This is a genomic window from Streptomyces sp. NRRL S-37, assembly GCF_000721605.1.
GTDB lineage: Bacteria > Actinomycetota > Actinomycetes > Streptomycetales > Streptomycetaceae > Streptomyces.
Window position 1 is genome coordinate 55,445 of sequence record NZ_JOIZ01000020.1, and the last position, 115,343, is coordinate 170,787.

Annotated in this window: 90 protein-coding genes, 3 tRNA genes and 1 pseudogene (1 of these 94 cut by a window edge); 35 read left to right on the top strand and 59 right to left on the bottom strand. The window is 72.1% G+C overall.

What is annotated here, in order from left to right:
- The 3 genes from IH50_RS0128070 to IH50_RS0128080 form a co-directional block, all read right to left on the bottom strand.
- On the bottom strand, positions 1 to 1,484 hold the 5' portion of the coding sequence (locus tag IH50_RS0128070) for an Eco57I restriction-modification methylase domain-containing protein (RefSeq protein WP_030868154.1). Its footprint begins 2,665 nt before the window's first position; the window shows 1,484 of its 4,149 coding nt (coding positions 1–1,484); the start codon lies at positions 1,482 to 1,484; its stop codon lies beyond the left edge, outside the window.
- Positions 1,481 to 4,483, bottom strand: coding sequence for a helicase-related protein (locus IH50_RS0128075; RefSeq protein WP_030868157.1), 3,003 nt, complete (start codon positions 4,481 to 4,483; stop codon positions 1,481 to 1,483). Before IH50_RS0128075 ends, IH50_RS0128070 begins: the two co-directional genes overlap by 4 nt.
- Positions 4,484 to 4,606: 123 nt before the next feature.
- Entirely contained in the window at positions 4,607 to 9,883 is a 5,277-nt protein-coding gene (locus tag IH50_RS0128080) for a DEAD/DEAH box helicase (protein WP_030868160.1), read from the bottom strand.
- A 224-nt stretch (positions 9,884 to 10,107) separates the two neighbouring features.
- On the opposite strand from IH50_RS0128080, the gene IH50_RS0128085 reads away from it, so the two are divergent.
- Positions 10,108 to 11,088, top strand: a complete 981-nt coding sequence (locus IH50_RS0128085; protein ID WP_030868165.1) for a serine/threonine-protein kinase — start codon at positions 10,108 to 10,110, stop codon at positions 11,086 to 11,088.
- 56 nt (positions 11,089 to 11,144) lie between these two features.
- Here IH50_RS0128085 and IH50_RS0128090 read toward each other — a convergent pair whose 3' ends face one another.
- Genes IH50_RS0128090 through IH50_RS0128105 form a run of 4 tightly spaced genes read right to left on the bottom strand, consistent with a single transcriptional unit; the run spans position 11,145 to position 20,773 of the window.
- Entirely contained in the window at positions 11,145 to 14,231 is a 3,087-nt protein-coding gene (locus IH50_RS0128090) for a pPIWI_RE module domain-containing protein (protein ID WP_030868167.1), read from the bottom strand.
- Between the two features lie 56 nt (positions 14,232 to 14,287).
- Complete coding sequence (locus tag IH50_RS0128095) at positions 14,288 to 17,971, bottom strand: hypothetical protein (RefSeq protein ID WP_030868170.1); 3,684 nt, start codon at positions 17,969 to 17,971, stop codon at positions 14,288 to 14,290.
- Positions 17,964 to 19,115 (bottom strand): hypothetical protein, encoded by a 1,152-nt coding sequence (locus tag IH50_RS0128100; RefSeq protein ID WP_030868173.1) that lies wholly within the window; start codon positions 19,113 to 19,115, stop codon positions 17,964 to 17,966. The genes IH50_RS0128095 and IH50_RS0128100 overlap by 8 nt, the downstream gene beginning before the upstream one ends.
- Positions 19,112 to 20,773 carry a PD-(D/E)XK nuclease family protein gene (locus IH50_RS0128105; RefSeq protein WP_063759510.1) on the bottom strand — a complete coding sequence of 554 codons (1,662 nt, stop codon included), beginning with the start codon at positions 20,771 to 20,773 and terminating at the stop codon, positions 19,112 to 19,114. Before IH50_RS0128105 ends, IH50_RS0128100 begins: the two co-directional genes overlap by 4 nt.
- A gap of 144 nt (positions 20,774 to 20,917) precedes the next feature.
- On the opposite strand from IH50_RS0128105, the gene IH50_RS0128110 reads away from it, so the two are divergent.
- Positions 20,918 to 22,423 (top strand): serine/threonine-protein kinase, encoded by a 1,506-nt coding sequence (locus tag IH50_RS0128110; RefSeq protein WP_030868178.1) that lies wholly within the window; start codon positions 20,918 to 20,920, stop codon positions 22,421 to 22,423.
- A gap of 56 nt (positions 22,424 to 22,479) precedes the next feature.
- Here the strand turns inward: IH50_RS0128110 and IH50_RS0128115 are convergent, their stop codons facing one another.
- The 9 genes from IH50_RS0128115 to IH50_RS0128155 all read right to left on the bottom strand — a co-directional run bounded on the left by IH50_RS0128115 (position 22,480) and on the right by IH50_RS0128155 (position 38,470).
- Positions 22,480 to 24,492: an HsdM family class I SAM-dependent methyltransferase gene (locus tag IH50_RS0128115; RefSeq protein WP_030868180.1), complete on the bottom strand. Its 2,013-nt coding sequence runs from the start codon at positions 24,490 to 24,492 to the stop codon at positions 22,480 to 22,482.
- Positions 24,493 to 24,715: 223 nt separating this feature from the next.
- Positions 24,716 to 26,005: a TIGR02679 family protein gene (locus tag IH50_RS0128120; RefSeq protein WP_030868183.1), complete on the bottom strand. Its 1,290-nt coding sequence runs from the start codon at positions 26,003 to 26,005 to the stop codon at positions 24,716 to 24,718.
- A complete protein-coding gene (locus IH50_RS0128125) occupies positions 26,002 to 30,201 on the bottom strand; it encodes a TIGR02680 family protein (protein ID WP_030868188.1) in 4,200 nt (1,399 codons plus the stop codon). Before IH50_RS0128125 ends, IH50_RS0128120 begins: the two co-directional genes overlap by 4 nt.
- Complete coding sequence (locus tag IH50_RS0128130; RefSeq protein ID WP_030868192.1) at positions 30,198 to 31,535, bottom strand: TIGR02678 family protein; 1,338 nt, start codon at positions 31,533 to 31,535, stop codon at positions 30,198 to 30,200. Before IH50_RS0128130 ends, IH50_RS0128125 begins: the two co-directional genes overlap by 4 nt.
- Positions 31,535 to 33,271 (bottom strand): TIGR02677 family protein, encoded by a 1,737-nt coding sequence (locus IH50_RS0128135; protein ID WP_234328250.1) that lies wholly within the window; start codon positions 33,269 to 33,271, stop codon positions 31,535 to 31,537. Before IH50_RS0128135 ends, IH50_RS0128130 begins: the two co-directional genes overlap by 1 nt.
- A gap of 127 nt (positions 33,272 to 33,398) precedes the next feature.
- A complete protein-coding gene (locus IH50_RS0128140) occupies positions 33,399 to 35,387 on the bottom strand; it encodes a glycoside hydrolase family 3 C-terminal domain-containing protein (protein ID WP_030868195.1) in 1,989 nt (662 codons plus the stop codon).
- Positions 35,384 to 36,202 carry a carbohydrate ABC transporter permease gene (locus IH50_RS0128145; RefSeq protein ID WP_030868196.1) on the bottom strand — a complete coding sequence of 273 codons (819 nt, stop codon included), beginning with the start codon at positions 36,200 to 36,202 and terminating at the stop codon, positions 35,384 to 35,386. Before IH50_RS0128145 ends, IH50_RS0128140 begins: the two co-directional genes overlap by 4 nt.
- Positions 36,199 to 37,155 carry a carbohydrate ABC transporter permease gene (locus IH50_RS0128150; RefSeq protein WP_030868198.1) on the bottom strand — a complete coding sequence of 319 codons (957 nt, stop codon included), beginning with the start codon at positions 37,153 to 37,155 and terminating at the stop codon, positions 36,199 to 36,201. The genes IH50_RS0128145 and IH50_RS0128150 overlap by 4 nt, the downstream gene beginning before the upstream one ends.
- A gap of 10 nt (positions 37,156 to 37,165) precedes the next feature.
- Positions 37,166 to 38,470 carry an ABC transporter substrate-binding protein gene (locus IH50_RS0128155; protein WP_030868202.1) on the bottom strand — a complete coding sequence of 435 codons (1,305 nt, stop codon included), beginning with the start codon at positions 38,468 to 38,470 and terminating at the stop codon, positions 37,166 to 37,168.
- Between the two features lie 138 nt (positions 38,471 to 38,608).
- Between IH50_RS0128155 and IH50_RS0128160 the strand changes: the two genes are divergently transcribed.
- Positions 38,609 to 39,631 carry a LacI family DNA-binding transcriptional regulator gene (locus IH50_RS0128160; protein ID WP_030868205.1) on the top strand — a complete coding sequence of 341 codons (1,023 nt, stop codon included), beginning with the start codon at positions 38,609 to 38,611 and terminating at the stop codon, positions 39,629 to 39,631.
- A gap of 608 nt (positions 39,632 to 40,239) precedes the next feature.
- Here IH50_RS0128160 and IH50_RS0128165 read toward each other — a convergent pair.
- The 4 genes from IH50_RS0128165 to IH50_RS0128180 form a co-directional block, all read right to left on the bottom strand.
- Entirely contained in the window at positions 40,240 to 41,676 is a 1,437-nt protein-coding gene (locus tag IH50_RS0128165; RefSeq protein WP_030868208.1) for a GH1 family beta-glucosidase, read from the bottom strand.
- A 59-nt stretch (positions 41,677 to 41,735) separates the two neighbouring features.
- Complete coding sequence (locus IH50_RS0128170) at positions 41,736 to 42,653, bottom strand: carbohydrate ABC transporter permease (RefSeq protein ID WP_030868213.1); 918 nt, start codon at positions 42,651 to 42,653, stop codon at positions 41,736 to 41,738.
- Between the two features lie 12 nt (positions 42,654 to 42,665).
- Positions 42,666 to 43,652, bottom strand: coding sequence for a carbohydrate ABC transporter permease (locus IH50_RS0128175; RefSeq protein ID WP_030868217.1), 987 nt, complete (start codon positions 43,650 to 43,652; stop codon positions 42,666 to 42,668).
- A gap of 93 nt (positions 43,653 to 43,745) precedes the next feature.
- Entirely contained in the window at positions 43,746 to 45,053 is a 1,308-nt protein-coding gene (locus IH50_RS0128180) for an ABC transporter substrate-binding protein (protein ID WP_030868220.1), read from the bottom strand.
- A gap of 302 nt (positions 45,054 to 45,355) precedes the next feature.
- Between IH50_RS0128180 and IH50_RS0128185 the strand changes: the two genes are divergently transcribed.
- From IH50_RS0128185 to IH50_RS0128195, 3 genes are all read left to right on the top strand, one after another.
- The gene (locus IH50_RS0128185; protein WP_030868223.1) at positions 45,356 to 46,369 is read left to right on the top strand and encodes a LacI family DNA-binding transcriptional regulator; all 1,014 of its coding nucleotides are present in this window, start codon (positions 45,356 to 45,358) and stop codon (positions 46,367 to 46,369) included.
- Between the two features lie 152 nt (positions 46,370 to 46,521).
- Positions 46,522 to 46,923, top strand: coding sequence for a DUF2267 domain-containing protein (locus IH50_RS0128190; protein WP_030868227.1), 402 nt, complete (start codon positions 46,522 to 46,524; stop codon positions 46,921 to 46,923).
- A 14-nt stretch (positions 46,924 to 46,937) separates the two neighbouring features.
- Positions 46,938 to 47,579: a dienelactone hydrolase family protein gene (locus tag IH50_RS0128195; protein WP_030868230.1), complete on the top strand. Its 642-nt coding sequence runs from the start codon at positions 46,938 to 46,940 to the stop codon at positions 47,577 to 47,579.
- A gap of 51 nt (positions 47,580 to 47,630) precedes the next feature.
- On the opposite strand, the gene IH50_RS0128200 is transcribed toward IH50_RS0128195, so the two are convergent.
- The 6 genes from IH50_RS0128200 to IH50_RS0128225 all read right to left on the bottom strand — a co-directional run bounded on the left by IH50_RS0128200 (position 47,631) and on the right by IH50_RS0128225 (position 52,268).
- Positions 47,631 to 48,623 (bottom strand): polysaccharide deacetylase family protein, encoded by a 993-nt coding sequence (locus tag IH50_RS0128200; protein WP_030868233.1) that lies wholly within the window; start codon positions 48,621 to 48,623, stop codon positions 47,631 to 47,633.
- Positions 48,624 to 48,649: 26 nt separating this feature from the next.
- Complete coding sequence (locus tag IH50_RS0128205; protein WP_030868236.1) at positions 48,650 to 49,663, bottom strand: glycoside hydrolase family 11 protein; 1,014 nt, start codon at positions 49,661 to 49,663, stop codon at positions 48,650 to 48,652.
- 399 nt (positions 49,664 to 50,062) lie between these two features.
- The gene (locus IH50_RS0128210; RefSeq protein ID WP_030868240.1) at positions 50,063 to 50,686 is read right to left on the bottom strand and encodes a hypothetical protein; all 624 of its coding nucleotides are present in this window, start codon (positions 50,684 to 50,686) and stop codon (positions 50,063 to 50,065) included.
- Between the two features lie 43 nt (positions 50,687 to 50,729).
- Positions 50,730 to 51,533: a rod shape-determining protein gene (locus IH50_RS0128215; RefSeq protein WP_030868243.1), complete on the bottom strand. Its 804-nt coding sequence runs from the start codon at positions 51,531 to 51,533 to the stop codon at positions 50,730 to 50,732.
- Positions 51,530 to 51,901, bottom strand: coding sequence for a TraR/DksA family transcriptional regulator (locus IH50_RS0128220; RefSeq protein WP_199822144.1), 372 nt, complete (start codon positions 51,899 to 51,901; stop codon positions 51,530 to 51,532). The genes IH50_RS0128215 and IH50_RS0128220 overlap by 4 nt, the downstream gene beginning before the upstream one ends.
- 43 nt (positions 51,902 to 51,944) lie before the next feature.
- Positions 51,945 to 52,268 (bottom strand): TraR/DksA family transcriptional regulator, encoded by a 324-nt coding sequence (locus tag IH50_RS0128225; protein WP_030868247.1) that lies wholly within the window; start codon positions 52,266 to 52,268, stop codon positions 51,945 to 51,947.
- Between the two features lie 270 nt (positions 52,269 to 52,538).
- On the opposite strand from IH50_RS0128225, the gene IH50_RS0128230 reads away from it, so the two are divergent.
- Genes IH50_RS0128230 through secD form a run of 4 tightly spaced genes read left to right on the top strand, consistent with a single transcriptional unit; the run spans position 52,539 to position 56,949 of the window.
- Positions 52,539 to 53,516: a HAMP domain-containing sensor histidine kinase gene (locus IH50_RS0128230; RefSeq protein WP_030868251.1), complete on the top strand. Its 978-nt coding sequence runs from the start codon at positions 52,539 to 52,541 to the stop codon at positions 53,514 to 53,516.
- Entirely contained in the window at positions 53,513 to 54,199 is a 687-nt protein-coding gene (locus IH50_RS0128235; protein WP_030868252.1) for a response regulator, read from the top strand. Before IH50_RS0128230 ends, IH50_RS0128235 begins: the two co-directional genes overlap by 4 nt.
- Positions 54,196 to 54,588 carry a hypothetical protein gene (locus IH50_RS0128240; RefSeq protein ID WP_051767476.1) on the top strand — a complete coding sequence of 131 codons (393 nt, stop codon included), beginning with the start codon at positions 54,196 to 54,198 and terminating at the stop codon, positions 54,586 to 54,588. The genes IH50_RS0128235 and IH50_RS0128240 overlap by 4 nt, the downstream gene beginning before the upstream one ends.
- 45 nt (positions 54,589 to 54,633) lie before the next feature.
- Complete coding sequence (gene secD / locus IH50_RS0128245; RefSeq protein WP_051767477.1) at positions 54,634 to 56,949, top strand: protein translocase subunit SecD; 2,316 nt, start codon at positions 54,634 to 54,636, stop codon at positions 56,947 to 56,949.
- 60 nt (positions 56,950 to 57,009) lie between these two features.
- On the opposite strand, the gene IH50_RS0128250 is transcribed toward secD, so the two are convergent.
- Positions 57,010 to 58,893: an ABC transporter ATP-binding protein gene (locus tag IH50_RS0128250; RefSeq protein WP_078914120.1), complete on the bottom strand. Its 1,884-nt coding sequence runs from the start codon at positions 58,891 to 58,893 to the stop codon at positions 57,010 to 57,012.
- Between the two features lie 126 nt (positions 58,894 to 59,019).
- Between IH50_RS0128250 and IH50_RS0128255 the strand changes: the two genes are divergently transcribed.
- The 4 genes from IH50_RS0128255 (at position 59,020) to IH50_RS0128270 (ending at position 64,571) form a co-directional block, all read left to right on the top strand.
- Positions 59,020 to 59,949: a lysylphosphatidylglycerol synthase transmembrane domain-containing protein gene (locus tag IH50_RS0128255; protein ID WP_199822145.1), complete on the top strand. Its 930-nt coding sequence runs from the start codon at positions 59,020 to 59,022 to the stop codon at positions 59,947 to 59,949.
- A 185-nt stretch (positions 59,950 to 60,134) separates the two neighbouring features.
- Positions 60,135 to 61,268 carry a mechanosensitive ion channel family protein gene (locus tag IH50_RS0128260; RefSeq protein WP_051767478.1) on the top strand — a complete coding sequence of 378 codons (1,134 nt, stop codon included), beginning with the start codon at positions 60,135 to 60,137 and terminating at the stop codon, positions 61,266 to 61,268.
- 148 nt (positions 61,269 to 61,416) lie between these two features.
- Positions 61,417 to 63,636: an NADP-dependent isocitrate dehydrogenase gene (locus tag IH50_RS0128265; RefSeq protein WP_030868260.1), complete on the top strand. Its 2,220-nt coding sequence runs from the start codon at positions 61,417 to 61,419 to the stop codon at positions 63,634 to 63,636.
- Between the two features lie 137 nt (positions 63,637 to 63,773).
- Entirely contained in the window at positions 63,774 to 64,571 is a 798-nt protein-coding gene (locus IH50_RS0128270) for an N-formylglutamate amidohydrolase (protein ID WP_030868265.1), read from the top strand.
- 222 nt (positions 64,572 to 64,793) lie between these two features.
- Here IH50_RS0128270 and IH50_RS0128275 read toward each other — a convergent pair whose 3' ends face one another.
- From IH50_RS0128275 to IH50_RS0128285, 3 genes are read right to left on the bottom strand one after another with little or no spacing between them, the layout of a single operon-like run.
- Positions 64,794 to 65,249 (bottom strand): hypothetical protein, encoded by a 456-nt coding sequence (locus IH50_RS0128275; protein WP_107062169.1) that lies wholly within the window; start codon positions 65,247 to 65,249, stop codon positions 64,794 to 64,796.
- A gap of 8 nt (positions 65,250 to 65,257) precedes the next feature.
- On the bottom strand, positions 65,258 to 65,833 hold the full coding sequence (locus tag IH50_RS0128280) for an RNA polymerase sigma factor (RefSeq protein WP_030868270.1): 576 nt from the start codon (positions 65,831 to 65,833) through the stop codon (positions 65,258 to 65,260).
- A 59-nt stretch (positions 65,834 to 65,892) separates the two neighbouring features.
- Positions 65,893 to 67,323 carry a S8/S53 family peptidase gene (locus IH50_RS0128285; protein ID WP_030868272.1) on the bottom strand — a complete coding sequence of 477 codons (1,431 nt, stop codon included), beginning with the start codon at positions 67,321 to 67,323 and terminating at the stop codon, positions 65,893 to 65,895.
- Between the two features lie 165 nt (positions 67,324 to 67,488).
- On the opposite strand from IH50_RS0128285, the gene IH50_RS0128290 reads away from it, so the two are divergent.
- Both IH50_RS0128290 and IH50_RS0128295 read left to right on the top strand, forming a co-directional pair.
- On the top strand, positions 67,489 to 70,056 hold the full coding sequence (locus IH50_RS0128290; protein WP_037873044.1) for a CHAT domain-containing protein: 2,568 nt from the start codon (positions 67,489 to 67,491) through the stop codon (positions 70,054 to 70,056).
- 327 nt (positions 70,057 to 70,383) lie between these two features.
- Complete coding sequence (locus IH50_RS0128295) at positions 70,384 to 71,901, top strand: hypothetical protein (RefSeq protein ID WP_158801312.1); 1,518 nt, start codon at positions 70,384 to 70,386, stop codon at positions 71,899 to 71,901.
- A gap of 17 nt (positions 71,902 to 71,918) precedes the next feature.
- Here IH50_RS0128295 and IH50_RS0128300 read toward each other — a convergent pair whose 3' ends face one another.
- The 3 genes from IH50_RS0128300 to IH50_RS41160 all read right to left on the bottom strand — a co-directional run bounded on the left by IH50_RS0128300 (position 71,919) and on the right by IH50_RS41160 (position 73,849).
- A complete protein-coding gene (locus IH50_RS0128300) occupies positions 71,919 to 73,214 on the bottom strand; it encodes a Yip1 family protein (protein WP_030868284.1) in 1,296 nt (431 codons plus the stop codon).
- 274 nt (positions 73,215 to 73,488) lie between these two features.
- Positions 73,489 to 73,562 (bottom strand) — tRNA-Pro (locus tag IH50_RS0128310).
- 62 nt (positions 73,563 to 73,624) lie between these two features.
- Positions 73,625 to 73,849, bottom strand: a complete 225-nt coding sequence (locus tag IH50_RS41160) for a hypothetical protein (RefSeq protein ID WP_267883281.1) — start codon at positions 73,847 to 73,849, stop codon at positions 73,625 to 73,627.
- On the opposite strand from IH50_RS41160, the pseudogene IH50_RS38050 reads away from it, so the two are divergent.
- A pseudogene (locus tag IH50_RS38050) lies at positions 73,772 to 74,307 on the top strand (TetR/AcrR family transcriptional regulator). The gene IH50_RS41160 and the pseudogene IH50_RS38050 sit on opposite strands and share 78 nt — an antisense overlap.
- A 75-nt stretch (positions 74,308 to 74,382) precedes the next feature.
- On the opposite strand, the gene IH50_RS0128320 reads toward IH50_RS38050, so the two are convergent.
- From IH50_RS0128320 to IH50_RS0128345, 6 genes are all read right to left on the bottom strand, one after another.
- Positions 74,383 to 75,708, bottom strand: coding sequence for an MFS transporter (locus IH50_RS0128320; protein WP_030868287.1), 1,326 nt, complete (start codon positions 75,706 to 75,708; stop codon positions 74,383 to 74,385).
- A 187-nt stretch (positions 75,709 to 75,895) separates the two neighbouring features.
- Complete coding sequence (locus IH50_RS0128325) at positions 75,896 to 76,846, bottom strand: catechol 2,3-dioxygenase (protein WP_030868289.1); 951 nt, start codon at positions 76,844 to 76,846, stop codon at positions 75,896 to 75,898.
- Complete coding sequence (locus IH50_RS0128330) at positions 76,827 to 77,942, bottom strand: 4-oxalomesaconate tautomerase (RefSeq protein ID WP_030868292.1); 1,116 nt, start codon at positions 77,940 to 77,942, stop codon at positions 76,827 to 76,829. The genes IH50_RS0128325 and IH50_RS0128330 overlap by 20 nt, the downstream gene beginning before the upstream one ends.
- On the bottom strand, positions 77,939 to 78,646 hold the full coding sequence (locus tag IH50_RS0128335; protein WP_030868295.1) for a 4-carboxy-4-hydroxy-2-oxoadipate aldolase/oxaloacetate decarboxylase: 708 nt from the start codon (positions 78,644 to 78,646) through the stop codon (positions 77,939 to 77,941). Before IH50_RS0128335 ends, IH50_RS0128330 begins: the two co-directional genes overlap by 4 nt.
- A complete protein-coding gene (locus tag IH50_RS0128340) occupies positions 78,643 to 79,395 on the bottom strand; it encodes a PIG-L deacetylase family protein (RefSeq protein ID WP_030868298.1) in 753 nt (250 codons plus the stop codon). The genes IH50_RS0128335 and IH50_RS0128340 overlap by 4 nt, the downstream gene beginning before the upstream one ends.
- Before the next feature lie 48 nt (positions 79,396 to 79,443).
- Positions 79,444 to 80,094, bottom strand: coding sequence for a GntR family transcriptional regulator (locus tag IH50_RS0128345; protein WP_030868302.1), 651 nt, complete (start codon positions 80,092 to 80,094; stop codon positions 79,444 to 79,446).
- 188 nt (positions 80,095 to 80,282) lie between these two features.
- On the opposite strand from IH50_RS0128345, the gene IH50_RS0128350 reads away from it, so the two are divergent.
- Positions 80,283 to 81,434: a Gfo/Idh/MocA family protein gene (locus tag IH50_RS0128350; RefSeq protein WP_030868305.1), complete on the top strand. Its 1,152-nt coding sequence runs from the start codon at positions 80,283 to 80,285 to the stop codon at positions 81,432 to 81,434.
- Between the two features lie 197 nt (positions 81,435 to 81,631).
- On the opposite strand, the gene IH50_RS0128355 is transcribed toward IH50_RS0128350, so the two are convergent.
- Together IH50_RS0128355 and IH50_RS0128360 are read right to left on the bottom strand one after the other, a co-directional pair.
- Positions 81,632 to 82,207: a TMEM175 family protein gene (locus IH50_RS0128355; protein ID WP_030868308.1), complete on the bottom strand. Its 576-nt coding sequence runs from the start codon at positions 82,205 to 82,207 to the stop codon at positions 81,632 to 81,634.
- A 92-nt stretch (positions 82,208 to 82,299) separates the two neighbouring features.
- Entirely contained in the window at positions 82,300 to 83,334 is a 1,035-nt protein-coding gene (locus tag IH50_RS0128360) for a LacI family DNA-binding transcriptional regulator (protein WP_030868310.1), read from the bottom strand.
- Positions 83,335 to 83,441: 107 nt separating this feature from the next.
- Here IH50_RS0128360 and IH50_RS0128365 point away from each other — a divergent pair, with 107 nt between their 5' ends.
- The 3 genes from IH50_RS0128365 to IH50_RS0128375 are packed head-to-tail and all read left to right on the top strand — an operon-like array spanning position 83,442 to position 86,470.
- Positions 83,442 to 84,617 (top strand): phytanoyl-CoA dioxygenase family protein, encoded by a 1,176-nt coding sequence (locus tag IH50_RS0128365; protein WP_030868313.1) that lies wholly within the window; start codon positions 83,442 to 83,444, stop codon positions 84,615 to 84,617.
- Between the two features lie 18 nt (positions 84,618 to 84,635).
- Positions 84,636 to 85,412, top strand: coding sequence for an SDR family oxidoreductase (locus tag IH50_RS0128370; RefSeq protein WP_030868314.1), 777 nt, complete (start codon positions 84,636 to 84,638; stop codon positions 85,410 to 85,412).
- 53 nt (positions 85,413 to 85,465) lie between these two features.
- Positions 85,466 to 86,470 carry a Gfo/Idh/MocA family oxidoreductase gene (locus IH50_RS0128375; protein WP_030868316.1) on the top strand — a complete coding sequence of 335 codons (1,005 nt, stop codon included), beginning with the start codon at positions 85,466 to 85,468 and terminating at the stop codon, positions 86,468 to 86,470.
- 61 nt (positions 86,471 to 86,531) lie between these two features.
- Here the strand turns inward: IH50_RS0128375 and IH50_RS0128380 are convergent, their stop codons facing one another.
- Genes IH50_RS0128380 through IH50_RS0128400 form a run of 5 tightly spaced genes read right to left on the bottom strand, consistent with a single transcriptional unit; the run spans position 86,532 to position 91,493 of the window.
- Entirely contained in the window at positions 86,532 to 87,551 is a 1,020-nt protein-coding gene (locus tag IH50_RS0128380; RefSeq protein ID WP_030868318.1) for a Gfo/Idh/MocA family protein, read from the bottom strand.
- 28 nt (positions 87,552 to 87,579) lie between these two features.
- Entirely contained in the window at positions 87,580 to 88,482 is a 903-nt protein-coding gene (locus IH50_RS0128385) for a sugar phosphate isomerase/epimerase family protein (protein WP_030868321.1), read from the bottom strand.
- Between the two features lies 1 nt (position 88,483).
- Positions 88,484 to 89,395, bottom strand: a complete 912-nt coding sequence (locus tag IH50_RS0128390; RefSeq protein WP_030868324.1) for an ATP-binding cassette domain-containing protein — start codon at positions 89,393 to 89,395, stop codon at positions 88,484 to 88,486.
- Positions 89,396 to 89,400: 5 nt separating this feature from the next.
- Positions 89,401 to 90,477, bottom strand: a complete 1,077-nt coding sequence (locus tag IH50_RS0128395; protein WP_030868326.1) for an ABC transporter permease — start codon at positions 90,475 to 90,477, stop codon at positions 89,401 to 89,403.
- Positions 90,477 to 91,493 (bottom strand): sugar ABC transporter substrate-binding protein, encoded by a 1,017-nt coding sequence (locus IH50_RS0128400; RefSeq protein WP_030868329.1) that lies wholly within the window; start codon positions 91,491 to 91,493, stop codon positions 90,477 to 90,479. The genes IH50_RS0128395 and IH50_RS0128400 overlap by 1 nt, the downstream gene beginning before the upstream one ends.
- A 309-nt stretch (positions 91,494 to 91,802) precedes the next feature.
- On the opposite strand from IH50_RS0128400, the gene iolC reads away from it, so the two are divergent.
- From iolC to IH50_RS0128425, 5 genes are read left to right on the top strand one after another with little or no spacing between them, the layout of a single operon-like run.
- Entirely contained in the window at positions 91,803 to 92,795 is a 993-nt protein-coding gene (iolC, locus tag IH50_RS0128405; RefSeq protein ID WP_030868333.1) for a 5-dehydro-2-deoxygluconokinase, read from the top strand.
- Between the two features lie 13 nt (positions 92,796 to 92,808).
- Positions 92,809 to 93,684 (top strand): Cgl0159 family (beta/alpha)8-fold protein, encoded by an 876-nt coding sequence (locus IH50_RS0128410; protein WP_030868336.1) that lies wholly within the window; start codon positions 92,809 to 92,811, stop codon positions 93,682 to 93,684.
- A 28-nt stretch (positions 93,685 to 93,712) separates the two neighbouring features.
- Entirely contained in the window at positions 93,713 to 94,606 is an 894-nt protein-coding gene (gene iolB / locus IH50_RS0128415; protein WP_030868339.1) for a 5-deoxy-glucuronate isomerase, read from the top strand.
- Positions 94,603 to 96,474, top strand: a complete 1,872-nt coding sequence (gene iolD / locus IH50_RS0128420) for a 3D-(3,5/4)-trihydroxycyclohexane-1,2-dione acylhydrolase (decyclizing) (protein ID WP_030868342.1) — start codon at positions 94,603 to 94,605, stop codon at positions 96,472 to 96,474. The genes iolB and iolD overlap by 4 nt, the downstream gene beginning before the upstream one ends.
- Before the next feature lie 32 nt (positions 96,475 to 96,506).
- Positions 96,507 to 97,292, top strand: coding sequence for a GntR family transcriptional regulator (locus IH50_RS0128425; protein WP_030868346.1), 786 nt, complete (start codon positions 96,507 to 96,509; stop codon positions 97,290 to 97,292).
- A 6-nt stretch (positions 97,293 to 97,298) separates the two neighbouring features.
- Here the strand turns inward: IH50_RS0128425 and IH50_RS0128430 are convergent, their stop codons facing one another.
- Entirely contained in the window at positions 97,299 to 98,279 is a 981-nt protein-coding gene (locus tag IH50_RS0128430) for an aldo/keto reductase (RefSeq protein WP_030868349.1), read from the bottom strand.
- A 181-nt stretch (positions 98,280 to 98,460) separates the two neighbouring features.
- Between IH50_RS0128430 and IH50_RS0128435 the strand changes: the two genes are divergently transcribed.
- Positions 98,461 to 99,411, top strand: a complete 951-nt coding sequence (locus IH50_RS0128435) for an endonuclease/exonuclease/phosphatase family protein (RefSeq protein ID WP_420709132.1) — start codon at positions 98,461 to 98,463, stop codon at positions 99,409 to 99,411.
- 75 nt (positions 99,412 to 99,486) lie between these two features.
- Here IH50_RS0128435 and IH50_RS0128440 read toward each other — a convergent pair.
- Positions 99,487 to 99,560, bottom strand: a tRNA-Pro gene (locus tag IH50_RS0128440).
- A gap of 99 nt (positions 99,561 to 99,659) precedes the next feature.
- Here IH50_RS0128440 and IH50_RS0128445 point away from each other — a divergent pair.
- Positions 99,660 to 100,184 (top strand): DUF309 domain-containing protein, encoded by a 525-nt coding sequence (locus IH50_RS0128445; protein WP_030868353.1) that lies wholly within the window; start codon positions 99,660 to 99,662, stop codon positions 100,182 to 100,184.
- 54 nt (positions 100,185 to 100,238) lie between these two features.
- Positions 100,239 to 101,021, top strand: a complete 783-nt coding sequence (gene cobF / locus IH50_RS0128450) for a precorrin-6A synthase (deacetylating) (protein ID WP_030868355.1) — start codon at positions 100,239 to 100,241, stop codon at positions 101,019 to 101,021.
- 177 nt (positions 101,022 to 101,198) lie between these two features.
- Here cobF and IH50_RS0128455 read toward each other — a convergent pair whose 3' ends face one another.
- Entirely contained in the window at positions 101,199 to 101,948 is a 750-nt protein-coding gene (locus IH50_RS0128455) for a cobalt-precorrin-6A reductase (protein WP_030868358.1), read from the bottom strand.
- 121 nt (positions 101,949 to 102,069) lie between these two features.
- On the opposite strand from IH50_RS0128455, the gene IH50_RS0128460 reads away from it, so the two are divergent.
- Positions 102,070 to 103,473, top strand: a complete 1,404-nt coding sequence (locus IH50_RS0128460; RefSeq protein WP_037873022.1) for a diacylglycerol/lipid kinase family protein — start codon at positions 102,070 to 102,072, stop codon at positions 103,471 to 103,473.
- Here the strand turns inward: IH50_RS0128460 and IH50_RS0128465 are convergent.
- Entirely contained in the window at positions 103,459 to 104,232 is a 774-nt protein-coding gene (locus IH50_RS0128465) for a sulfite exporter TauE/SafE family protein (protein WP_030868364.1), read from the bottom strand. The two genes, IH50_RS0128460 and IH50_RS0128465, sit on opposite strands and share 15 nt — an antisense overlap.
- 75 nt (positions 104,233 to 104,307) lie before the next feature.
- The gene (locus tag IH50_RS0128470) at positions 104,308 to 105,495 is read right to left on the bottom strand and encodes a thiolase family protein (protein WP_030868367.1); all 1,188 of its coding nucleotides are present in this window, start codon (positions 105,493 to 105,495) and stop codon (positions 104,308 to 104,310) included.
- Positions 105,496 to 105,823: 328 nt separating this feature from the next.
- Between IH50_RS0128470 and IH50_RS0128475 the strand changes: the two genes are divergently transcribed.
- From IH50_RS0128475 to IH50_RS0128495, 5 genes are all read left to right on the top strand, one after another.
- Complete coding sequence (locus tag IH50_RS0128475; RefSeq protein ID WP_030868370.1) at positions 105,824 to 106,306, top strand: Dps family protein; 483 nt, start codon at positions 105,824 to 105,826, stop codon at positions 106,304 to 106,306.
- A gap of 39 nt (positions 106,307 to 106,345) precedes the next feature.
- Complete coding sequence (locus IH50_RS0128480; protein ID WP_030868375.1) at positions 106,346 to 106,678, top strand: DUF3140 domain-containing protein; 333 nt, start codon at positions 106,346 to 106,348, stop codon at positions 106,676 to 106,678.
- 5 nt (positions 106,679 to 106,683) lie between these two features.
- Positions 106,684 to 107,340, top strand: coding sequence for an endonuclease (locus IH50_RS0128485; RefSeq protein WP_030868377.1), 657 nt, complete (start codon positions 106,684 to 106,686; stop codon positions 107,338 to 107,340).
- 115 nt (positions 107,341 to 107,455) lie between these two features.
- Complete coding sequence (locus tag IH50_RS0128490; protein WP_030868383.1) at positions 107,456 to 108,268, top strand: SAM-dependent methyltransferase; 813 nt, start codon at positions 107,456 to 107,458, stop codon at positions 108,266 to 108,268.
- A gap of 31 nt (positions 108,269 to 108,299) precedes the next feature.
- Positions 108,300 to 108,827 carry an NUDIX hydrolase family protein gene (locus IH50_RS0128495; RefSeq protein ID WP_030868386.1) on the top strand — a complete coding sequence of 176 codons (528 nt, stop codon included), beginning with the start codon at positions 108,300 to 108,302 and terminating at the stop codon, positions 108,825 to 108,827.
- Positions 108,828 to 108,838: 11 nt separating this feature from the next.
- Here the strand turns inward: IH50_RS0128495 and IH50_RS0128500 are convergent, their stop codons facing one another.
- The 8 genes from IH50_RS0128500 to IH50_RS42135 all read right to left on the bottom strand — a co-directional run bounded on the left by IH50_RS0128500 (position 108,839) and on the right by IH50_RS42135 (position 114,942).
- Entirely contained in the window at positions 108,839 to 110,017 is a 1,179-nt protein-coding gene (locus IH50_RS0128500; protein ID WP_030868390.1) for an ABC transporter ATP-binding protein, read from the bottom strand.
- Positions 110,018 to 110,042: 25 nt separating this feature from the next.
- On the bottom strand, positions 110,043 to 110,876 hold the full coding sequence (locus IH50_RS0128505) for a carbohydrate ABC transporter permease (RefSeq protein WP_030868392.1): 834 nt from the start codon (positions 110,874 to 110,876) through the stop codon (positions 110,043 to 110,045).
- On the bottom strand, positions 110,876 to 111,784 hold the full coding sequence (locus IH50_RS0128510) for a carbohydrate ABC transporter permease (RefSeq protein WP_051767481.1): 909 nt from the start codon (positions 111,782 to 111,784) through the stop codon (positions 110,876 to 110,878). The genes IH50_RS0128505 and IH50_RS0128510 overlap by 1 nt, the downstream gene beginning before the upstream one ends.
- A 5-nt stretch (positions 111,785 to 111,789) precedes the next feature.
- Positions 111,790 to 113,073 carry an ABC transporter substrate-binding protein gene (locus tag IH50_RS0128515; protein WP_199822147.1) on the bottom strand — a complete coding sequence of 428 codons (1,284 nt, stop codon included), beginning with the start codon at positions 113,071 to 113,073 and terminating at the stop codon, positions 111,790 to 111,792.
- A 257-nt stretch (positions 113,074 to 113,330) separates the two neighbouring features.
- Positions 113,331 to 113,404: transfer RNA gene (locus IH50_RS0128520), tRNA-Pro, on the bottom strand.
- Between the two features lie 81 nt (positions 113,405 to 113,485).
- Positions 113,486 to 113,872, bottom strand: coding sequence for an MmcQ/YjbR family DNA-binding protein (locus IH50_RS0128525; protein ID WP_030868398.1), 387 nt, complete (start codon positions 113,870 to 113,872; stop codon positions 113,486 to 113,488).
- A 30-nt stretch (positions 113,873 to 113,902) separates the two neighbouring features.
- A complete protein-coding gene (locus IH50_RS0128530) occupies positions 113,903 to 114,427 on the bottom strand; it encodes a GNAT family N-acetyltransferase (RefSeq protein ID WP_078914124.1) in 525 nt (174 codons plus the stop codon).
- 362 nt (positions 114,428 to 114,789) lie between these two features.
- Positions 114,790 to 114,942: a hypothetical protein gene (locus tag IH50_RS42135; RefSeq protein ID WP_199822148.1), complete on the bottom strand. Its 153-nt coding sequence runs from the start codon at positions 114,940 to 114,942 to the stop codon at positions 114,790 to 114,792.
- Positions 114,943 to 115,343 lie beyond the last annotated feature (401 nt).

Consider the following 115,343-nt stretch of genomic DNA (forward strand, 5'->3'; position numbering starts at 1 on the left):
CCGGAGCGGACCGCCCGGTCGATGACCGGGTCGAGCGTGGAGTCGAGGAGGCAGTCGATGAGCGGGGACGGGGTGTAGTAGGAGCCGGAGGTCTTGCGGTCGTTGCCGTCGAGCTTGGCGAGGACGTACGTGTCGCCCTCGTCCAGGCGCGGCTCCAGCTCCAGCAGGGACTCGTAGACCGAGCCGAGTTCGTCCGCGCCCAGGTGGCGGTAGTCGACCTTGCGGGGTCGGCCCAGCTTGGCGTCGTGGACGACCGACAGGGCGCGTACGGCCTCGTACAGGGCCTGGTTGGACAGGCTGAGCCCGTCCAGGATCTCGTCCGTCTCCGTCGGCTCGAAGAGGCCGCCGAGGGCGGGCAGGCCCAGTTCGGGGCGGCCGCCAGGGGTGCCGAGTCCCTTGACGACCAGGGTCAGGGCGTGCCACTGGTCGCCGTGGAGGGTGCCGACGCGGCGGGCGAGGCGGCGCAGGCGGGCCGTGGAGAAGTACTTTTCGTACGTGTCGCGGGCGGTGGCCGTCGCCTCGGGGTGCAGCAGCAGGTCGCGGTCCTCGGTGACGAAGAGGAACAGCAGGCGGTAGGCGAGGCGGAGCAGCGCCGGGTGGAGGTGGTCGCGGACGTTCTTGTCGCGGCTGCGCAGGGCGTCGCGCAGGGCCGCGTTGTCGGGGTGGGTGATGAGGCCGTTGCCGATGGCGACGAGGGCCTTCTCCACTCCCTTGCGGAGTTCCTTCAGGGCGCGGGTGCCGCTGTCGATGGCCTCGGTGCGCCACTTCTCCAGCGGGCAGGTCGCGGCCGGCTCGCCCTTGGCGCGGGGCTCGAAGCGGGTGCGGTGCAGCAGCCGCCACAGCAGCACGAAGTCGTCGGAGCGGTTGCCCTCGAAGATCGCCTGAAGGTCGAACTCGATGAACGCGGCGCCGGTGAGGGAGGCCGACTCGCGCAGCAGGCGCAGCTGGCGGCCGTTGGAGAGCACGCCCCACAGGGTGGAGTCCGCGGAGCGGTTGAGGTACTCCTGGATCATCGACTGCGGGATCTGCTTGGCCAGTTCCGGGGTGCGGTGGTCCAGGGGGACGTTCCAGCCGGTGAGGTGCACGGGGACGTGCGCCCACTGGTGGCTGACGTCGAAGTCCTTCTCCCCGTCGCGGGAGCGCAGGCCGGGTGCGGGCACGGGTGCGAGGGCGCCGAAGCCGAGCTGTTCGAAGAGGGGCAGCAGCCAGCGTTCGGTGGTCAGGCCGACCGCGTGCACGCCGGGATCGGCGTCGGCGCCGTCGCGGGCCAGCGCGTCCTGGTAGGCGGTCCACACGCCGCGCAGGTAGCCCCAGGAGCGCTCGGCGGCGTCGCGCACGGAGTCGCCCTTGGCGTACAGGCGGTAGTCGGCGGGCTTGGAGCCGGTCTGCTCCTTGCCCTCCTTGATCCGTACCAGGAGGTCGTACGGGAGCAGGCCGCCGACGGTGGCGACGGTGTCGGTGACGAGGGTCCTGGCGAGGCTCATGCGTCCGCTCCCTGGGGGATCGTCGGGGCCGGGAGGTAGTGGTAGACGCCGAGGACGTCCGGGTCGCCCTGCGGGACGACCTTCAGGCCCGCCAGGCGGGCCCGAGAGGCGGTGCGGACCCGGTGGTGCGAGGCCTCCAGCTTCTTGCCCAGGTCGGCGGAGTGAACGCGCAGTTCGGGCATGAGGACCGTGTGCAGGGCCGCCAGGATGTCGCTGATGTGCCCGGCGGCGAACTTCGGGTCGGTGTTCTGCGCGGCGCGGGCGTCCAGGAGCGCGAGCGCCTCGTCCTCCGGCAGCCACTGGGGCTCGGTGGCGCTGCCGCGGAAGGCGACCACGCGGGCGTCCTCGGCGAGCTGCTCGCGCACGGAGCCGTCGCGGGTGGGCAGGTGCAGCCGGAAGCGGTGGCGGACGAGCAGGAGCGTGGTACGGCGGTCGACCGCCTTGGTGCGGACGACGCCGCAGCGGCGGGCGGGGCGCTGCCACTGCGGGATCTTGTCGGCGTCGTCGAGGGCCGCGTCCAGGACGAAGCGGGCGGTGGCGGCGACCACCGGGTCGGTGCGGGTGAGGGCGGCCTCGCCGCGCGGGGCGCTGGGGGCGTCGTGGAAGACGACCGGGCGGGGGTGGCGGGGGCCGAGCGCCGCGGAGACGGCGTCGCGCAGGCCGAGCGGGAGGGCGTCGGTGTGAACGGTGAAGCCGCCCTGCTTCGTCGGGGCGGGCATGCCGCGCAGCGCCGTCAGGGCGCGGCGGGTGAAGTCGCGCACCTCCTCGACGGTGCCGAGCGCGGCGCGGACCTCGGCGACCTCGGCGGCCACCTCGTCCTTCTTGATGCGGTGCTGGGCGTAGCGGGAGCGGTTGCGCTTCTCGCGCTCGGCGGAGGACTGCCAGGCGATCTCCAGCTGCTCGGCGGCGGCCGCCTCCTCCTGCGGGAACAGGCCCTCCTGTTCGTAGGCCGCCTTCTCGCCGCGCAGGATCAGGCCCTCGAAGACGGCCTGCATGGCGCTCTCGGACTCCTGCGGCACGGGCACGGAGATGCCGGTGACGCGGCGGATCCGCTCGTGCTTGCGCAGCAGGACGTTCAGGACGATGCCGTCGACGGGGTTGTCGGCCCCGTACAGGGTGAGCGCCTTGACGACGTCGGTGCGCTGGCCGAAGCGGTCGACGCGGCCCTCGCGCTGCTCGTGCCGGGTGGGGTTCCAGGCGAGGTCGTAGTGGACGACGGCGTCGAAGGACTCCTGGAGGTTGACGCCCTCGGAGAGGCAGTCGGTGGCGACCAGGACGCGGCGCTCGGCCGGCGGGTTGCCGTCCTCGTCGGCACCGGTCAGCTCGGCGATGCGGGTGACGCGCTGGTCGGGCGAGAGTTCGCCGGTGACGGAGGCGACGGCGACCGGGTGCTCGGCGCCCTTCTTGTTGAGAGCCTTGGCGAGGTGCTTGGCGACGTAGTCGGCGGTCGCGATGTAGCGGCAGAAGACGATGGGGCGGTAGCCGTCGTCGAGGAGGTCGGTGACGGTGGCGATCAGCTTCTTGAGCTTGGTGTCGCGAGTCGGGCCTTCGAGCTTCCCGGCCGCCGTGGCCATGGCGATCAGGCGGGCCTTCTCCTCGTCGCCCTCCGCGGTGTCCTCGTGCTCGGAGGTGTCGTGCTCGGGAGTCGCGTCGGGGCCGTCGGCCGTCTCCGCGGCGGGCAGCCGTGCGCCGGGCACCGCGTCCGCTGACTCGGCTCCCTCGCTGTCGGCCGGGTCGGAGACGGTGCGCTCGCCGGTACGGTCGGCCTCCTCCGGGGAGTCGGCCTCCTCGACGCCGGCCCGGGTCTTCAGGGACTGCACGGCTGCGGCCGGGGAGGAGGACAGGGTGCGCAGCAGGGCGAGGGTGGACCACCAGCGCTGGCGCTGCTGGAGGGCGCCGTCGGCCGCGCGCACGGTCTCGCGGGCGTACGCCAGGACCTCGTCGAGGAGCTTCTTGTAGTCGCGGTGCAGGGTGTACGGGGACTCGGCGGTGTCCCGGGAGGAGGGGAAGTGCGCGCCGTCGCCGAAGTCGTCGCGGATGTCGGCGCGACGGCGCTGCACGAAGTACTCCGCGAGGAGCCGGCGGCCCGCCTCCGTGTCGAAGCTCACCGTGGCGAGGCGGTCGTCGAGCAGGCCGAGCAGGCGGCGGAAGGGCTCCTCCTTGCCGCTGTGCGGGGTGGCCGTGACCAGCAGGAGGTGGCGGTCCGCCCGGTCGGCGAGGGCGCGCAGCAGGGAGTACCGCTGCTGGGAGGTGCGCGCGGAGGCGCCGATCGCGGTGTCGGCGACGCAGGAGTGCGCCTCGTCGACGATCACCAGGTCGGGGCAGTTCTTCAGGAAGTCCTCGCGGTGGCGGGGGGACTTGATGAAGTCGGTGGAGACGACGTAGGCGCCGTCGGGGCGGAACACCGACTGGCCGTACGGCGTCTCGCGCAGCAGCCGGCCGATCGTGGACGGCAGCACGAGACGGGCGTCCACGCCGAACTTGCCGTGCAGCTCGGCCCGCCACTGCTCGGCCAGGGCCGGCGAGCACAGCACGACCAGGCCGCGGGCGTCGCCCTGGGCCAGCAGCTCGGCGGCGATCAGTCCGGCCTCCACCGTCTTGCCGATGCCGACGTCGTCGGCGATCAGCAGCCGGACGGTGTCCTGGCGCAGCGCCATCATCAGCGGCACCAGCTGGTACGGGCGGGGGTCCACGGCGATCGAGGCGAGCGAGCGGAAGGGGCCGGCGCCGGAGCGGAAGCCGATGCGCAGGGCGGTGCGCAGCAGCCCGGCGGCCTGCTGGTCGCCCAGGTCGGAGGGGGTGGGCGGGGCGAAGGTGGCGGGGACCACCTGCTCCAGTGCGGGCAGGATGCCCGCGACGTCGTCGTCGGCGCCGCCGAGCGGGCGCAGGACGAGGAGCTCCGCCGTGGAGTCCGGCAGCACGACCCATTCCCGGCCCCGGGCGTGGACGAGGGAGCCGACCGCGTACTGCTGCTGGGTCGGCTGGGCGGCGGTGGTCATGGGTGCCTTCCGGGGTCGGGGCGGGCGAAACTACGGTCGGGCCGGTGGGTGGGTGCCGGTCGCACGGGGACAGCGCGTGACGCGCCGTCCCCGTGCACGGAGGGTGGTGAGGTCCGCCGCAGGTCAGCGGCGGGCCTCGCCGAACACCGAAGGGTACTCGGCGACGGCCTTGGCCCAGTCGTCGTCGTACCGGATGCGAACGACCTCCCAGCCGATCTCCTTCAGCCGCTCGGCGGCCTCCTCGTCACGCAGGGCGGTCTCGGCGTGGTCGTGGTGCGGGCCGTCGACGAACACGGCGACCGGGCCGTAGCCGGTGTCGTAGACGAAGTCCGGCTTGGACAGGGCCTCGCTCACCTTCAGCTGCTGGCGCTGCGGCAGATGGTGGCCGTGGGCGCGGAGGTAGGCGATGAACCGCTCCTCCAGGGAGGAGTCGGCGCCCTCGATGAGCGCGTCGGCGTGCTCGTCGCGGGTGCGGCCGACGTGGCCGCCGCCGACCGCACCGTCCTTGAGCTCCATCAACAGGTCGCGGACCAGACGGCGGTCGATCGCCCGGTGATGGCGCTGGTTGCCGAAGGAGAGCAGGCAGTGGTAGCAGCCCTTCTCGCAGGGATCGCCGTTGCGCTTCTCGGCGCCCCGGTCGCGGCCCTCCTGGTCGTAGTGCGCGATCTCCAGGGCCCGGCGGGCGGCGCGGGCCAGCGCGTCGGGCTCGGCCTGCAGCCGGCGCAGCACACCCGCACCGCCCTCGGCGCTCTCGATGAACAGCAGCCGCTCGCGGGGGCCGTCGTGCGGCGGCAGCTCCCAGGTGTCCAGCTCGGAGTCCTCCAGCTGGAACTCGGCCTCGATGCCCCGCTCCAGCGCGTACTGGAGGGTGATCGCGGTGTCCCGGTCGACGGGGGCCGCGAGCTGGAGCACGAGGATGTTGCGGGTGTCCTGGACGTAGGGGATGACGGGGACCTTGCGCAGCGCCTTGTCCGCGTCGGCCAGGCCCTCCTGTTCCTCCGGGGTCTCCCGGCCGGCCGCGCCGGTGCCCTTGGCGCCCGTGGAGCCGGCCAGCCACTCCCCCGAGACCGGGTCGATCCAGAAGCCGATCTCGCCCTTGGCGACCGAGCGGCGGTAGCCGAGGTTGGTGAGCCGGACCGTGGCGCTGTCGCCGTAGGCGAGGTGCGCGAGGAGCGCGCCGGCCGCGGACTTGGCCTCGGCCCGCAGGGAGCCGTCCCGGCCGTCCTCGTGCTTCTTGAAACGGTAGGAGACCTCCACGGCGTAGCCGGTGCGCTGACGCTCCTCCTCGTCGGAGGAGATGCGGTCGCGGCGCTGGGTGAAGACCGTGTGCAGCTGCAGCAGGCCGGTGCGGGCGTCACCGAGCGTGCCCTGGCAGCCGGGGCAGGTGTCCTCGCGCTGGTCCTCGGGCGACAGGTAGCCGCAGCTCTGGCACACCTTGGCGCTGTCGGTGGTCAGCTCGCCGGAGGTGTCCGGCGGCAGCTGGACCCGGTTCACCTTGAAGCGGCTGCCCTCGTGGTAGATGAGCGCGCCGGGGCCGAACTCGCGGATCGCGATGAACCGGGACCGCTGGAGGTAGTCGCCGTCGTAGCCGCGGCTGGTGCGGCCGGTGCCGGGGATGTACGCGGCCAGCGGCAGCCGGGGGAAGGAGTAGCCGGGCAGGAAGCCCTCGGAAGCGAAGTAGCGGTACGGGTAGAAGTCGGACAGCACCGTGCGCTCGCCGCCCTGCCGGTTCTCCAGGAGCGCTATCTGGTTCTCCGCCTGGGCGCGGCGGCGTACGGCCTGCTGCTGGGAGCGGCCGGTCGCCGTACGGTTGCGGATGTTGTCGTGCTGGAGCTCCCGCTCCTCCAGCGCCTTCCGGTAGAGGGTGCGCCAGCGGCCGCAGGCCAGGTCGAAGGCGCCCGGAGCGTTGCTGACGGTGTCCTCCAGCCACTGCTCGTGCCACCACGAGGTGTCCCGCAGGGTGTCGGCGCAGCCGGCGAGGACGGTACGGGCACGGGCCAGGGCCCGGGCCTGCGCCCTCTTGTTGGCGATCTGCTCGCGCACCTCGGGCAGCAGGGCCAGGGAGGGGGCCTTTCCGTCCGCGTCGATGATCTTCGTCATGGAGCGGCCCAGTTCCAGGCCGGTCTCGGCGAGCCAGACGGCGTGCACGTGCGAGGCGAGCAGGTCCTCGTTGGCCAGGTCCAGGCGCGGCGGGGCGACGGTGCCGGCGACCATCTGGTCGGAGCGGGTGAAGTAGTACTGGTCGTGGCTGTTGCCGGTGGCGCAGTACGTGGTGACCAGCGCGGGCTGACCGGAGCGGCCCGCACGGCCGGAACGCTGGGCGTAGTTGGCGGGGGTCGGCGGGACGTTGCGCAGGTTGACCGAGTTGAGGCTGGCGATGTCGACGCCCAGCTCCATCGTCGGCGAGCAGTACAGCAGGGGCAGCGGTTCCCCCTTGCTGAACAGGCGCTCCCGCTCCTCGCGGATGTCGGGGTGGACCTGGGCGGTGTGCTCGGCCGCGTGCAGGCCGGCGAAGGTGCCGGCGACCTCCTTGTAGAGCCCCTTGAAGAAGGCGTTGACGCGGGGCCCCCGCCCGGTGCGGTAGGTGCGGCGCAGCCGGTCCACCGTGCCGTGGTCGTCGTCGCGGGCGTGCCAGCGGATCACGGTGTGGTTGATCCGGTAACCGGGGTCCTCGTTCCGGCCCTGGGTGACGCGGGTGAGGACACCGCCGTCGGCGAGGACGTCGAGCAGGTCGGTGATGACGTCCTGGGCGTCGGCGAGGGAAAGGTCGTGCCGCCAGTCGGGGAAGGTCCCCGGCTTGCGTACGAAGCGGCCGAAGGCGCCCCGGCCGGTGAGGTTCTTCTCGCTGCGGCTGCGGCCCGGCCGCCCCGCACGCGGCAGGGCGACGGTCGGCGCGGGGGGAGCGGCCTCCGTGTCGGCGATCCCCCAGGCGTCGTTCAGCTTCGCCGACTCCTTGCGCAGCTCGTTGAACTTGGCCTCGGTGAAGTACGGCGTGTCGACGGCCCGCTGGCGGCGCAGTTCGTCCATGAGGACCCGGGCGAGGTCGAGGCGGGTGGTGGGAGTGGCGGTGCGCAGCGGGCCCGCGGCCCGCTGCCAGCGCTCCTCGTCCTCGGCGATCTCGTCGAGGCCGGCGTACTCCAGGCCGAGCAGACCGGTCTGCTCCAGGTTGGGCATGGTGACCCGCCAGCCGCGCTCCAGGTCCAGGAAGAGCCGGTACTCGGCGATCTGGGCCAACGCGTCCTTGGTCTCCTCGGCGAGCGCCGTCACCTCGGTGGGGTTGTTGGCGTACTCGTGCGGGGCCAGCCCCATGGCCTCGACGACCTCCTCGCCGAGCCGCTTCCAGCGCAGCCCCTTCCTGCCCGCCTCCAGCATCGCGCGGTACAGCGCACCGCGCAGCTGGGTGACCATCACGAAGTCGTTGAAGTGACCGGACTGCAGGCTGGCGTCCTGCCGGTTGTCGACGAAGGTGAGCAACTTGCGTGCGTCCTTGCCGAGTTCCTTCGCAGGAAGGCCCTTGAGGTGACGCACGATGGAGGCGCTGACGACGGACGTGGCCGTGGAGCGGCCCTCCTGGTCGAGCGTCATCAGCTTGGCGAAGTCGCGCTCCCGCACCTCCTCGTAGCTGACCCCGCACTCCAGGCAGAACAGGAACGGAGCGGGCAGATAGGCCGCGTACAGGCCGTCCTTGTGGTCCTTGTCCACGGTTTCGCCGTCGGGTCGCACCCACACCGGCTGGGGCGCGCGCTTCCTGCGGCTCGCGGTGAGGACGGTCGTCGCCTTCTTCGGATCGAGGGTGAGCCAGCTGTCGGGGAACCGGCGCTGCTCGACGGCGTCGCCCAGATGCTCGGGCCAGGGGTTGGTGGCGGAGACGTAGAGGTACCCCTGGTCGTCGTCCTCGTCCTCACGGGTGCGGAAGGCCACCGTGCCGTCGTCGCGCTGGTCCCGGGCCACGGTCAGGTACTCCTGGCCGCATTCGCGGCAGAAGGAGAGCGGGAGAAGCAGCTTCTCCGGCTGCCCGGGCACCCGCTGCTGGTAGGTGCGGGTGATGTAGCGGCTCTCGGCCGGCTCCAGGGAGACGTACGCCGAACCGCCCTTGGACAGGAACTGGTGCAGCCGGAAGGCGAACAGGGGCCGGTCGGTCTCCGGGTCACGGGCCTGCGAACCGGCCTGCAGGGTGGCGCGGATGGCGTTCACGCAGGCGGTGTACGGCTCGTCGTCGGGCGCCTCCTTCGGGATGTCGAAGGCCTTCTCCCGCAGGGCGCGCGCGGCGATCTCCATGGTGACGGGATCGGCGCGGACCAGCAGTTCCGTACCGTCCTCGTCGGCGACCTTGGTAAGCCCGAACGTGGTCTCGATCCAGCGGGCCAGCGGGTCGGCGGCGAGCGCCGCGTACTCCTGCGGAGGATCGTTCTCCCGTATCCGGGCGGCGAGTTCGGCGGAGGTGGGAATGGCGTCCCCGGTCGCCCGGACCAGGGTCTCGCCCACCACCCGCTCCGGGAGGATCTCCGTGTCGAACAGCGTGGAGGCGACATCGGCGACGGCACGGCGGCGGGCGGCCGGGGTGCCGTCGGTGGCCATGGTCGCGGAGGTGCCGACGCACTGCAGATCGGGCGACTCGCACGCCTCACGCACGCGCCGCACCAGCACGGCGACGTCGGCGCCCTGCCGGCCACGGTAGGTGTGCAACTCGTCGAGGACGAGGAAGCACAGGCCCTTGGCCCGGCCGATGAGGCGCTTGCGCTCCTCGGGCCGGGTGAGCATCAGTTCCAGCATCACGTAGTTGGTGAGCAGGATGTCCGGCGGGTTGTCGAGCACCGCGTCCTTGTCGGCCTGCTTCTCCTGGCCGGTGTAACGGGCGTACGTGACCGGCTCCTCGCCTTCGCGGTAGCCGGCGGTGAGGAACTTCTTCAGCTCTCCCATCTGGCTGTTGGCCAGGGCGTTCATCGGGTAGACGATGATCGCCTTGATGCCGGGGGGCGCTCCGGCGGCCTTCTCCCGCAGCACCCGGTCGACGATGGGCACGATGTAGCCGAGGCTCTTGCCGGAGCCGGTGCCGGTGGTGAGGACGTAGGACTGCCGGGAGGCGGCTGCCTCGATGGCGTCGCGCTGGTGGCGGTGGAAGGTGATGGGGCGGACGGTCGCGTCCGGCTTGTCCTTGCCGACACGGAAGATGCGCTTGCACTCGGGATGCAGGAGGCCCAGGTCGTCGACGAGGTGGTCGACGGTGCCGCCGCGCTCGAAGCTCGGGTTCAGTGAGAGCCAGGGATCAGGCCACTGGTCTCCGTCGGCAAGGGATTTGGAGACCTTCTCGCCGATGCGCGGATCGTCGATCACCACCGATCCGGACGTGTACTCCTTGTAGTCCTGGATGAGTCGGCGGTGCACCCCGAAGACGTCCACGTGATCCTCACTTGTTCCCGACGCGATCCACACGTCACCGTAGTGGGTGGAGACACCAGTGGTATCGCCCCTCCCCCGACCATTAGAACAGTGTCACGTGAACACAGTCAACGCACACGACCTTCCCGATTGATGCGCCGTGCGCGCCGTCGTGCCACACTCTCCCCTGACGACCGCCCGGGGCGCGGCGCCACGGGCACGGAGGGGACGGGGCCACAGCGCGGATGAACACGGGATCGCTGATCGCCGGCAGGTACCGGATCAAGAACCTCATCGGCCGGGGCGGCATGGGCGTCGTCTGGCTCGCGCACGACGAGAACCTCGGCCGCGACGTGGCGCTGAAGACCATGAGCGCCGCCCTTGGTCTCACCGAGGAACAACGCGCCCGCGACGCCGAACGGTTCCGCCGTGAGGCGCAGGCCGTCGCCCGGCTCGACCACCCCGGGCTGGCGACCGTCTACGACCTCGGCGAGGAGAACGGTACGCGTTTCCTCGTGATGCAGTACGTGATCGGGCTCTCGCTCCGCGACCGGGTCGTCGAGGAGGGCCCGCTCTCGATCGAGGAGACCGCCTCGATCGGCGTGCAGATCGCCTCCGTCCTGGGCACCGTGCACGCCCGGGACGTCGTGCACCGGGACCTCAAGGGCAGCAACGTCGTCATCCGCACGGACGGGGTGGTGAAGGTCCTGGACTTCGGTGTCGCCGCCTTCCTCGATCCCGAGACGACATCGCTCACCACGACCGGCGAGCGCCCCGGGAGCCTGGAATGCATGGCGCCGGAGCAGATCCGGGGCAAGCCGGTCGACGCGCGCACGGACCTGTACGCGCTCGGCTGTCTGCTCTACGCGATGCTGACGGGCGAGCCCGTCTTCGCCCACGACTCCGAACTCATGCTGCCCGGCATGATCCTGGAGAAGCCGCCCGCGCCACCCCGGGAACTGCGCCGCGGAATCCCCACCGCGCTGGAGGAACTCGTGCTCCAGCTGCTGGCCAAGGAGCCCGACGAGCGCCCCGTGCACGCGGGTGAGGTGTGGCAGCGTCTCTCCGCATGGCTGCCCGCACGCCGGGCGCCCGAAGAGGCGCTGGTGCCGTGGGCGGAGGTGGACCCGCTGCGACCCTTCACCCACCCGATGGGTCCGGACGCGCGACCGGTGCGGGCCTGGGCCCGGGGGGCCGGCCGGCGAGGGCGTGGTCCGGGCCGCTGACCGCACGTGGCAACCACCCGGACCGCACACTCCCGCCGACCTTGTTCCCTTCGGAATCAGAATCCGAACAGCGTCAACTGTTCCTGCTCGTCGGCGTGTTCGGAATGCTCCGGTTCGAGGGCGAGACCCGCTGCCGCCGTCGTGGCCGGATCGGGATCTGCCACGGCGTCCGTCGCACCCTCCTCCTCCGGCGGGACCGCCGGAACCTGTGCGCCTTCCATCAGGGTTTCCACGCCGCTCACCGGATCGGCTTCCCCCTCGGGCCGCGTCGGCAGCACGTACTGCTGCCCCAGGCCCGCCAGGTGCAGCGGCAGCGGCAGGGCGAGCGCCTGCGGGTAGTCGGGGGGCTGGCGCAGCAAATGGGCGGCGAGGGCGAGGGCCTGCGGGTCGTCCCCGTCGTCGGTGTGGCAGCCGAGGACGGCCAGTTCGACGAGGGCGGGCATCCAGCCCACCACCCCCGTGTCGATGGTCGGCTCCCCCTTGCGCTTGCCCATCCGGAGCGGACGCGGCGCCAGTTTGTCCGCCTCCACCGCCGAGGAACTGAACTGCACGGGCTTGGGAGTCGTGCTGTAGAAGACCCGGCCCACTGCTCCCTCGTCCTCCGGGATCCACAGGTGCGGTGCGATGCCGTTGGGCCCGTCTTTGGGGTTCACCCCCCACCACTGGGCGGTCTCGCGGCCCTTCCCCGTGCGCACCCGCACCAGTCGCAGGTTCGGAGCGAGCCGCCGCGGTTCGGCGTGCCCGTCGCGGATGCGGTCCCGCTCCGTACGGCCGTCCTGCAGCCAGGTCCAGTGCGACCGGGCGTTCTGCGCGTCGACCAGGAGCATCGTGGGGTGGCGGCGCAGCGACGCACGGACCTTCTGCAGCCACTCCTCCGCGGTCCGCCGCTGCTCCTCACGATCGGCACGCCAGCTGCGGCGGCGTCCGGCGGGCACCGCCTCGCCGTCCGCCCGCGGCGCCGGCACGGAGGGCCGTACCTCGGCGAGGCGGGTGAGCCCGAGCAGCATGACCGGGTACGGCACCCACGCCCCGGCGCCGTCGTCGGCGTCCGGGTCCCACCCCTGGACCCGTGCCAGACCGCTGCCGGGGGCCTGCGGGGTGACCAGGACGGCGACCGGGACGTCGGCGGCCCAGCGGTTGCGTGCGGTGTGGTTCTTGCGGACCATCCAGACCGCGGCGTACCGCATTCCCTGCGGAACACCCTGCTCGATGCCGTGCTCGGGGTGGACCCGGGCGCCCAGCTGCCGCAGTCCGTCGTCCCAGGCCATCAGGGCCCGGTGGTCCATGCTGCCCAGGGAGTTGTATCCCTTGGTCTTCTTGGGGAGCGCCACGAACTGTGTGACGAAGCCGGCGTCGGCGCAGCCGAGCCGCAGGGCGAACTTGGGGTCGTGGTCCCGGGAGGTGAAATCGGCGGGGCGGTCGATCTCCACCAGGGCCAGTGCGGGCGCTTCCCCGGTCCGGTCGCCGGTCAGCCACGCCGCCGTCTCGGTCCGCCGCTCCCCCACGGCCGCGGCGACCGCTTCCCGGGTGCGCCGTACGCCCTCAGGGATGCCGAGGCCCGCCGTCAGGGCACGGCCGGTGCCGTCGTCCTGGCGCACGACGGGCCGCAGGCACCGCACGCGGACGGTGAGCTCCGGCGCCTGCCACTCGTGCACCACCGGACGGCCCGGGTCGGCGGCGTCGTACTCCTGCTCGGTGAAGGAACCGCCGTCGCCCTTGAGGCCGAGCCGCGTGGCGAGCGCCCCGAGGGCCGCGTCCCGCATCTCGGCCGACTGCCACAGCAACCGTGCTTCCAGTACCGGCCGGCCGTCCTCGGTCCGCGGAGCGTCGAGTTCCCCGACGGCGAAGGCCACCGCCGCCCGCCGCTCGGCACAGCGACGGGCATCCTCCTCTTCCCGTGCCGCCTTGGGGACACTGGAGGGCGGGGCGTTGAGCGGTTTGGCCGCGGCGAGCACGGTGTGCGTGAGGTCCGGTGCCGTGCGCAGTTCGGCGGGAAGGGCCGCCTGCGCCCAGGCCGTCAGCTCCGAGCACTGGTTCGGCATCAAACCGGCCTTGACCTCGTGGCCGCCCATCGCGGTGCGGTACACGATCCCGGCCCGTGCGTCGCGCCGCAGCCACTCCTCCGGGTCCGTCAGGATCGCGTCGGCGTCGGGGAACGGTTCGCCGAGGGAGACGTCCTGGAGGAGCCCGGCCGGGCCGCCGAAGGCCCAGCCGTCGGCGAAATCGCCCCGTTCCTTGTCCCAGCGCCGCTCCAACTGGGCGACGGCGTACCGCTCGCTGAGGGGCACCCCGGGCAGTACCGGCACCCGGGGGCGCAGCAGCACCGTGGTGCGGCTTCCGTACGGCAGCCGCACCCGTCCCGTCGCGGGTGACGTGCGCGTCGCCCAGCGGCGGACGGACCAGTGGAGATGGAAACGGGGCAGAGGGTCGAACGGCACGGTGTGCAGGGTGATGTTGAGGACGACGGAGAACCACCAGGTGCCCTTGCCGGGCGACGGCTCGTACGGCAGGGGCTGCGAGACCAGCTCCGCGCCCTGGTCCCTGGGGCCGCGCGGCATGGCACGGAAGTGCAGTTGCCCGCCCTCGTACGGGTACGGTCCCAGGGCCAGGACGCGGCGGGCCAGCCAATCCGTGGTGAGGGTGAACTGGTGGGAGGCGGGCGCGGCGGTGCCGCCCCGGGTGCGGCCGCAGGCCAGCAGTTCGCGTGCGACGGGTTCCCACTCGGGCGGGTGCTCGGCGAGCTGGGCGCGGACGTCCTTGAGCAGGGCCCGGTGTTCCGGTTCGGGCCGCAGCTCGCGCAGCCAGCGGTTGAGCAGCGGGGTGAGGACCTGCGGGGGCAGCGGGTCGGGGGTGTCCGCCGCGACGTACAGCCAGCGCTCCGGTTCCTCTCCCCGCTCGTGGAAGGGCGGCCGGGGCAGCACGAGGACGTCCGGGGCGAAGGCCTGCAGGACCTGCTCGAGACGGCGGGTAGGCACGGTCCGGTACGGCTCCGCCTGGGGGTCACGACCGGCGTTGCACAGGGCGAGGATCGCGTCCCGCCACTGTTCGGGGAAGGGGAGGGCGCGGTAGCGCGCGGTGAGGGTGGTGAGGGGGGCGGCCGGGAGCCAGGCGGCGGTGCGGACGGTGCGGTAGTTCACGGGCATGGCGGAACCTCCTTCGGAGGGATGCGGCGATGACGTGCGGGCCGGCGTCGGCCGCCTCAGCGGACGGGCCGGTGGTGGCCGAGGGTCAGCAGGGCGTCGTGGAAGGGCTGGTAGAGCAGCCGGGCCAGTGCCGGGTCGGCCGGGTCGGGGAAGGCGTCCGGATCGGCATCGGGGGCGAAGTACGGTGACAGGACCGACCGCAGGGCCCGCAGCAGACCGTCCGCGGCCGGGGCGGCGGCGCCCGAAGCCGTAGGAGCGAGGGACCGCGCGAGCCGGGGAGCGAAGGCCGCGTCGACGAACACGACCCTGGCGGGTACTCCGCCGCGTACCAGGCGGCCGATGACCTGCCACATGGTGACCAGTTGGTCCCATGCGAACGCGCGCTTCTCCCAGGGGGACAGCCGGGAGTAGATATAGCGCCGCGACAGCAGCCGGCGCCACTCCTGACGGCCCGCGAACCTCAGATCGCGGCCCGCCTGGTCCAGTGTGGTGGCCTGGGCGACCAGTTCGGTGAAGGTGGCGGGACCCGGGAGGTCGTCGGCGCGCGGCCGGTCACGGACGAAGCGGCTGATCCAGTCGTTGACGGCGAAGACCGACAAGGACAGCTCGTCGGGCCGGGGATGCGGGCGGGCGAGGAAGAGCGCGGTGCCAAAAGCGGCGTTGCGCTGGACGTTGAGGATGTTGTGGCCGCGTTCGACCGCCAGCAGCGGGGCGACCAGCACTTCCGCGGCCGGATCCTCGGCGAACAGTGCCAGATCGCCACGACGCAGGGTGGACGAGGTGGTCCCGCCCTCCGCGACGCCCGTACCGTGCAGGGCCTGGTCGAGGTCGGCGTCGTCCGGTACGAGCACCCGGACCCGGCCCTGCCACCGCTCCTCGGCGTCCAGGGTGTCGGCGACGGCATAGGCCTCCCGGTAGCTGCCCACCAGCAGCAGGGCCCGCTTGCGGTGGTCGTCGGCGACCTTGGCCAGTTCCAGGTCGAGAGGGCTGTCGCAGCCGCCGGGGCCGGGCCGGCCCAGCTTCGCGGCGATCGCACGCGCCTGGGTGGTCCGGGCCTTGGGGGCCGTCCCGGACAGGCTCATCGGCCTGCCCTCCTCGTCGTAGAGGAAGTGGGTGTCGAAACGGGTGCGGGCCACCGCTTCGAGCGACCGGGCGGACGGTTTCAGCACCGCCCCCACCGGGGCGAGCACGTGGGCCCGGGTGGACTCGCCGGCCCAGCTGGTTCCCGACATCAGCACCACGTGGGGTCCCGGCCGGCCGGCCGCGCGGTCCGCGCCCAGCTCCGGGAGGGAGAGGAGGAGTTCACGTCCCACGCCGGCACAGCGGAAGAAGCGCAGGGTTCCGCTGGTGCGGCCGACCTCGTCACGCTCCCGGTCATCGGGGAGGTACTGGAAACCGAGGACGTTGCCCATGGGCGCCTCCGGGATCAGCGGCGCGTAGTCCAGGGGGGCACGGCGGGCCAGTTCCTTGCCCTGGGTACCGAGGCGCAGCGCGGCCTCCACGTGCGGCCACAGGTGGGTGAGGCGGTCCAGACGCTGGTGCAGGGCGGACAGGAGCAGGGTGAACTCCAGGCGGCGGCAGGTCAGGTCGAGCCATTTCTCGTACGCCTTCCCGGCCGGCACCCGGCCACCGTCCGCGACCGGGGTCTCCCGCAGCATCTCGCCGAGAAGCCCGCGGACCCGGTCCCGGGTGCGGAGGGCGGACAGGCCGTGCAGGAGGTCCTGGGCGGTTTCGACCATGGTGTCGGTGAGCGTGCCGCGCCGCCCGCGGCCGCCGAGCGGGTCGTCGCGGAAGGCATCGAGCAGCGCGGCGAGTTCGTCCCGGCGCGGATCGCGGGGCGCGGTGGGCGCCCTGTCGGTCCCCGCGCCGTCGGTGTCGTCCTCGTACCCTTCGTACAGCTCCTGTTCGTCGGCCACCGCTTCGAGTTCGTCCGCGGTGCGGAAGGCGTCGGGGCCCGGCACTTCGTCGAACCAGTCGGCGAGGAGCTTCTCCTGGAGCGCCCACGGACTGAAGTACTCGGTGTCGACCCAGTCCCTCAGCGGCTCGTCGGAGATCAGCAGACGGTACAGCCGGTCGGCGGCGACCGTGACGACTGCCAGGGCCGCGTTCCACTGTTCGACCTGGCGGTCCGTCAGGGGAAGCCGTCCCTGGCGGGAGAGCTCCTCGATCTTGTGCGTGTGCAGCCGGTCGAGCCAGGACTCGAGACCGGGTTGGACAAGGGTGGCCGATGGGGCGAACAGTTCGTCGAATTTCATCTGCACGGAATCGGCCTCGTCGACGAAGACGATGTCGCTGCGGATGCAGGCCAGCTCCAGCTGCCGCAGCCGCTCGTCGTTGAGGTGCGAGGGCACCGCGCTCTGCACCAGGCTTGCCGGGTTGGCCACCCAGATCAGCGCGTCGACCTGCGCACGGACCGACCGGTGGCGCGGGCACTCGGCCCAGATGGGGCAGCCGTGAGGGGATCCCTTCGGTTCCTGGTCGGCGGGCGCGCTCTCGACAGTGCGGGGCGTGCCCGGTTCCCAGACGGCGGGGAGGGGATCAGGGTCCTGAGACGCCTGTCCGACGCCTCGCTCCGGGGCGTTCCGCTCCGGATACAGGGTCGTGCACGGCGCGTCGGCGTAGCGCAGCGGTCTGGCCGCCTCCGTTCCTCTGAGCGCGTCCACGACACACGCCGTACTCAGTTCGTCGAAACCCTGCGCATCGTGGTCGAGGAGGTTGTCCAGGCCACGGGAAGCGAGCCGGCGGTGGAGCCGCTGCACATGTGTCTCGCGTGTGCTGGCCCCGAGCAGCGGAACGGCGGACAATCCGAGAGCGGTGAACAGCTCGCACAGGCGCAACTGTTCGGCGGCGTCCCCCACGACGATGGTGGTGCGCAGCGGGATCTTCCGGCGGGCGGCCCACACCGCGACCAGGGTCATCAGCGTGCTCTTGCCGGCGCCCACCATGCCCGCCAGATGCAGCAGGCCGTCCAGCCGCAGCGTGTCGCCGTCGGTGAAGCCGCGCCCGTCCGCGTCCCGTGGCGCGATGCGCACGTCCGCCATGCGCGCCTCCCAGTTCCCCAGCCGTTCGATCCCCGCCTCCTGTTCGGCACTGTCCATCCATCGGGCGGTGTCGACGAGTTCGTCCCGCGTGACGGTGAGCGGCGCGGAACCCCCGGCACGCCCCACGGACAGGTCGTGTCCGGAAGGACCCTCCAGAACGAGGAGCTCGGGGATCGTGACCGACGTCGTCCGGCGCAGTTCCCGAAAACTGCTGCGGCCCGCCGGTGCCAGGGGAAGCGGCCTGCGGACGAAGTCGGGGACCTCGGCCAGGGCCTGGTCGTACACGGCGATACGACCGGCCGCCACGGTGGGCAGCAGCGGTCGGGGCGCGCTCCGCTCACGGAGGTCCGGTAGTTCATAGGCACGCAGTCGTCCGGGCACCAGGCGGTAGGCGTCGAGGGCCTGATGCCAGGCACGTCCCCGCCGGAGCGTCCACAGCATGTGGCGGGCGGCGATAAGCATCGTGTCGTGCTCGCGGGTGTGCGCCAGGCCGGCGGCACGGGCGAAGGGGTAGCCGCCCAGGAGTGTGTAGGCACCCTCGGCCGGCTCTCGCGGCGCGAGACGCTGCAGCAGACGCAGTGCAAGTTCGACCTGGCACACATGGACGGGCTTCACTCCGTCGAGCCCGGCGGGCAGCCCGTTCCACACCTGGGCCAGCTCGCGGCTCACCGGCCGGTGCCAGCTCTCACGGTCACGCACGGCGGTCTCCTTTACAGGTGCGCAGCCGTCGCTTCGCACGGGTCACGAGTTCGGTATCCGTCAGCAGCGGCAGGCCACCGGCGCTCGCGGGCCGGGCACGTTCGAAGGCCGCGACATAGTGGGGACGGGCCGCCGCCCGGTACACCGGAACCGCCCAGAACGCCTCGTCGTACGGCGGATCCTGGGGAACGGGCCGGGCCGAGCGGCCGAGGAACGTCGGGTGTGCCCAGTCCTTGACGTCGACGGCCCAGCGCCAGCCGTCGGGGAACACCACCTGGAGGTCGTAGGCGTCGTAACCGGGCCACATCCGCACCTGGAGCCCCAAGGCCAGCAGCTCACGTTCCAGATCGGCCTCGGCCCGCCCCGGTCCGGTGACGAACTGCCGCAGTGGTCTTTCCAGCTGGCTGACCGTGAGAGTTCCGTCGTAGGTGATCCGGCGGCCCGGCGGCGGCGGCCCCTGGCGACGGCAGCGGTCCCGCTCGCACCACCACTCACCCGCTCCGACCGGAGTCAGCAGGGTGAGGCACCGTCCGCAGGCCGTGTAGGCGCCGTCCCGCACATAGGACTCCGGCACGGGTTTGTAGACGCGCCGGACGAGTTCGTGCACGGGTTCCAGCACCACGTCGCCGGTCACCTCGTACATCTCGGCGGCCGTGAGGACCGGACGGTGCACGAGCAGCCCGCGGAAAGCGGTGTACGCGTCCTCCTCCCCGTACTCACGGCACAGGCGGAGGGCGGCGAGGACGACTTCGCGGTCCCGGAAGACCGCCGCCGAGTCAGGGCTCCGACCGGCCCACTCGTGGCACAGCTCGGTGGGCCTGCCCGAGATCTCGTCGAGCAGCCGGTCCCCTGGCTCCACCAGATCGGCGGGGAGACTCAGGGGCCAGTCCTCGAGCGGCACCGTCCGGCAGCGGTCGACGAGCTCCGTCAGCCCGGCGGGCGGGCGGGCGCCGCGCACCAGGCAGGCCAGCACCGTACGGTCCAGTGCTCGCTGCGCCTCAGCGGGATAGGGGAGAGTGAAGGAGTCCAGGCCGGTCTGCGCCTCCAGGGCGAGAAGCGCCGTGGCGAGCGTTCGCAGCAGCGGTACGCCGTCGTGCGCCTCCCAGTTCGCGGCCGGCACGGCACTGTGGTCGTCGATGGTCACCGGGTCTCCCCCGTGGTGTCGGCGGCTCGCCGGGAGCGTCCCACGGAACACCAGCGCGCTGCCTCGCAGTCGGAACAGTGGAAGTCCGGGGCGGGTTCGGCCGCGTAGGCCTCGTCGGCAGCCCAGCCGGTGGCGAGTTCGGCGATGACCTGCCGGGACCGGTCGAGGGTGAGGCCGTCACAGGGGTCGAGCTCCTCGAGGCGTGCTCCGTCCGGACGCAGCACTTCCAGCTCGACCCGAGAACGACGGGGGTCGCCGCCCAGCACGCCGGATGCCAGCAGAAGTACCGCCAAAGCCAGCTGGGGGAACGTCTCCACGAGGCTCCGCCGCTCCCCGAAGCGGTGTGCGGCGGTCTTCGTCTCGCGGACCACCACACCGCCGTCATCCGTATAAACCACATCGCAGGCGGCGATGACGACGACATCCGCCTGCTCGTCGTACACGGCGACGCGGCGCTGCGGCTCGACCCGCTCCGTGGCGGGCAGACCGTCCAGCGGACACAGGCCCCTGTGCGCGCGGATCATGGCACGGGCCGCGGGCGTTTCGGTCTCGTCGAGCCCCGGCAAGGTGTCGGGCAGCGGGATGTTCCGGCAGGGCACCAGCGGCCGTGCTTCATGGCATGTGTTGAGCCAGGCGTCGACCGCACGGCCGCGCCGGATCGCCTCGTTCTCCGTCCGGCCGTCACGCAGCTTGAGCACTCTGGTCAGGTGGTATCCGGCCGGACAGTCCCGGTACGCCCGCAGGTCGGAGACGGAGACACTGCGCCGTTTGCGGGGGCGGGCCGGAACCGGCACACCGAGCAGGCCGGATGCACGAGGGAGGTCCCGGCAGCCGGCGAGCGCCTCGCATCGGACACAGTCCGACCCTGGACGCCGGCCTCGGCCGTCGGCCACCTTGGCCATCGGGCCACGCACGTGCAGGTCGAACAGCCGTTGCGCCTCCTTGGCATCCCAGTCGCCGAGCACGGCGGTGGAGCCGTCACGGAGCCCGACGCCGAGAACGCGGACCCTGCTCGGTTGCGGCTGCGGTGACGCGAGGGGTTCGGAGCGCTCCAGGTAGGGCGTTCGCGCCGGGACCCCTGTGGCGAGCACGTGTGCGGCGGCGATCACCTCCTGAAGCGAACGGTCCGTCTTCACCTGTCCGAGGGACGGAATCCAGAGTTCCCGGACCGTTCCGTCCGCGGACGCGTACTGCCGCCCCCAAGCGGTGCGTTCGTACTGGTCGGCACCCCGCGCGTCGAGGGCGTTCAATTTCTTTCCGCCCACCCAGCGCGGTTGCACGGGAGAGGTGGCCGGATGTCCGCAGGCCACGCGCGCCGACTGCTCCCGGTCACGCGCGGCAAGGAAGGTGCGGGCCGCTTCCCGTGCCCATTCCGCGTGTGCGCTTGAGCAGTTGCGGACGTGCCAGTGGTTCGCGGCGGCCTCGGCGATGGTCCTGCCCTCGTGCTCCACGGCGTCCAGCAGACGATCCATCGGCTGGAACACGAAGTCCTCGACCGGCTTACGACGGGAACGCCCGGGTTGCTGGACGAGCAGGGGGCGGGCCCGCAGTGCACGCCCTTCGGGACAAGCGTCGGCTTCTTCGCGCAACAGCGGCGGACCGATCCGGATCAGGGCGCCGTCGCCGTCCACTCCTGGCGGATTCACCAGAACAGTCACGAGAGCGCCTCCTTGCGCCTCGACGAGCAGAACGTGTGCCAGAGTGACCTACGCTGTGAACTAAGTCAAATGACTTGATGCGAACTGACGTGTCACCACTATCGTTGGATCGAACCGAAATTGACCACGAAGGAGGGCAGGAGGATGGAGTCCGGGAAGGTGTTCGCCGGGAGATTCGAGATCACGGGCGGTCCGCGCAGCGGAGGGATGGGCAGCGTGTACCGGGCGCTGGACCCGACGACGGGACGGACCGTCGCCGTGAAGTTCCTGGCTCGCACCTTCTGGGAAGGACCGGCCGGCCACGGCGGCGCACGCCCCGGCGCGAACGACTTCAAGCGGTTCGAACGAGAGCGTGCGATGCACGAAAAACTGGGCGGCCAGGGGGTTCCCCGCCTCGTGGACTACGACTTCGCGTGCGGAAGGCCCTATCTCGTCACGGAGTTCGTCGAGGGGAAGAATCTCCGTGACTTCCTCGTCACCCATCGTCCTACGACGACCGCCACCGTCGCCGTCATCGTCCAGGTGCTCCGCATCCTGACGCGCGTGCACGCCGCCGGCGTCGTCCATCGCGATGTCAAGCCGCACAACATCGTTCTGGCCGACGACGGCACCGCGCATCTGGTCGACTTCGGCATCGCTCTTCCGACCGACCCCGACGCGACCCGGCACACCGAGGGCCGGACCCCCGGCAGCATCGGGTACAAAGCTCCGGAGATCATCCTCGGCGAGCGCAACCCAGGACCGGCAGCCGACGTCTACGGCGTCGGCTGCACCCTGTTCCGGCTGGTCACCGGGGAGCATGTGTTCATGATGAGCAGCCCCGACCACATGATCGAGTGGCACCACTGCGAAACCCCCGCCCCGCGCCTGGACGCCTTCGCCGGCGGACTCCCGAACGGCCTCGTCGACCTCGCCGCACGGATGCTCGACAAGGATCCCGCCGCACGTCCTACCGCCGCAGAGGCCGAAACGACCCTTCAGCCGTTCCTTCCCCGGCCTGGCGCCCCGGCCCCACGCCCGGTCCTGGTGCCGGACCCCACCGCACCGTTCAGGGCCGGGAGCACTACGACGGCCGGCGTGTCCGACACCCGAACCCGCCAGGCGGCTGCCGCCGGCCGGCGTCGGCCCACAGTTCTCCGACCGTCATCGGTCGGGCCCACCCGAGCCGGTCTGCGATCCCTGATCGCGCAGACAGAGGCCGAACTGACCGAACACGGACCGGGACCGTACGTGCAGCAGCTCGCGCGGTGCCTGCCGGACGCCCGGAACCACTGGGGCAGACGCGACCCGGATGTGCTCCGGGCACTACTCCTCCGCGCCGACGCCGCCCGCCTTTCGGGGGACTGGCCAGGCGCCGGTTCCCACTACCGCGCGGTGGCGCGCGAGATGGCGGGCGCCACCGTGGGAACGGCAGGACACGTTCTGGCTCTGGAGGCCCGGATCGGGGCGGCCGAGTGCGCGGTCCCGGAAGAGGACGACGCACGCGGTGCCCTGCGCTCCTGGGAACGCGTCGTCCTGGAGGCATGCACACTCCTGCCGGAGGTGCCCGACCGACTCGTACGCCGCTGCCGCGAGGTGGCTCAGGAACTGGCCGAGTGGGGACACACGGAGGTCGTCGAGACGCTGCTCGAAAGGCTTCCTGACAGCTGATCGGGGACGCGTTCTCCCGGTGTCACAGGTGGTGACCTGCGTCGTGTGGCACATCCTCATCCACCGGTCAGCCCGCCGCCCGCCAACAGTCCGGCGAGAACGTCCCCCAGAGCTTCGCTCACCGAACTCATCTCCGCCGCGGCATGCTGGAACTCGACCAGTTGCCGGTGGATTTCACCATGGCGCCGCTGCTCCTCCAGGGGCAATCGCAGCGCCCGCAGACGTCGCACGTCGATGCGGGACGACGCCGACGCATGCGTACCCGCGCGCCGCGCGTTCGAACGCACCCGGAGGCATGCCGCCAGGAAGAACGGGTCGAGGCGTCCGGGGTCGACACGCAATCGATGCAGATGGGGCCCCAGTACTGTGGGTGCTTTGATCTCCACCCAGGCGTCGTATCCCTGCGTGGCGCCCACAACCACCACATCGCCGAATGCGGTGATCGTGAGTTCCCCTTTCCCGTGCAGGCGCTCCACATCCTCAGGAGTCATCCACTGCTGACCGCCGTGCCCCTCACTCATGAGCAAGGGGGTGAGAGTCGGCACCGCTTCATCAGGCCGGGGACCGCGCTGAAGCAAGTCGGCGGGCAAAGGAGTTCCCGCGGCCAGAGTGACCGCACCCGTCTGCTCGAGCTCGGCCACACTCACATCGAGGCGGTCACCCGGCTCACGCATCACGGTGAGCGCGCGGAGCACCTGGCTGCTGTCACGCAACGCCAGCAATGCGGCGTCGAAATCCGTCCATGACCGGCGTAGATCCACAGCAGTGGCGGCCGCCGTGGCAGGCACGTGCCGGGCCGGCGTGAGATCGGTCTCGTCACCGAGCAGGTCCAGCACCGGAACCACGACCGTCCCCTCGGCCGCGTCACCTCTGAGTCCGGCCAGGATCCGATCGCGCACGGCGTCCCAGTCCACGGCTTGACCGCGTCCTGTAGGTGGAGTGTGGCGACAATCGGCCGTGTCCACGAACAAGGCAGAAGAAGCAGTGTGTTCCCCCGCTGGTGAACCCAACAGCCAGAGATGAAGCCCCACTCCATAAGGCTGGGCCGCGCCGGCCGGTAGCGCCACCACCATGCGGACCGCACCCGCGCGGACGAGCCCGGCCCGGATGCGCCGCCCGGCGCGACGCGAGGCGACGGCCGGCGGCAGCAGTACGACGGCCAGACCCTCCGGGCCCAGCAAGGAGAGAATGTGCTGAACCCAAGCCAATTCGGGCTCGGTCCGGGGTGGCTGCCCGAATTGCCAGCGTCGGTCGGTGGCGAGTTCGCCGTGCCCCCAGTCCCGCTCGTTGGAAGGCGGATTGCACAGAACCAGGTCCGCATCGGCTTGGGACAGAGGATCGTCTCGCAGCGTGTCGGCCGCCAGCACCTTGTGCTCTGTTTCCGGCGCTTCCAAGGCCAGCCAGGCTTCCGCCAGCCTCACGAGAACAGGGTCACGGTCATGACCGACCAGTTCGAGGCTGTCCTCACCCGCCCACCTACGAGCCGCTGCGACGAGCAGCCCTCCGGTGCCGCAAGCCGGATCGACGACAGAACGCACACGTTCTCCGGCCCGCGCCACCTGCGCGATTTCCGTCATGAGATCGGCGAGGGGCGGCGGAGTCGTGGCGATCTGTCGCACATGCGTGCCGAGCCAGCGCGTCAGGAGGAAACGAAATCCACTGCTTCCACTCTCGCCGTCCTTCCGCGCCAGGCGAAGGGCTTCCTCTGCCAGAGCCCGCTCTGGCCCTGTCACATCCGATGCGGCGTAATCCGCCGACACCACACCACCCTTGCTCAACTGCATGCCCACATGAGCGATGAGGAGTCCCATGCGGTCCCGGTCACCCAAGTCCTCGATACGAGGCCACAAACGCTCCCAGCCACTGGCGACAGTGTCGCCCTTTCCATGCCTGGTCAGCCACTCCTCGACCGAGTCGAGGGAGAACTGCGGACTGGCGTCCGTGCCGGCCACCGGGGACGGGAAGTCATCATGCCGCCGACGCCAGTTGCTGACGGCTGCACGCCCCACACCAGCGAGCCGGGCGATGCCGGCCAGTGTCACGGTCACCGACTCGTCGTGCTGGGCCATGGCGTCCTTCCGGTCTCATGGATGTCTCAATATCGCCGGGCAACGGTACGCCACAGCACTCCGTTTCGCACACATTCTCGTGAGCGACTTATTGACTGAGTTTTCACAGTACCCCGGCGGCAAGAAACGGCCACCAGACCGACGCCGACCTGCGTTCATGGGGAGGCAGCGACTGTCGTCGTCGGCGAGTCCGCCAACGTAGTCCGCGGGGCGCCTGAACCCTTTACCCGAGGTCCTCCAGGAGCAGGTCCAGTGCCGCCTCCTCGTGCAGGGCGATGCCCAACGCCTCCATGGCGGACGCCAGTTCCGGGTCCCACGCGGCCTCCACCGGCGGGCCGGTGAGGGGGAGGTGCGGGGTGCCGTGCCGCTGGACCCGGGTCGCCAGGTGTTCGTAGTCGGGGGCGCGCATGCGCCACGGGTCGGCGGCGTAGCGCCGGGTGACGCGGTTGGCGAGGGTGATGCCGGGCCAGTCGAAGTCGCCGTGGTAGGCGAAGGCGCAGCCGGACGCCGCCAGGGCGTCGAGGAGGGTGAGGACGACCGTCGTCGCGCTGCCCGAGGTGCACACCAGGGGTGCGGTGCGGGCGGTGCCGGCGGCGGCCTCGATCACGCGGGGGTTCTCGCAGACGTGGACCCGGGTGCCGGGTGGCATCGTCAGGTGGAGGGCGCGCAGGTCGCGCAGGGTCAGGTGGGTTTCCCTGTGGTGGTCGGCGCGCTCGCGCAGGGCCGTCTCCTGCCAGGTGCCGCCGGTGGGGCGCAGGCCGTAGGTGAGGACCGTGCTGGAGACCTCGTCCGGGAGGACCGAGGCCGCGCGCCACAGGGCGCGGCGGGCGGGGGCGTCGGTGGGGAACTCGGTGTCGTGCGCCAGGGCTATGCCGCGCAGGACCAGCCGGGACAGCAGGGTGCCGTCGTCCAGGCCGTGGGCGGAGCCGGTGGCGCGGGTGGCCAGTTCGCCTCGGCCCCAGGAGACGGGGGTGGGGTGCTCCGGAAAGAGGGTCGCCAGGGTGCGGATGGCCTGGGTGACGACCGTGGTCGCGGTGTGCGGGTCCTGGCGGGTGAGGGTGCCGCCGCGACGCAGGTCCTCCAGCCACCGCTCCGTCCAGGGCCGGTCCGCCAGGGAGGTGGCTTCCAGCTCCGCCCGGGCCGTCGACCAGACGCGGGCCCGTTCGGACGCCGACGCGTCGCGGAGCGCCCTGCGGTCCGTCAGGGGCGGGCCCAGCGCCTCCAGGGTCGCGGCCAGGCCCCGGCCGGCCGCGCTGGCGCGCAGGCGGGCGTCCAGGTCGGGGAGGCCCACCGTGGCGGTGGGGCCCGTGACGGGTCTGGCCAGGAGGAGGGAGAGGGCCTCGCGTTCCGGTGCGTCCAGGTGCTGGAGCCTCGTGGTGCCGGTGGGCTGGAGGCCGTTGCGTTCGAGGCGGGCGCGGGCGGCCGTCCAGAGGCGGGTGAGGCCCGGACGGGTGAGGAAGGCGAGGGTTTCCGCGTCCAGGGGGCCTTCGCCCGCGCGTCCGGGGCCGCTCATACCGGCATCAGTCTCCGCTGCCGCCCGTTCCACGTGTAGTGGAGCGTCGCCACGCCCCGTACGTGCGGGTCGCGCAGGCACTCGTAGATGTGCAGGGACGGCACGTCGGGCCAGTTGCCGATCAGGCGTTCGCTGGTGAGGACGAAGTCGAGGTCCAGGTCGACCAGGATGCGGCCGAGGCGGGCGTGCGTGGGCTCGTCGACCTTGGCGAACGCGTCGTCGAGGAGGATGAGGCGGGGGGTGTGCGGGGCGGCGTCGGCGAGGCCGGTGAAGTGCGCCGCCGCCGCGGCGAAGAGGACCAGGTAGGACAGGACCCGCTGTTCGCCCTGGCTCAGACCGGTACGGCCGGAGAGCTTGCGGCGGCTGCCCGGCGCCGCGTCGTCCACCACCCAGGGAGTGAAGGTGAACCAGTCCCGGTAGTCCAGGGCGGTGCGCAGGTGCGCCGCGTATCCGGCGGCCGGGTCGGCGCGGCGGGCGTCCTCGATGCGGCGCTGGAGGACCTCGCGGAGCCGGTCGGACTGCTCACGGGTGCGCAGGCCCGAGGGGCTGCGCAGGAGGTCGACGGCCGCCTTGACGTCCGCCTCCACGCCGTCGGCCAGTTTCCAGTCGAGGGCGACGCCCAGGCCGTGGGACGTGCGGACCGTGGCGAGGGTGGTGTTGAGGGCGGTGACCAGGGCTCCCGCGGCCAGGACCTGTGCGGACAGGTGGTCGCCCAGCTCTCCGGTCAGGAAGCGCTGGAAGACGTCGCGTTCGCGTTCCGTCAGACGGTCGCGTGCCTCGGCGGCCTCGGCCGCGATGCGTTCGCCGACCTCGGCGATGTCCCGCGGGCCCTGGTCGTCGACGAGCCGGCACAGCTTGACGCCGTCGCTCTCCTCGATGGTCGCGTCGTAGCCGCCGGAGAGCTGGTCGCGCAGGTCGGTGTGGCGGTTGAGGAGGGTGGTGTCGGAGACGTCGTGGCGTTCGGCGTCCAGGCCGCGGCGCACGGCGTCGGTCAGCAGGCCCAGGGCCGTGATGCGCTCCCGCACGCCTTGGTGGACGGGGTCCGGGGACTTCAGGGCCGCTCCCCCGTCCGCGCCGGTGTCGAGGCCCGCCCCCTTCAGTACGCCCGGCAGCGCGAGGGCCGCGCGCAGTCTCCTGCCGCGGGCCAGCGTCTCGGTCTCCTGCGCGGCGAGGGCCTCGTGCCGTTTCCGCTCGTCCTCCTCGGCCCGTACGCGCAGGTCGTGCGCGTCGTCGCGGTCCCGCCGGGCGGGCGGCAGCTGGCGTCCCACCGCGTCCAGACGGCGCTGCGCGTCGGCCTCCGCGGCGAGGATCTCCTGCTCCGTGGCGCCGAGGGCCTCCTCCAGGGCGCGGACGGTGCGGCGGGCGGCCTCCAGGCGGCCCAGGGGCTCGGCGTAGTCCGCCTCGGTCTCCCGGCGGGCCGAGGCGGCGCGCTCGTAGTCGGTGCGGCTGCCGTGGTGGTTCTCGGCCGTGGACAGGACCGCGCGGATCCGCCGCCGCAGTTGCCGCGTGCCCTGTCCGAGGCGGTCGAGGGCCAGGCGGACCGTTTCGAGTGCGGCCGGGTCCGCCGGGAGGCCCTGGGCGTTCGCCGTCGCCTCGGCCTCGCGCCGGGCGGCGACCGCGCGGGCACGCGCCTGGTGCGCCTCGCGGGCGGCGGCGGACGCCTGCGCGGCGAGGGACTCGACGGCGCGTTCGGCCTCGGCGGTACGGGCCCACGCGTCCGTCAGTCCACGGGCCGAGGGCGGCCGGCGCAGGGTGCGGTCGACCTGGTCGCGGTGGTCGGTGAGGATGCGCAGGGCGTGCCGGCGCTCCTCCAGCTCGCCCTCCACCTCGCTCAGCCTGTGGTCGATGTCCGCCAGGGTGCGGCGGCGGGTCTCCGCGCGCACCTCCGCGCCGACGTATTCGGCGGTCCGCTTGGTGTGGCGGCCGCGGGCGATGCCGAGCCGCCAGGAGCCGTCGGTGCCGATCGCGGTGTGCGGTGCGGTCCGCGCGCCGGCGGCGGGGGCGGGGGCTCCGTCCTCGGTGAGGGCCACCGTCTCCAGGAGGTGTCGCACCTGCTCCGTCGTCACCCCGCTGTCCGGTGCGGCGACGGGCCGCAGCACCCGGGCAAGCGTCGGACCGGGCACGGGTGTTCCGGGGAGCAGGAGGGTGTCCCGGGTGGCCGGGTCGAGGACCGTGCCGTCGGCGCGCACCCAGGCGTCGAGCAGACCGCTCGCCTCCAGCGCGGCCTCCAGCCCGGCCCGCGCGTCCGGTTCCAGGCCGGGGGCGAAGTCCAGCAGGCGGTACAGGGGTGCCCCGGTGCCGGGTGTGCGGGGTGCCGCGCGGTGGGGCGGGGGCGGGGGTTCGGGGTCGGTGCGGCGCTCCCACTGCTCGCGCCGGTGCCGCAGGTCGCCGCGTTCGGTGTCCAGTGCGCGGACGGTCAGGGCGAGGGTGTCGCGTTCCTCGGCCAGGTCCGCCAGCCAGGGGTCGACGGCGGATCCGGCGGTGTCGGCCACCTCGTCGGGGGTGTGGGCGGGCAGCGGGCCGTCGGCCGGGTCGTGCGTGACGAGGGCGAGGACGTCGTCCAGGGGCAGGCCGGTGAGTTTCCGCAGGTGGCCGGTCCACGTCCGGGCGGCGTCCGCGTACGCCTCCGACTCGCGCACGGTCTCCTGCCGGCGCTGTCCGGCCCGGGTGCGCGCGTGTTCCACCTGTTCCTCCAGGCGCTCCCGGGTGGCGTCGGCCTCGTCCGCCTCCCGGTGGGCCGTCTCCGACCGCCCGATGAGGGCGTCCAGTTCGGTGACGAAGCGGACGCGGTTCTTGATCAGCGGCTGTGCGGCGCCGAGCCGGGCGTCCCAGGCGTGCAGCGCGGTGACGCAGAGTTCGGTGTCGACCGCCAGCACCTCGCTGCGCCGGACCAGGTGGAAGTCGCCTCCCGGGGCGGTCAGTTCCGCCGTGGTGGCGGGTGCGACCGGGGCGACGGGGGTCGCCATGGGCTCCCCCAGGTGCGCGGGGTCCACTCCGGACCGCTCGGCCTCTCGTACCGACTCGGCGTGGTCGGTGCTCAGTTCCACCAGTTCCTCACCGAGCCGCGCGGCCTCCGCGGTGAGGCGCCGGCCCGCCTCCTCCTCGCCCAGGTGCGCCTGGCGGACGGCCTTGAAGGCGGTGTCGGCCGCGCTGTGCAGGGCGGTGACGGTGTCGCGTTTCTCCCCGAGTTCCCGCAGGCCTCGGTATCCGGCACTGGCGTGCAGGGCGGCCAGGGCCGTCCCGGCCGCGGCCGACTCGCCTTCGAGGGTCTCGATGCGGGCGTCGAGTTCCCGCTCCCGCTCGCGGAGTTCCGCCGCCTCGCGCACCGCGTCGGCGGCGGCCCCGCGGTACTCCGTCAGCCGCTCCAGGTCACCGCTCACCTCGTCGGCGCGGCGGCGCAGGGCACCGTGCAGATAGCCGCGGTAGGCGGTGAGGAAGGTGCGCAGTGCCTGGTCGGTGCGTTCGAGGCGTCCGAGGTAGGCGCGGACGGAGTCCAGGTCGTCCAGGCTGCGGGCCACCTTCTCCACGACCTCGTCGTCGAGGGCGGGCAGGGTCTCGGCGAGGATTTGGACCAGTCCGCCGGAGTCGATGCGGTCGCCGATGGTGGGGCGGCGCAGCCGGTGCAGCAGGTGGAGCAGGTTGCGGTAGCGCGCCGGGTCGGTGAGGCCGAACAGGTCGCGGGCGACCCTGGCCCGGTGCTCGACGGCGCGGTCGGTGACGTTCTCCGGGCCGAGCAGTGTCTTCAGCCGGTCGACGGGGAGGGGGTGGCCGGCGGGGGCGAGGTCGAGGTCCTCGCCGACGCGCAGGTGTGTGGTGAAGAAGAAGGGCTTCGCCGTCCTGGTCGACCGGGACGCCCGGATGGCGGCGCCGACGGTCAGGTGCCGGTCGTTCCCCTCCTCGTCCGTCCGCGCGAACTCCAGCCAGAGGTAGCCCAGCCGGTTGGTCTGGGTGAAGCCGTCGAGCATCAGCCAGGTCAGGGTGGTGCGGCCGGTTCCCGTGGCGTCCAGCGCGCGGGCGTCGCCGTCGAGGAGGTAGGGCAGCAGCATCTCCAGGGCCTTGGACTTGCCGGCGCCGTTCTTGCCGCGCAGCAGCATGCGGCCCTCGCCGAAGGTGAACTCCTGGTGGTCGTACTGCCAGACGTTCCGGATGCCCGCGCGGTGCAGTCGGTAGCGGTGCGGGGACGGCGGGCGGTTCATCGGGTCTGCTCCTTGGCGGGGTCGTCCGTCGAGGACTGGGCGGTACGTGGCCGGACGGCCACCGTGGTGGCGTAGCGGGCGGCCGCGGCGAGCAGGATCCAGCCGCCGTCGGCGCGGTCCTGGCCGCGTGCGCCCGAGACGTCGGTGACGGAGCGGCCGTCGGCCGCCGTCTCCTCGTATCCCTCGGGCACGCCGTGACCGTCCGCGCGGACGGGGCCGGCGGGCGCCATCAGGCGCATCCGGGTGAGGAGGTCGAGTACGGCGGCGAGGAATCCGTCCCGGTCCTCCAGGTGGCCGCGCTGCCAGGTGCCGCGCCTGCCGTACTCCTCGATCAGTTCGTCGAGCAGGCCGGGCAGCAGCCCGTCCGGGACGGGGACGCCGATGACGAGCCGGCCGCCGACCGCCGGATGGCCCGGGTCCTCGGGGCGCAGCCGCTCGACCAGCCGCTCCACGAGGAGCAGCGCGGCCTGGGCGACCGTGCCGGTGCCCGGGAGGTGCAGGTCGGTGAGGTCGTCGTCCGTGTCGATCAGGGCGATGCCCTCGGCGCGGATCTCGGCCTCCAGGCCGAGCAGTTCGGAGAAGGCCTGCGCCTCGCGCCGCTGCCGGGTGCGCAGCCACTCGCGCTCGGCGTCGGTGAGGTCGTCGAGATGGACGACGGGGGTTTCGACGAGGCGCCGCCGCACGTACGTGCGGGGTCCTCCGAAGCCGGGGTCGGCGGCCCGGCGGACGAGGTCGGCGCCGTCGCGGCTCCGGTTGAGCGGGCCGGCGACGACGGCCCGCGCGAGGTCGCGGTCCACGGTGAGCAGTGCCTCCCCGTCCCGTTCCTCGGCGACGGCCGTCACCTGGCCCTCGGTCTCCACCAGGACGCCCCAGTCGACGAGTTGCCGCAGGGCGGCGGCGAGGGTGCGGCGCTCGGCCTGCCGTCCGGTGTCGGTGATCTCGATTCCGGCGTCGACGGCCGCGGCGCGCAGGTCGGCGACGAGCTGGGAGAGCAGGAGCTGTTCCGGGGCGGTGACGAGGACGGACAGGGCGAGGGCCAGGTAGGCGTACGTCCGTGGGGTGAACGGCGTACCGGTCGACGGCCGTTCCAGGCGGTGGCCCGAGTCCGGGCCGAGGCCCGCCTTGAACAGCCGGGCGTAGGAGGCCTCGACCAGCAGGCGGTAGCCGAACACCTGCTGGAAGCGCTGGGCGAGCCAGTCGGCGTGGCGGCGGACCAGGGGGAACGTGTCGCTGTGCGGTCCGGTGCTGGTGACCAGGGGGTGTGCCAGCAGGAGCCGGGCGGCGGTGCGGCGTTCGGCGGCGAGGGCGACGTCGTGGGCGGAGGGCAGGGGCATCAGGCGCTCGCCTCCCTGACCTCGGGCATCGGCTCCTTCGCCGCGGGCGTCGAATCGTTCAGCGCGGGCACGGGCTCCTTCAGAGAGGGCATCGAATCCTTCAACGCGGACACCGGCTCGCTCAACGCAGGCACCGGCTCACTCAACGCGGGCACCGGCTCCCCCGTCGCCGGTGCGGAGGTGTACTCGACGGTCACGGTGAGGTCGTCCGCGGTCAGGTCGCCGTCCACGGAGCGCAGGACCGTGGACCGGCCGGGTGTGCGCCGGGCGGTCAGCCGGATGCCGAGGTCCGCGTCGTCCGCCCGCGCGCCGTCGAGCAGGACATCACCACTCTCCCGATGCAACCGGGCGTTGCCGAGCGCGGTGGTGAGCAGCTCCAGCAGCAGGCGCATGGCGGGGGCGCCGAGGCGTACCTGGTCGAACCGGCCGGACGCGCTGCGCAGTTCCTCGGCCGCCGTCTGCCGTGCCTCGGCCTGCTGCCGGGCCTGCTCCACGAGGCGGCGCTTCTGCTCTCCGTGGTCCTCGGCCGCCGCCGCGCGTCCGCGCGGTGATCTGCTGCCCCGCTCGCGCAGCGCCACCGGGACGTCCACCACGGGCCCGGTCCACCAGCTCACATAGGCGGGTACGGAACGGTCGGGGTCGGGCGCGACTCCCAGGTGCCGTGCGCCGTAGAGCCCGAAGGCGGCGACCGCCAGGTCGTGGGCCTCCTCCGGTTCCGCGGCGTCGAACCAGGCCGCGAGCCGCAGCAGGTCCTTGCGGCGGGACATCTCGCCGGAGGCCGAGCGCAGCATCCGCTTGGCGTTGGCGAGCAGCGACCGCAGGGCGCGCAGGGTGGCGTCCCGCAGCTGGTCCACCTGGCTGGGGTGTGCTCCGGTGGCGGTGAACCACTCCCGCATGCCCTCCCAGTCCGCCAGGTCCCGGCCGCGGCTGCGCTGCACGCGGGTCTCGGGCAGTCCGTCGGCGGGTGCTCCGATGCCCGCCGTGTGCGCGTCGATGCGGTCGAGCAGCGCCGGCAGGTGCGGCCGGACGGCGTCCAGGTGGGCCGCGATGCGCGGGGCCCGGAAGGAGACGTCCTCGGTGATGGCCTCCACGTAGTCGAGCAGCAGTTCCTTGAAGCCCTGGTACTCGGCGGAGTCGAGGTCGTAGCGCGCCAGCACCTGGCCCAGGTAGGCGTAGAAGTCGCGGACGGAGTCGGCGAAGCCGGTGAACTGCACGAAGAGGGTGCTGATCCGCTCCAGTGCCTGCTGCGGGTCCGCGCCGCCCGGCGCCGCGGCCAGGGCGGCGAGCTCGCGCAGACCGCGGTCGACCAGCGCCAGCAGCTCGCTGCTCACCTCGCGGGCCGCGTCCGCCCCGGCCAGTACCTCGTCCGCGTCGCGCTGCACCCGCTCCCCCAGCTTGGAGAGCTGGTAGCGGGAGCGGGAGCGCTGGTACTCGGAGATGCTCGTCGCCCGGACGGTGTGGGTGCTGCGCAGCAGGTTGCCCCAGCGCACGAGCTCCTCGAGCCTGCGGGTGAGCGTCTCCGCGTCCAGTCCCGCCCCCGGGCCGCCGCGCTCGGCCAGCCTGGTGAGCAGGTCGGGCACGGACAGGTCCGCCAGCAGCGTGCCGCAGAACACGCGCATCACCGCGACGTACTCCAGGCGCTCGGGCGCGCTGAGGTAGGCGTAGGCGCTCAGCCGCTGCCAGGCCTCCGCGTCCGTTTCCTGCCCCCGCGGTGCGTTTCTCTCTTTCCCCTCCACACCGTCGAGACTACGGACCGCCACTGACAGCGCACAGCGGGGTGGGGGAGAACCGACCGGTCGGGCATCTTGTTCGATCACGTACGGACAGGAAGGACGGCCGGCCGGGTTCCGGAGCGGGTCCGGGTCACGGCTCCTGGGTGAAGGACGCGTGGAAGCGGCGGGTGTGGTCCACCTGGCGTTCGGGGCCGGTCAGGGTGACCGTCGCCGTCAGGCGCGCGTCGGTGCTCGAGGCGGCGAGGCGGAGTTCCAGGTCACCGGGTTCGACGATCCGGCGGCCGTCGCGGCCGGTGAAGGAGGCCACGTCGGCCGGGACCGTGACGCGGACCCGGCGGGACTCGCCCGGCTCCAGCTCCACCCGGGTGTAGCCGACGAGCCGCTGCACCGGCTGGACGACGGAGGCGACCGGGTCGTGCAGGTAGAGCTGGACGACCTCGGTGCCGGGGCGTTCGCCGGTGTTGCGGACCGTGAGGGCGAGACCGAACTCGCCGTCCGTGCCCGCCTCCCGCGCGTCCACCGCGAGGTCGCTCCAGGTGAAACTCGTGTACGTCAGACCGTGGCCGAAGCCGAACGCCGGGGTCGGGTCGATGTTGGACACCTCGCTGACCTGGGCGAGCCGGGCACCGAGGTAGGTGGTCGGCTGGGAGCCCGGTCCGCGCGGCACGCCGACCGGGAGCCGTCCGGAGGGGTTCGTGCGGCCGCTGAGCACACCGGCGATGGCGTGGGTGCCCGCGACTCCGGGGAAGAAGGACTGCACGATCGCCGCGGACTCGGCGACGGCGCGGCCGAGCGCGTACGGCCGGCCGGCGAGCAGGACGGTCACCACCGGCGTGCCGGAGTCGAGCAGCGCGTCGAGCAGGTGCTGCTGGGCGCCGGGCAGGGCGAGGGACTCCGCGTCGCAGCCCTCGCCGCTGGTGCCGCGGCCGAACAGGCCCGCACGGTCGCCGAGGACGGCGATGACGATGTCCGCCTCCTCGGCCGCGTCCACCGCCTCGCCGATGCCGGAGAGGTCCCCGTCGTCGACGCCGGTACCGCGGACGGTCGTGATCTCCGCGTCGGGGAACTCGGCGGCCAGGGTCTCCCGCAGGGTGGGCAGGTCGATGCCGACCGGGACGTCCGGGTGCTGCACGCCCACGTGCTGGGGGAAGGAGTAGCAGCCCAGTACGGCGGTGCCCTCGGCCGCGTTGGGGCCGACCAGGGCGATGCGGCGGGGCGCGGCGAGCGGCAGGGTGCCGTCGTTGGTGAGCAGGACGACCGCCTTCTCGGCGATCTCGCGGGCCAGCTCCCGGTTCTCGGGCCGGTCCAGGTCGATCCGGCGGGCGCGGTCGATGAGCGTCTCGGGGACGCGGCCGTCGGTGACGGCCTCGACGAGCGGCGCGCCGAACGTCTTGACGGTGGGCAGTTCGACGTCGACGCCCGCCTTGAGCGCGGCGCCCGCGGCGTCGGCGAAGTCGGCGGCGACGCCGTGCAGGGTCTTGAGGAAGGCGATGCCGAAGTAGTCGGCGACGACCGTGCCGTCGAAACCCCACGTGTCGCGGAGCAGCCCGGTGAGCAGGTCCTCGTCGGCCGCGGAGGGGACGCCGTCGGTGTCCGTGTAGGAGTGCATCACGGAGCGGACGCCGCCCTCGTGGATCGCCATCTCGAACGGCGGCAGCAGCACGTCGGCGCGCTCCCGCGGCCCCACGGAGACGGGGGCCAGGTTGCGTCCGGCTCGGGAGACCGAGTAGCCGACGAAGTGCTTGAGGGTGGCGACGATCCCGGCGGACTCCAGGCCCTGGACGTAGGCGGTGCCGATGGTGCCGACGAGGTACGGGTCCTCGCCGATGGTCTCCTCCACCCGGCCCCAGCGGGCGTCGGTGCCGAAGGGGCGGGTGAGCTGGCCCAGTCCGGCGGGCAGGAGCGCGTCGAGGTCGACGGCCTCCTCCATGTCGTGCTGGTGCGGGGCCACTTCGCCGCCGTTGGCGGACGCGCCGACCCACACGCCGTACAGCTGGGCGATCTTCTCCTGAAGGGTCATCGCGCCGATCAGCGCGTCGACCCTCGCGGCGACGGGGTGGGCGGGGTCGTTCCAGAGGGGGATTTCGGGGGTGGTCTCTACGGCCACGTCGGCAGTCACTTTCCTCCGACGCCCATCAGACCCTGGACCAGGGCACGACGGGCGAACAGATAGACGAGCAGGATGGGCACCATGGACAGCACCACGGCTCCCAGCAGACCGGGGATGTCGATGCCGTGCGCGGTCTGGAAGTTGTACAGGCCCAGGGTGACCACCTTGGTGGAGTCCGACTGGGTCAGGACGAGCGGGAACAGGAAGCCGTTCCACGCCTGGAGCGCGGAGAAGACCACGATCGTGGACAGTCCGCCCCGCGACAGCGGCAGGACGAGCTGGAAGAACATGCGCCGCGGGGTGGCGCCGTCCATGGCCATGGCCTCGTACAGCTCCGGGGAGATGTCACGCATCGCGCCGCTGAGGATCAGCGCCGACATCGGCAGGCAGAACGCGGCCGTGGGCAGGATGACGCCCAGCAGGTTGTCGTACAGCCCGGCTTCGCTGATCAGGTAGAACATCGGCACGATGACGGCCTGGGCCGGGATGGCGAGGCCGAGCAGGAACAGCCGGAAGACCGCCGACGTGGCCCGGCCGCGGCTGCGGACGATCGCGTAGGCGAGCGGCGGGACCAGCAGCAGCACGATGCCGATCACACAGGCGGTGACGACGAGCGTGTTGAGGAAGTACTGGCCGAAACCGGAGTCGAAGGCACCGGTGTAGTTGTCCAGGGTGAAGCTGTCCGGGAAGGAGACCGGGCCGTTCTCGGCGTAGTCCTGGCGGGTGCGCAGGGTCGCGGCCAGCATCACGTACAGCGGCAGGCCGACCAGGAACAGCCAGAAGAGCGAGCCGACGCCGGCCACGTAGTTCGGTCGGCGCCTCATGACACACCCTCCATGGAGCTGCGCATCTTGTCGTAGCCGGAGACCCGGACGACGATCAGCGAGATGATCGTGGACGCGACGACCAGGGCCAGGGCGATCGCGGAACCGGTGCCGTAGTCGAAGCTCTTGAACGCCTTGTCGTACATGTAGTAGGCGCTGATGGTGGTGTCGGTGCCGGGGCCGCCCTGGGTCAGGATGAGGACCGTCTCGAAGGTGGTCAGGCCGCCGACGATCATCAGGATCATCGAGGTGATCATCGAGTTGCGCAGCTGCGGCAGCGTGATGTGGAAGAACTGCCGGTAGCGGCCCGCCCCGTCGATCTCCGCGGCCTGGTAGAGCACCTGGGGGATCGCGCGGGCGGCGCCCTGGTAGATCAGGGTGTGGAACGGGGTGAACTGCCAGGTGCTGACGAACGCCAGCACCCCGATGGCGGTGGCCTGTTCACCGAACAGGTTGCCGTCGCCGAAGAGCCAGCCGGCCTCGGCAGGGATGCCGAAGTTCGGGTCGAGCAGCGCCCGCCACAGCACGGAGACGGCCGTCGCGGACAGCAGCAGCGGGATGAAGTAGATGACGGAGAGCACGGCCCGGTTGCGCTGGTGGCCGGCGGCCCAGACACCGAGCAGGATGCTCAACGGCGTCTGGAGGACCACGCCGAGCACGGTCAGCAGCAGGGTCAGCCAGATGCTCTTGAGCATCACCGGGTCGTCCATCAGGCGCGACCAGTTGTCCATGCCGACGAACTCGGGCGAGCTGAGCCCGTCCCAGGTCATGAGGGACAGGACCGCCACCATGATCAGCGGGACGATCGCGAAGAGGGTGAAGAACACTGCGGCGGGCAGCGCCCAGGCGGAGCCGGGGCGGCCCACCTTCGTCGCGGACGGGGCGGGCGGCCGCCGCCGGGCCCCCTTGCGGGGGCCGGCGGCGGGCCGGGCGCTCTTGATCTGTGTGGTCATGAGCCGTTCGTCACTCGGTGGGGAGGGCCTGCATGGCCTTGATGAAGCCGTCCGTGTCGAGCTGTCCGTTGAAGAACTGCTGGACGGCCTTGTGCAGGTCCGAGCTGGCCTTCTGCGGGTACGCCTGGTCCCAGGAGAGCTGGAACGACGGGGCGTCGGCGACCAGGTCGTACTGGAAGCGCGAGTACTCGGGGGAGCCCGCGCTCTCGATGAACTTGTCGGTGTTGGTGGTGGTCGGCAGGTTGCCGATCTCCAGGTGCGACTTGACGAAGTCGTCGGAGTACATGAGCTTCAGGAACTCGGCGACGGCCTCGGGGTGCTTCGTCTTCTTCATCACCGAGTAGTAGTTGTTGGTGTTGCCGGCGACGTTCTTCGGGTCGCCCTTGCCGCCCGCGACGGCCGGGAAGGCGCTGTAGCCGAGGTCCTTCTCGGCGAAGTCCTTGTGGTCCGTGAGCTGCTGGGAGTAGTACCAGGAACCCATCAGCTCGAAGCCGGCCTTGCCCGAGGCGACGAGCTGGACCGAGCCGCCGTTGGTGTACTTGACGGAGTCGTAGTTCTTGCCGAAGGCGCCGGCGTCGACGAGCTCCCTGATCATGTCCAGGGCCTTCTTCGCGTCCGGGCTCTCCCAGGCGCTCTTGTCGCCCTCGACGGCCTTCGCGAACAGCTCCGGACCGGCGATGCGGTCGAAGAGGTACTGGAACCACATCTGCGTCGGCCAGATGTCGCCGCCGCCGAGCGAGATCGGCGTGACGCCCTCGTCCTTGAGCTTCTCCACCGCGTCGAGCAGCTCGTCCCAGGTCTTCGGCGGCTGGACGCCCGCCTTCTTCAGGACCGCCTTGTTGTGGAAGAGCAGGACCGGCTGGGTGCCGCGCATCGGGACGCCGTACGGCTTGCCGTCCACGACGGCGTTGTTGAAGACGGACGGCAGGAACTTGTTCTCCAGGTCCGGGTTCTTCTTGATGAAGTCGTCGAGCGGCATCAGCAGACCGGCCTTGACGAACGGCTTGATGCTGCCGCCGCCCCAGTTGAAGAAGACGTCCGGGGCCTGCGGGGTGCTGATGATCGTCTGCAGCTTCTGCTGGTAGTCCGCACCGGGGATGGTGTCGAGGACGACCTTGACGTCGGACGTCTTGTTGAACGTGTCGACGAGCTGCTTCTCGACCTTGTTGCTGGCGTCCCCGTAGACCAGGACATGGATCTTGCCGTCGTCCGCCGACGCCCCGCCGTTCCCGTCGCCGCAGGCCGAGAGGCTCAGTGCGAGGGTGAGCGTCGCACCGCAGGCGACCAGTCTGGGCAAGCGCGCACGTGTCTTCATCGTTCGCCTTTCGAAAGTTTCGGCATCATCACCGAAAGTCCATGCCGCTGGACAGTAGGTCAGACCGGTGTTTCGGTCAACGGTCGATTCAGTACTCGCCCAAACCGTTATCGACGCGGGGTGCCGTATCCTGCGCCTATGCACGATGACGACGTGGTGAACGGTAGAGTCACCCTGGCCACGGTAGCGAAAGAGGCTGGCGTTTCGATGCCGACAGTTTCGAAGGTCCTCAATGGCCGATCGGATGTCTCTCGCGCCACCCGGGCCAAGGTGGAACGGCTGCTGGACGCCCACGGCTACCGCCGTCGCGCCCAGTCGGCGTCCCGTTCGCCGCTCATCGAGATCGTCTTCCACGAACTGGAGAGCGTCTGGGCGATGGAGCTGATCCGGGGCGTGGAGAACGTCGCCAAGGAGAACCGCGCGACGGTCGTCCTCACCGAGAGCGGCACCCGGCACACCCCCGCGCCGGAGTGGCTCCCGGGCGTGCTGCAACGCAGGCCGCTGGGCGTCGTGCTGGTCTTCTCCACCCTCCCGGAGGACATCAAGCGCCAGCTCAGGGCGGCGGCCATCCCCTTCGTCGTCATCGACCCGGCGGGCGACCCCGACCCGGACGTCCCCTCGGTCGGCTCCGCGAACTGGGCCGGCGGTCTCGCCGCCACCCGCCACCTCACCGACCAGGGACACCGGCGGGTCGCGATCATCACCGGGCCCGAGGACATGCTGTGCTCACTGGCGCGTCTGGACGGCTACCGCTCGGCCATGGCGATGGCGGGCCTGGAGACCGACCCGCGGCTGATGCGCTTCGGCGACTTCCACGTGCAGGGCGGCTTCGAGCACGCCATGGACCTGCTGGAGGGGCCCGACCGGCCCACGGCGATCTTCGCGGGCAGCGACCTCCAGGCGCTCGGCGTGCTGGAGGCGGCCCGGGTCAGGGGCCTGCGGGTGCCTCAGGAACTGTCGGTGGTCGGCTACGACGACGTACCGCTGGCGCAGTGGTCGAGCCCGCCGCTCACCACGGTCCACCAGCCGCTGCGGCACATGGCCGAGGAGGCCGCCCGGATGCTGCTCCGCCCGGACGACCCCGGCACGGCCGCCCAGCGCATCGAGCTGGCGACGCACCTGGTGGTACGGCAGAGCACGGCTCCGCCCAGGGAGGCGTGAGGGACGCGGGGCAGGCCGCCGGAGAGCGGCCCGCGCCACGCCGGCACGAGGCCGGGCGGGAAACGCGGCGCCCGTGCGCGCCGCCCACCGCTCCGGACGGTCGGCGGGTGCGGCTTGGAGGGCGGTGGGCAAGACCGAGGAACGCAAGGAGGGTTCGAATATTTCGAAGTCCCTCGGAACCGTGCCGTCTTGGGACATGAGCCGCCTTCCGCGGCGTCAGTCCCCGTTCGCGACGGCATACGAGTCCCGCACCCGGCCGGTCGAGCCGAAACGTCGCGGGCGATTTTCGCCCGGGCCGCGTGCCGGTGGCCGCCGGGGGATTCCGCGGGAGCGCCGGGCGGCGCGGCCGGGGCCGGCGGGGTGACGCGGGCCCCGGCGAAGGCGGTCTCACCGGTCGCCCGCCGCCTCCTCCTGATCGGTACGACCATCTGAGGAACCGGCGCGCTCCCGAAAGGGACCGGCGCGTGGACCGGTCCCGTTCCGGCGGCGCCACCGAAGTCCCCTCGTCGCCGAGGCGCCGCCCGCCCGCCGTGCCGCACCGGGGGCCGCTCGGTCCCCGGTGCGGCACGGCGGGCACGGGCACGGCGTGCACCGCCGTGCCCGTCCGGTCAGGCGCCGGGCAGGATTCCGGTGCGGGCCACCTCCGAGTACCAGCGGGCGCTGGCCTTGGGGATGCGGGTGCCGGTCGGGTAGTCCACGTAGACGGCGCCGAAGCGCTTGCCGTAGCCGTGGGCCCACTCGAAGTTGTCCAGCAGGGACCACAGGAAGTAGCCGCGCACGTCCGAGCCGTCCAGGATGGCCTGGTGCACGGCGGCCAGGTGGCCGCGCACATAGGCGATCCGGGCGGGGTCGTTGACGTTGCCGGAGGGGTCGGCGTAGTCGTCGAAGGCCGCGCCGTTCTCGGTGATGATCAGCGGCAGCTCCGGGAAGTCGGACGACAGCCGGCGCAGCAGGTCGTACAGGCCGGTGGGGTCGACGGCCCAGCCCATGGCGGTGGTCTCGCCGGGCGGCTGGTGGAAGGCGACCTTGTCGGCGCCCGGCCAGGGGCTGTGGGGGCTGTTGCCGTGGCCGTCCGAGTTGTGGGTGCCGCTGCCGTCGGCCTCGGAGACGACGGTGGGCGAGTAGTAGTTGACGCCGAGGAAGTCCAGCGGCTGGTGGATCTGCTCGAGGTCGCCGTCGCGCACGAAGGACCAGTCGGTCAGCGCGGCGGTGTCCTTGAACAGGTCCTCCGGGTAGGCGCCCCGCAGCATCGGGCCGGTGAAGACCCGGTTGGCGAGCGCGTCGATCCGGCGGACCGCGTCGGCGTCGCCGTCGCTGCCGGTGAGCGGGCGGACGTGGTGGATGTTGAGGGTGACCGAGCACTGGGCGTCGGCGCGGATGCGGTCCCGCAGCGCCTGGACGGCCAGGCCGTGGCCCAGGTTGAGGTGGTGGGCGGCGCGCAGGGCGGCGACCGGGTCGGTGCGGCCGGGGGCGTGCACGCCGGAGCCGTAGCCGAGGAAGGCGCTGCACCAGGGCTCGTTGAGCGTCGTCCAGGTCTTCACCCGGTCGCCGAGGGCGTCCGCGGCGAGGGCCGCGTACTCGGCGAACCGCTCGGCCGTGGCGCGCTCCGGCCAGCCGCCGGCGTCCTCCAGCTCCTGCGGGAGGTCCCAGTGGTAGAGGGTGGCGACGGGCTGGATGCCCTTGTCCAGCAGGTCGTCGACGAGGCGCCGGTAGAAGTCCAGGCCCTTCTGCACGGCGGGGCCGCGGCCTGTGGGCTGGATGCGGGGCCAGGCCAGGGAGAACCGGTAGGCGCCCAGGCCGAGTTCGGCCATGAGGGCGACGTCCTCGCGCCAGCGGTGGTAGTGGTCGGTGGCGATGTCACCGGTGTCGCCGTTGCGGACCCGGCCCGGGGTGCGGGCGTAGGTGTCCCAGATGGACGGCGTACGGCCGTCCTCGGTGGCGGCTCCCTCGATCTGGTAGGAGGCGGTGGCGGAGCCCCAGAGGAAGCCCTTGGGGAAGGTGCGGGCGGCGTCCGGGGCGGACGCGGTCTGCTGTGCGGTGACCACGTAAGTCCTTTCGGGGTGAGGGGGGTTCGCAGGCCGGGGCCTGACGGAGTGGGTGCGGGTCAGCCCTTGACGGCGCCGGCCATGATGCCGCTGACGATCTGGCGGCCGAAGACGATGAACATCGCCAGCAGGGGCAGCGTGCCGAGCAGCGCGCCCGCCATGATCAGCGACTGGTCGCGGACGTAGCCCGCGCTGAGCTGGGTGAGGGCGACGGGGACCGTCGGGTTGGTCATGTCGAGCACCACGAACGGCCAGAAGAAGTCGTTCCACGCGTGCACGAACGTGATCATGAACAGCACGGCCATCGCGGGCCGTGCGATGGGCAGCACGATGCTCCAGAAGATCCGCAGCGAGTGCGCCCCGTCGACGCGGCCGGCCTCGACGAGTTCGTCGGGCAGCGCCTCGGACAGGTACTGCCGCATGAAGAACACGCCGACGGCGCTCACCAGCGTGGGGAAGATGACGGCGGGCAGCTGCTGCGACCAGCCCAGCTCGGACATCATCATGAACAGCGGGACGACGCCGAGCTGCGGCGGCACCATCATGGTGCCGATCACCAGCATCAGCAGGACGTTGCGTCCCTTGAACCGCAGTTTGGCGAAGGCGAATCCGGCCAGCGTCGCGAACATCACCGTGGACAGGGCGATCACGCCGGCCACGATCAGGCTGTTGATCATGGCCTTGCCCATCGCGGCCTCGTCCCAGGCGCGGGCGAGGTTGCTGAACAGGTTCGGGCCGGGCAGGAACGGCGGCGGGGTCTGGCTGACCCGGGTGTTGTCGGTGGAGGCCGCCACCATCGTCCAGTACAGCGGGAAGATCGACAGCACCGCCATGACGACGAGCAGGACGTAGGCGAGCGGCCCGGCGTGGTGCTGGCGGCCGGCGCCCTGGCGCAGCAGCCGGCGGCGGCCGGCCGGCTTCTCGGCAGAGGTCCGGACCGGGGTCTTGGTCCGGACCGGGAGGCTTTGGGTGGTCATGATGACTCCAGGTCAGGACGTACGGGAACGCAGGCGCTTGATCAGGCGCTGTGCCGCGAAGGCGAGGACGAGCAGCATGAACATCGCCCAGGCGACGGTGGCCGAGCGGCCCATCTGGTAGTTCTTCCAGCCCTCCTCGTACAGCAGCAGGCCCAGCGTCTGGTACTGGTTGTCGGCGCCGCCGGTGACACCGTTGGGGCCCTGGCCGAAGATCAGCGGCTCGCCGAAGAGCTGGGTGGCGCCGATGGTGGAGAGCACGATGGTGAAGACGATCGTGGAGCGGATGCCGGGGACGGTGACGTGGGTGAACTGCTTCCACCGGGACGCCCCGTCGAGGGAGGCGGCCTCGTACCGCTCGGCCGGGATGGCCTGCATGGCGGCCAGGTAGAGCAGGGCGTTGTAGCCGGTCCAGCGCCAGATGACGATGGTGGAGATCGCCGCCTGGGCGGGCCACTTGTCGGCCTCCCAGTCCACCGGGTCGATGCCGACCGAGCCGAGCGCCCAGTTGATCATGCCGAAGTCACGCTCGAAGATCATGGTGAAGACGAGCGCGGCGGCGGCGACCGAGGTGGCGTAGGGGACCAGCGAGGCCACGCGGAAGAACAGCGAGGCACGCATGCGGTAGTTGAGCAGGTGCGCCAGGCCGAGCGCCATCATCAGCTGCGGCACCGTGGAGATGACACCGATGGTGATGGTGTTCTGCAGCGCGTTCCAGAACCGTGAGTCGCCCCAGAGTTCGACGTAGTTGTCGAACGCCACCCACTCCATCACGTCGAGGGTGGCCAGTTCCACGTCGTGCAGGGAGATCCACGAGGTGTAGACGAGGGGGTAGAAGCTGAACGCGGCGAAGACGACGAAGAACGGCGCGACGAACGCGTACGGGGCGCCCTTGACGTCCAGCCGGTGCAGCAGGGCGCCGCGCCGGCGGGGGGTCTTCCCGTCGCCCGTGGTGCCCGGCGGCTCCTCGCCGGTCAGGGCCTTGGTGGTGGAGGTGGCCACCGGACTTTCCTTCCTGAGAGCGGATGGGTGAGCCGGGCCCCGGGCCCGTCGGCGGGATGCCGAGCGGGCCCGGGCGGCTGCGAGGGCGTCGGGTCAGCCGACCGCCTTCTCGATGCGCTCCGTGGTGGTCTCCCACGCCTTGTCACGCTTGGTGCCCTGCTCGACCAGGGCCAGGCCCTGGGAGAAGGTGTCCTTGATCGTGCCGTCCTTGCGGCCGAGGACCTGCTTGTCCGGGATCTCCTGCGCGGCGGCACCGAAGATCTGGCCGATCGGCGCGTTGTCGAAGTACTCCGACGTGGCGTTCTTCACGTCGTCGGTCTGGAGCGCCTTCTCGGAGGACGGGATGTTGCCGATCTCCTTGAAGATGTGGGCCTGCTGCTCCGGCGCGGTCAGCCAGGCGACGAGCTTCTTGGCCTCCTCCTTCACCGGGCTCTGCTCGATCACCCCGAGGAAGGAACCGCCCCAGTTGGCGCCCTTGGGAGCCCGGGCGACGTCCCACTTGCCCTTGTTGGCCTCACCGGCCTTCTCGCTGATGTGGCTGAGCATCCAGGCCGGGCAGACGGCGGTGGCGAACGTGCCGTTGGCCAGGCCGGGGTCCCAACCCGGCTGGAACTGACGGAGTTTGGCGGTCAGTCCCTCCTCGGCGGCATCGGCGGACAGGGCCCAGGCGTCCTTGACGGCCGGGTTCTTGTCGTAGATCAACTCACCCTTCTCGTCGTAGTACTGCTCGGGGTAGCCGTAGACCATGGCGTTGAACAGGCCGCTGGCCGAGTCCGTGAACGCCACCTTGTCGCCCTTGAAGTCCTTCTTGAAGGTGCGGCCGGTCTCGACGTACTTGCTCCAGTCGCCCTCCCACAGCTTGCCGACCTCTTCGCGGTCGGTGGGCAGACCGGCCTGCTCGAAGTAGTCCTTGCGGTAACAGACGGCCATGGGGCCGATGTCGGTGCCCAGGCCCAGCACCTTGCCGTCCGCGGTGCTGATCTGCGACTGCTTCCAGGGCAGGAAGTGGTCGGTGCCGGCCATGCCGGCGAAGTCCGCGAACTTGTCCGCCTGGGTCTCGGTGATCTCCTTGGCCCGGCCGATCTCGATGCCCTGGATGTCCTTCAGGCCGTTGCCGGCGGCGAGGTGGGTCTGCAGCGCGGTGTAGTACGTCTGCTCGTCACCGGCGATGTCGGCCTTGATGTCGACATTCGGGTTCTCCTTCTCGTACTGCTCGAGAAGGCCGGTCTCCTTGAGACCCATCACGCCGTACAGGCCCATGGTGATGGTGACCTTGCCGTCCTTCTTGCCACCGCCGGTGACCGAGTCGTCACCGCCGCCGCAGGCGGCGACCAGTGCCAGCGCGCCGGCGGCCGCGACCGTCGCGACCGCCTTCCTGCGCAACGAACCGTAAGTGCCCATGGATCTCCTCCTAGCGACGGCGCTGACACATCGGAGTGACAAGTTCTGCGATGACTACAGCGGCTCTGATAGGGATGGGAACGTACCCATTCCGGGGTGGGCACGTTCCCACCGCGCAACGAAGACTCATGGCTAGCGGATAGGTCTGTCAATAACTTGAAACCAACTTGTCGTCCCGTTCCGGGTTCCGCGTCCGCCGTCCCGCCCCCGGGGGGTGCTGCGCCGACGGCCGCGTCTGCAAGAATTGCCGCAGGTCAACTCCGCGGCAGGCATCGCCGTCGCGGCTGTCCAGGGGGGAGCACATGAGCGGCAACCGCCGTCCGACCATCAAAACGGTCGCCGCCCGCGCCGGCGTGGGCCGCACCACGGTCTCCCGCGTCGTCAACGGCTCGGACCTCGTCAGCGCCGACGCCCGGGAGAGGGTCCTGGCCGCGATCAAGGAACTGAACTACGTCCCCAACTCGGTCGCCCGCGGCCTGGTGACCAACCGCACCAACGCGGTGGCCCTGGTGATCCCGGAGTCGGAGAGCCGGCTCGGTTCGGAACCGTTCTTCGCCGCGCTGATCCGCGGCGTCAGCGGCGCCCTCGCGGAGAGCCGGACCCAGCTTCAGCTCATGCTCGTCCGCGACCAGGCCGAACGCGACCAGCTCACCGAGACGGTGGCCACGCACCGCGTGGACGGCGTCCTGCTGGTCTCCGTGCACGCCGACGACCGGCTGCCGGGCATGCTGGAGGAGATGGGCCTGCCGACCGTGCTGGCCGGCCGCCGCGACGCGGGCGAACAACTGAGCTACGTCGACTCCGACAACGCCGGGGGCGCCACCGCGGCGGTACGGCACCTGCTGCACCGCGGGCGAACCCGGATCGCCACGATCACCGGCCCGCTGGACATGGACGTCGGCCGCAGCCGGCTCGCCGGCTGGCACACCGCGCACCGGGAGGCGGGGGTCCCCGCGGACGAACTCCTGGTCGAGGAGGGTGACTTCACGGAGGAGGGTGCCTGCCGGGCCATGTGTTCGCTACTTGAACGCGCCCCGGATCTGGACGCCGTCTTCGCCGCCTCCGACCTCATGGCGGTCGGTGCCCTGGCCGAATTGCGCCGGCGGCGGCTGCGGGTGCCCGAGGACGTCGCCGTCGTCGGCTACGAGGACTCCGTCCTCGCCCGCCACACCGCTCCGCCCCTGACGACGGTGCGCCAGCCGGTGGAGGAGATCGGCCGCACCATGGCCCTGATCCTCACCGGCATCACCCAGCGTGGCGAACCCCGGCAGCAGCGGACGCTGCCCACGGAGCTGGTGGTGCGGGAGTCGTCGTAGCGGGGTCTTCATGCCGCGGCCCCCGTCGTGGGCGGGGCCCGCGGTGGCGCGTACCGGTGTTCTCCGCCCCGCCGCCGCGAACGGTGACAGACCCGCCCGCACCGGGGTACCCGCCAGGGACGCGATCGCATCATGAGGAAGGACGGCGCCTCATGCACCATGACGAGTTCATCGGAAAAGTGCAGGCTCTCACCCGGCTCCCGGACCGGGGATCGTCCGAGCAGGCGACCCGTGCGGTGCTGAGCACGCTGGCCGAACGGCTGCCGCCCGGGCTGACGGACCACGTGGCGGCCCAGCTGCCGCCCACCCTTGCCGCGCCCATGCGGCAGGCCAAGGACTCCTCCGGCGAGCGCTTCGACCTGACCACGTTCGCCGGACGGATCGCCGGGCGGGCCCACACGGACGAGGACGGGGCCGTACGGGAGGCCGCCGCCGTACTGGAGGTGCTCGACGCTGCCCTCGCCCCGGAGCTGACGGAGAAGCTGGTCGCCGCGCTGCCCAGGGACATCGGCGGCCTGCTGCCCGCCGGACGCGCCACCGACGACACCGACTGAGGAGGTGACCGGGCATGGTCTCCGAGTCCGTGACGGTCCCCTCGGGTACGGCGGCCCTGCCCGGGGACCTCGTGATCCCCGCCGGGGCGCGTGGGGTGGTGCTGTTCGCGCACGGCAGCGGCAGCTCACGGTTCAGCCCCCGCAACCGGGCGGTCGCCACCGCGTTGCGGGAGGCGGGGTTCGGCACCCTGCTGCTGGATCTGCTCACCCCGGAGGAGGAGCGCGAGGACGACGCGACGGGGCGGCACCGCTTCGACATCGGCCTGCTGGCCCGGCGGCTGGCGCATGCCGTCGACTGGCTGGAGCAGCGACCGGACGGCGTGGACCTTCCCGTGGGTCTGTTCGGGGCCAGTACGGGGGCGGCGGCGGCGCTGGTGGCCGCCGCCGAACGGCCCAAACGGGTGTCGGCGGTCGTGTCGCGGGGCGGGCGCCCGGATCTGGCGGGCGACGCGCTCGGCCTGGTCGCGTGCCCGGTGCTGCTCGTGGTGGGCGGCGACGACGAGACGGTCCTCGGCCTCAACCGTGAGGCCGCCGGCCGGCTGTCCGCGGCGCACCACCTCCATGTGGTGCCCGGCGCGACCCACCTCTTTCCCGAACCCGGCGCGCTGGAGCAGGTCGCCGAACTCGCCGCCGGCTGGTTCCGCGACCATCTCTGACCGGGCGCGGGGCGGGCCGCGGCACGGTGTGTGCCGCGGCCCGCCCCGGTCTCAGCCCGTGCTGCAGGAGACGGTCGGCCAGTTCCAGTTGCCGTTGGCCATGATCGTCACCCCCCAGTTGTCGCCGCTGCCGTTGGGCTTGGCGACGAGGGTCTGGCTGTTGGGGTAGGAGGTGCTGACGTTCCAGGCCGAGGAGACCTTCGCCGGGGACGGCACGTTCATGGTCACTGTCCAGTCGCTGCCGCCGCTGACCGAGACGTTGAGGTTGTAGCGGTCGCCCCAGCGGTTGCCCGCGGACAGGGTCGCGGTACAGGCGGTGCCGCCGCCACCGCCTCCTCCCCCGCCGCCGGAACCGTCGGGGGCGACGGCGCGGCCGGTCTGCGGGGAGATCATGCCGGCGCACAGGCCCCGGGAGGCCAGGTTCTGCGCGATGCGCGGGATCGCGGCGATGGTGTTGGCCGGCCAGTCGTGCATCAAGATGACCTGGCCGTTGGTGAGCCGGGAGGCGGCCTGCACGATGGCGTCGGTGCTCGCGTTGTTCCAGTCCTGCGAGTCGACGTCCCAGATGATCTCGGTCAGGCCGTACTTGGCCTCGACCGCGCGCAGCGTCGAGTTGGTCTCGCCGTACGGCGGCCGGAACAGCTTCGGTGTGCCGCCGCCGGCGTTGGCGATCGCCTGCTGGGTGCGGGCGATCTCCGAGTCCATCTGGGACTGGCTCAGCTGGGTCATGTGGGGGTGGGTGTAGCTGTGGTTGGCGACCCACATGCCGGCGTCGACCTGGGCCTTGACCAGGGAGGGGTTGGCGGCGGCGTACTGGCCCTGATTGAACATCGTGGCCCGCAGCCCGTTCTGCCTGAGCGCGTTGAGCAGGTTCATGGTGCTGCCGGTGGACGGGCCGTCGTCGAAGGTGAGCCCGACGTAGCCGTTGCAGGCGGCGGCCTGCGCCGGTGCGGCGTCGAGGGTCGCGCCGGCGGTGCCGGCCAGGGTCAGCGCGGCGACGGCCAGTCCCGACACCAGGGACCGGGGGACTTTTCCGGTGGTCATCTGCGGTGCTCCTCCTCGTTGAAAGGTCAGCCTGCGCTGCAGGAGACCGTCGGCCAGGTCCAGTTGCCGTTGGTCATGATCGTCGCGCCCCAGTTGCTGCCGCTGCCGTTGGACCTGGCGACGAGGGTCTGGCTGTCGGGGTAGGACGCGCTGACGTTCCAGGTCGAGGAGACCTTCGCCGGGGAGGGGACCCGCATCGTGACGGTCCAGTTGCCGGCGCCGCTCACCGAGACGTTGAGGTTGTAGCGGTCGCCCCACTTCTCGCCGGCCGACAGGGTCGCGTTGCAGCCGCCACCGCCACCGCCACCGCCGCCACCGCCACCGCCACCGCCCCCGCCACCACCGGAACTGCCTTCACTCACGGTGATGTTGGAGCTGCCGCTGCTCTGGTAGCCCTCGGTGGCCATGATCATGTAGTTGTGGCTGCCCAGGTTCATGCCCTTGCTCGCCCAGGCGTCGAAGTGGTTGCCACTGGTGATGGTGCCGCCGGTGCGCCTGGACTGGCGGACGCTCCAGTACTGGTCGAAGGTCCTGGTGCCTTCGATGGAGGGGGCGTTGTACCGGGTCGTCCTGTAGATGTCGTACGTGCCGCCGTCACTGGTGACGGTGCCCTTGTACTCGCCGGTGGGACGGTAGGTGCCCCAGTTGTCGACGATGTAGTACTCGACGAGCGGGCCGGTGGTCCATCCGTAGAGCGTGAGGTACGCGTTGCCGGACGGGTTGAAGGAGCCCGAGTAGCTGACGGTCTTGCGGCCGCCGGTGCTCCAGCCCTTGCCGGCCACGAAGTTGCCGGTGTTGCTCCAGCGGGTGCTGTAGTTGCCGCCGGAGCCCAGGTCCATGGAGACGGTTCCCTGGGAGTCGGTCCAGAACGAGTACCACCAGCCGTTGTTGGTGCCGGTCTGGTTCGTGTTGACGGCGGTGGCGGTGGTGGCGGTCAGGAGCAGTGCGGTGACGGCGGCCAGCGCGACCGTCCAGACGCTTCTGACGCTCAGCAGCAGGCGGCCGCGTCTGCGGCCCCTCGGTCGGGCGGACACGTGCATGGAGTGCGCCTCCTGTGCGGCTCGGTGGGGATTCGATGCCGCACAGTGTTGGTCTGCACGCGTCAACCGTCAATGGTTTCGGTAAGCCTTTCGAAATCTTCGCTTGATCAAAAAAGCGAAAGGGTCTGCGTTTTTCCAGTTCACACCTGGCTCTGAACCGGTCGAACGAGATGGTGGCGTAACAGAAGACGAGCACTCACCGAACCCGTCCATCACGTGAGCGAAAGTTTCGGAGACGGCAGTGCCTACGCGCTTCTGATGCCGCCTCCGCCCGGCGGCCACGGTTCCGCTCCCCTTCGGTCCTTCAGGTCGGAAGCCGGGAACCAGGCACCCCGGACAAGAGGTCACGCGGTGGCCGCACGAGACGAACGTGTTGCCAGGCTCCGGCAGTTCACCGGTTCAGGTCGGTGTCGTCCAGCGCGGGGCCGTCTCCGCCCAGGCCGTGTCCCAGTCGGCGAGGTTGCGGCGGCGCAGGGCCAGACCGGTCAGGGCGTGGGCGGCGGCACCGGTGAGGGCGACGCCGATGGCGGCGAGGAGGGCCCAGCCCAGGGTGCGGCTGCGGACCTCCTCGCGGGTCAGCGGCCGTTCCGTCGCCTCGCCGTCGGCGGTGACCCAGACGCGTACGGTGTCGCCGGCGGTCAGTCCCGGCCGGACCTCCGCCCGTGTGGTGCGGGTCCGCCCCTCGCGGGTGACCACGCGGACCTCGACCGGGTAACGGGTCTTCTTCTCCTCGTCCGAGCCCGGTTCGGGGTGGCGCGGGGCGTCCCGGACGAGGGTCGCGTCCGTCTCGTACCGGGTCAGGTGCTGGTGACGGGCGGTGTCCTCGTAATGCCGGCGGGCGGTGTCGCCGACAAGGACGGCGGCCACGGGGGCCACGGCCAGTACGGCGATCAGCACCCCGAGGCCGAACCAGGCCTGGAGCGTGTCGGTGCGGCGGCGCAGGGGGTTGCGCCGCCAGCGCCACAGCAGGGGGCGCGGGGGCGGGCCCGGGGGCGGCTGTGCCGGAGGTGTCTCGCCGGCCACGTCAGGGCTCCTTCCGGTGGCGGGGCGCGGGCGGTCGGGTCGGTCAGACGGTTCCGGTGACCGAGGGGTGCTGGTGCGCCGAGGCGAGGAGGCCGGCGGCGCCCCGGACGGCGGCGGTGTGCGGCGACGGGACCTGCCGCACCGCGCAGCCGAGGCCGGCGGGAAGGTCGCGGGTGATGTCGGGGCACAGCGCGCCGCCGCCGGCCAGCAGGACGCCCCGGCGCAGGGCGGTACGGGTGAGCGCGGTGCGGTCCTGGCGCAGCATCGCGGTCACCATGCCGGCCACCGCCGCGGTGATGTCGCCGGGCGGCGTGCCGTCGGCCAGGTCGGTGGTGCCCAGCGCGGTGCGGCGGGCGTCGGTGACCGCGCCGTCCACGAGCAGCACCACCTCGGTGAGGTGGGCGCCGATGTCGACGACGAGCAGCGGCCGGATGTGGTCGGCGCCCGCCGCCAGGGCCACCGCGCGGGCGCCCGGGACGGTCAGTACGGCGCGCGGGCGGAGGACCTCGACGGCCGTGCGGGCAGCGGTCCGGAAGGCGAGCCCGTCCAGGACCGGCGCCGTGACGACGACCAGCGGGCGGCCGGTCCGGGGCAGCCGGTGCCCGAGCAGCCGCTCCAGCATCCTGGCCGTGCCCGGTACGTCGACGATCGTGCCGCGCTGGACGGGGTGGACCGCGCCGGTGCCCGGGAAGGTCACGGTGGGCACGTCGAGAACCATGCCCCGCCCGGCGATCCACGCGCGGGTGCGGGCGCTGCCCAGGTCGAGAGCGATCCCCGGGCAGCGCCGGCACGGCGGCCGGTGCCAGTGCCGTACCGGCTCCGGGAGGGAACGCCGGATCACGGTCACCGGCCGGCCTCCCTCACCTGCTGGCAGCGCCCGCAGTAGCGGGCCTGGGGGACGATCAGCAGGCGGTGGCGTTCGACGGCGCGGCGGCACAGGTGACAGGTGCCGTACTGCCCGGAGTCCATCCGGGCGAGCGCCGCCTCGACGTCGGCGAGCACCATGCGGGCGGACGCCGCGAGCTTGACGCCCACCTCGATCCGGGCGGCGTCCGCCTCCCGGCGCCGGTCGTCGGCACGGTCCGAGGAGTGGACGGCGAACTGCCGCAGCTGCTCCTGCCGGAACAGCCGCTGCTCGTGCAGGCTCTCGCGCAGCGCGGCGAGGTCCTCGGGGGTGAGGACCGTGTCGCGCTCGCCGATGGTCTGGTGGGTCACCACTGCACCCCTTGGGCAGAGCGGGAGAGGAGGACGGACGGGATCAGGCGCGGCCCTGGCAGCCGACGCAGTACCGGGTGTGCGGGAGGATCTCCAGCCGCTCCGGCGGTACGGCCTTGGAACAGCCCAGGCAGGTGCCGTAGGTGCCGTCGTCGACGCGCGCGAAGGCCTCGTCGATCTCCGTGAGGACCCGCTTGATGGCGTCCCTCTGGTTGGACACCAGGTGGTCGCCGGGACTCTGCCCGGTTTCGTCGAGGGCCTTGAGCTGCGCCAGCCGGGTCGTGCGGGCGTGTTCGAGGCGCCGGCGGACCTCGTCGGCGGCCGGGTGGGCGGTACGGGGTTCGGTGCGGGGCAGGTCGAGCGACACGGACGGTTCTCCTCGGTGACGTACGGATGACGTCTTCACCCTCGTCCGTTTCCGTCCCGGTGCCCATCGGGCGCGGTACCCATCCGCGCGGGGTCCGAGGACCCACCGCGTGCGGCATGGGCCGGGCGGGCCGCGGGAAATGGGGCACGGGGCCCATCGACCGGAGCCCGCCCCTGGTGCACGCTGGCCGGTGTCCGCCGGGACGAGGGGCCACTGACGCGTCAGCGGGCGCGGTGACCGACAGTAGAGGCAGACGAGAAAGAGGAAGGCGTGACCTCCGTGTCCCTGTACTGGCGGATCTTCGGGCTCAACGCGGTGGTGCTGGGCGGTGCCACCGCGCTGCTGCTGTGGGCTCCGGTGACCGTGTCCGTTCCGGTGCTGCTGACCGAGGCGGTGATCCTGGTGGGCGGTCTCGGCGTCATGCTCGTCGCCAACGCGGCCCTGCTGCGCATCGGCCTCGCCCCGCTGGACCGGGTGACGCGGCTGATGACCACCGTCGACCTGCTGCGTCCCGGTCAGCGGCTGCCCGTGCGCGGTGGCGGTGAGGTCGCCGAACTGGTCAGCACGTTCAACTCGATGCTGGAGCGGCTGGAGGGGGAACGCGTCGCGAGCAGCGCCCGCGCCATCCTCGCCCAGGAGGGCGAGCGGCGCCGTATCGCCCAGGAGCTGCACGACGAGGTCGGGCAGAGCATGACGGCCGTGCTGCTGGCCCTGAAGCGGGCGGCCGACGAGGCGTCCCAGCCGCTGCGCGGTGAGCTGCAGCAGGCGCAGGAGATCACCCGGGAGAGCCTCGACGAGGTGCGCCGGCTGGTGCGCCGGCTGCGTCCGGGCGTCCTGGACGATCTGGGCCTGGTCAGTGCGGTCACCTCGCTGGCCACCGAGTTCGCCACGCACACCGGGCTGCGCGTGCTGCGCCGCTTCGACTCCGACCTGCCCGCTCTCGACCACGAGACGGAGCTGGTGATCTACCGTGTGGCGCAGGAGGGCCTGACCAACGCCGCGCGGCACGCCGAGGCGCGGTGCGTGGAGGTGAGCCTGCGCGGTGCCGACGGGTGCGTCGTCCTCGAGGTGGCCGACGACGGCCGCGGCATCGGGGCCGCGCGCGAGGGCGCGGGGCTGCGCGGGATGCGGGAACGGGCCCTGCTGATCGGGGCCTCGCTGGACATCTCGGGCCCCGACGGGACCTCCGCGCCGCCGGCCGGTACCCGGATCCGGCTGACCGTCCCCACCGTCAGGAAGCAGTCATGAACCACCAGGACATCCACGAGGGCCACCGGCCGGACGCCCCGATCCGGATCCTGCTCGCCGACGACCACGCGCTGGTGCGGCGCGGCGTCCGGCTCATCCTCGACGGGGAGCCGGACCTGGAAGTGGTCGCCGAGGCGGGGGACGGTGCGGAGGCGATCGCCATGGCCCGCGCCCACGACGTCGACCTGGCCGTCCTGGACATCGCCATGCCACGGCTGACCGGCCTGCAGGCGGCCCGCGAGCTGACCGCGCTGAAGCCGGGGCTGCGCATCCTGATGCTGACGATGCACGACAACGAGCAGTACCTGTTCCAGGCGCTCAAGGCCGGAGCCGGCGGTTACGTGCTGAAGTCCGTCGCGGACCGGGACCTGGTCGCCGCCTGCCGGGCCGCGATGCGGGACGAGCCGTTCCTGTACCCGGGGGCGGTGACCGCCCTGATCCGCACCTACCTCGACCGGGTGCGGCACGGAGAGGAGGCGCCGGAGCGGTTGCTGACCCCGCGCGAGGAGGAGGTGCTCAAGCTCGTCGCCGAGGGCCACTCGTCGAAGGAGATCGCCGAGCTGCTGTTCATCAGCGTCAAGACGGTGCAGCGGCACCGCGAGAACCTGCTGCACAAGCTGGGGCTGCGGGACCGCCTCGAGCTGACCCGTTACGCCATCCGTGCCGGGCTCGTCGAGCCTTGACCGCCGGCCGGCGGGGACGCTCCGCCCTTCCGTCCCGGGCCGCCGCGGCGGCCCTCGCCGCGTTCACGGCCGTGCTGCTGGCCCTCGGGTTCATCCACGGCGCGGAACTCGCCCCCGCCTCCTCCGCCGTCGCCTCGGCGCACCAGTCCGACACCCGTCCGTACGGTGACGACGCCTGTGTCGGTGCCCGCACCCTGTTCGTCAGGCCGGAGCGGGACGCCGGTGAGCGGACGGTGCCCACCGGGCATCCGCTCCTCACCGCGGCGTACACGCCGCCGGTCCCGCCCCGCCCGATCCGGCCCGCGCCGGCGGCCGGGCACGCGCCGCCCGCCGCCGCGCACACGCCGTCGGACCTGGGGCGTGCCCCGCCCTCGACCTCCAGCACCTGAGATTCACCTCTTCCTCTCCTTTCCGCGTGCCTGCTGGAGGCATCTGTGAAACGTCCCGCCCGCGTCAGGGCGTTGTTCGCGCTCGCCGTGATCGCCTTGTCCGTGTTCGTCGCCGTCACCGTTCCGGTCCGTCTGGGCCTGGATCTGCGGGGCGGCACCCAGATCGTGCTGGAGACCCGTTCCACCGAAACCGTGAAGGCCGACGGGGCGGCCACCGACCGCACCCTGGAGGTGCTGCGCGGCCGTGTCGACGCGCTCGGCGTCGCCGAACCGAGCATCGTCCGCTCCGGGGACGACCGGATCATCGTCGAGCTGCCCGGCGTACAGGATCCGCGCAAGGCGGCCGACGTCCTCGGCCGTACCGCGCAGCTCTCCGTGCACGCGGTGCTCGGTGCCGCCGCCGAGTCCGACAAGGCCCGGGCGAAGGGCGAGCGCGTCCTGCCCGACGAGCAGTCCGGTGAACGGCTCCGGCTGGCCGCCGCATCGCTGACCGGCCAGGACGTGAAGGACGCCGAGGCCCGCTTCGACCCGCAGAGCGGTGCCGGCTGGCACGTCACCGTGGACTTCGAGGACGGCGAGGGCTGGGCGAAGCTGACCGGTGAGGCCGCCTGCAACCCGGCAGGGGACCCGAAGCGCCGGATCGCGATCGTGCTCGACGACAAGGTCATCTCCTCGCCGCAGGTCGACCCGTCCGTCGCCTGCGGCACGGGCATCACCGGCGGGTCCACCCAGATCACCGGTTCCTTCACCAGCGACGAGGCCAAGGAACTCGCCCTGCTGGTCAAGGGCGGCGCCCTGCCGGTGCCGGTCGAGACGGTGGAGCAGCGGACCGTCGGCCCGACGCTGGGCGCCGAGGCCATCGAGGCCAGCGCCTGGGCGGCCGTCGCCGGCACCGCGCTGACCGCGCTCTTCGTCATCGTCGTCTACCGGCTGATGGGCGTCCTGGCCACGCTGGCCCTGCTCTGCTACGGCCTGATCTCCTACGCCGGTCTGGCGGCCCTCGGTGCCACCCTCACCCTGCCCGGTCTCGCCGGTTTCGTGCTGGCCATCGGCATGGCCGTGGACGCCAACGTACTGGTCTTCGAACGGGCCCGGGAGGAGTACGGCAGGCGCAACCGGCCCAGCGGCCGCTCGGCCCTGACCGCCGGGTTCAAGGGCGCGTTCAGCGCCATCGCGGACTCCAACGTCACCACGCTGATCGCGGCGGCGCTGCTGTTCCTGCTGGCGTCCGGTCCGGTGAAGGGCTTCGGTGTCACGCTGGGCATCGGTGTCCTCGCGTCCATGATCAGCGCCCTGGTGATCACCCGGGTGCTCGCGGAGTTCGCCGTGGCCCGCCGCTGGGTGCACCGGCGTCCGAAGGTCACCGGTCTGGCCTCCATCGGCCGGGTCCGTACGTACCTGACCCGCCGCGACCCGCAGCTCATGCGGCGCCCGCGCCGCTGGCTGGCGGTGTCCGCCGTGGTGCTCGCCGTCGCCGGCGCGGGCATCGTGGTGCGCGGGCTGAACTTCGGTGTGGAGTTCACCGGCGGCCGGCTGATCGAGTACTCCACCGGTGAGACCGTCGACCCGGACCGGGCCCGTGCGGCCCTGGCCGACGCCGGTTTCCCGCAGGCGGTCGTGCAGTCCTCCGGGGACGACAGGCTGACGGTGCGCACCGAGGAGCTGACCAACGCGGAGGCGGTCGAGGTGGCCGACGCCGTCGCGGAGGCCGGCGGCGGGGCGGAGAAGGTCCGCGACGAGCTGATCGGCCCGAGCCTCGGCGACGAGCTGCGGCGCAACGCGCTGATCGCGCTCGGTCTGGCGCTCGGCGCCCAGCTGCTGTACCTGGCTTTCCGGTTCCGCTGGATGTTCGGTACGGGAGCGGTGGCCGCCCTGGCGCACGACGTGGTCATCCTGACCGGTGTCTTCGCCTGGCTGGGCAAGCCGGTCGACGGTGTGTTCCTGGCCGCGCTGCTCACCGTGATCGGTTACTCGGTGAACGACTCCGTCGTGGTGTTCGACCGGATCCGCGAACTGTGGCGCAAGGACGGCAGGGCGCCGCTGGCGCAGGTCACCAATCGGGCGATCCTGCAGACGGTGCCCCGTACGGTCAACACCGGTATCGGTGTGATCTTCATCCTGGCCGCGCTGGCCCTGCTGGGCGGCGACTCGCTCACCGACTTCGCGCTCGCGCTGCTGATCGGCATGCTCGTGGGCACGTACTCATCGGTCCTGACCGCCTCGCCGCTCGCCGTCGTGCTCGACGCGTACGCCGGTGACGGCAAGGGCGGCCGGGGGCGTGGCCGGAGTGGTTCCGGGCGGACGAGGGCCGGCGCCGCGGAGCGCCCGGAGCGGACCGAGGCCGCCGCGCGGGCACGGTAGGAACAGCCGGAAGGGGTGGGCCGCCCGGAGGCTGCCCACCCCTTCCGCCCGGCAGCGCCGCTACGCCACCACCGCCTCCCCCGGCCGCCGTTCGAACTGGGTGCGGTACAGCTCGGCGTAGCGGCCGCCGGCGGCCAGCAGCCGCTCGTGCGTGCCGCGTTCCACGATCCGGCCGGCCTCGACGACCAGGATGAGGTCGGCGGTGCGGACGGTGGACAGCCGGTGGGCGATCACCACCGCCGTCCTGCCCTCCAGCGCCTCCGTGAGCGCCTCCTGCACGGCCGCCTCTGAGGTGTTGTCCAGGTGGGCGGTGGCCTCGTCGAGGACGACGACGCGCTGGCGGGCCAGCAGCAGCCGGGCGATGGTCATGCGCTGGCGTTCGCCGCCGGAAAGGCGGTAGCCGCGTTCGCCGACCACCGTGTCCAGGCCGTCGGGCAGGGACCGTACGAGGGTGTCGAGGCGGGCCCGGCGCAGGGCGTCCCACAGGTCGGGCTCGCCGGCGTCCGGCCGGGCCAGGAGCAGGTTGGCGCGCACCGTGTCGTGGAAGAGGTGACCGTCCTGGGTAACCATCCCGAGAGTGGCGCGCAGGGAGGCGGCGGTCAGGTCGCGGACGTCGACGCCGCCCACGCGCACGGCGCCGGAGTCGACGTCGTACAGCCGTGGCAGGAGCTGGGCGACGGTCGACTTGCCCGCGCCGGAGGAACCGACGAGGGCGACGGTCTGCCCGGGTTCGGCACGGAAGGAGATGCCGTGCAGGACTTCGTCACCGCCGCGCGGGTCGAGGGTGGCGACCTCCTCCAGGGAGGCCAGGGAGACCTTGCCTGCGGACGGGTAGCCGAAGCGGACGTCGTCGAACTCGACGGAGACCGGGCCCTCGGGCACCTCGCGCGCGTCGGGCCGCTCCCGGATCAGCGGTTCGAGGTCCAGGATCTCGAAGACCCGCTCGAAGCTGACCAGCGCGCTCATCACCTCCACCCGTGCCCCGGCGAGCGAGGTGAGCGGCGCGTACAGCCGGGTCAGCAGCAGCGCCAGCGCCACGACGGCGCCCGGCTCCAGGGCGCCGTCGAGGGCGAGCCGGCCGCCGAGGCCGTAGACCAGGGCGAGGGCGAGGGCGGAGACGAGGGTCAGCGCGGTGATGAACACCGTCTGCGCCGTGGCCGTGCGCACCCCGATGTCCCGCACCCGGCGGGCGCGGACCGCGAACTCCTCCGACTCCTCCTCGGGGCGCCCGAACAGCTTGACCAGGGTGGCGCCGGGGGCGGAGAACCGCTCGGTCATCCGGGTGCCCATGGCCGCGTTCAGGGCGGCGGCCTCGCGCTGCATGCCGGCCATGCGGCGGCCCATGCGGCGGGCCGGGACCACGAACACCGGCAGCAGGACCAGCGCGAGCAGGGTGATCCGCCAGGACAGGGTGAGCATGACGGCGAGGGCGAGGACCAGGGTGACCAGGTTGCCGACCACGGTGGACAGGGTGTTGCTGAAGGCGCGCTGGGCGCCGATGACGTCGTTGTTGAGACGGGAGACGAGCGCCCCCGTACGCGTGCGTGTGAAGAACGCTACCGGCATCCGCTGTACGTGGTCGAAGACCGCTGTCCGCAGGTCGAGGATGAGTTCCTCGCCGAGGGCCGCCGAGAGTCTGCGGCCGAGTACGCCGAGGACCGCCTCCACGACCGCGATCAGCGCGATGAGCAGGGCCAGCCGGACCACCGTGGCCTCGTCGCCGTCGGAGACGATGGTGTCCATGACGCGCCCGGCGAGTACGGGGGTGGCGACGGCGAGCGCCGCGGTCGCCGTGCCGAGGAGCACGAACAGGATCAGACGGCGGCGGTGCGGGCGGGCGAAGGCGCCGATGCGGCGCAGCGTCGCCCTGCTGAGAGGGCGGTGCTCGTCCTCGGCGGTCATGATGCCGCGCAGTTGTGTCCACGCTGTGGTCTCCATGCTCATGCGGGCGACGGTAGGACCTCAAGCGTGATTGAGGTCAAGGACGGCCCGGTGCCGTCGTCCGGCCGTCAGCGGGCGTCCGGGCCGCCGCAACCCGCCGTTGGTGCCCGGCGGGCATCCTCGGCGGGCGTGACGGGGACGATCCGCCGGGTGCTGTGCGTGCTGCCGCTGCTGCTCGTGACCGTGGTCGCGGTGCGGCACCGGTCGGTGCTGGCCGAGGGGTTCGCCCACCTGGCGACCGCCCGGTGGCCCTGGCTGCTGGCCGCGGCGGGCGTGACCTGTCTGACCTGGGTGGCGGCCGCGTGCACCCGGCAGGGCGCGGTGCTCGAACGGCTGCCCCGGCGGCGGCTGCTGGCCACGCAGTTCGCGGCGGGCGCGGCGAACCACCTGCTGCCGACGGGGCTGGGGGCGAGCGCGGTCAATCTGCGGTTCATGACGGTGTGCGGGCTGTCGCCGGCCCGCTCCTCGGCCGCGCTGGCGCTGTATCTGCTGGCGGAGTCCGTGGGCCGGGTGGGGCTGCTGGCGGCCCTGCTGGTGGCGTTCCCCGGCGCGCTGCGGTTCGGTTCCCTGCTGCCCGAGGGGGCGTTCGGTCCGCTGCTGCTCACGGCCGGCGCGCTGCTGACCGTGGTGGCGGGCGCGCTCGTGGCCGTACGGCGGCTGCGGCGGGCGGTGGGCGCGTTCCTGCGGACGGCGCTGGGCGAGGCGCGGTCGGTGCACGCCCTGCCCTCCCGGGCGCTGGCGCTGTGGGGCGGGGCGCTGGCCTTCCCCGCGCTGCAGGCGGCCGTGCTGGTGCTGGTGGGCCTGGCGTTCGGGCTGCCGGTGCCGCCGGCGCACATGGCGGTGGCGTATCTGGCGGCGACGGTCGCGGTGGCGCTGGTGCCGACTCCCGGCGGGATCGGCTCGGTGGAGGCGGCGCTGGTCGTGGCACTGGTGGCGGTGGGCGGGACCGCCGCGCCGGCCACGGCGGTGGTGCTGGCCTTCCGGGTCGTCACGGTGTGGCTGCCGCTGATGCCGGGGGCGTTGACGCTGGCCGTGCTGGTGCGGCTGAAGGTGATCTGACCAGCGGGGGGGGAGGCCGGGGCCGGTACGAACTACCCTGCGGAATACGGCAGGATGAGCGGTCGCGCCGACCGCCGGTCAGGGACGGCCGGCGCGCTGTACATCCCGTAGAAACCGAGCAGGTGACGACACGTGACACGACTTCACATACGGCCGTCGGCCAGGGCGTTCACCGGGGGTGAGCGGTGACCCGCGCGCTCACCGGACGCGACCTGCTGTACGCCGGCATCGCCCTCGCGGCCGGCCTGCTGGCGGCGTTCCTGCTGCGGATGCTGCTGCGCTGGCTGGGCCGGCACGCGGACCGCACCCGCTGGCGCGGGGACGACGTCCTCGTGGACGCGCTGCGCATGATCGCGCCGTGGGCGGCGATCGCGGGCGGCGCGGCCTCCGCGGCGGCGGCGCTGCCGCTGACCCGGACCGTGCAGCACAGCGTCAACCAGGTGCTGACGCTGATGGTCATCTTCGCCGCGACCATCTCGGCGGCCCGGGTGGTGGCGGGGCTGGTGCGCTCGGTCACCCAGTCCCGCTCCGGGGTCGCCGGGTCGGCGACCATTTTCATGAACATCACCCGGATCCTGGTCCTGGCGATCGGTTTCCTGGTGGGGCTGCAGACGCTGGGCATCTCGATCGCCCCGCTGCTCACCGCCCTCGGCGTCGGCGGCCTCGCGGTCGCGCTGGCCCTGCAGGACACGCTCGCCAACCTGTTCGCGGGCATCCACATCCTTGCCTCCAAGACCGTGCAGCCCGGGGACTACATCCAGCTGAGCAGCGGCGAGGAGGGCTACGTCGAGGACATCAACTGGCGCCAGACGACGGTCCGCAACCTGTCCAACAACCTGGTGGTCATCCCGAACGCGCAGCTCGCCAAGACGAACATGACCAACTTCATGCGTCCCGAGCAGCAGCTGACCATCCTGGTGCAGGCCGGGGTGTCGTACGACAGCGACCTGGAGCAGGTGGAGGAGGTGACGAAGGAGGTCGTCGCCGAGGTGATGACGGAGATCACCGGCGCCGTGCCGGAGCACGAGCCGGCGGTGCGGTTCCACACCTTCGGGGACTCCCGTATCGGCTTCACCGTCATCCTGGGCGTCGGCGAGTTCAGCGACCAGTACCGGATCAAGCACGAGTTCATCAAGCGCCTGCACCGCCGCTACCGCGAGGAGGGCATCCGCATCCCGTCGCCCGCGCGGACGGTGGCGCTCCAGCAGGGCTCGGTGGTCTTCCCCCAGCAGCGCGGCGCGGACGCCGCGCCGGACTCCGTACCGGGCTCCGCGACGGGCTCCGCACCGGACGACATGACCATCGCCCGGCCGGTCTGAGCCCACCGTCCCGGGTGATCTCCCGCCGCGCCGGTGAGGGCCGCGGCGGGAGACCGGCCGGAAGTCGGCGCGGACCCCTGTCGAGCCCCGGTCGATCACGAGATATCTTGATGTCGAGCAATGTTGCAGACGTGGAGCGGAGCACCCGGTGACTGACTCGACCATCATCTATACGCACACTGACGAGGCCCCGGCCCTGGCGACGTATTCCTTCCTGCCGGTGGTCCAGGCGTACGCCTCGCAGGCGGGTGTCGCCGTGGAGACGCGTGACATCTCGCTGGCCGGGCGCATCCTCGCCCTGTTCCCGGAGTACCTGTCCGAGGACCAGCGCGTCCCGGACGCCCTCTCGGAGCTCGGTGAGCTGGCGAAGACGCCGGCGGCCAACATCATCAAGCTGCCGAACATCTCGGCGTCGATCCCGCAGCTCAAGGCCGCGATCGCCGAGCTGCAGGGCCAGGGCTACGCGCTTCCGGCCTACCCGGACGACCCGAAGACCGACGAGGAGCGCGACATCCGCGCCCGCTACGACAAGGTCAAGGGCTCGGCCGTCAACCCGGTGCTGCGCGAGGGCAACTCCGACCGCCGCGCCCCCGCCTCGGTGAAGAACTACGCCAAGAACCACCCGCACCGCATGGGCGCCTGGACCGCCGAGTCCAAGACCAACGTGGCGACCATGGACGCGGACGACTTCCGCTCCACCGAGAAGTCGGCCGTCATCGCCGAGGACGGCGCGCTGCGCATCGAGCTCAAGGGCGACGACGGCTCCACCACCGTGCTGCGCGAGTCCGTCCCCGTCCTGAAGGGCGAGGTCGTCGACGCCTCCGTGATGCGCGTCGCCGCGCTGCGCGAGTTCCTGACCGCGCAGGTCGCCCGCGCCAAGCAGGAGGGCGTGCTGTTCTCCGTGCACCTGAAGGCCACGATGATGAAGGTCTCCGACCCGATCGTCTTCGGCCACGTGGTGCGCGCCTTCTTCCCGAAGACGTTCGCGCAGTACGGCGACAAGCTCGCCGCGGCCGGCCTCACCCCGAACGACGGCCTGGGCGGCATCTACAAGGGCCTGGAGGCCCTGCCCGAGGGCGCCGAGATCAAGGCGTCCTTCGACGCCGAGCTCGCCGAGGGCCCGGCGCTGGCGATGGTCGACTCCGACAAGGGCATCACCAACCTGCACGTCCCCTCGGACGTCATCGTCGACGCCTCCATGCCGGCCATGATCCGCACCTCCGGCCACATGTGGGGCCCCGACGGCCAGGAGGCCGACACCCTCGCCGTCCTGCCGGACTCCAGCTACTCCGGCGTCTACCAGGCCGTGATCGACGACTGCCGGGCCAACGGCGCCTACGACCCGTCCACCATGGGCTCGGTGCCGAACGTCGGTCTGATGGCGCAGAAGGCCGAGGAGTACGGCAGCCACGACAAGACCTTCGAGATCCCCGTCACCGGTACGGTCCGTCTCGTCGACCAGGCCGGCAACGCCGTCCTCGAGCAGGCCGTCTCCGCCGGTGACATCTTCCGCGCCTGCCAGACCAAGGACGCGCCGATCCGCGACTGGGTGAAGCTGGCCGTCGCCCGCGCCCGCGCCACCGGCGACCCGGCGGTGTTCTGGCTGGACGCCACCCGCGCCCACGACGCCAACCTGATCGCCAAGGTCGAGCAGTACCTGCCGGAGCACGACACCGAGGGCCTGGACATCCGCATCCTGTCCCCCGTCGAGGCGACCAAGCTGTCGGTGGAGCGCATCCGCCGCGGCGAGAACACGATCTCCGTCACCGGCAACGTGCTGCGCGACTACCTCACCGACCTCTTCCCCATCCTGGAGCTGGGCACCAGCGCCAAGATGCTGTCGGTCGTCCCGCTGATGGCGGGCGGCGGCCTGTTCGAGACGGGCGCCGGCGGCTCCGCGCCCAAGCACGTGCAGCAGCTGGTCAAGGAGAACTACCTGCGCTGGGACTCCCTCGGTGAGTTCTTCGCGCTGGTGCCTTCCCTGGAGCAGTACGCCTCGGTCACGGGCAACACCCGCGCCAAGGTCCTCGCCGACGCCCTCGACCGCGCCACGGCGACCTTCCTCAACGAGGACAAGTCCCCGACCCGTCGCGTCGGCGGCATCGACAACCGCGGCAGCCACTTCTACCTGTCCCTGTACTGGGCGCAGGAGCTGGCCGCGCAGAGCGACGACGCGGACCTGGCGAAGGCGTTCGCGCCGCTCGCCGAGACGCTCGCCGCCAACGAGGCGACGATCGTCGACGAGCTGAACGCCGTCCAGGGCAAGCCCGCCGACATCGGCGGCTACTACCAGCCCGACCCGGCCAAGGCCGCCGCGGTCATGCGCCCGTCCACCACGTGGAACGAGGCGCTGGCGTCCCTGAGCTGACGCGAGCGGTCCCTCGGTGCTCCGCCCCGGCCGGCCCTGCGCCCGGCCGGGGCGGAGCCGTCTCCCGGGGCGTTGTCAGTGCCGTATGGCACGGTTGATCATGCCGTGAACCACTGACCATGCCTTGGAGCAACCGCATGACCGATGTACCGTCGTCCTTCGCGTTCCTTTCCGGTGATCCGGACTCCCCCGTGATCCTGCATGTGCCGCATTCCTCGCGGGAGATACCGGAGGACGTACGGGCCGGGATCGTGCTGGACGACGCCGGGCTGGAGCGGGAGCTCGATCACATCACCGACTCGCACACCGCGTCGATCGCCGAGGCGGCGGCCCGGGCGGCCGGGGTCACGCCCTGGCGGTTCGTGAACCGGCTCTCACGGCTGGTCGTCGACCCCGAGCGGTTCCCGGACGAGCGGGAGGAGATGCTGGCCGTCGGCATGGGCGCGGTCTACACGCGGACCACGCACAAGGACGTGCTGCGGCCCGACGGGCTCGACGCCGGGCCGCTGATCGAGCGGTACTTCCATCCGTACGCGCGGGCGATGACCCAGGCCGTCGCCGACCGGCTCGCGGCGACCGGGCGGGCCGTGATCATCGACGTGCACTCGTATCCGAGCGCGCCGCTGCCCTACGAGCTGCACGGCGACGGTCCGCGGCCGGAGGTCTGCCTGGGCACCGACTCCTTCCACACCCCGCCCGGGCTGCTCGCCGCCGCCCGCGAGGCGTTCGCGCCGTGCGGGGAGACGGGGCTGGACAGCCCGTTCGCCGGGACGTACGTACCGCTGGAGTTCTACGGCAAGCGGGCGGAGGTGTCCGCCCTGATGGTGGAGATCCGCCGGGACACCTACATGACCGAGCCGGGCGGCCCCGCGGGTCCGGGGCTGCGCGGGCTCGCCTCGGCGCTGGCCACCCTGATCGACGCGGCCTCCCACTGACTCCGGCGCATCACCGCCTCCGGCATACACCAGCCCCTCCGGCACATACCAGCCCCTCCGGCGTTTGAGGAGCGGGGGTCCGGGGGCAGCGCCCCCGGGATGGGACGGGAAGGGGCGGCGGGGGCGAAGAACCGGGCCCGGCACAGCAGCCACCGCCGGTCCGCCGCGCAGCGACCCCTTTGAGCGAGGAGGTGTGGCCCCCCGACTCCCCGCTCAAAAAGGTCAGGCGCGGAGCCACTCCGTGACGACCACGTCGTCGTCGGTGCGCAGGCGCAGGGCGAAGGGACCGGAGGGCGGGGCGGCAGTGGTGAAGCGGCCCAGGTCGTCGGTGGTGAGCGGGACGGTGGTCTGCGGGCCGCCGAGCACCTCGACACGGGCCGGCCGGGGCGGCAGCACCTGGCCCATCAGGCCCTCCGCGGTCACCTCGACGTCCAGCATCACCTCACCGGCGGTGAAGGTGAGCATGCGCGGCACGTCCGTCGCGCCCCTGACCGGGATGGCGTCGACCAGCGAGTCGAAGGTCAGCTCGGCCACGCGGGCGTCGAGGTCGTACAGCGCGTAGGCGTCGACGGCGATCTGCAGCAGGGCGGGAGGCAGCGGGTCCAGGACGGCTGCCGCCTGCCGGAGTTCCTCCTCCAGCAGCCCGCTGTCGAAGTCGTCGTTCATGTCATCGTTCATGTCGTCGTTCACGCCGCCCCCCGTGCCTCGAGCCGGGCCCGCAGCCGGCGCAGACAGCGCTGACGCAGCGGCCCGATACTGCCCACCGCGATGTCGAGCGCGGCGGACACCTCCTGATAACTGGGCGGCGGCGAGGCGATCAGCACACGCAGCAACTGCCTGCACCGCTCGCCCAGTTCCTCGAACTCCTGCCACAGCCGCCGCACGCGTTCGCTCTGCGCCGCCGCCTCCTCCGACTCCAGCAGCGACTGCTCCGGCGCACCGTCCTCGCTGACCCGGTCCAGCAGTTGCGGATCGTCCGTCAGCATCAGCCGGCGCGCATCCCTGTGCACCTTCAGGCACTCGTGCCGCGCGGTACTGGCCAGCCAGGAGCCCGCCTTGTCGGGTTCCCGGATCCGCCCCAGATGCTGGGCGAAACGGAACCACACGGTCTGGTAGACCTCGTGCGCGTCGGCGTCGGAGAGCCGGTGCGCGCGCACCACGGACCACACCAGTGGGCCCAGCCCTTCCACGATCGCCTTCCAGGCCGCCGCGTCTCCGTCGACAGCGGACCGGACCAACGCGCCGACTTCAGTACGCTCCACGGTGCCACCCCTCGTGTACGGCACGTCATCGTACGCCGTGGAAGGGAGAACTCCGCTCCTCATGCCCGGGCCGAGGGTGGTGAGACCCGCACGGGGCGCCAGGTGGACGGAAGGAGCGCCGGTACGTGCGCCCCGCGCACTTGCGCGTACTCGGTGGTGGCGTCGAGCAGTTGCCGGCGGGCCTTGCGCGGGTCGGTCTCCGCCTGCGCGGTCATGTGGGCGGCGACCATGCCGGCGGCGACGGGGGTGGCGAACGAGGTCCCGCTCCACTGGGCGAGCCCCTCGAACATCACCTGGTCCGGCTTGCCGGAGCCGCCGTCCTCGCTCAGCACGCCGGTGTGGCGCGGGTGGTGGCACGTGCAGGCGTACGTGAAACCGTAGCGGCAGGCGTCGTAGGTGGAGTGCTGGTACACGTACGGGACGGGCGTGTCGAAGCCGGTGAGGGCGCTGGTGAGGCGCTCGCCGGGGGCGTAGGCGTTCACCCAGCCGCCGTGGTTGCTGAAGCAGGCGCCGAACTCGCCGTCCCCGCGCAGCGCGCCGACGGACAGCACGGCGTTCTCGTAGCCGGGCAGACCGGCGTAGGCGGCGGGCCAGAAGGGCGTGGCGCTGCCGTTGTTGCCGGCGGCGGCGACCAGCAGGGTGGGCCGCTCCCGCAGTTCCCGCATGAAGGCGTCGACGCCGAGAAGTCCGTCGGTACGGCCGTTGGAAGTGCCGGCGGAGAGGCTGATGACGTCGGGCCAGCCGTCGCGGTCCACGGCCTCGAAGAGCTTCTCGCCGAACTCGGACTCCAGGACGGCGCCCGCGTCGTTGAGCGTGCCGCGGACGGTGATGTCGGTGTTGGGGGCGACGGCGGCGACGAGTCCGGCGATGAACGTGCCGTGCCCGCAGTACTGCCGGAGGATCCCGTCGCCGTCGCACTCCTCGACCTGGGCGTCGCCCCGGGTGTGGGCGAGCGGCGGGTAGGAACGGTGGTCGTGCATGAGGCCGGTGTCGACGACGAGCACGCCGACGGCGGTGTCCGGGTCGTGGGCGGCGCCGGCGACGGCCGGGTTGGGCTGCCCGCCGGGCGCCACGGGCACGGGCTCGTCGCCGGGGCAGGCGTTGACCGCGATCGACACCACGTGGTTGCGGCTGACCAGCCGGCGCCCGGCACGGCCCTCGACCGCCGACAGCGCGCGCAGCGCCCCCGCGACCGCCGGGTCGCCGCTGCCGTCGCCCAGGCCGGGGTCGGCGACCCGGATGCGGGTGATGCCGGAGCGGTTGGTCTCCGGGCTCGCCCGGCGCACCTGGTCCGGGGTGAGGCCGGCGAACGTGGTGAAGTGCCGTCGGACGGTTTCCTCGACGACGCGGGCCTCCTCGCCGTCGCGGGCGAGGACGACGCCCTTCTCGTAGAGGAACTCGCCCGCGTCGTCCGGCCCGATCGCCAGGGGGACGTCGGGCATGGAGCGTTGGATCTGTGTGAACTGCTCGCGGAATCGCTGTGGTGCCATGGCATTCCTCCACTGGTGCGACGGCGGCCGGTGCCGCGGAGTCCTCGTGAATGCAGAGCCGGTGAGCGGGCGTTTGATACAACGTCACACCTGTGAGGCGTGACGACCGACCACTACCATCGTGGGGTGACAGCGGGAAGCGACACGGTGCTGGAACTGCTGCCGATGGTGTTCGCCGCCCCGGGTGAGGCGCTGGCGAGGGCGGAAGCGGTGCTGGGTGACCGTCCATCGCCCCTGCACGCCTCCGTCGCCCATCAGGTGATCGGCATCTGGCAACGGGACTTCGGCGACATGCGGCTGGCCCTGACCCATCTGCGGCGGGCCCGCACCTGGGCGGCGCGCGCGGACTCGGCCGAGCGGGAGGCGGACGTCCTCGCCACCCTCGGGGTCGCACTGGTGCACGCGGGGCGCACCCGGCAGGGCATGGACGCGCTGGGGCGCGGTGTCGAGCGCGGCACCGGACACACCCGTGCGCGGGTGCTGTTCCGCCGGGCGTACTCATGGTGGGTGCTGGGCCATCACAAGGAGGCACTGGAGGACGTACGGCGGGCCATTCCCGTACTGCGACAGGCCGAGGACGTGATCTGGACGGCGCGGGCGCTGACGCTGCGGGCGACGGTGCACCTGGCGCTGGGGTCGGTGGAGCGGGCGGTCGCCGACTTCACGGCGGCCGAGGCGCTGTGGGACACGACGGGCCAGGAGCACGACAAGGCGGACGCGGTGGAGAGCCGGGGGCTGGCCGCGTTCCGCGCGGGCGACGTGCCGGCCGCGCTGCGGCTGCTCGACGAGGCGGAGGAGCGGTACGCCAAGCTGGGCACGCCGACGTTCATGCTGAACATCCGGCGCTGCGAGGTGCTGATGGCGGCCGGGCTCGCCGCGGAGGCACTGACGGAGGCGGACGCGGCGATCCGGGAGCTGGACGGGATGGGCGGGCAGTCCACGCGCAAGGCGGAACTGCTGCTGGCCGCCGCGCGGGCGGCCCGGCTGGCGGGGGAGCCGCAGACGGCGATCGCCCGGGCGGCGCTCGCGGTGCGGCTGTTCGCGGGGCAGCGGCGCACCTGGTGGGAGACGCACGCGCGGCTGGTGCTGATCGGGGCCCGGCACGCGGCCGGGCACGGTTCCGGCCGGCTGGTCGCGGACGCGGCGGCGGTAGCGGAGCGGCTGGCCGCGCTCGGGGCGCCGGCCGCCCCCGAGGCGTCCCTGCTGGCCGGCCGGATCGCGCTGGAGCTGGGCCGGACGGCGGACTCGGAGCGGCATCTCGCGGTCGCCGCCCGGAGCAGACACGGCGGGCCGCCGCTCGCGCGGATGACGGGCTGGGCGGCGCAGGCGCTGCGCGCACAGGCCGCCGGTTCCACGCGCGGGGTGCTGGAGGCGTGCCGACGCGGCCTGGACGTGCTGGACGACCACCGGATGACGCTGGGCGCCTCGGAATTGCGGGCCCGCGCCACCGCGCAGGGCGCGGAACTGGCCGCGCTCGCGCAGAAAGCCAGCCTGGTCTCGGGCAGGCCGCGGCGGCTGCTGGTGTGGAGCGAACGCTGGCGGGCCACCGCGCTGTCCGCACCGCCCACCCGGCCGCCCGCCGACCGCGCGCTGCTCAGCGGCATGACCGCCTACCGGGAGATCGCCGCCCGCGCGGAGGAGGCCCGCATGGACGGCAGGCCTGTACCGGCCCTTGAGCGGGAACAGCGGCGGCTGGAGCGGGAGATCCGGTCGCGGACGCTGCACATGCGCGGCGAGGCCCCCGACGGCGGGGACCGCTTCGACGTCGGCCGGCTGCTCGCGCGGCTGGGGGACGAGACGTCCCTCGTCGAACTGGCCGTGCTCGACGGGCGGGTGCAGGTGCTGCTGTGCGGGCGGGGGCGGGTGCGGCGGTTCGAGGCGGGTCCGCTCGCGGCGGCGGAGACCGAGGCCGAGCACGTACAGGCGGGGCTGCGGCGGCTGGCCCATCCGGGGGCGCAGGCGCGGCTGCCGGTGGTGGAGGCGGCCGGCCGCCGGCTGGAGGAGCTGCTGCTCGGTCCGGCCGCGGCGCATCTCGGTGACGGCCCGGTGGTGATCGTGCCGCCGGGGCGGCTGCACCGGGTGCCGTGGGCGCTGCTGCCCTCATTGCGGGAGCGGGTGCTGAGCGTGTCACCTTCGGCGAGCAGCTGGCTGCGCGCGAAGGAGACGGCGCCGCCGCCCGGGGGCCGCCAGGTGCTGGTGCGCGGTCCGGGGCTCGCGACGGGCGGCGCGGAGGTGCCGGAGCTGGCCGGCCGCTACGGCGGTGCGACCGTCCTGGAGCACGACGACGCGACGGTGCCGCGTGTGCTGAGGGAGCTGGACGGGGCGGGGCTCGCGCATATCGCCGCGCACGGCGCGTTCCGTGCGGACGGTCCGCTGTTCTCGTCCCTGCGGATGGCCGACGGACCGCTGATCGTGCACGACTTCGAGCGGCTGGACCGCAGTCCGTACCGCATCATCCTGTCCTGCTGCGACACCGCGCGGTTCGCCACGGTGGGCGCGGACGAACTTCTCGGTCTGGTCACGGCGTTGCTGCCGCTGGGCACGGCGGGGGTGGTGGCGTGCAGCGCGCCCGTCAACGACGCGGCGGTCGTCCCCCTCATGGTGGCCCTCCATGAAGCCCTCGGCACGGGGCTCTCCTTGGCGGAGGCCCTGCGTGATGCCCGCGCCGGCCTTCCGGCCGACGCGTTGCACCGGGCCACGGGGTGGGCCTTCACCGCGTTCGGGGCGGCGTGATCCCCGCCGTGGGCGGCTGCGGGTGACGGGTGGCTGGTCGCGGAGATCCGGACCTCGGCCCGATGCCGGGAGAGCGGCCGGGGACGGCCGCGGCCGAGCCCGGTGGCGAGGGGCGCACGGCATCGACGGCGCGTCGCGCGGGAGGGTCCCGGCGGGTATCGGCGGCAGCGGGGCTTCACGTTGCGGGTCGTGCCGCGCGGGTGAAGAGTGGAATTATATCGGTCCTGTATCACCCGATCCACATTTCAATCTCTTCGCAGCACCGCCCGTAAAGGGCAGGACGCGCGAGGGAAACACAGCACGAGGCCAACCGCATCTGGAACCCTCATGGCCAGGACCACCCGACGACATGTATCCCGCGCTGTCAGCGCGTCCGTCGTGGCTGCGGCACTTGCGTTTCCCGCAAGTCTGACGACTGCCGCGGCGGCATCTCACACCGGCGACGGGATCTCGGTGGGAATACCCTCCCAGACGACGCCCCCTCCGCCCGATCCGACGACGGAGCCCTCACCCCCGGAGCCTCCACCGACGGAACCGGACGCTCCTTCGGACGAGACCGAACCGACGGAACCGGACGCTCCTTCGGACGAGACCGAACCGACGGAACCGACGGAACCCGGCGATTCCCCGACGAGTGAGGACGAGGAACAGGACGGAACATCGGACGAGGACGGGTCGGAAGAGGACGGAGAAGAATCGGACCGGACGACGCCCGAGCCCACTGTGGAACAGAAGGAGAAAATTGAAGAAGTAACCGAAGTGCTGACCCAGGAAACGGAAGAGGCCCCCGAAGAGCTCACGCCGAGTGTGGCGCAGTTGACCACCGTCCTGCAGGAGGCCGAGGAGCAGGAGACACCACCACAGGAGAGGGAGGGAGTCATCGAGAGCGCGAAGCAGATCGCTGCCGCACTGGAAGTGATCAATGACCCCAGGACGCCTCCCGAGATACGGAAAGTACTGGTCGTGATCGTGAAGCAGATGGTTTCCGCGCTGAATTCGGTCAGCACCGCGAAAGTTTCTCCCGAGGAGCGGTCCACGACCGTCCTGACCGTGCAGAGGTGCACCTCCGTCCTGGATCTGATCAGCGACCCCTCGACACCACGGGAGCTGAGGGACCACCTGGCCAACACCATCAAACAGCTGTACCGCGTCCTGATGTGGAGCACGGGCGCGAAGCCGGTGCCGGACAAAAGCGCGGCCAGGGCAGGGATCAGCGCCGCGCAGCAGTCCCGCCAGGACGCGGCGACGATAGGCGTCGCGCTGGAGACGGCCGGCTGGTCCGAGACATCCGACGGGGACCGGCACGGTCTCGCGGAGAGCGCGGACGAAGCCAGTTCGTCACTGCAGGACAGCAGTGACCCCAGGGTGTCGGACGAGGACCGGAAGGAAGCGCGGCGAGAGGCGAAGGAGCGGATCGCCCGGTTGAACGAACAGGTGAAGAAGACCGCCCTCGCCCAGGGCTTGCCGGACGTACCACTCGGCAAGGCCGCCGAAGTCTGCACCAATGCCATCTTCAGGTCCGTCCCCGACCGCGCTCTCGCCCGGGGCATCGAAGAACTGTCTCCCTCACGATGGGAGACCGAGGGGGTGAAGGACTACTGGAAGGCCAAGAAATCCGGTTCCGACTCCCTCGACGTCCAGGCCCAGCTGCGGAACAACACGTACGACAGCGCCCCGTTCGACGTAGCGCCGCTCGTCACCGGGCTCGCCGGTGTCGTGCCGGCCGGCAAGCTGTTCGGCACCGTCGGCGTCCCGGGTCTTCACTGCCTGCAGTCGGCTCGGCAGCTCGACCGTCAGGGCGTGGAGATAAAGACCTGGCTCCAGATGGCCGAGGAGGAGGCGTAGAAGGGCCCCGGCCCCGGTCAGCCCGCCGCTTCTTCCAGCAGCTTCGCGACGGGTGTCTCTATGCCGGCGTAAGCCGTCGAAACACCGTATCTGTCCAGGTCCCTCCTCTCCTTCGCGCGGTCGACCATACCCTTGAAGTGAAACGACGAAATGGAATACACAGGTCTTTCCCTGGGGGACCAGACCGCCGTCACATAGCGTGGTTTACGCGTCACGTTGACAAGGTTGTTGTTGTGCCGCACCCTGCCGTGATAGTAAAGTTCTTCTCCGCATTTTTCGGGAGGACAATAGTATCGCCCCTCCTTCTTGTCCCACGAACGGTGCGCGAGCCGGAATTTGGCCACGTCCAGCTTTCCCCGGTCCTTCCTCATGTACGTGATCTGCAGGAAAACGTCCACCGTGTCGAACTCGGCGCCCACCGGTATCTGGAACACGCGCTCCATGGAGTATTCCTGTCCGACATCGAGCGAGTCGCCTGGGAGATAGAATTGACCACTGCTTATCGTAGTGAATTTCAAATGATCGACGTAACGTTCGGCTTCCCCCTCGCTCCCCTCGTCCAGACTCTTTCTCCACTCCTCCAGCCGGTCCTCACCGTCGGAATATTCAGCGGCTTTGCCGTACACCGCGTAGTCATCGTTGATGATGTAGACCGGAATGCCTCCGGCGTTCTTCATGTACAGCTTCAGCGGGACATGCACGAGCGGATTCCTGTGATCGGCCCGCGCTTCGCCGAATTCCGCCTTCAGGATGAAGTGCATGGGAGCCGCCGCGGGCTGGTACATGGTTGAATACGCCAGACTCACGGCGCTCATGAGTGCGGTGACGACCACACCGGCCGCAAACGTCCTGGGGATCGGAATACCCTGCCACGCCCTCTCCCGGACAAGGAGCCAGAGCGCCCACAGGGACCAGCCCAGAAGGGGCATGAAGACCAGCAGATAGGGGGTGTATTCCTTTTCGTCGAACCACATGAAGAGCAGAAGCCCCTCGGTGGCCGCCGTGATGATGACTCCCAGGAGGACGACCGCTCCGGAGCTTTTGTGCCGCCGTGTCCCCTCATAGTCGAGAACCGCGAGCACCGCCACACCCTGCACCACACCGGAGACAAGGATCAGGGCCCCGCTTATTCGTTGCGCGAAGGTGAGGGCACCGATGGCGTCCGGCCATCCGATCACGATGTTCAGGATCACGGAAGCGAGCATCCCCGTCGTCATCAGCACGAGGACCGTGTGCCTCCGCCAAGCGCGGTCGGGCCACGTCCCGCTGTCCCCTCCGCGCCACCGCACGGACACCGGATCCTCCAGGTCCATGTCCGCCGGATAACCGAGGCGACCGAGCATTTCCCGCAGTTGACTCAGTGACCAGGCACTGCCCACCGTCTCCCCGCCTACGACGACACGGCGAAGACCGCGGCGGTCCGGAGCCTCGACAGTCACCCACGGTCGGATTCCCATGGACTCAGGCTCACGCCCGCGCCCGCGCCCCGCATGCGGGACTCCCCCGTCCGGTGGCCCCTCCACGATTGAGGGCCTCGCCCCACGAAGTGGGGCGAGGCCCTCATCCGGGCCGACAGCCCGTTGTCTGTCGGGACGACAGGATTTGAACCTGCGACCCCTTGACCCCCAGTCAAGTGCGCTACCAAGCTGCGCCACGTCCCGATGCGGTTCGCGCGGTGAACCGCGTGATCTCGCAGGTCAACAGTACCGCATCGGGACGCGGGTCAGCCGCGTACGGCGGGGGCCCCGGGCTTCGGTTCCGGGATGGCCGGCTGTACGGAGGGAGAGGCCGGGCGGGTGGCGCGGCGGGCCGGGACCAGGAGGGCCGCGCCCGCCGCCGCGAGGCAGAGGACGGCGAGCAGGGCGAAGCCCTGGGTGTAGCCGGAAAGGACGCCGCCCGCAACTACGACGCCCTGCTGGCCGCGGCCCGCGACGCGTTCGCCGAGCACGGCTCGGAGGCTTCCCTGGAGGACATCGCCCGCCGGGCGGGGTCGGCATCGGAACGCTCTACCGGAACTTCCCGACCCGTCGGCACCTGTTCGAGAGCGTCTACGCGGGCGAGGTGAACGACCTGTGCCGGTACGCCGAGGAGGTCGCCGGCGGGGAGCCGTGGGAGGCGCTGGACGCATGGCTGCGCCGGTTCGTGGACTACACGGCCACCAAGCGGGCCATCCGGGAGGCGATGGACGGCGAGTCGGAGATCTTCCTGGTGTGCCGGGAGTCGATGTACGCGGCGGGCGGTCCGCTGTTCGAGCGGGCGCAGCGGGCCGGACGGGCGCGGGACGACATCGCCTTCGACGATCTGCTGCGGATGGTCGCCGGGATCACCGCGACGAACTTCCTCGACGACGCCCAGCGCGACCGGGTACTGGCCGTCGCCCTGGACGGGGTGCGCACCGAACGCTGAGCCGCGACGCACCGCGGGGCGGCCCCTCCTTCTCGGGGCCGCCCCGCGGTCGTGTCGGGTGGTGCGCGGCCGGGCTCAGCCGGTGGTGACCAGGTGCCGCGGCTCGCCGGCCCGCCGCTCCGACCGCGTGGTCCGCAGCGCGGCGATCCCGATGAAGACCATCGACGCCGTGCCGGCCAGGGCGAAGGCCGTGAAGCCCCAGTCGCCCTTGTCCGCGGCGAGCAACTGGCCGCCCAGCCACGGTCCGAAGACCGCGCCGAAGCGGCCCATGCCGGAGGTCCAGCCGACCGCCGTGGCGCGGTGGGCGGGGGCGGAGCCGATGGACACGGTCGCGTAGATCATCGTCTGGGCGCTGTTGAGGAACACACCGGTGAGGAAGACGACGACGAAGGTCAGCGCGAGCGGCATGTGGACGCTGAGCAGGAAGACGCCGCCGGCGGTCAGCGCGAACCAGATCGCCGAGATGCGCGGGGCGCCGAAGCGGTCGGAGGCCCGGCCGGCGATCAGCATGCCCACGATGCCGCCGAGGTTGAACAGGACGACGAAGGTGAGCGCGGAGCCGAGTTCGTAGCCCTCGCCGCGCATCAGGGTGGGCAGCCAGGTGGCGACGCCGTAGACGAGGAGCAGGCCGCCGAAGGAGGCCAGCCAGTACAGCAGGGTCTGGACCCACTCGCCGCCGCGGAACAGGTCGAGCAGGCTGGCCCAGGGGGCGCCGGCGGCGGTCCGGTCCTTGGCGGCGGGCAGTTCGGCGTCGTAGCGGGCGGCCAGCGCGCGGGCCTCCTCCGTGCGGCCGCGGGCGACGAGGAAGCTCAGCGACTCGGACAGGAACCGGGCGAGCACGGGGACGAAGAGGAGCGGGACCACACAGACCCAGAAGGCGGCGCGCCAGCCGAGCGGCTCGACGATCCACAGGGCCACGTAGGCGGAGAGGATGCCGCCGGCGTGGTGGGCGGTCATCAGCAGGCCGATGGTGAGGGCGGCGCGGGCGCGCGGGGCGTAGTCGGAGACCATGCTGATCGCGGTGGGGAGCAGGCCGCCGAGGCCGAGGCCGGCCAGGGTCCGGCCGAGGCCGAAGACGGCGACGCCGCTGGAGACCGCGCAGAGGCCGGAGGCCAGCGAGAAGAGCGCGACGCAGGAGACCATCAGCTTCTTGCGGCCGATGCGGTCGGCGACCGTTCCCGCGGTCAGCGCGCCGACGAGCATGCCGAAGGTGGCGTAGCTGCCGAGGTCGCCGGCCTGGGCCGAGGTGATGCCGAGGGCCTTCTCCTCGAGCATGTGGGGCAGGACCGAGCCGTAGATGAACATGTCCAGGCCGTCGAAGAGGACGGCGAGCCAGCACAGGCCGACGACCAGCAGGGCCAGTCTGCTGCCGCGGGCGGGCGGCGCGGAGGAGGAGGACATCGTTGTTTTCCTCTCGTCCAGGAGGAGTTTGCCTGGAGGGGATGTGTGATGGGGCGACGCTAAGGACCCCGCTCCCAGAGTGTCAACGCTTTTGTTGACAATCTCAGCAACAATTTGGGGGGTGGGTCGCGCACCCATGGATGTGACCCATGGGTGCGCGACCCACCCCCCGGTGGCGCGGTCCTCGTCAGTCGACCGGTGGTGTGCCGTGGGTGTGGAACGACGCGATGGTCTTCAGGCCCCAGGCCTGCCCCTTGGCGCGCTCCGCCTCGGTCCAGGTGATCAGCGGCCAGTCGGGCGCCAGCACCAGGCGGGTGAGCGGGTTGCACAGCTCGATGCGGTTGCCGCCCGGCTCGTAGACGTAGAGGAAGAACGTCTGCTGGATGGCGTGCTTGTGCGGGCCCGTCTCGATGAACACGCCGGTGTCGATGGCGAGGTCGGCGGCGCGCAGGACGTCCTCGCGGGTGTCGGCGGCGAAGGCGATGTGGTGCAGCCGTCCGGAGGAGCCGGTCCAGTCCTCGGTGTAGACGACGTCGTACGACTTGTCGGTGAAGGTCAGCCAGCGGGCGGCGATCCTCCCGGAGTCGAGCCGGATCTGCTCGGTGGGCCGGGCGCCGAGGAGCTGTTCCTGGAACTCGGCGTTGGCGAGCACGTCGGCGGCGAGGAAGTTGATGTGGTCGAGGCGGCGGACGCCGACGCCCCGGTTGGGCTTGGCCTGCGGCTGGTTCTTCAGCGCCGGCTTCAGCTCCTCGGGGGCCCGGTAGTGCTCGCTCTCCCAGTACAGGGCGTGCTCGTGGCCGTCGGGGTCGGCGGTGAGGTAGAGCCTGCCGATGCCGGGCTCGTCCTCGACCCACTTCCCGGACCGGCCCGCCGCTTCCAGGGCGGCCACCCGGCGTTGCAGCGCCTCCTCACTGGAGGTGCGCAGCGCGAGCCGGCCGAGGCCGGGGTGTTCGCGGGCGGTGAGGACCAGGCTGTGGTGTTCGTAGTCGTCGTAGGTGCGCAGGTAGACGGTGTCGCCGGCCCGGCCGTTGACGGTCAGGCCGAGGTAGTCGGTGAAGAAGGCGACGCTGGCGTCCAGGTCGGGCGTGAAGAGCTGGGCGTGGCCGACGTGGGCGATGTCACCGAGCGGCGGAGTCATGGGGGCCTCCAGGGCGTTGTGCGGGGATCGGTGCCGTCTCGGCGGGCCGGGGGAAGACGGTGCCGTCGAAGATCTTGCGCGCGGTGCGTACGACGGCGGTGCGGCGGACCGTGGCGGAGCCGGGGTCGACGTGGACGTCGACCTCCAGGAAGCCGGTGGGGTGTTCGACGCGTACCCGGTCGCCGGAGCCGGGGAGCCGCGCGATCCCCTCCCCCACCCCGCCCGCCACGCGCAGTCCGGCCGCCACGCTCGCGGCGCCCAGGACGCCGATGGAGGTGTGGCAGCGCACCGGGATGAAGGTGCGGGTGGTGACCGCGCCGCCGTGCCGGGGCGGGGCGAGCAGGGTCAGCTTGGGCACGGTGGCGCCCTCGACGTCCCCGAGGCCCATCAGGTGCCCGGCCGCCAGCCGGATCTCCTTGAGGCGGTCGGCGAGACTCACGTCCTCTTCCAGGTCCTTGGGCGTCTCGTACCCGGTGACCTTCAGCGCCGCCGCCGGGATCAGCACCACCGGCATGCCGTTGTCGACGCAGGTCACCTCGGTGCCGGCGATCGTGTCGCGGACGTTGCCGGTGGGCAGCAGCGGGCCCTCGCCCTGCGGGAACTCGATGACGACCGGGGCGGCGGTGCCCGGCACGCCGGATATCCCGGCGGTGCCGGTGTAGTCGACGCGTCCGCCCGGGGTCGGGAAGGTCGCGACGGCGCGTTCGCCGGTGTTGAGCATGCGGATGCGTACGGACGTCTCGCCGTCCCCGGCGGCCACCAGTCCGCGTTCGACGGCGAACGGGCCCACTCCGGCGAGGATGTTGCCGCAGTTCTGCCGGTCGGTGACCCCGGGTGTGTCCACGGCGACCTGGAGGAACAGGTAGTCGACGTCGGCGTCCGGGTCGGCCGAGCGGGAGACCACGGCGACCTTGCTGGTCAACGGGTGGGCGCCGCCCAGGCCGTCGATCTGGCGCGGGTCGGGGCTGCCCATGATCCGCAGCAGCAGGTCGTCGCGGGCGGCGGGATCGGCGGGCAGGTCACCGGCCAGGAAGTAGCCGCCCTTGGAGGTGCCGCCGCGCATCAGCGTGCAGCGCACCCCGTCGGAGCCGGTCACGGCCGCTCCCCGGCCGCGTACGCGTCGTACGACTGGTAGGTCACGCCCAGTTGCCTCAGCTTCTCGCGCAACCCGTAGCGGTCGAGGCCGAGTTGGCCTTCGATGAAGGCGGCGCGGGAGGCGGCCTCCTTGTTCTCCCGGGCCTCGGACGCCTCGGCCGTCTCCCGGGCCTTCTCGCGGGGGACGACCACCACGCCGTCGTCGTCGGCGACGATCACGTCACCGGGGCGGATCACCTGGCCGTCGACGGCGACCGGCACGTTGACCGAGCCGCCGGTGGCCTTGACCGTGCCCTGCGCGGAGACGGCCCGGGACCAGGCGGCGAAGCCCATCTCGCGCAGTTCCTGCGTGTCGCGGATGCCCGCGTTGATGATCAGACCGCGCACACCGCGCCGTCGCAGCGCGGTGGCGAACAGTTCGCCGAACATGCCGTCGGTGGACGGGGAGGTGGTGGTGACGACCAGGACGTCGCCCTCGCCGCACTGCTCCACGGCGGCGTGGATCATCAGGTTGTCGCCGGGCCAGGAGAGCACGGTGACCGCGGTGCCGGCGATCCGTACGCCCTGCTGGATGGGCCGCATCCCCGGTCCGAGCAGCCCGGTGCGGCCCATGGCCTCGCTGATCGTGGCCACGCCGTACCCGGCGAGCGCCTCGACGTCCTTCGCGTCGGTCTTCGGGGGGTCGGTGACGATGACGCCGCTCATGCCAGCTCCTTCGCGATCTGCGGGTACGGGCGCATGAACGCCTCGGCCATGGTCCTGTGCGGCAGGCCCAGGTTGGGGCCCGCGTTGCGCTTGAGCTGGACGCCGCGACGGACGGCCAGGTCGGTGTAGTAGTCCCACAGGTGCCGCTGTGCGGCGAGGCACTCCATGGCCTTGCGCTTGGTCTCCCACACCTCGGTGATGTCGAGCAGGACCTCGGGCCTGAAGCCGCTCATCTCGGGCTGGTGCGGCTCGAAGTAGAAGACGGGCGGGGCGCCGATGATCTCGCCCTCGCCCGGGTAGCCGATGGCCTGGGCGAGGACGCGGGCCTGGAGGGCCATGCGGTGGGCGGCCGGGTGGTCGCCGTTGTACGGGTCCTCGACGGGGTGGGTGAGCACCACGTCGGGCTGGGTGGCGCGGTAGACCTCGACGAGCCGGTCGGTCAGTTCGGGGGTCTCGGTCAGCGGGTAGTCGCCGGCGTCGAAGAAGCGGACCTCGGCGCCGAGGACGGCTGCGGCCTTCTCCGCCTCCTCCCGGCGTATCGCCTTGATCTCCTCCAGCTTCTTCCCCTCGCGCCAGGCCTTGGCCGACTCACCGCGCTCGCCGAAGGTCAGGCACGCGATGGTGACCTTCTCCCCGCGCGCGGCGGCCAGGGCGACGGCGCCGCCCGCCCGCCACACGAAGTCCCCCGCGTGCGCGGTGACGACGAGCGTCGAACGGGGGACGGCGGCGGGCGCGTTGGCATGCGTCATGACTGAAGATCTCCTTGGTGACAGGTGACGCCCGCCCCGGTGCGTGTGTCAGTCGCGCAGCGCCTCGATCACGCTGGTGAGGTGGGCGCGGACGGCCGCCTCGGCCGCCTGCGGGTCCCTGGCCGCGATCGCTTCGATCATGGCCAGATGCTCGTTCAGGGATTGCTGCGGACGCCCCGGCCGCAGCGCCAACTGGAAGCGGTGCCGCACCAGTTGGGCGTTGAGCCGCTCCAGGAGCTCCACGGCCGTCATCTGGCCGGAGAACTCCCGGATCCTGGTGTGGAGTTCGTGGTTGAGCTCCGAGTAGGTGAGCGGTTCGCCGTCGGCCACGGCCTTGCGCATCGCCGTGCCCAGGTCCTTGAGCTCGGTGACCTGCGCGTCGGTGACGGCGGCCGCCGCCTTCGCCGCGCAGAGACCTTCGAGGACCAGGCGGCATTCGGTGATGGCGACCGCTTCCTCCACGGTCACCACCCGCACCCGTGAACCACGGTTGCGGATCCGCTCCACGAGCCCCTGGGACTCCAGCTCGATCAGCGCGGCCCGGATGCTGGCCCGGGTCACGCCGAACTGCTCGGCGAGTTCGTTCTCCACCAGCCGCTGCGCCGGCGCCATCTCGCCGTGCAGGATCGCCTCCCGCAGCTGCCCGAGCGCAAGCTGTCTGGCCTGCTCCCCGGTGCCCGGACGGGCTTGGTTCGGCATGGTCGCCCTCCCTGAGTGAGTGCCTGTCGAACGTAAATCTAGCCAAACAAGATTGTCAACAATTTTGTTCGCCGTATTGCGGTGGTCGTTTCCGGTGCGCGGATTGTCCTGTCAAACGGTTGACATGACGGTGGGTGCCCGCAGAAGGTGAGCGGGCAGGACACGGACCGGGCCGGAGAGAGGCTTTCATGCTGGACGCACTGGGTGTCGCCGTCGTCGGATTCGGCTGGATGGGGCGGGTGCACACCCAGGCGTACGCACGCGTGCGGCACCACTATCCGCAGCTCGCCCTCCGCCCCGAGCTGGTCACGGTCGCCGAGGAGGTGCCGGGCCGGGCCGAGGAGGCCGCCGCGCAGTTCGGCTTCGCCTCGACGACCCGCGACTGGCGGGAGGTGGCCGCCGATCCCCGGGTGCGGGCCGTCAGCGTCACCGCCCCGAACTTCCTGCACCGCGAGATCGGCGTCGCGATGGCCGAGGCCGGCAAGCACCTCTGGATCGAGAAGCCGGTGGGCCTGGGCGCGGACGACGCCCACGCGGTCGCGGACGCGGTCGCCAAGGCCGGGGTCCAGGGGACGGTCGGCTTCAACTACCGCAACGCGCCCGCCGTGGAGGCGGCCCGCGAGCTGATCGCCTCCGGTGAGATCGGCACCGTCACCCATGTCCGCATCCGGCTCTTCAGCGACTACGCGGCCCACCCGGAGGGCGCCTTGACCTGGCGCTACGAGCGGGAGCGCGGGGGCAGCGGGGTGCTCGGCGACCTGGCCTCGCACGGCGTGGACCTGGCCCGCTTCCTGCTCGGCGACATCGCCTCGCTGGCCGCGGACACGGCGGTCTTCCTGCCCGAGCGGGCCCGCCCCGCGGGCGCCACGGCCGGTCACTCCCGCGCGGCCGGCGGTGAACTCGGCCCGGTGGAGAACGAGGACTACGTCAACTGCCTGCTGCGGTTCGCCTCCGGCGCACGCGGAGTGCTGGAGGCCTGCCGGGTGTCGGTCGGCGAGCAGAACAACTACGGCTTCGAGGTGCACGGGACGCGGGGGGCGGTGTTCTGGGACTTCCGCCGGATGAACGAACTCGGTGTCAGCCGGGGCACCGCCTACCAGGACCAGCCCGTCAGCACGGTCTACGTCGGTCCGGGGGACGGGGAGTTCGGGGCGTTCCAGCCGGGAGCGGCGAACGCCATGGGCTACGACGACCTGAAGGTGATCGAGGCGTACCGGTTCCTGCGCTCCGTCGCGGAGGGGGTTCCCTACGGGGCCACGTTGGCGGACGCCGTGCACAGCGCGGTGGCGCTGGACGCGATGGCACGGTCGGCGGAGAGCGGGGCCTGGGTGGTGCTCTGACATCTCCTCGCCCCCGCCGCCCCTTCCCGTCCCGTCCTTCAAGGGGCGCTGCCCCTTTGACCCCGGACGTGCGGGTAGGTGAGTGGTTGCTCACGCAGTTCCCCGCGCCCCTGCAGGGGCGCGGGGAACTGCGCATGGGGTCTGGGGGCGCAGCCCCCAGGGACGGGAAGGGGCGGCGGGGGCGAGAAAAAGAAGCGTCACTCCGACCGGGCGTTCTCGCGCCGGCCCAGCCACACCTTCACCGGCACCAGCACCAGCCACCACCACATGGCGGCGGACCCGACGGCCAGGGCGAGCGGGACGGTCACCAGGAACACCGCCACCGTCGCCCCCAGGTCGACGGCGTAGAGCCCCTCGTCCCGCACGGGTGCGGCTCCGCCGCGCAGCCGGGGGCGCCGGGCGACGAGGACGGCCAGCGCCAGGTGGACGGCGCCGAGCGAGGCCACCGTCACCGCGTAGATGATCACCGAGGCGCGTTCGTCGCCGTACTCGGAGACCAGCGCGGTCGGGAACGGCAGCAGGGCCGCGATGCCCAGACCGAGCACGGTCAGCGAGATCACCTGCCCGTCCACCTGCCGGACCGTGCGGAAGATCGCCCGGTGATCGCGCCAGAAGCCGCCCAGCACCGCCAGGCTGATCCCGTAGGCGCCCAGGTCGGGCAGCGTGTCGCCCAGGGCCTGGTGGAACTCCTCGGAGTCCAGCCCCTGCGGCACGGAGATGTCCAGGACCAGCAGGGTGATGGCGATGGCGAACACGCCGTCGGCGAGCGCGATCAGCCGCTCGGGCCCGCCTTCGGGCGTCGGATTCCTCATGCGCACGACGGTAGGCAGGCCCGGCCCACGGCATGTGGTTACACGCCCGGCCGTCACCCCACCGTCGTCGGGGGCGGCATGTTGTAGGGGGTCACCACCTGGACGGCGGAGGGAAGGGTCGGCCCCGCCGGCGGCAGGGCGCCGTGGGCGCGCATCACCAGGTGGCAGGCCTCCCGCAGGTCGTGGCGCAGGTCGTGGTGGAGCACGGCGGACAGCCGGTGCTCGCGCAGCAGCCGGGTGTTGTCGTGGTCGAGGTCGTGCGCGACGAACACCGCACACTCGCGTCCGGCGTCCTCGAAGGCGCGCAGGGTGGCGATGTTGCCGCCGCCGATCGAGTAGACCGCGCGGATCCCCGGGTCGCGTTCCAGGGCGGCCCGGACCAGGTCGTACTGGGTGGCGTCCAGGCCCTGGCCCTCGGCGATCTCGACCAGCGCCCGCCCCGGCTGCCGTGCGCGCATCGTCGCCCGGAACCCCATCTCGCGCTCCTCCTCGTTGCGGAAGGACCCGCTCGACAGACTGGTGAGGACATTGCCCGGCCGGTCCCCCAGCCACTGCCCCACCAGATACGCGGCGGTCGCGCCCGCCGCCCGGTTGTCGCTGCCGACGTGCCCGATCCGGGCGCTCGCGGGCAGGTCCGTCACCAGGGTCACCACGGGGATCCCGGCCGCCGCGAGCCGGCCGACGGCCGCGGTGACCTCGGGGACGTCGGGGGCCTTGAGGAGCACGCCCTGGGAGCCGCGCCGGCCGATCCGGTCCAGGACGGCGACCAGTTCCCCCGCCGGGCCTGTCTCCCGGAAGTGGAAGCGGGAGCGGACCACCGCCGGGTGCAGGGAGGGCAGTTCGGCCTCCAGCGCGGCCCGGACGGCCGTCGAGAACCGCTCCGGCGACTGCATCACGATGTCCACCATGAACGTCCGGCCGACCAGCCGGACCTGGGTGCGCTGCCGGTCCAGGTCGGCGATCGCCCGGTGCACCTCCCGCGCGGTGCTCTCCCGCACTCCGCCCCGGCCGTTGAGGACCCGGTCCACCGTGGCCTCGCTCAAACCGGCCTGACGTGCGATTTCCCGGATCGGGAAGGGATGGCCCACATCCGCTCCTGAGGGGTTTTTGATGGCTCGCTGCTGGTTGTTCGAAGGGTTTGTACTGACAAGAATGACATCAGTCGCGTCGCTCCGTGACCCGAAGGGACGACCCCATGTCAGCCTCCACCCACCAGCGGACGCCCGCGCCGGCCGCCTGGCTGTCCGAGCGGGACTGCGATCTGGACGCCTTCCGCGCCCTGGTCGAGCAGCCGACGGATGCCGCCGCCTACCCGCACGCCAGTGGCGTCGAGCGGAACGTGCTGCTGTACGACGCCGACCGGCTCGCCCTCGCCGACCGCCGTGCCGTCCAGGCCGAGCTGGTACGCGCGTTCGCGGACGGCCCCGGCATCGTGGTGATCCGCGGCGCCTTCGCCGACCCGGCGGTGGTGGACCGGACCACCGCCGTGTTCGACGCCCTGATCGCCGAGCAGCGCGCCTCGGGCGCCGCGGCCGGCGACCACTTCGCCAAACCGGGCGCCAACGACCGGGTGTGGAACGCCCTGGAGAAGGCGGCCCTGTACGACCCCGAGGCGTTCGCCGACTACTACGCCAACGACGTGATCGCGCTGGTCTCCTCCGCCTGGCTCGGCCCCGGCTACCAGGTCACCTCCCAGGTCAACGTGGTCAATCCGGGCGGCGCGGCGCAGACCGTGCACCGCGACTACCACCTCGGGTTCCTCTCGAACGAGGCCGCCTCCGCCTACCCGGCGCACGTGCACCGCCTCTCCCCCGTGCTCACCCTCCAGGGCGCGGTGGCCCACTGCGACATGCCCGTCGAGTCCGGGCCCACGCTGTACCTGCCGCACTCGCAGAAGTACGAGCCCGGCTACCTCGCCTGGCGACTGCCGGAGTTCCGGGCGTACTTCGAGGAGCACCACGTACAACTGCCGCTCGCCAAGGGCGACGCGGTGTTCTTCAACCCGGCGCTGTTCCACGCCGCCGGCGCCAACCACTCGGCGGACATCCGGCGCATGGCCAACCTGCTCCAGGTGTCGTCGGCGTTCGGCCGGGCGATGGAGACGGTGGACCGCGAGGCGGTGGCGGGCGCCGTGTACCCGGTGCTCCTCAAGCGGCGGGGCGAGGGCGCCGGCGAGCGGTGGCTGGAGAACGTGATCGCGGCGAGCGCCGAGGGCTACCCCTTCCCCACCAACCTCGACCGTGACCCGCCGGTCGAGGGCCTGGCCCCGCCCTCGCAGGCCGACGTCGTGCGCCGGGCGCTGCGTGAGGGCTGGACCGCGCGGACCCTGCGGGGCGAGCTGCGGGCCGGCGCCAAGCGGCGCGAGAGCTGAGAGGAGCCGGACGCAGGCATGGGACTTCTCGACGACAAGGCCGTTCTCGTCAACGGCGGCAGTCAGGGCGTCGGCGCGGCCGTCGCGCGGGCCGCGGTCCGCGAGGGGGCGGTCGTGGCCGTGAGCGGGCGGCGCCCGGAGCCCGGTGAGGCGCTGGTGGCCGAACTGACCGCCGCGGGCGGCAAGGCGATGTTCGTACGGGCCGACCTGGCGGACGCCGAGCAGGCCACGGCGTGTGTCGCGCGGGTGGTGGAGGCGTACGGGCGGATCGACTGCCTGGTCAACTCCGCGGGACTCACCTCGCGCGGGACGCTGCTCGACACCACGCCCGAACTGTTCGACCAGCACATCGCGGTCAACCTCAAGGCGCCTTTCTTCGCCATGCAGGCCGCCGTCGCCGACATGGTGCGGCGCGCGGCACCCGGCACGGTCGTCAACGTCATCACCTCCTCCGCGCACGGCGGGCAGCCGTTCCTGGCGCCCTACGTCGCCGCGAAGGCGGGGCTGATCGGCCTGACGCGGAACGCGGCGCACGCCCACCGCTGGGACCGGATCCGGATCAACGGCCTGAACATCGGCTGGACCGCCACCGAGGGCGAGGACGCCACCCAGCGCGCCTTCCACGGCGCCGGGGACGACTGGCGCGAACAGGCCGCCGCGCGGCTGCCGATGGGAAAGCTCGGCCAACCGGACGAGATCGCCGACTTCGTGGTCCTGCTGCTCTCCGACCGTTCCGGGGTGGTCACCGGCTCCGTGATCGACTGGGACCAGAACGTCCTCGGCGGCCTCGACTGACCTCCCCGCACACCCCGCTCGTACGCACCCGCAAGCAAGGAGCACCGTCCCCCATGCGCATCGGAATCCTCGGCCTCGGCCGCATCGGCGCCTTCCACGCCGAGACCCTCTCCGGGCTCGGCGCCGTCGAGTCCCTCGTCGTCTCCGACCCGTTCGCGGACGCCGCGAAGGCCGCCGCCGAACGGTTCGGCGCCGAGGTCGCGGACTCCCCCGAGGCCCTGCTCGCGGCCGGGGTGGACGGCGTGGTCGTCGCCGCCGCGACCGACGCCCACCCGGCGCTGATCCTCGCCTGTGTGGAGGCGGGCGTGCCCGTCTTCTGCGAGAAGCCGGTGGCCCGCACCATGGCCGAGGGGGTGGCGGTACTGAAGGCGGTCGAGGGCCGTGACGTGCCGGTCCAGATCGGCTTCAACCGCCGCTTCGACGCCGGCTTCGCCGCCGCGCGGGCCGCCGTACGGAGCGGGGAACTGGGCACGCTGCACACCGTGCGCTCGACGACGCTGGACCCGGCTCCGCCGCCGGCCGCGTACGTCGCCGCGTCCGGGGGCATCTTCCGGGACTGCTCGGTGCACGACTTCGACATCATCCGCTGGGTGACCGGCCGCGAGGTGACCGAGGTGTACGCGGCCGGCGGCAACCGGGGCGCCGGCTACATCAGGGAGGCGGGCGACGCCGACACCACCGGCGCGGTCCTCACCCTGGACGACGGCACCCTCGCGGTGGTCTCCAACAGCCGCCACAACGGCCGCGGTCACGACGTCCGCATGGAGCTCCACGGCTTCGCCGACTCGATCGCGGTGGGGCTGGAGGACAGGCTGCCGCTGCGGTCGGTGGAGCCGGGCACGGCCTTCCCCGCCGGTACTCCCCACGACTTCTTCATGGACCGGTTCGCTGCCGCCTACCGCGCCGAACTGGCCGCGTTCACCGAGGTCGTGGCCGGTGTCCTCCCCTCGCCGTGCACGGTCGCGGACGCCCTGGAGGCGGGCTGGATCGCCGAGGCGTGCACCCTGTCGCTGCGCGAGCACCGTCCCGTCACCGTCGAGGAGGTACGGCAGGGCTGAGCGGGTCCGGCCGGGCCCCCCGCGCGCCGGAATCCCCGGAGCCGCGCGGGCGGGCCCGCCGTCACCGGTACAGCGCGGGTTTCTCCACCAGGTCGACCTCCACCCGGCCGCCCTGCTCCAGCGCCCGCACCCCCGCCTCGCACACGGCCGCCGCGGCGTAGCCGTCCCACGTGCCGGGGCCGGTGATCTCGCCGCGCCGGGTCGCGTCGACCCAGGCCTGGACCTCGTCGTCGTAGGCCTGGGCGAAGCGTTCGGTCCAGTCCTGGGCGATGGTGCCGCCCCAGTGGCCGGCCGTGTGGGTGACCAGGGCGTGGCCGTCGCCGATGCGGGCGGTGCCGCCTTCGCAGACCACCTCGGCCTGTACCTGGTAGCCGAAGCCGCAGTTGACGAAGATCTCGACGTCGCTGAGCGCGCCGCCGTCGGTCTCCAGGACGACGAACTGCGGGTCGGCCAGTCCCTCGGGGGCGCCGGCCGACGGGGTGGGGCGCAGGACCGTGACGGCGGTGATCTCGTGGCCGAGGAGCCAGCGGGTGGCGTCCACCTCGTGGGCCACGGAGTCGGTGATGAGCATCGCACTTGTGAAGAAGGGCGCGCTGGCCACGTTGCGGTGCCGGTTGTGCAGCATCAGCGGACGGCCCAGTCGCCCGGTCTCCAGCAGGGCTTTCAGGCGCACGTACTCGGTGTCGTAGCGGCGCATGAAGCCGACCTGGACCCTGCGGTGGCCGAGGGCCTGTTCGGCCTCCATGACGCGCAGGGCGGAGGCCGCGTCCGGGGTGAGCGGCTTCTCGCACAGGACGGGCAGGTCGTGCTCGAACGCGGCGATCAGGGCGGCCTCGTGGGCCGTCCCGGAGGAGGCGATGAGCACGGCGTCGACGTCGGCCACCGCCATCGCGGCGGCCGGGTCGGTGTGGGCGGTGCAGCCGTCGACGCCCGCGGCGACGGCCTCGGCCCGTCCGGCGTCGATGTCCACGACGGCGGTGACCCGCGCGCCGCTGACGGCCCGGTCGATGCGGCGTACGTGGTCGGCGCCCATCCGGCCGGTGCCGATGACGGCGACGCGCAGCGGCTCGCGCCGGTCCATGGCTCTCGCCTCCCCTTCGCCGGGCTCGTCAGGCGCCGCAGGAGCGGAGGAACCGGCGGGTGCGCACGGCGATGGGGAGCGGCTTGTCCGGCTCGCAGGGGTACATGTCCTGCTCGACGATCGCGAACAGGTCCACGCCCAGCTTCTGCGCGGCCGTGAGGACCGGGCCCAGCTCGGGGACGCCGGCGGGCGGTTCGCACATCACCCCGCGCTGCACGGCCGGCCCGAACGGGACCTCGTTCTCGACGACGTCGGCGAGGATCTCCGGGTCGACCTGCTTGAGGTGGAGGTAGCCGATGCGTTCGCCGTAGGTCTCGATCAGCTTGACGCTGTCGCCGCCGCAGTAGGCGTAGTGGCCGGTGTCCAGGCAGAGGCTGACCAGGCCGGAGTCGGTCGAGTCGAGGAAGCGCTCGACGTGCTCCTCGGTGTCGATGTGGGTGTCGGCGTGCGGGTGGACGACGATGTCCAGGCCGTACGTGTCCTTCACCTCGCGGCCGAGGCGTTCCATGCCCCGGGTGAGGTGGCCCCACTGCTCGGTGGTGAGCTCCGGGGCTTCGAGGATCTCGGCGGTCTTGTCGTCGCGCCAGAAGGACGGGATGACGACGAGGTGCTTCGCGTCCATGGCCTGGGTGAGGGCGGCGACGCGGCTGACCTGTTCCCAGGTGCTGTCCCATTCGGAGGGGCCGCGGTGCAGTCCGCAGAAGATGGTGCCGGCGGAGACCTTGAGGTCGCGCTTCTTCACCTCGTCGCCGAGGCGGGCCGGGTCGGTGGGGAGGTAGCCGTAGGGGCCGAGTTCGATCCAGGAGTAGCCGGCCTCGGCGACCTCGTCGAGGAAGCGCTGCCAGGGCACCTGCCGCGGGTCGTCGGGGAACCAGACGCCCCAGGAGTCGGGGGCGGAACCGATCCGGATGCGGTCGAGCGCGACTGCCATGTCAGGACTTTCCTTCCGGAGTTGCGGCCGCGGGGGCCTGGAGGTCGCCCTCCTCGGGGAGTTCCTCGGTGTCGACGCCGCCGACCTGCGCCAGTTCGTGCTTGAGCGCGGCCAGTTCGGCGCCGCCGGCCATGTGGTTGGTCAGCTCCTCGAGGCCGACCTCGCCGCGGGGGGCGGACAGTTCCGTGGTGCCCAGGCGCAGCACGCTGAAGTGGTCGCCGACCATGTAGGCGTGGTGCGGGTTGTGGGTGATGAAGATGACGCCGAGGCCGCGGTCGCGGGCCATCGCGATGTACTTCAGGACCACGCCGGACTGTTTGACGCCGAGGGCGGCGGTCGGCTCGTCGAGGATGAGGACGCGGGCGCCGAAGTAGACGGCGCGGGCGATGGCGACGCACTGGCGCTGGCCGCCGGAGAGGGTGCCGATGGGCTGCTCCAGGTCGTCCAGGACGATGCCCATGTTGCGCAGTTCCTCGTCGGCCGTCCTCTTCATCCGGTCGATGTCGAGGCGGCGGACGGGCCAGGGGCCCTTGGTCATCTCGGAGCCGAGGAAGAAGTTCCGCCACACCGGCATCAGCGGGACGACCGCGAGGTCCTGGTAGACGGTGGCGATGCCCTTGTCGAGGGCCTCACGCGGGGTGGAGAAGCGCACCGGCTCGCCGTCGACGAGGAACTCGCCCTCGGTGTGCTGGTGCAGCCCCGAGATGATCTTGATGAGGGTGGACTTGCCGGCGCCGTTGTCGCCGAGGACGCAGGTCACCTCGGCGGGGTGGACGGTGAGGTCGACGCCGTGCAGGGCGCGGATGTTGCCGTAGGACTTGCCGGCGGCGCGGAGTTCGACCAGGGGGCGGTCGCCGGCGGGCGCGGTGTCCTTGCGGACGGCGCCGTGGGTGCCGGGGGTCTTGTCGGTCATTGCGGTCACCTCCGGGTCGCCTGGCGCTGGACCCACAGATTGATGAGGACGGCGCCGAGCAGCATCACGCCGAGAAAGGCCTTGAACCAGTCCGGGTTCCAGCCGGCGTAGACGATGCCCTGCTGCACCATGCCGAACATGAAGGCGCCGAAGACCGGGCCGATCGCGCTGCCGGCGCCGCCGGTCAGCAGACAGCCGCCGATGACGGCGGCGGCGATGTAGATGAGCTCCTGGCCCACGCCCTCGCCGGACTGCACGGTGTTGAAGGAGAACAGGTTGTGCATGCCGACGAACCAGGCGCCGAAGCCGACCAGCATGAACAGGGAGATCTTGGTGAAGGTGACGGGGACGCCGACCGCGCGGGCGCTCTCCTTGTTGCCGCCGACGGCGAAGACCCAGTTGCCGTACTTGGTGCGCAGCAGCACCCAGGTGGCCAGCGCGGCGAAGACGAGCCACCACACCACGGTGATCTTCACCTCGACGCCGGCGACGTCGAAGGTGGAGGCGAAGAGGGCCTTGGCCTGGTCGAAGCCGTCCATGTCGGCGACGCTGTCGGTGGCGACGTTGCCGGTGACCAGCTTGGTCACCGCGAGGTTCACGCCTTGCAGGATCAGGAAGGTGCCGAGGGTGACCAGGAAGCTGGGCAGTCCCGTCTTGACCAGCATCCAGCCGTTGAACGCGCCGATGCCCAGGGAGACCGCCAGGGCGACGATCACGCCCGTCCACACGTTCAGGGTGAGCTGGTAGCTGAGCATGCTCGCGGTCAGTGCCGAGGTCACGACGGCGACACCGGACGAGAGGTCGAACTCTCCGCCGATCATCAGCAGGGCCACGGGCAGTGCCATGATCCCGATGACCGACGACTGGTACAGGATGTTCGCCATGGAGCCGCCGTCCCGCACCGGCGGAGCGGCGAACAGGAAGAACACCATGACGGCCATGGCGCCGAGGAACACGCCGACCTCGGGACGGGCGAGGAGCCGCAGGGCGAGCGGGCGCCGCACGGTGCGGCCGTCGCTCTGTTTCGGGCCGGGGGCCGGCGGTGGACCCACCGCCGGCTCAGCCTGTTGGGCCATGCTCATCACCGAGTGCCCTTCGCGGCGTACTCGGAGACCGCGTCGACGTTGGACTTGTCGACGAACGCCGGGCCGGTCAGCACCGGCTGCTCACCGCCGCCGCTGTAGTTGCCGTTGTTCTTGTAGAGCCACAGGCCGTCGACGGCGAGGTAGCCCTGGAGGTAGGGCTGCTGGTCCACGGCGAACTCGATGTCGCCGGCCTCGATCGCCTTGGCCAGCTCCTTGTTGAGGTCGAAGGTGGCGACCTTCGCCTTGCTGCCCGCGTCACCCACCGACTGCACCGCGGTCGGCGCGAAGGGCGCGCCGAGGGTGACGACGTAGTCGATGGAGGAGTCCTGCTTCAGCTTCGCGGTGATGGTCGACTTCACCGACGGCATGTCGGTGCCGTTGACGTTGAGGATCTGGGTCTCGCCCTTGAAGGTCTTCTTCACGCCGTCGCAGCGCTGGGTCAGGCCGACGTTGCCCTGCTCGTGGATGACGCAGACGGTGTTCTTCGCGCCGACCTCGTTCAGCTTCTTGCCGAAGGCCTCACCCGCGACGGACTCGTCCTGGCCGAAGAACTCGAGCAGGTCGAGGTCCTTCCAGTCGGTCAGTCCGGAGTTGAGGCCGACGACGGGGATGCCGGCCGCGTTCGCCTTGGCTATGACGGCCTTCAGCGCGTCCGGCTTGGCGAGGGTGACCGCGATGCCGTCGACCTTCTGGTCGATCGCGTTCTGCACCAGGTTGGCCTGGGTGCCGGCGTTCGGGTCGTTGCTGTAGACGAGGTCGACGTTGTCCTTGGCGGCGGCGGCCTCGGCGCCCTTGCGGACGATGTCCCAGAAGGTGTCGCCGGGCGCCTGGTGGGTGACGAGGGCGACCTTCATGCGGGGCGTGTTCGCCTTGCCGGCGGAGGCGTCGGCTCCGCCCTCCTCGGACTCCTTGCCTCCGGAACCGCTGGAGCAGCCGGCGAGGGTCAGGGCGGCTGCCGCCGCGACCGCGACGAACGCGATTCTGCGGGAGCGGGTGTGCGAAGAGCGGTCCATCTGTCCTGCACCTCACTGTGCTACGCGGGGAAGGGGCGGGAGTCCGAGGATCCGGTGCCTCGGAGATCCGTGGGTGTGCCATGGAACACGGCGGTCACGCTGGGACGCGATCCAATCCCCAGAACCGCCCGGTGTCAATACTTTGTTAAGACATCATTTCACTAACTAGTCCGAATGTAAGTACAAACTATTGACATCGCCGCCCTCCGAGACCTACACCTGTGAGGCGGCAGGTCCCTGGAATCCTCGCCCCACCGTGGCAGGGCGCCCTGGGACCCGCATCCCCAGCAGCTCGAGGAGCGTCGCTCAATGGCCGTCCCACCACACTATTTCGACCTGATCACCATGGGTCGCATCGGGGTCGATCTTTATCCACTGGAGACCGGCGTTCCGCTGGCGCGGGTGGAGACGTTCGGGAAATTCCTGGGCGGATCGGCCGCGAATGTCGCGGTGGCGGCGGCGCGAATGGGACGTTCCGCGGCCGTCATCACGCGTACCGGTGACGACCCGTTCGGCACGTTTCTGCACGAGGCGCTGAAGGAGTTCGGCGTGGACGACCGCTGGGTCACCCCGGTCGCCGCGTACCCCACCCCCCTCACCTTCTGCGAGATCTTCCCGCCGGACGACTTCCCGCTGTACTTCTACCGCCGTCCCAAGGCCCCGGACCTGGAGATCCACGCCGACGAACTGGACCTGGCCGCCGTACGCGCGGCCGGGATCTTCTGGATCACCGGCACCGGTCTGAGCGAGGAACCCAGCCGCTCGGCCACCCTCACCGCCCTGGAGGCCCGCGCCCGGGCCGGCACCACCGTCTTCGACCTGGACTGGCGCCCCATGTTCTGGCGGGACCCGGACCAGGCCCGCCCGTACTACCGCGAGGCACTGCGGCACGCCACGGTCGCGGTCGGCAACCTCGACGAGTGCGAGGTCGCCACCGGTGTGCGCGAGCCCGCGGCCTGCGCCGAGGCGCTGCTGGAAGCCGGGGTGGAGCTGGCCGTGGTCAAGCAGGGCCCGAGGGGCGTGCTCGCCGTGCACCGCGACGGCACCCGGGCCGAGGTGCCCCCGGTGCCGGTCGAGGTGGTCAACGGCCTCGGCGCGGGCGACGCCTTCGGCGGCTCGCTCTGCCACGGTCTGCTCTCCGGCTGGGACCTGGGGAAGACCATGCGCCACGCCAACGCCGCGGGAGCCGTCGTCGCCTCCCGCCTCGCCTGTTCGTCCGCCATGCCGACCGAGCCGGAGGTCGCGGACCTCCTCGCGCGGGCCGCCTCGCCGGACCCGGCGGACCTGCCGAGCCAGTCCTGAACGGAGCCCTTCCTTGAACCTCAGCATCCCCGACCTCACCGCGGTCCGGGCCCGCAACCCGGAGGCCGTCGCCGAGGCCGCCGCCCGCCGGGCGCGCCGCCCGCTGATCGGCGACAGCGGCCGGCTGATGATCGTGGCCGCCGACCACCCCGCGCGGGGCGCGCTCGGCATCGGCGACCGCCGGCTGGCCATGGCCCACCGCGCCGACCTGCTGGAACGTCTCTGCATCGCGCTGTCCCGGCCGGGCGTCGACGGGGTGCTGGCCACCGCCGACATCCTGGAGGACCTGCTGCTCCTCGGGGTGCTGGAGAACAAGGTCGTCATGGGCTCGATGAACCGCGGCGGCCTGGCCGGCGCGTCCTTCGAGATGGACGACCGCTTCACCGGCCACCGCGCCGAGGACATCGCGCGGATGGGCTTCGACGCGGGCAAGCTGCTGGCCCGTATCGACTACGACGACCCGGGCTCGCTGGCCACCCTGGAGTCCGCCGCCCGTGCCGTGGACGCCATGGCCGAACGCCGGCTGCCGGTGTTCGTGGAGCCGTTCATCTCGCGCCGGGTGGACGGCCGGGTCCGCAACGACCTGTCCGCCGAGGCCGTCACCCGCTCCATCGCCATCGCCTCCGGTCTGGGCGGCACCTCCGCCTACACCTGGCTGAAGCTCCCCGTCACCGACGACGTCGACGCCATGCCGGAGGTGCTGGGGGCCTCCACGCTGCCCGTCGTGCTGCTCGGCGGCGAGGTCGGCGACCAGGAGGCGGCGTACGAGCGGTGGGGCAAGGCGCTGCGGCTGCCCACCGTGATGGGGATGGTCGTCGGCCGTTCGCTGCTCTACCCGGCCGAGGGCAGTGTGGAGACGGCGGTGGACACGGCCGTCGGCCTGTTGTGAGAAGCCTGTTGCGACCCGGAGGCACGCCATGACCCCTCACCTTCCCGCGGGCAGGGCCCTCGCCGGGCCCTACGCCGTCGACGTGAACCCGGAGAACGCCGGCTGGGGCCACTCCAGCCTGCGCGTCCTGGAGCTGCCGCCCGGCGGCACGCACACCTTCGACACCGGTGACAGCGAGTGGATCGTGCTGCCGCTGAGCGGCGGCTGCACGGTCACCGCCGACGACGACTTCGGCCACGACACCTTCGAGCTCACCGGCCGCACCGGTGTGTTCGACGGTGTCACCGACTTCGCGTACGTCCCGCGCGACGCCCGCGCGACGGTCACCTCGGCGGGCGGCGGGCGGTTCGCGCTCACCGGCGCCCGCTGCACCCGCCGGCTGCCCGCCCGCTACGGGCCGGCCTCCGGTGTCCCCGTCGAGCTGCGCGGCAGCGGGAACTGCTCACGGCAGGTCAACAACTTCGGCGCGGCGGGCGTGTTCGAGTGCGACAAGCTGATCGCGGTCGAGGTGCTCACGCCCGGCGGCAACTGGTCGTCCTTCCCGCCGCACAAGCACGACGAGCACCGGCCCGGTGAGGAGTCCGTGCTGGAGGAGATCTACTACTTCGAGTTCGCCGGCCACGACGGCACCCCCGGCCTCGGCTACCAGCGGGTCTCCCCGTCCGGTCCGGGCCGCGGGACGGACGTCCTGGCGGAGGTGCGCGACGGTGACGTCGTCCTCATCCCGGACGGCTGGCACGGCCCGTCCATGGCCGTGCCCGGCCACCACATGTACTACCTCAACGTCATGGCGGGGCCCGATCCGGAACGCGCCTGGCTGATCTGCGACCACCCCGACCACGCCTGGATCCGCGACACCTGGCCGGACCAGGCGGTCGACCCCCGACTCCCCCTCTACACCGCACCGGAGAGGTCCGTATGAGCGCCGCCACCCGCCGACTGACGACCGCCCAGGCCCTGGTGCGGTTCCTGTCCGCGCAGTACACCGAACGCGACGGCGTGCGCCGCCGGCTGATCGCGGGCACCTGGGGCATCTTCGGCCACGGCAACGTGGCGGGCATCGGGCAGGCACTCGTCGAGTACCGCGACGTGATGCCGTACCACCAGGGCCGCAACGAGCAGGCGATGGTGCACGCCGCCGTCGGCCACGCCCGCCAGCTCAACCGGCTCTCGGCGCAGGCGGTGACGACGTCCATCGGCCCCGGCGCCACCAACCTCGTCACCGGAGCCGCCCTGGCCACCGTCAACCGCCTGCCCGTGCTGCTGCTTCCCGGCGACTACTTCGCCTCGCGCGTCGCCGATCCGCTGCTCCAGCAGCTGGAACACCCCGTCGAGGCCGATGTGTCGGTCAACGACACGCTCCGCCCGGTGTCGCGCTATTTCGACCGCGTCACCCGCCCCGAGGCGCTGATCCCCTCCGCGTTGAACGCCATGCGGGTGCTCGCCGACCCGGCCGAGACCGGCGCGGTGACGCTGGCCCTCCCCCAGGACGTGCAGGCGGAGGCGTACGACTGGCCGGAGGAGTTCTTCGCCGACCGCGTCTGGGCCGTACGCCGTCCCGCCCCGGACCCGGCGGAGCTGGCGGCGGCCGCGCAGGCCGTACGGGCCGCGCGGCGCCCGCTGATCGTCGCGGGCGGCGGGATCCACCACAGCGAGGCCGAGGAGGCGCTGAAGGCACTGGTGGACGCCACCGGCATCCCGGTCGCCTCCACCCAGGCCGGCAAGGGCTCCCTGCGCCACGACCACCCCGCCGACCTCGGCGGCATCGGCCACACCGGCACGGCGGTCAGCGACGCGCTCGCCCGCACCGCCGACCTGGTGATCGGCGTCGGCACCCGCTACACCGACTTCACCACCGCCTCCGGCACCCTCTTCCAGAACCCGGACGTCCGCTTCCTCAACCTCAACATCACCGGCTTCGACGCCCACAAGCTGGCGGCGCGCACCCTGGTCGGCGACGCGCGCACCGCTCTGGAGCAGCTCACCGGGGCGCTCGCCGGCCACCGCGTGGAGGCGTCGTACGAGGCGGAGTACCGGGCCGGCAAGGAGCGCTGGGAGCGGGTCGTCGAGACCGCCTGCCGCGCGGACGACGACACGGCCGTACCGACGCAGACGCAGGTGATCGGCGCGCTCGACGCGGTCGTCGGCGACGAGGACGTGGTGATCAACGCGGCCGGTTCGCTCCCCGGTGACCTGCACAAGCTGTGGCGCGCGCGCAGCCCCCGCCAGTACCACCTGGAGTACGGCTACTCCTGCATGGGCTACGAGATCCCGGCCGCCCTCGGTGTCCAGCAGGCCGCTCCCGGCACCCCGGTGTGGGCGCTGGTCGGCGACGGCACCTATCTGATGAACCCGACGGAGATCGTCACCGCCGTCCAGGAGGACCTCCCGGTCAAGCTGGTCCTGATCCAGAACCACGGGTACGCCTCCATCGGCGGCCTGTCGGAGTCGGTGGGCGCCGAGCGCTTCGGCACCGCCTACCGTCACCGGGCCGCCGACGGCTCCTTCACCGGCGCCCCGCTGCCCGTGGACCTCGCGGCGAACGCGGCCAGCCTCGGGATGGACGTGCTGCGCGCCAAGACCGTACGGGAGCTGCGCGACGCGCTGGCCGAGGCGCGTGCCTCCTCCCGTCCGACGTGCGTGTACGTGGAGACCGACCCCGCTCCCACCGCTCCCCCGGCCGAGGCCTGGTGGGACGTGCCGGTGGCCGAGGTGTCCGCCCGCGAGGCCGCCGTACGGGCCCGCGCACGGTACGACGCCGAGGCCGCCGAACGCCGCCGGCACCTCTGAGCCCACCCGCTCCGTCACAGGAAGGTACGTCCATGGCGAAGACCGGCGACCCCGCACGTGCCGCGGCCGGACCCGCGCTGAGCACCCTGGACTTCGCCCTGGACCGGGGCAGTCCGGTGCCGCTGTACCACCAGCTCGCGCAGCAGCTGGAGGCGGCGATCGGGCAGGGCGTCCTCGCCCCCGGCAATCTGCTGGGCAACGAGGTCGACCTGTCCGTGCGGCTCGGCCTGTCCCGGCCCACCGTCCGCCAGGCCATCCAGTCCCTCGTCGACAAGGGGCTGCTGGTCCGGCGGCGCGGGGTGGGCACGCAGGTGGTGCACAGTCAGGTCAGGCGCCCCCTGGAACTGAGCAGCCTCTACGACGACCTGGAGACGGCCGGACAGGGCCCGACCACGCGGGTGATCCGCAACGAGACGGTGCCGGCGCCCGCGGACGTGGCGGCCGCCCTGGGACTGGCCGAGGGCGCCGAGGTCGTCCTGCTGGAACGCCTGCGCCGCACCCACGCGCAGCCGGTCGCCCTGCTGCGCAACTACCTCCCGTCGGGCCTGCTCGGCCTCGACAGCGCCCGCCTGGAGGCGACCGGCCTGTACCGGATGATGCGTTCGGCCGGCATCACCCTGCACAGCGCCCGCCAGACCGTCGGCGCCCGCGCGGCCACCGCGGCGGAGGCCGCCGTCCTGGACGAGGGGGAGGGTGCCGCCCTGCTCACCATGCAGCGCACGGCCTACGACGACACCGGGCGGCCGGTGGAGTACGGGACCCACGTCTACCGTGCGTCCCGGTACTCGTTCGACTTCCAGCTGCTGGTCAGACCGTGAGGCGGTTCAGTGCGCCGCGTCCAGCCGGGCCCACTGCTCCGCCGACAGTTCCAGGTCCACCGCCGCCAGGTTCTCCTCCAGTTGGGCCACCGTCGACACCCCGGCCAGCGGCAGGATCGGCAGTTCGTGGCCGATCTGCCAGGCCAGTACCACCTGGCCCGGTGTCGCCCCGGTCTCCCGGGCGACCTCACGCAGGACCGCGAGGCGGGCGGGGGTGCCCGGGTGGTCGTAGTCGCCGGGCAGGCGTTCGGGGCGGGCGTAGGCACCCTTGAGCAGCGGCGAGTAGGCGACCAGGGTGAGGGCGGGCTCGGCGCGCAGATAGCCGGCCAGCTCCGCGCCCGCGTGGCCGAGGCTCCCGTCGGGGAAGAGGGCGTCGGGGACGTCGGCGCGGGGCCGCAGATAGCTGTGCTGGTACTGCAGGACCTCGTAGCCGGGCAGGCCGGCCGCCGCCGCGAGGGCGCGGGCCCGCTCCACCCGCCAGACGGCCTGGTTGCTCACGCCGAGCAGCCCCACCGTGCCCTCGGCGACCAGGACCCCGAAGCCCTCGACGGTCTCGCGCTGGGGGACGGTGTGGTCGTCGATGTGCGCGTACAGCAGGTCCAGCCGTTCCATGCCGAGCCGTTCGCGGCTGCGTTCGGCGGACTCGCGGATCACCTTCGCGGACAGGCCCTCGGGGTTGTCGGTGTAGCTGGTGCCGGGGGCGAGGGGGCGGGCACCGAGCTTGGTCGCGAAGACGATCTCGTCGCCGGTCCCTCGGCTGCGGCGCCAGCGGCCGAGCAGTTCCTCGCTGTGTCCGCCCTGGCCGCCGTCGGTCCAGAAGGCGTAGTTGTCGGACGTGTCGATGAAGTTCCCGCCGGCCTCGACGTAGCGGTCGAGCAGGGCGAAGGAGGTCTTCTCGTCGGTCACCGACCCGAACAGCATCGCCCCGAGCGCGAGCACGCTCACCTCGCGGCGGTGCGGGCCGGTGCCGATGGTGCGGTACTTCATGGCTGTCCCCTCCCGTTTCACACCCCGGCTTCCGGGGCACGGACCGGGAGTCTTCCGCTTGGAGAGCGCTCCAAGTCAAGGGCTCCCGCGGTTCGTCGAACCGTCGGCAACCGATCCGCTCCGTGATTCGTCCTGAACGACGAGCGGGGGGGCGGGAAACCGGGTGGAGCGAGCGGCGGCGGTGTCCGCGGGGGCGTGGTGCCGACGGGTGTGGACGCGGGGGCGGGTGCCCGCCGTTCTCGCGGTGCTGACGGCCGGGCTGCTGGTGTTCCACCGGGTGGTGCCCAACTCCGTGGGGCGCGTGGGCAGTCTGCTGGAGACGTTCCTGCCGTGGCTGGGCCTGGTGATCGTCGTGCTGTTCGGCCTGGCCCTGCTGCGGCGTTCGGCCGCCGCCCTGATCGCACTGCTCCTGCCGGCGGCGGCCTGGACCCACCTCTTCGGCGGACTCCTGCTGCCGGCCGGGGAGTCCGGCCCGCACGGCCTGATCGTGGTGCAGCACAACGTCAGCGACGAGAACACCGACCCGGCGGGCACGGCCCGCGCCCTGGCCGGAGCCGGGCCCGATCTCATCGCGCTGCAGGAGCTGGTGGCCCCGGCGCTCGCGGTGTACGAGAGGACGCTCGCCCCGGACTACCCGTACCACGCGGTCCGGGGCACCGTCGGGCTGTGGTCGAAGCATCCGCTCACCGGCGCCCGGCTCCTGGACATCAAGCCGCGGGGCGTCACGGAGCCCTGGAGCCGCGGACTGCGGGCCGTGGTCCGCACGCCGCACGGCGAGGTCGCGGCGTACGTCGCGCACCTGCCCTCGGTCCGTGTGGGGGCGGGCGGCCTCGCCTCCGCCCGGCGTGACGAGAGCGCCGGCCTGCTGGGCGAGGCCGTCGCCGCAGAGCCGCTGAGGACGGTGATCCTGCTGGGCGATCTCAACGGCACGGCCGACGACCGCGGGCTGGCCCCGCTCACCTCACGGATGGACGTGGCGCGACGGGGCTTCGCCTTCAGCTTCCCGGCCGCCCTCCCGGTGGCACGGATCGACCAGGTCATGGCCCGCTCGGCGACCGTCGACCACATCCGCGCCCTGCCCGCCACCGGCAGCGACCACCTGCCGGTGACCGCGCGCATCACACTGCGGTGAGGGGCTTCGGGGGAACGACACGAAGGCCGTACCGGAAGCTTCCGATACGGCCTCGTCGACCTGCTGTCTCGCAAGTCGGGACGACAGGATTTGAACCTGCGACCCCTTGACCCCCAGTCAAGTGCGCTACCAAGCTGCGCCACGTCCCGGTGCGCTCACGTGCGGTGAACCGCGTGATCGCGCGAACAGCACTTTACCCCACACCCCCGGGACACCCCGAATCGGGCCGGGCGCGGGACAATCGGCGTATGGGCAGCACGGAGAACACGTCGCCGGGCCGGACGGCCGCCGCGCGGGACCGGGACAGCGAGGGGCGGGCGCGCAACGCCCGGCCGCGGGACGGGCTCGGGCGGCCCCTGCCGTACGGGGCGCCGGGGGTGCCCCGGCAGCCGGAGGGGGTGGTGCGGCGGCCGGAGGAGAGCGTCGCGGAGGCGCAGCGGCTGCTGGACGAGGGGAAGCCGTTCCACGCGCACGAGGTGTTCGAGGACGCCTGGAAGTCCGGTCCCGAGGAGGAGCGCGAGCTGTGGCGGGGGCTGGCCCAGCTCGCCGTGGGGCTCACCCACGCCGCGCGCGGGAACGTCACCGGCGGGGCGCGGCTGCTGCGGCGCGGGGCCGGTGCGGCGGAGGCATGGGCGGCGCGGGCCGGTCGGCGGCCGCACGGGATCGATCTGGCGGGCGTGATCGCCTGGGCCCGGGAGCTGGCGGCCGAGGTGGAGGCGGGCGCCCCGGTGGACGCGGGGGCACGGGCGCCCCGGCTGCGGGGGGCCTCCTGACGGAGGGCCGGGTGCGGTGCACGGGCCGTCGGTGCCGTGCGGCAGACTCGGGGCGTGCGAGAGATTCATGTCATCGGTATCGGCGCGGGCGACCCCGACCAGCTGACCCTGCAGGCGGTCAGGACGCTGCGGAGCACGGACGTGTTCTTCCTCCTGGAGAAGGGCGAGGCGAAGGCGGACCTGACCCGGCTGCGCCGGGACATGCTCGACACGCACATGCCGGAGGGCGGCTACCGCGTCGTCGAGGCATGTGACCCGGAGCGGGACCGAAGGGCCGGCGGGCCGGCCTACTCCCCCGCCGTCGGGGACTGGCGCAGCGCCCGCGCGGACATCTACGAGCGGATGATCTCCGAGGAGCTGGGCGAGGACCAGACCGGGGCGTTCCTGGTGTGGGGGGATCCGGCGCTGTACGACAGCACGATCGGGATCCTCGAGGAGGTCCTGGAGCGCGGCAACGTCGCCTTCGACTACGACGTCATACCGGGCATCAGCAGCGTGTCGGCGCTCGTCGCCCGGCACCGGACCGGGCTCAACCGGGTCGCCCGCCCGGTGCAGATCACCACGGGGCGGCGGCTCGCCGAGGGGTTCCCGGAGGGCGTGGACGACGTGGTGGTGATGCTCGACGCCCACCAGGCCTTCCGCGCGTACGCCGGCCAGGACATCGACATCTACTGGGGCGCCTACATCGGCACGCCGGACGAGATCCTCGTCTCCGGGCCGCTGGCCGAGGCGGCCCCCCGTATCGAGCGGCTCCGCGCGGAGGCCCGCGAGCGCAAGGGCTGGATCATGGACACGTATCTGCTGCGCCGCGGACCGGCCGAGGGCGCCGAGGGCTGAGCGTCCGGTCCGGTGTGTCCCGGCCGCCGCCGGGGCGCGGCCTGACGATCACGGCCGGCCGGCGCGGGCCCCAGGGTGCCGTCGACGGCGGTCACGCCGGCCCGAAGGCCGCGGGTCTCGGTGAAGGTGACGGCCGCCCGTGTCCCGTCCGGCCGGGCACGGGGCCAGCCGTCCCGCTCACGGCCGGGTGAGGGTGTCCAGCCGGTGCAGGGCCGCCGGTACGTCCTCGACCGCCGTGACACCGTCCGGCAGCGGCGGGCGTCGCACGACGACCACCGGGAGGCCGAGGTCGCGGGCCGCGGTGAGCTTGGCGGCGGTCGCCGCGCCGCCGCTGTCCTTCGTCACCAGGACGTCGACGCGGTGCTCGCGCAGGAGGGCCGTCTCGCCGGCCACGGTGAAGGGGCCGCGGGCCAGCAGGACGTGTGTGTGCGGGGGCATGGGCGGCTCGGGGGGCTCCACCGAGCGTGCGACGAAGTGGGATTCCGTCAGGTGGGCGAAGGCCGCGAGGCCGAGGCGGCCGGTGGTGAGGAGGATCCGGTGTCCGAGCCGGGGCAGCAGGCCGGCCGCCGCCTCCAGTGATGGGACCGGGTGCCAGTGGTCGCCGGGGCCCGGCCGCCAGCCGGGGCGGCGCAGGACCACCAGGGGCAGCCCGGTCGCGGTCGCGGCCCGTGCCACGTTCGCCGTGATGGTCTCCGCGAAGGGGTGCGTGGCGTCCACCACCGCGTCCACGCGCTGCTCGCGCAGCCAGTCCGTCAGGCCCCGGGCGCCACCGAAACCGCCGACCCGCATCTCACCGGCGACCGCGCCCGGCCGCCGTACGCGTCCGGCGAGGGAGGTGGTCACCCTGGTTCCGGGACGGGTGGACAGCTCGCCGGCCAGGGCGCGTGCCTCGGTGGTGCCGCCGAGGACCAGGACGTGGGAGGGCATGGCGCCGAGGGTACGAGGCCCGGATGCCACGACCGGCACCGGCCCGCCGGACGAAGATCGGTATCCGGCCGCACGTACGTACGCACACGTCCTACGATGACGCCGGGTGACGGGAGGAAGTATGGCCGTGGAGTGGAGCAGGCGGGGCTATCACGCCCAGCGATGGGCGGCGCGGGGGGCGCTGGCCGCCGCCGCGCTCGCGGTGGCGACCCCCCTCGTCTACGGCGGGCTGCGCGGCCTGCTGCTGCTGGTGTGCGGGGTCGCGGGGCTGGGGCTCAGCGCGGCCGCCGTGTGGTGGACGCTGACCCTGCGGGGTCCGCTGCGGTGGGTGTCCGCGCTGGTCGCCGTGTGTGTGCCGGCGGGTCTGATCGCGCTGTTCGCGGTGACGCTGTTCTGGGCGCTGCTGGTGTCCCTGGGGCTGTGGGTGCTGGCGGTGTGGAGCGGCAGGTTCGCGCTGCGCGGCGCGGGCGGCGGGCAGGCCCCGGTGCGGGAGCGGCGGCTGCCGCCGCCCCGGAAGCCGGTGCTGATCATGAATCCCCGGTCGGGCGGCGGCAAGGTGGGCCGGTTCCGGCTGCGGGAGAAGGCGGAGCGCCTGGGCGCCCGGGTGGTGCTGCTCGAACCCGGCAAGCAGCACGACGTCACCGCGCTGGCCCGGGCCGCCGTCGCGGACGGCGCGGATCTGCTGGGCGCCGCCGGCGGCGACGGCACGCAGGCGCTGGTGGCGGCCGTGGCCGCGGAGCACGACATCCCGTTCCTGGTGATCAGCGCCGGGACGCGCAATCACTTCGCCCTGGACCTCGGGCTCGACCGCGGCAACCCGGCCGCCTGTCTCGACGCGCTCACGGACGGTGTCGAGCTCCGTGTCGACCTGGGTTTCGCGGGTGAGCAGCCGTTCGTGAACAACGCCTCCTTCGGCGCGTACGCGGCGATCGTGCAGAGCCCCGCCTACCGCGACGACAAGATAGGCACCAGCCTGGAGATGCTGCCCGGCCTGCTCACCGGCCGGCAGGGGCCCCGGCTGGTCGCCCGCGCGGGGGACACCACGCTCGTCGCGCCGCAGGCCGTGCTGGTCAGCAACAATCCGTACCGCACCGGCGACCCCTTCGGCCTCGGGCGGCGGGAACGGCTCGACTCCGCCGCGCTCGGCGTCCTCGGGGTGAAGCTGGAGGGCGCCATCAGTGCCGCCGCCCTGCTTCTGAACCCCGAGCCGAGCGGGCTCACCATCGTCACCGCCACCGAGGTCGTCATCGAGGCGGACCGTGCGGAGATCGAGGCCGGGGTCGACGGGGAGGCCATGATCCTGCCCGCTCCCGTCCACTGCCGCATCGCACCCGGCGCGCTGCGCGTCCGGGTCCCGCGCAGGCGGCCCGGCGCCGCGCAGGCCCCGCCGCGCATGGACTGGCGGCGGCTGCGCAAGCTGGCGGCGACGGTGGGCCGTACCGCCGCGCCGAGCCGGCTCCACCACTTCCACGAGGCACCCCGCGAACCGCGGCAGCCGGCCGGCCCCCGCTCAGGGCAGCAGTAGCTGGACGCCGCCCACCACCGTCGCCGCGATCACCAGCCGTTCGAAGAGCCGCTGGTCGATCCTGTTCACGGCCCACTTGCCAAGGAACGCGCCGGGCACCACGAACAGCACGAGCGCCGCGTCGAGGAGGAGCGAGCCGGCGTCGATCAGGCCGAGACCGGCGCTGAAGGGCAGCTTGGAGGTGTTGACGATCAGGAAGAAGAACGCCGAGGTGCCCAGGAAGCCGAGTTTCCGGAAGCCCGCGGAGAGCAGGTACATCGACATCACCGGGCCGCCGGCGTTGGCGACCATGGTGGTGAAGCCGCCGAGGACGCCGTAGGAGCGGGCCTTGGCGCGGCCGGCCCGGGTGGTGACCTTGTCGGGCTCCTCCTCCGCCTCGGCCGTCCGCCGCCGCCACACCGTCACTCCGGCCATCAGCAGCAGGATCGCCCCGATGGAGCTCCGGACGATCCCGTCGTCCGCCCACACCAGGAACAGGGTGCCCCCGACGACGCCCGCCGCGACCGCCGGGAACAGCCGCCACAGCGTGGGCCAGTGGGCGTGCCGGCGGTAGGTGAGGACGGCGAGCACGTCCCCGGCGATCAGGATGGGCAGCAGGACGCCGGTGGACGCCTTGGCGGGCAGCACGGCGGCGAAGACGGCGAGGCTGACCGTGTTGGCCCCGCTGACGGCGGTTTTGGAGAAGCCGACGAGCAGGGCGGCGAAGGCGAGCGCGGCGAATTCCCAGCCATTGAGGTGCCAGGGCGTCATCATGTCCATTACGAGGACAGATGCTATGCGCAAGCATCCGACGCTTGTAAGGACCGTCTCACCCGATGGCTCCGGGGGTGCCGGTCAGTGCCTCTCGACCAGCACCGCGCTGCCCTGTCCCACGCCCACGCACATGGTCGCCAGTCCGCGTCCGGCGCCGGTGCGGCGCATGCGGTGCAGCAGGGTGGTGAGGATGCGGGCGCCGGAACAGCCGAGCGGGTGGCCCAGCGCGATGGCGCCGCCGCTGGGGTTGACCCGCTCGGGGTCGATGCCGAGCTGGTCGACACAGGCCAGGGCCTGGGCCGCGAACGCCTCGTTGAACTCGGCCTCCTCGATGTCTTCGACCGCCCAGTCGGCGCGGGCGAGCACCTTGCGGGTGGCGGGGACGGGGCCGATGCCCATGACGTCCGGGTGGACGCCGGCGGAGGCGCCGGCGACGTAGCGGCCGAGCGACTCCAGGCCCAGCTCGTTCAGGGCCTCCTCGCTGACCAGGATCAGGCCGGCGGCGCCGTCGTTCATCGGGGAGGCGTTGCCCGCGGTGACGGAACCGCCGGCGCGGAACACCGGCTTCAGCCGGCCCAGCTTCTCGAGGGAGGTGTCCTCGCGGACGCATTCGTCGGTGTCGACGACCACGCCGTCCGGGCGGGTCACGGGCAGGAGTTCGTCGTCGAAGTGGCCGTTCTTGCGGGCGTCGGCGGCGCGCTGGTGACTGCGCAGGGCGAACTCGTCCTGGCGTTCGCGCGGGATGCCGTACCGGGCGGCGACCTCCTCGGCGGTCTCGCCCATGGCCAGCATCCCGTGGAGGTCCTTCATCGCGGGGTTGACCAGCCGCCAGCCGAGGCGGGTGTCGGCGGTCTCCATGCGGTGCGGGAGTGCCTCGTCGGGGCGGGGCAGGACGAACGGGGCGCGGCTCATCGACTCGGAGCCGCCCGCGACGACGATGTCGGCCTCGCCGGCCGCGATGGTGCGGGCGGCGGTGGTGACGGCCTCGAGGCCGGAGGCGCACAGCCGGTTGACCGTGGCGCCCGGGACGGACTCGGGGAGCCCGGCGAGCAGCGCGGCCATGCGGGCGACGTTGCGGTTGTCCTCGCCGGCCTGGTTGGCGGCGCCCCAGTAGACCTCGTCGATACGGGCCGGGTCCAGCGCGGGCACGTCGGCGACCAGGCCGCGGATCACGGCGGCGGCGAGGTCGTCGGGCCGTACGGTGGAGAGGGCTCCGCGCAGTTTGCCGATGGGGGTGCGGCGGGCGGCCGCGAAGTGGACGGGACGCACGAGGGGACTCCTGACCGATGCCGACGGTTGTGCCGCGGTGCCGGTGATCACCCTTAATTAGCACCGCTAGTTTTTGACTATAGACCGCCGGGCGGCTCTCTGGGAAGCTCCCCGCCGGCCATGGGCCGGGTTTGCGCCCGGGGGCCGGGGGCACCCGCGCGTTCATGGAGTGGTCGCGGAGCGCGGCCTGTGCGGGAGGGGTCCCGGAGCCGTCCTTCCCCGTCGGACCGACGGGGCCGGCGTCGCGGGACCTCGCCGCCGGCGAGAACGGGCGCGAGGCACTGCTCCGTACGACCACGGACGATTCGAGAAGGAGGAACAGCACCCCATGACCGTTGTGAGGAGCACCCTGCCCGACGAGGCCCGCCGGGTTTCCTGCGAGGCCCTCCAGGACACCCTGGTGGACCTGCTGGGGCTGTCGCTGATCGGGAAGCAGGCGCACTGGAACGTCGTGGGTCCACGGTTCCGTTCCGTCCACCTCCAGCTCGACGAGGTGGTCTCCGCCGCGCGCACCCACGCCGACACGGTGGCGGAACGGGCCGCGGCGCTCGGTGTGCCGCCGGACGGCCGCCCGGAGACCATCGCCAAGGTCTTCTCGCTGCCGGCCCCGAACGAGGGCTGGCTGCGCGACTCCCAGGCCGTGGAGGTGATGACGGAGGCGCTCGGCACGGCCGTCACGCGCCTGCGTGAGCGCATCGACGCCACCGAGAAGGCGGACCTGGTCACCCAGGACCTGCTGATCTCGATCACCGCGGACCTGGAGAAGCAGCGCTGGATGTTCGAGGCGGAGAACTTCCCCGGCGAGTCCTGACCTCACGGCGCCGGAGCACACGCACGTAAGGGGCACATCATGAGCGACGCCCTCGAGATGGACGCGCTGTGGGACGATTTCCACCGCGTGGTGAACATGACCTCGGCGGAACTGGCGGCCTGGCTGCGGGTGAGCGACGCCGACGAGACGACCGAGCCGCTGCCGGACCGGGCGGGCAGCGAGACGGGACAGCATGTCCTCGCCATCCTGCAGAAACGCCGCACCGACCTCACCGAGGACGATCTGCGGGTGATGGAGGAGGTCGTGGACACCGTCACGGCGCAGACGGACCCGGAGAACGAGCCCATGGCCGAGGACACGCCCCGCCGGCATCGTCTGATGACGCTCGGCCACGACCCGCTCAAGCCGTAGCCGCCGTGGCCGGCCGGGACGAGCGGGTGGTCCGTGCCCTCGTCGGCGCGCACGGCCGGACGTACGCGGAGGAGGCCGGCATCGGGCTGAAGGACACCCCGCAGCCGCTGTACCGGCTGCTGGTGCTGGCCCACCTGCTCAGCGCCCGTATCAAGGGGTCGATCGCCGTGGCCTCCGCCCGTGCCCTGCACGAGGCGGGGCTGCGCGATCCCTGCCGCATGGCTCAGGCCGGCCGGCAGGAACGGGTGGACGCGCTCGGCCGGGGCGGCTACCGGCGCTACGACGAGCGCACCGCGACCCAACTGGGCGACGGGGCAGGGCTGCTGTCCGAACGCTGGGGCGGTGACCTGCGCGGGCTCCGCGCGGAGGCGGACGGCGACATCGGCGAACTGCGCCGTCTGCTGCGGGAGTTCCCCGGCATCGGCCCGGCGGGCGCCGACATCTTCCTGCGCGAGGTCCAGCGTGTCTGGCCGGAGGTGGCACCGTTGCTGGACGCCAAGGCCCTCGAAGGCGCACGGCGGTTGGGGCTGCCGCAGGACCCGGACCGGCTCCTCGCCCTCGCCGGACGCACCGAACCGGCCGTTCTGGCGGCGGCGTTGGTCCGCGCGGCGATCGACGAGCACGTGGCCGAGGACACACTCGGCCGGACCGAGGACACGTGACCTCACGTCAACTGGGCTTTTCCCTCCCCCATTCGCGGGACAACGTGATCATCACGCGGCACAATGGCCGCGGCGGCCCGGTCACGGCCGCGCGGGCGAGGGAGAGGGAGAGACCGTGAGTGAGAGCCACACCCCGCCGAGCGGCTCGGCGAGGCTGAACACCGGTGTGGCGCACAACGCGCGCGTGTGGAACTACTGGATCGGCGGCAAGGACAACTACGAGGTCGACCAGCGGGTCGGCGACCACGTCGCCTCGATCAACCCGGTGATCCGGGACATCGCCCGCGCGGACCGGGACTTCCTGGGCCGGGCGGTGACGTATCTGACCCGTGAGCGCGGTGTGCGGCAGTTCCTCGACATCGGCACCGGCCTGCCGACGGCGGACAACACCCACGAGATCGCGCAGCGGATCGCGCCGGACTCACGGGTCGTCTACGTCGACAACGACCCGATCGTGCTCGTCCACGCCCGCACCCTGCTGACCGGCACGCGCGAGGGCGCCACCGCCTACATCGACGCCGACGTGCACGATCCGGACGCCATACGGGAACGCGCCGCCGGGACCCTGGACGTCACGCGGCCCGTCGCGGTGATGATGCTGGGGATCCTCAACTTCGTGCTCGACACCGACAAGGCCCGGGAGATCGTCCGCCGGATCATGGCGGCGGTGCCCTCCGGCAGCTTCCTGGTCCTCACCCACCCCACGTACGACCCCGAGATCGGCGGCGAACTGCAGGTTCCCGCGATGGAGTTCTGGAACGCGAACGCCACTCCCCCGATCACCGCCCGGAGCGCCGCGGACATCGCCGCGTTCTTCGAGGGTCTTGAACTGGTGGAGCCCGGTCTGGTGTCCTGCTCGCAGTGGCACCCCGCCTCCGGCTCCGCCGTCGCGGTGCCGCAGTACGGCGCGGTGGCCGTGAAGCCCTGACCGCTGAAAGTATGATCAAGCAATGTCTGACATGACCGAAACCACGCCGGGCTGGCTGTCCTCCGACGATCTGGAGATGGCACGCGCCCAGATGCCGATCCTGTACGTCGAGGCCGTGCCCGTGCGCGTCGACGACAGCGGTGAAGTCACCAGCGTCGGTCTGCTGCTGCGCATCGGGCCCGACGGAACGGTCAGCCGGACTCTGGTCTCCGGCCGGGTGCTGCACCACGAACGGGTCCGGGACGCCCTGCTGCGCCATCTGGAGAAGGACCTCGGCCCGGTGGCGCTGCCCCGCGTCCCGGCGTCGTTGCAGCCGTTCACGGTCGCGGAGTACTTCCCCACGCAGGGCATCACCCCCTTCCACGACCCCCGTCAGCACGCGGTGTCGCTGGCGTACATCGTGCCGGTGACGGGTGACTGCCGGCCCCGGCAGGACGCCCTCGACCTGGTGTGGTTCAGCCCGCAGGAGGCCGTGTCACAGGCGGTGCAGAGCGAGATGCCGGGCGGGCACGGGGTGCTGCTGAAACAGGCGCTGGCGCACGCGGGCTGCGTCATCTGAAACGGAGCGCGTCAGCTCTCCGGGTGGGTCAGGTTGGTCCCGTCCGACGGGTCGAAGACATGGGCCTTGGCCATGTCCACCCGGAGCCCGACGGGTGCGCCCTCGCGGGCGCGGGTGGCGGCGTTCAGCCGGGCCACGATCTGCTGGGCCGCGCCGGCGCCCGCGTCGCGCAGCCCCGAGTCCGTGGCGAGTTCCTCCAGTTCGGCGGTGGTCACCGGGCCGCCCTCGGCGGTGAAGTAGACGTACGCGTCGGAGCCGAGGGACTCCAGTACGTCCACGATGGCGGTGACGACGGGGCCGCCCGTCCCGCGGGCCAGGCTCGCGTCCTCGAAGGCCTCGGGGCGCAGCCCCAGGATGACCTCGCGGGGCGCCTGCCGCTGTTCCAGCGTCCGGCGCGCGCGGTCGTCGAGCGGCAGGTCGCCGAGCGGGGTGCGCAGGCCGCCGGCGGTCAGGGAGGCGTTGACGAAGTTCATCGCCGGGGAGCCGATGAAGCCGGCGACGAACAGGTTGCGCGGCATGTCGTAGAGCTCGGCCGGGGTGCCGACCTGCTGGACCAGGCCCTGCCGCATCACCACGACCCGGTCGCCGAGCGTCATCGCCTCGGTCTGGTCGTGGGTGACGTACACGGTGGTGGTGCCCAGGCGGCGCTGCAGCCGGGAGATCTGGGTGCGCATCTGCACGCGCAGCTTGGCGTCCAGGTTGGACAGCGGCTCGTCCATGAGGAACGCCTTGGGGTCGCGGACGATCGCCCGCCCCATCGCCACCCGCTGGCGCTGTCCGCCCGAGAGATTGGCGGGTTTGCGGTCCAGGAACTCGCCCAGGTCGAGCACCCGGGCGGCCTCCTCGACCTTGCTGTCGATGACGGCCTTGTCCACCTTGGCCAGCCGCAGCGGGAAGCCCATATTCTCCCGCACGCTCATGTGCGGGTACAGGGCGTAGCTCTGGAACACCATGGCGACGTCGCGCTCCTTGGGGGCGAGGTCGTTGACGACCCGGCCGCCGATGCGCAGGGTGCCCTCGGTGATGTCCTCGAGGCCGGCGATCATGTTCAGGGTGGTCGACTTGCCGCAGCCGGACGGGCCGACCAGGATCACGAACTCGCCGTCGGCGATGTCGAGGTCCACCTCCCGCACGGCGAGGGAGCCGTCGGGATAGCGCTTGGTGACTCCCTCTAGGACGATCTCGGCCATGGGCGGCGCCTCCTTGCCTTCACGCTCATCCCTTGACCGCCCCGGAGGTCAGTCCGGCGACGATCCGCCGCTGGAAGAGCAGGACGAAGATGATGATCGGGATGGTGATCACCACGGCTGCGGCGGCGATCGACCCGGTGGGCTGCTGGAACTGCGAGCTGCCGGTGAAGAACGCGATCGCGGCGGGGACCGTGCGCGCGGACTCGGTGGAGGTCAGCGAGATCGCGAACAGGAAGTCGTTCCAGCAGAAGATGAAGACGAGGATGGCGGTGGTGAACACGCCGGGCGCGGCGAGCGGCACGATGACCAGCCGGAAGGCCTGCGCGGGCGTGGCCCCGTCCACCTTGGCGGCCTTCTCCAGGTCCCAGGGGATCTCCCGGAAGAACGCCGACAGGGTGTAGATCGCCAGCGGCAGCGAGAAGGTCATGTACGGGATGATCAGCCCGGGCCAGGTGTCGAAGATCCCGATGATCCGCTCGATGTTGAACAGGGGGGAGACCAGGGAGATCGGCGGGAACATGGCGATGAGCAGCGACATGCCGATGAGGACCTGCTTGCCGGGGAACCGCAGCCGGGCCACCGCGTAGGCGGCCATGGTGCCGAGGATCACCGCGATCACGGTGGCGATCAGGGCGATGCCGATCGAGTTGACCAGCGCCCGGGTGAACTCAGAGGTCGCGAAGATGCCCCGGTAGTTCTCCCAGGTCCAGTCCCGGGGGATGTAGGTGCCGTCGGTGAGGGTGCCGGGGTCCTTGAACGACAGCGCGGCGATCCACCACACCGGGAACAGGGCGTACAGCACCACCACGACGTTGACGATGCCCCAGCGGGTGGCGTGGGACGTGCCGGCGGCGGTCATCAGCGCTTCACCTCCGCGCCCGGTGCGGCGGCGCCGAACAGTTTGACGAAAGTGAAGGCGATGATCCCGACGCAGAGGAAGATCAGGACCGAGATCGCCGACCCGATGCCCAGGTTCAGCGCGGTGAACAGGTTGTCGTAGCCGAGGATCGACAGGGAGCCGGTGCCCTGGGCGCCCGAGGTGAGGACGTAGATGTTGTCGAAGATCCGGAACGCGTCGAGGGTGCGGAAGAGCAGGGCGACCAGGATGGCGGGTTTCATCAGCGGCAGCATGACCTTGGTGAACCGCTGCCAGGGGGTGGCGCCGTCGACCATGGCCGCCTTGAGGGTCTCCTCGGGGACGAGGGCGAGGCCGGCCAGCAGGAGCAGCGCCATGAAGGGGGTGGTTTTCCACACCTCGGCGAGGACGATCAGCCACAGCGCGGGCCACTGTTCGGTGAGCGGGGCGTCGCCGCTGGGCAGCAGCTCGGCGAGGTAGCCGAGTTCGGGGGTCCAGGCGTACTGCCAGGAGAAGGCGGCGACGACGGTGACGATGCCGTACGGGACGAGGACGGCGGTGCGCACCGTGCCGCGCGCGAAGAGCGTGCGGTGCATCACCAGGGCGAGGCCCATGCCGAGGACGAGTTCGATGGCCACGGACACGGCGGTGAGGAACACCGTGACCCAGAAGGCGTCCCACCAGAACGGGGAGGACAGCACCGCGCCGTAGTTGCTCAGGCCCACGAACTCGGCCCGTGCCGGGAAGCGCAGGTCGTAGCGCTGGAGGGACAGGTAGACCGCGTAGCCGATGGGGTAGGCGGTGACGGCGGTCATGACGAGGACGGCCGGCGCGCACAGCAGCCAGCCCAGCCGGCGCTCCTGTCGGGCACCCGCGGAGAGCGCCTTCCTGCCCTTCGTCGGCTGTGCCATGGTGCTCACGGGATCACGCCCTCGGATCGCAGGGCCTGGTCGATCTGTTCCCCGATGGTGCCGACCGCGCTCTCGGGGTCGATCTCCGACGGCGGGGACAGGGTGTGGGAGACGGCGATCGACACGTTCTGGTAGGCGGGGGTGAGCGGCCGTACGCTCGCCGACTCCAGGGAGGCCAGGACCTCCTTGGAGAAGGGGTACTGCTTCATGAACGCCGGCTCGTCGTACAGGGCGCGCAGGGTGGGCGGGAGTCCGCCCTCGAGCGCGGCGGTGAGCTGGTTCTCCCGGTTGCGCAGGCACAGGGCCGCCTCGAAGGCCAGGCCGGGGTGGCGGGAGTAGGCGCTGACGGCGAGGTCGATGCCGCCGACGGTGGGCCGGGACGGGCGGCCGGCGTCGACGCGGGGGTAGGGCGCCCAGCGGAAGTCCTTGAACAGCCGCGGGTTGTTGCTTCTCATCGACGGATAGACGAACGGGTAGTTGAGCTCGAAGGCCGCGACGCCGGACTCCATGGCCAGGCGGTTCTGGTCCTCCATCTGATTGGGCAGGGAGGGGTCGGCGGCCGGGGAGTTCGCGAGGTCGCGCATGATCGAGGCGGCCCGTACGGCGGGCGGGCCGAGGGAGGGCCCGGTGGCGCCCGGGTCGAGGATGGAGCCGCCCGCGCTGTTGACGAGGGAGTTGAACCAGACGGTGAGGCCCTCGTACTGGGCGCCCTGGATCTCCACGTAGTGCGGTTCGCCCCGCCGGGCGAGCTCGCGGGACATGGTCAGCATCTCGGACCAGGTCTTCGGCGGGGTGGGCACCAGGTCCGCGCGGTACCACAGGAGCTGGATGTTGGTGTTGTACGGGACGGCGTACAGCTTGCCCTTCCAGGTGGCCGTCCGCAGGGGGACGCGGAGCGTGCCCTCGGTGGCCCGGCGTTTCGCCTCGCCGGTCCACTCGCGGATCCAGCGGGCCTCGGCGAACTCGGCGGCCCAGGTGACGTCGAGGCCCAGGATGTCGAGGGAGTCGTCCTCGGCGGCGAGCCTGCGCACCAGTTGCTGGCGCTGGCCGTCGGCGGCGCGGGGCAGTTTGTGGTAGCTGATGCGGTAGCGGCCGCCGGAGGCCCGGCTGCAGCGGTCGGCGGCCTGTTGCAGGGCGCCGGAGTCGTCGGGGAAGTTGTACCAGTCGAGGGTGGGGCGTGAGGTGTCCTCACCGCCGCCGCAGGCGGCGAGCGCCGATGCCAGCAGGGTCAGCGCGACCAGCGTCCGCGTCCGTCGCGGCCTTCCGGTACGTCCGCGCCTCGCGTGCACGCGCTCCACACCTCGCTTCCGGGATCGCGGCGCGGGTGTCCCGTCCCGCGGCGGCGCCTACCCGGCGAACGTTAAACAGGACATAGGGCGATATCAAGGACATTCGCCGATGACTCGCCCGTGGCGCTCGACAGGCGGGGCCGGTCCGGTCCGGTTCGGCGCGACCGTCGGGGCCCGGCTCGGCCGTTGTGCGGAGAAATGACGGAAAGGCCGTACCGGGTGTCCCCGATACGGCCTCCGACCTGCTGTTCGGCAAGTCGGGACGACAGGATTTGAACCTGCGACCCCTTGACCCCCAGTCAAGTGCGCTACCAAGCTGCGCCACGTCCCGTTACCCGTCTGACCTGGGGATTCCCCCGGCCGAACGCGCACGGAAACCATACCGCACTCCAGGCGGTGATCGCGCATCCGTTTACGGCCGCGGGCTCTTCCCGGAGTGCGCCTCCCCGGGCGGGAGGCCCAGCCGGGGGTGCGCCTCGAGGAGCCGGGGCGGGGCCGCCTGGCGCCAGGAGTCGGCGAGGATGTCGCGCAGCTCGTCCTCGTCCTCCAGGGCGGCGAGGCGGACCCTGACCCAGGCGAACTGCGCCTCGTGGCCGGCGATCCAGAACTTCTCCGGCTCGGCCAGGGCCAGTTCGTCGCGCTCCTCCTTGGGGCAGCGCACGGCGATGGAGGTCTCGTCCTCGGGCAGGGTGGCGAACATCTTCCCCGCGACCCGGAACGTGGGCATGTTCCAGGCGACCTTCTCCGTGGTGTCCGGCAGGGACAGGGCGGTCCGTCGTACGTCTTCTGCATCCGGCATGGCAGGCACCGTAGCGGCCGGGACTGACACTCACCCGGGGGCGGGTGCCGCGGGGTCCGCTCCCGGACGCTTGTAGGAGACCGTCGTCGGCCGCAGCACCCCGGCGGGGTCCGCCGCGTAGTCGGGGATGGCGCCGACGGGGGTCCAGCCGGAGGAGCGGTGGAGGTGCTCGGCGGGGCTGCCGGTCTCGATGTCCAGGTGCAGCAGGGTGATGCCCCGCGCGGCGGCCGCCTCCTCCGCGACGGCCGGCAGCCGCCGTCCGAGGCCCCGGCCGCGGGCCGCGCGGTGCACCATCGGCTTCACCAGTTCCGCGCGGTGGGCGCTGTCGGGCTTGTCGGGGAGGGCGAGGCTCACGGTGCCCAGCACCCTTCCGGGTTCCTCGTACGCCACCCACACCGCGAGCCGGCCCGCGGCGAGTTCGCCGCGCAGCCCGTCGTGCGGCGGGGACACGGACCGGCGGACGAAACCGGAGGCCCTGTCCTCCCACACCGGCTGGCCGGCGGCCCGCACCGGCGGCGCGGGCTCCGCCTCGATCTCGCCGAGCGGTGGGGACATGGTCCGCCCGTGGACGGCGCACAGCCGGTTGAGCAGGGAGGCGGTGGGGTGGTCACCGGCCGGCTCTGGCGAGGTTGTTGTACAGCCGTCTCAGATGCTTGGCCACGGGGCACTGCGTGCCGTCCGCGCCGCATTGGCGGCAGCTTTGAAGGTGCTGTTCGTAGTCCTGACGGGCCTGCTCGAGGCGGTCGTGCGACGGCTGCATTCGACTTCCTGACGGTCGTCCGGGCACCACAAATCATGGGCGCCGCGAGGGGATGGGATGCCGCCTCAACCGGTTGCCTGAGGCGTGTACATCAACTTTGATCTTGTTACTCGTAGTACGGCAAACCGGACCGGCGAGCCGTGGTCCCGCGGGCGTCTCACAGCCGGGCGCCGCGGCGCTCACCGCGCAGCGGCCATGCCAGGTAGACGCCGCCGGCCACACCGGTGAGCACGCCGACCGGCAGCAGTGCCGGGCCGGTCAGCCGCTGGGTGACCAGGTCGGCGGCGGTCACCAGGAGGGCCCCGTCCATCCGGCGGGCAGGACGTTCGGTCCCGCGGCCCGGGTCACGCGACGCGCCGGCCGCGGGGCCGCCATCGTCTCGAACGGGATCGGGCCGGCCGCCGCGACGGCCGGCGCCGTGAGTCCCGTACCGGCGGCGAACAGGGCCGCCGGACCCGGTCGAGAGAGATCTGTTCGGCGCCGACGGCCAGGGACAGGGCGACCGCCGCCACGAGCGGGAACAGGCCGAGCGGCAGGCTCGCCGAACGGGCGGCGGACCGGACTCGGGACCGGTTCGCGGGGCGGGTTCCGTCCGGTGCCACGCGGACCGAGGACACCCTGACCCGGATCCGCCTCGCCCGCTGAGGCCCCGGCGGGGCGGCCGGTCCCGCCGGCCGCCCTCGTCCTCACCACGCGGCCTCCGCGGTCGGC

Bases quoted from the DNA above. Each gene is read 5' to 3' on its own strand.
- IH50_RS0128075 (WP_030868157.1), bottom strand. From the start codon at position 4,483: ATGACCACCGCCGCCCAGCCGACCCAGCAGCAGTACGCGGTCGGCTCC.
- IH50_RS0128085 (WP_030868165.1), top strand. From the start codon at position 10,108: ATGAACACGGGATCGCTGATCGCCGGCAGGTACCGGATCAAGAACCTC.
- IH50_RS0128090 (WP_030868167.1), bottom strand. From the start codon at position 14,231: ATGCCCGTGAACTACCGCACCGTCCGCACCGCCGCCTGGCTCCCGGCC.
- IH50_RS0128110 (WP_030868178.1), top strand. From the start codon at position 20,918: ATGGAGTCCGGGAAGGTGTTCGCCGGGAGATTCGAGATCACGGGCGGT.
- IH50_RS0128115 (WP_030868180.1), bottom strand. From the start codon at position 24,492: ATGGCCCAGCACGACGAGTCGGTGACCGTGACACTGGCCGGCATCGCC.
- IH50_RS0128120 (WP_030868183.1), bottom strand. From the start codon at position 26,005: ATGAGCGGCCCCGGACGCGCGGGCGAAGGCCCCCTGGACGCGGAAACC.
- IH50_RS0128125 (WP_030868188.1), bottom strand. From the start codon at position 30,201: ATGAACCGCCCGCCGTCCCCGCACCGCTACCGACTGCACCGCGCGGGC.
- IH50_RS0128130 (WP_030868192.1), bottom strand. From the start codon at position 31,535: ATGCCCCTGCCCTCCGCCCACGACGTCGCCCTCGCCGCCGAACGCCGC.
- IH50_RS0128145 (WP_030868196.1), bottom strand. From the start codon at position 36,202: ATGAGGCGCCGACCGAACTACGTGGCCGGCGTCGGCTCGCTCTTCTGG.
- IH50_RS0128150 (WP_030868198.1), bottom strand. From the start codon at position 37,155: ATGACCACACAGATCAAGAGCGCCCGGCCCGCCGCCGGCCCCCGCAAG.
- IH50_RS0128155 (WP_030868202.1), bottom strand. From the start codon at position 38,470: ATGAAGACACGTGCGCGCTTGCCCAGACTGGTCGCCTGCGGTGCGACG.
- IH50_RS0128160 (WP_030868205.1), top strand. From the start codon at position 38,609: ATGCACGATGACGACGTGGTGAACGGTAGAGTCACCCTGGCCACGGTA.
- IH50_RS0128170 (WP_030868213.1), bottom strand. From the start codon at position 42,653: ATGACCACCCAAAGCCTCCCGGTCCGGACCAAGACCCCGGTCCGGACC.
- IH50_RS0128180 (WP_030868220.1), bottom strand. From the start codon at position 45,053: ATGGGCACTTACGGTTCGTTGCGCAGGAAGGCGGTCGCGACGGTCGCG.
- IH50_RS0128185 (WP_030868223.1), top strand. From the start codon at position 45,356: ATGAGCGGCAACCGCCGTCCGACCATCAAAACGGTCGCCGCCCGCGCC.
- IH50_RS0128190 (WP_030868227.1), top strand. From the start codon at position 46,522: ATGCACCATGACGAGTTCATCGGAAAAGTGCAGGCTCTCACCCGGCTC.
- IH50_RS0128195 (WP_030868230.1), top strand. From the start codon at position 46,938: ATGGTCTCCGAGTCCGTGACGGTCCCCTCGGGTACGGCGGCCCTGCCC.
- IH50_RS0128200 (WP_030868233.1), bottom strand. From the start codon at position 48,623: ATGACCACCGGAAAAGTCCCCCGGTCCCTGGTGTCGGGACTGGCCGTC.
- IH50_RS0128205 (WP_030868236.1), bottom strand. From the start codon at position 49,663: ATGCACGTGTCCGCCCGACCGAGGGGCCGCAGACGCGGCCGCCTGCTG.
- IH50_RS0128235 (WP_030868252.1), top strand. From the start codon at position 53,513: ATGAACCACCAGGACATCCACGAGGGCCACCGGCCGGACGCCCCGATC.
- IH50_RS0128250 (WP_078914120.1), bottom strand. From the start codon at position 58,893: ATGAGCATGGAGACCACAGCGTGGACACAACTGCGCGGCATCATGACC.
- IH50_RS0128270 (WP_030868265.1), top strand. From the start codon at position 63,774: ATGACCGATGTACCGTCGTCCTTCGCGTTCCTTTCCGGTGATCCGGAC.
- IH50_RS0128275 (WP_107062169.1), bottom strand. From the start codon at position 65,249: ATGAACGATGACATGAACGACGACTTCGACAGCGGGCTGCTGGAGGAG.
- IH50_RS0128285 (WP_030868272.1), bottom strand. From the start codon at position 67,323: ATGGCACCACAGCGATTCCGCGAGCAGTTCACACAGATCCAACGCTCC.
- IH50_RS0128290 (WP_037873044.1), top strand. From the start codon at position 67,489: ATGGTGTTCGCCGCCCCGGGTGAGGCGCTGGCGAGGGCGGAAGCGGTG.
- IH50_RS0128295 (WP_158801312.1), top strand. From the start codon at position 70,384: ATGGCCAGGACCACCCGACGACATGTATCCCGCGCTGTCAGCGCGTCC.
- IH50_RS0128300 (WP_030868284.1), bottom strand. From the start codon at position 73,214: ATGGACCTGGAGGATCCGGTGTCCGTGCGGTGGCGCGGAGGGGACAGC.
- IH50_RS0128320 (WP_030868287.1), bottom strand. From the start codon at position 75,708: ATGTCCTCCTCCTCCGCGCCGCCCGCCCGCGGCAGCAGACTGGCCCTG.
- IH50_RS0128325 (WP_030868289.1), bottom strand. From the start codon at position 76,846: ATGACTCCGCCGCTCGGTGACATCGCCCACGTCGGCCACGCCCAGCTC.
- IH50_RS0128335 (WP_030868295.1), bottom strand. From the start codon at position 78,646: ATGAGCGGCGTCATCGTCACCGACCCCCCGAAGACCGACGCGAAGGAC.
- IH50_RS0128340 (WP_030868298.1), bottom strand. From the start codon at position 79,395: ATGACGCATGCCAACGCGCCCGCCGCCGTCCCCCGTTCGACGCTCGTC.
- IH50_RS0128345 (WP_030868302.1), bottom strand. From the start codon at position 80,094: ATGCCGAACCAAGCCCGTCCGGGCACCGGGGAGCAGGCCAGACAGCTT.
- IH50_RS0128350 (WP_030868305.1), top strand. From the start codon at position 80,283: ATGCTGGACGCACTGGGTGTCGCCGTCGTCGGATTCGGCTGGATGGGG.
- IH50_RS0128365 (WP_030868313.1), top strand. From the start codon at position 83,442: ATGTCAGCCTCCACCCACCAGCGGACGCCCGCGCCGGCCGCCTGGCTG.
- IH50_RS0128370 (WP_030868314.1), top strand. From the start codon at position 84,636: ATGGGACTTCTCGACGACAAGGCCGTTCTCGTCAACGGCGGCAGTCAG.
- IH50_RS0128375 (WP_030868316.1), top strand. From the start codon at position 85,466: ATGCGCATCGGAATCCTCGGCCTCGGCCGCATCGGCGCCTTCCACGCC.
- IH50_RS0128380 (WP_030868318.1), bottom strand. From the start codon at position 87,551: ATGGACCGGCGCGAGCCGCTGCGCGTCGCCGTCATCGGCACCGGCCGG.
- IH50_RS0128385 (WP_030868321.1), bottom strand. From the start codon at position 88,482: ATGGCAGTCGCGCTCGACCGCATCCGGATCGGTTCCGCCCCCGACTCC.
- IH50_RS0128390 (WP_030868324.1), bottom strand. From the start codon at position 89,395: ATGACCGACAAGACCCCCGGCACCCACGGCGCCGTCCGCAAGGACACC.
- IH50_RS0128395 (WP_030868326.1), bottom strand. From the start codon at position 90,477: ATGAGCATGGCCCAACAGGCTGAGCCGGCGGTGGGTCCACCGCCGGCC.
- IH50_RS0128400 (WP_030868329.1), bottom strand. From the start codon at position 91,493: ATGGACCGCTCTTCGCACACCCGCTCCCGCAGAATCGCGTTCGTCGCG.
- iolC (WP_030868333.1), top strand. From the start codon at position 91,803: ATGGCCGTCCCACCACACTATTTCGACCTGATCACCATGGGTCGCATC.
- iolB (WP_030868339.1), top strand. From the start codon at position 93,713: ATGACCCCTCACCTTCCCGCGGGCAGGGCCCTCGCCGGGCCCTACGCC.
- iolD (WP_030868342.1), top strand. From the start codon at position 94,603: ATGAGCGCCGCCACCCGCCGACTGACGACCGCCCAGGCCCTGGTGCGG.
- IH50_RS0128425 (WP_030868346.1), top strand. From the start codon at position 96,507: ATGGCGAAGACCGGCGACCCCGCACGTGCCGCGGCCGGACCCGCGCTG.
- IH50_RS0128430 (WP_030868349.1), bottom strand. From the start codon at position 98,279: ATGAAGTACCGCACCATCGGCACCGGCCCGCACCGCCGCGAGGTGAGC.
- IH50_RS0128445 (WP_030868353.1), top strand. From the start codon at position 99,660: ATGGGCAGCACGGAGAACACGTCGCCGGGCCGGACGGCCGCCGCGCGG.
- IH50_RS0128455 (WP_030868358.1), bottom strand. From the start codon at position 101,948: ATGCCCTCCCACGTCCTGGTCCTCGGCGGCACCACCGAGGCACGCGCC.
- IH50_RS0128460 (WP_037873022.1), top strand. From the start codon at position 102,070: ATGGCCGTGGAGTGGAGCAGGCGGGGCTATCACGCCCAGCGATGGGCG.
- IH50_RS0128465 (WP_030868364.1), bottom strand. From the start codon at position 104,232: ATGGACATGATGACGCCCTGGCACCTCAATGGCTGGGAATTCGCCGCG.
- IH50_RS0128475 (WP_030868370.1), top strand. From the start codon at position 105,824: ATGACCGTTGTGAGGAGCACCCTGCCCGACGAGGCCCGCCGGGTTTCC.
- IH50_RS0128480 (WP_030868375.1), top strand. From the start codon at position 106,346: ATGAGCGACGCCCTCGAGATGGACGCGCTGTGGGACGATTTCCACCGC.
- IH50_RS0128495 (WP_030868386.1), top strand. From the start codon at position 108,300: ATGACCGAAACCACGCCGGGCTGGCTGTCCTCCGACGATCTGGAGATG.
- IH50_RS0128500 (WP_030868390.1), bottom strand. From the start codon at position 110,017: ATGGCCGAGATCGTCCTAGAGGGAGTCACCAAGCGCTATCCCGACGGC.
- IH50_RS0128505 (WP_030868392.1), bottom strand. From the start codon at position 110,876: ATGACCGCCGCCGGCACGTCCCACGCCACCCGCTGGGGCATCGTCAAC.
- IH50_RS0128510 (WP_051767481.1), bottom strand. From the start codon at position 111,784: ATGGCACAGCCGACGAAGGGCAGGAAGGCGCTCTCCGCGGGTGCCCGA.
- IH50_RS0128525 (WP_030868398.1), bottom strand. From the start codon at position 113,872: ATGCCGGATGCAGAAGACGTACGACGGACCGCCCTGTCCCTGCCGGAC.
- IH50_RS0128530 (WP_078914124.1), bottom strand. From the start codon at position 114,427: ATGTCCCCACCGCTCGGCGAGATCGAGGCGGAGCCCGCGCCGCCGGTG.
- IH50_RS42135 (WP_199822148.1), bottom strand. From the start codon at position 114,942: ATGGACGGGGCCCTCCTGGTGACCGCCGCCGACCTGGTCACCCAGCGG.